Source organism: Pedobacter heparinus DSM 2366 (genome assembly GCF_000023825.1).
Lineage (GTDB): Bacteria > Bacteroidota > Bacteroidia > Sphingobacteriales > Sphingobacteriaceae > Pedobacter > Pedobacter heparinus.
The window spans coordinates 4,383,036-4,498,378 of sequence record NC_013061.1; the positions used below are offsets into that span (position 1 = coordinate 4,383,036).

82 protein-coding genes and 1 tRNA gene (2 of these 83 cut by a window edge) are annotated in these 115,343 nt (G+C 42.5%); 40 read left to right on the forward strand and 43 right to left on the reverse strand.

From position 1 onward, the window contains the following. The 3 genes from PHEP_RS18315 to PHEP_RS18325 all read right to left on the reverse strand — a co-directional run. Positions 1-251: the 5' portion of a hypothetical protein gene (locus PHEP_RS18315; RefSeq protein ID WP_015809471.1), read on the reverse strand. It extends 235 nt beyond the left edge of the window; the window shows 251 of its 486 coding nt (coding positions 1-251); it begins with the start codon at positions 249-251; the stop codon falls past the left edge of the window. 114 nt (positions 252-365) lie between these two features. Beyond that, positions 366-1,745, reverse strand: a complete 1,380-nt coding sequence (locus PHEP_RS18320) for a HAMP domain-containing sensor histidine kinase (protein WP_015809472.1) — start codon at positions 1,743-1,745, stop codon at positions 366-368. Between the two features lie 7 nt (positions 1,746-1,752). Then, positions 1,753-2,436 carry a response regulator transcription factor gene (locus PHEP_RS18325; RefSeq protein WP_015809473.1) on the reverse strand — a complete coding sequence of 228 codons (684 nt, stop codon included), beginning with the start codon at positions 2,434-2,436 and terminating at the stop codon, positions 1,753-1,755. Positions 2,437-2,599: 163 nt separating this feature from the next. Here PHEP_RS18325 and ahcY point away from each other — a divergent pair, with 163 nt between their 5' ends. Further along, positions 2,600-3,916, forward strand: coding sequence for an adenosylhomocysteinase (ahcY, locus tag PHEP_RS18330; RefSeq protein WP_015809474.1), 1,317 nt, complete (start codon positions 2,600-2,602; stop codon positions 3,914-3,916). A 209-nt stretch (positions 3,917-4,125) separates the two neighbouring features. Here ahcY and PHEP_RS18335 read toward each other — a convergent pair whose 3' ends face one another. Both PHEP_RS18335 and PHEP_RS18340 read right to left on the reverse strand, forming a co-directional pair. Beyond that, positions 4,126-4,860: a polysaccharide deacetylase family protein gene (locus PHEP_RS18335; RefSeq protein ID WP_015809475.1), complete on the reverse strand. Its 735-nt coding sequence runs from the start codon at positions 4,858-4,860 to the stop codon at positions 4,126-4,128. Between the two features lie 12 nt (positions 4,861-4,872). After that, a complete protein-coding gene (locus PHEP_RS18340) occupies positions 4,873-6,447 on the reverse strand; it encodes a mechanosensitive ion channel family protein (RefSeq protein WP_015809476.1) in 1,575 nt (524 codons plus the stop codon). 24 nt (positions 6,448-6,471) lie between these two features. Between PHEP_RS18340 and PHEP_RS18345 the strand changes: the two genes are divergently transcribed. The 5 genes from PHEP_RS18345 to PHEP_RS18365 all read left to right on the forward strand — a co-directional run bounded on the left by PHEP_RS18345 (position 6,472) and on the right by PHEP_RS18365 (position 11,915). Then, positions 6,472-7,194 (forward strand): pyridoxine 5'-phosphate synthase, encoded by a 723-nt coding sequence (locus tag PHEP_RS18345; protein ID WP_015809477.1) that lies wholly within the window; start codon positions 6,472-6,474, stop codon positions 7,192-7,194. Between the two features lie 4 nt (positions 7,195-7,198). Then, positions 7,199-7,762, forward strand: a complete 564-nt coding sequence (locus tag PHEP_RS18350; RefSeq protein WP_015809478.1) for a hypothetical protein — start codon at positions 7,199-7,201, stop codon at positions 7,760-7,762. Between the two features lie 91 nt (positions 7,763-7,853). After that, complete coding sequence (gene gcvP / locus PHEP_RS18355; protein WP_015809479.1) at positions 7,854-10,736, forward strand: aminomethyl-transferring glycine dehydrogenase; 2,883 nt, start codon at positions 7,854-7,856, stop codon at positions 10,734-10,736. Positions 10,737-10,776: 40 nt separating this feature from the next. Then, on the forward strand, positions 10,777-11,370 hold the full coding sequence (locus PHEP_RS18360) for a YceI family protein (RefSeq protein WP_015809480.1): 594 nt from the start codon (positions 10,777-10,779) through the stop codon (positions 11,368-11,370). 146 nt (positions 11,371-11,516) lie between these two features. Then, complete coding sequence (locus tag PHEP_RS18365) at positions 11,517-11,915, forward strand: response regulator (protein ID WP_015809481.1); 399 nt, start codon at positions 11,517-11,519, stop codon at positions 11,913-11,915. 4 nt (positions 11,916-11,919) lie between these two features. Here the strand turns inward: PHEP_RS18365 and PHEP_RS18370 are convergent, their stop codons facing one another. Beyond that, complete coding sequence (locus PHEP_RS18370; protein ID WP_015809482.1) at positions 11,920-12,687, reverse strand: MBL fold metallo-hydrolase; 768 nt, start codon at positions 12,685-12,687, stop codon at positions 11,920-11,922. An 83-nt stretch (positions 12,688-12,770) separates the two neighbouring features. Here PHEP_RS18370 and recJ point away from each other — a divergent pair, with 83 nt between their 5' ends. The 4 genes from recJ (at position 12,771) to PHEP_RS18390 (ending at position 17,334) form a co-directional block, all read left to right on the forward strand. Next, positions 12,771-14,474, forward strand: coding sequence for a single-stranded-DNA-specific exonuclease RecJ (gene recJ, locus PHEP_RS18375; RefSeq protein ID WP_015809483.1), 1,704 nt, complete (start codon positions 12,771-12,773; stop codon positions 14,472-14,474). Positions 14,475-14,515: 41 nt separating this feature from the next. Beyond that, complete coding sequence (gene lptB / locus PHEP_RS18380) at positions 14,516-15,250, forward strand: LPS export ABC transporter ATP-binding protein (RefSeq protein ID WP_015809484.1); 735 nt, start codon at positions 14,516-14,518, stop codon at positions 15,248-15,250. Positions 15,251-15,271: 21 nt separating this feature from the next. After that, positions 15,272-16,780, forward strand: coding sequence for a GH3 auxin-responsive promoter family protein (locus PHEP_RS18385; RefSeq protein WP_015809485.1), 1,509 nt, complete (start codon positions 15,272-15,274; stop codon positions 16,778-16,780). Positions 16,781-16,905: 125 nt separating this feature from the next. Beyond that, positions 16,906-17,334, forward strand: coding sequence for a CBS domain-containing protein (locus PHEP_RS18390; protein ID WP_015809486.1), 429 nt, complete (start codon positions 16,906-16,908; stop codon positions 17,332-17,334). Between the two features lie 80 nt (positions 17,335-17,414). Here the strand turns inward: PHEP_RS18390 and PHEP_RS18395 are convergent, their stop codons facing one another. From PHEP_RS18395 to PHEP_RS18405, 3 genes are all read right to left on the reverse strand, one after another. Further along, on the reverse strand, positions 17,415-19,460 hold the full coding sequence (locus PHEP_RS18395; protein ID WP_015809487.1) for a M13 family metallopeptidase: 2,046 nt from the start codon (positions 19,458-19,460) through the stop codon (positions 17,415-17,417). Positions 19,461-19,544: 84 nt separating this feature from the next. Beyond that, positions 19,545-20,006 (reverse strand): GyrI-like domain-containing protein, encoded by a 462-nt coding sequence (locus PHEP_RS18400; protein ID WP_015809488.1) that lies wholly within the window; start codon positions 20,004-20,006, stop codon positions 19,545-19,547. Positions 20,007-20,095: 89 nt separating this feature from the next. Beyond that, positions 20,096-20,278 (reverse strand): hypothetical protein, encoded by a 183-nt coding sequence (locus tag PHEP_RS18405; RefSeq protein ID WP_015809489.1) that lies wholly within the window; start codon positions 20,276-20,278, stop codon positions 20,096-20,098. A gap of 199 nt (positions 20,279-20,477) precedes the next feature. Here PHEP_RS18405 and PHEP_RS18410 point away from each other — a divergent pair, with 199 nt between their 5' ends. The 6 genes from PHEP_RS18410 to PHEP_RS18435 all read left to right on the forward strand — a co-directional run bounded on the left by PHEP_RS18410 (position 20,478) and on the right by PHEP_RS18435 (position 27,887). Then, on the forward strand, positions 20,478-21,605 hold the full coding sequence (locus PHEP_RS18410) for a metallophosphoesterase family protein (protein ID WP_036675228.1): 1,128 nt from the start codon (positions 20,478-20,480) through the stop codon (positions 21,603-21,605). Positions 21,606-21,677: 72 nt separating this feature from the next. Next, positions 21,678-22,286 carry an RNA polymerase sigma factor gene (locus PHEP_RS18415; protein WP_015809491.1) on the forward strand — a complete coding sequence of 203 codons (609 nt, stop codon included), beginning with the start codon at positions 21,678-21,680 and terminating at the stop codon, positions 22,284-22,286. Between the two features lie 70 nt (positions 22,287-22,356). Beyond that, the gene (locus PHEP_RS18420; protein WP_015809492.1) at positions 22,357-23,346 is read left to right on the forward strand and encodes a FecR family protein; all 990 of its coding nucleotides are present in this window, start codon (positions 22,357-22,359) and stop codon (positions 23,344-23,346) included. A 183-nt stretch (positions 23,347-23,529) separates the two neighbouring features. After that, positions 23,530-26,175 carry a TonB-dependent receptor gene (locus PHEP_RS18425; protein ID WP_015809493.1) on the forward strand — a complete coding sequence of 882 codons (2,646 nt, stop codon included), beginning with the start codon at positions 23,530-23,532 and terminating at the stop codon, positions 26,173-26,175. Positions 26,176-26,221: 46 nt separating this feature from the next. Continuing rightward, positions 26,222-26,980 carry a DUF4249 domain-containing protein gene (locus PHEP_RS18430; RefSeq protein WP_015809494.1) on the forward strand — a complete coding sequence of 253 codons (759 nt, stop codon included), beginning with the start codon at positions 26,222-26,224 and terminating at the stop codon, positions 26,978-26,980. A 10-nt stretch (positions 26,981-26,990) separates the two neighbouring features. Next, positions 26,991-27,887, forward strand: a complete 897-nt coding sequence (locus PHEP_RS18435) for a sterol desaturase family protein (protein WP_015809495.1) — start codon at positions 26,991-26,993, stop codon at positions 27,885-27,887. A gap of 7 nt (positions 27,888-27,894) precedes the next feature. Here the strand turns inward: PHEP_RS18435 and PHEP_RS18440 are convergent, their stop codons facing one another. Next, on the reverse strand, positions 27,895-28,797 hold the full coding sequence (locus PHEP_RS18440) for a pirin family protein (RefSeq protein WP_015809496.1): 903 nt from the start codon (positions 28,795-28,797) through the stop codon (positions 27,895-27,897). A 93-nt stretch (positions 28,798-28,890) separates the two neighbouring features. Between PHEP_RS18440 and PHEP_RS18445 the strand changes: the two genes are divergently transcribed. Both PHEP_RS18445 and PHEP_RS18450 read left to right on the forward strand, forming a co-directional pair. Further along, on the forward strand, positions 28,891-29,481 hold the full coding sequence (locus PHEP_RS18445) for a lycopene cyclase domain-containing protein (RefSeq protein WP_015809497.1): 591 nt from the start codon (positions 28,891-28,893) through the stop codon (positions 29,479-29,481). Then, positions 29,474-29,713 carry a cytochrome b5 domain-containing protein gene (locus tag PHEP_RS18450; RefSeq protein ID WP_015809498.1) on the forward strand — a complete coding sequence of 80 codons (240 nt, stop codon included), beginning with the start codon at positions 29,474-29,476 and terminating at the stop codon, positions 29,711-29,713. The genes PHEP_RS18445 and PHEP_RS18450 overlap by 8 nt, the downstream gene beginning before the upstream one ends. Before the next feature lie 51 nt (positions 29,714-29,764). On the opposite strand, the gene PHEP_RS18455 is transcribed toward PHEP_RS18450, so the two are convergent. Next, complete coding sequence (locus PHEP_RS18455; protein WP_015809499.1) at positions 29,765-30,685, reverse strand: PfkB family carbohydrate kinase; 921 nt, start codon at positions 30,683-30,685, stop codon at positions 29,765-29,767. Between the two features lie 143 nt (positions 30,686-30,828). Here PHEP_RS18455 and PHEP_RS18460 point away from each other — a divergent pair. Continuing rightward, a tRNA-Asn gene (locus tag PHEP_RS18460) sits at positions 30,829-30,902 on the forward strand. Between the two features lie 147 nt (positions 30,903-31,049). Beyond that, the gene (locus tag PHEP_RS18465) at positions 31,050-31,409 is read left to right on the forward strand and encodes a DUF2200 domain-containing protein (RefSeq protein ID WP_015809500.1); all 360 of its coding nucleotides are present in this window, start codon (positions 31,050-31,052) and stop codon (positions 31,407-31,409) included. Positions 31,410-31,475: 66 nt separating this feature from the next. Here the strand turns inward: PHEP_RS18465 and PHEP_RS18470 are convergent, their stop codons facing one another. Beyond that, positions 31,476-32,006, reverse strand: coding sequence for an RNA polymerase sigma factor (locus PHEP_RS18470; RefSeq protein ID WP_015809501.1), 531 nt, complete (start codon positions 32,004-32,006; stop codon positions 31,476-31,478). A gap of 164 nt (positions 32,007-32,170) precedes the next feature. Beyond that, complete coding sequence (gene murB, locus PHEP_RS18475) at positions 32,171-33,187, reverse strand: UDP-N-acetylmuramate dehydrogenase (protein WP_015809502.1); 1,017 nt, start codon at positions 33,185-33,187, stop codon at positions 32,171-32,173. Between the two features lie 206 nt (positions 33,188-33,393). Between murB and PHEP_RS18480 the strand changes: the two genes are divergently transcribed. The 6 genes from PHEP_RS18480 (at position 33,394) to PHEP_RS18505 (ending at position 41,260) form a co-directional block, all read left to right on the forward strand. Beyond that, positions 33,394-34,002, forward strand: coding sequence for a TetR/AcrR family transcriptional regulator (locus PHEP_RS18480; protein ID WP_015809504.1), 609 nt, complete (start codon positions 33,394-33,396; stop codon positions 34,000-34,002). A 117-nt stretch (positions 34,003-34,119) separates the two neighbouring features. Continuing rightward, positions 34,120-34,725: a TetR/AcrR family transcriptional regulator gene (locus PHEP_RS18485; protein WP_015809505.1), complete on the forward strand. Its 606-nt coding sequence runs from the start codon at positions 34,120-34,122 to the stop codon at positions 34,723-34,725. 15 nt (positions 34,726-34,740) lie between these two features. Then, complete coding sequence (locus PHEP_RS18490; protein WP_015809506.1) at positions 34,741-36,084, forward strand: TolC family protein; 1,344 nt, start codon at positions 34,741-34,743, stop codon at positions 36,082-36,084. Further along, positions 36,081-37,145, forward strand: coding sequence for an efflux RND transporter periplasmic adaptor subunit (locus PHEP_RS18495; RefSeq protein WP_015809507.1), 1,065 nt, complete (start codon positions 36,081-36,083; stop codon positions 37,143-37,145). Before PHEP_RS18490 ends, PHEP_RS18495 begins: the two co-directional genes overlap by 4 nt. A 6-nt stretch (positions 37,146-37,151) precedes the next feature. Then, positions 37,152-40,343: an efflux RND transporter permease subunit gene (locus PHEP_RS18500; RefSeq protein ID WP_015809508.1), complete on the forward strand. Its 3,192-nt coding sequence runs from the start codon at positions 37,152-37,154 to the stop codon at positions 40,341-40,343. A 140-nt stretch (positions 40,344-40,483) separates the two neighbouring features. Beyond that, positions 40,484-41,260: a hypothetical protein gene (locus PHEP_RS18505; RefSeq protein WP_244862625.1), complete on the forward strand. Its 777-nt coding sequence runs from the start codon at positions 40,484-40,486 to the stop codon at positions 41,258-41,260. Positions 41,261-41,295: 35 nt separating this feature from the next. Here PHEP_RS18505 and lpdA read toward each other — a convergent pair whose 3' ends face one another. Then, complete coding sequence (lpdA, locus tag PHEP_RS18510) at positions 41,296-42,699, reverse strand: dihydrolipoyl dehydrogenase (RefSeq protein WP_015809510.1); 1,404 nt, start codon at positions 42,697-42,699, stop codon at positions 41,296-41,298. 90 nt (positions 42,700-42,789) lie between these two features. On the opposite strand from lpdA, the gene PHEP_RS18515 reads away from it, so the two are divergent. Then, positions 42,790-44,667, forward strand: a complete 1,878-nt coding sequence (locus PHEP_RS18515; RefSeq protein ID WP_015809511.1) for a CocE/NonD family hydrolase — start codon at positions 42,790-42,792, stop codon at positions 44,665-44,667. A 5-nt stretch (positions 44,668-44,672) separates the two neighbouring features. Continuing rightward, positions 44,673-46,328 (forward strand): M1 family metallopeptidase, encoded by a 1,656-nt coding sequence (locus PHEP_RS18520; RefSeq protein ID WP_015809512.1) that lies wholly within the window; start codon positions 44,673-44,675, stop codon positions 46,326-46,328. Here the strand turns inward: PHEP_RS18520 and PHEP_RS18525 are convergent. From PHEP_RS18525 to PHEP_RS18550, 6 genes are all read right to left on the reverse strand, one after another. Next, the gene (locus PHEP_RS18525; protein ID WP_015809513.1) at positions 46,325-47,026 is read right to left on the reverse strand and encodes a DUF2490 domain-containing protein; all 702 of its coding nucleotides are present in this window, start codon (positions 47,024-47,026) and stop codon (positions 46,325-46,327) included. The genes PHEP_RS18520 and PHEP_RS18525 overlap by 4 nt on opposite strands. Before the next feature lie 58 nt (positions 47,027-47,084). Then, complete coding sequence (locus PHEP_RS18530; RefSeq protein WP_015809514.1) at positions 47,085-47,975, reverse strand: hypothetical protein; 891 nt, start codon at positions 47,973-47,975, stop codon at positions 47,085-47,087. Positions 47,976-48,069: 94 nt separating this feature from the next. After that, positions 48,070-49,308 (reverse strand): 2-oxoglutarate dehydrogenase complex dihydrolipoyllysine-residue succinyltransferase, encoded by a 1,239-nt coding sequence (odhB, locus tag PHEP_RS18535; protein ID WP_015809515.1) that lies wholly within the window; start codon positions 49,306-49,308, stop codon positions 48,070-48,072. An 18-nt stretch (positions 49,309-49,326) separates the two neighbouring features. After that, positions 49,327-52,122 (reverse strand): 2-oxoglutarate dehydrogenase E1 component, encoded by a 2,796-nt coding sequence (locus PHEP_RS18540; RefSeq protein ID WP_015809516.1) that lies wholly within the window; start codon positions 52,120-52,122, stop codon positions 49,327-49,329. A 65-nt stretch (positions 52,123-52,187) separates the two neighbouring features. Further along, a complete protein-coding gene (locus PHEP_RS18545; protein WP_036675237.1) occupies positions 52,188-53,066 on the reverse strand; it encodes a MerR family transcriptional regulator in 879 nt (292 codons plus the stop codon). 145 nt (positions 53,067-53,211) lie between these two features. Then, positions 53,212-54,504 (reverse strand): DASH family cryptochrome, encoded by a 1,293-nt coding sequence (locus tag PHEP_RS18550; RefSeq protein WP_015809518.1) that lies wholly within the window; start codon positions 54,502-54,504, stop codon positions 53,212-53,214. Between the two features lie 208 nt (positions 54,505-54,712). Here PHEP_RS18550 and PHEP_RS18555 point away from each other — a divergent pair, with 208 nt between their 5' ends. Then, positions 54,713-55,627 carry a TIGR01777 family oxidoreductase gene (locus PHEP_RS18555; RefSeq protein WP_015809519.1) on the forward strand — a complete coding sequence of 305 codons (915 nt, stop codon included), beginning with the start codon at positions 54,713-54,715 and terminating at the stop codon, positions 55,625-55,627. Positions 55,628-55,656: 29 nt separating this feature from the next. Here PHEP_RS18555 and PHEP_RS22000 read toward each other — a convergent pair whose 3' ends face one another. From PHEP_RS22000 to PHEP_RS18585, 6 genes are all read right to left on the reverse strand, one after another. Then, entirely contained in the window at positions 55,657-56,556 is a 900-nt protein-coding gene (locus tag PHEP_RS22000) for an FKBP-type peptidyl-prolyl cis-trans isomerase (RefSeq protein ID WP_015809520.1), read from the reverse strand. Further along, complete coding sequence (locus tag PHEP_RS18565) at positions 56,553-57,047, reverse strand: FKBP-type peptidyl-prolyl cis-trans isomerase (protein ID WP_015809521.1); 495 nt, start codon at positions 57,045-57,047, stop codon at positions 56,553-56,555. The genes PHEP_RS22000 and PHEP_RS18565 overlap by 4 nt, the downstream gene beginning before the upstream one ends. A 161-nt stretch (positions 57,048-57,208) precedes the next feature. Beyond that, on the reverse strand, positions 57,209-58,999 hold the full coding sequence (locus tag PHEP_RS18570) for an acyl-CoA dehydrogenase family protein (protein ID WP_015809522.1): 1,791 nt from the start codon (positions 58,997-58,999) through the stop codon (positions 57,209-57,211). A gap of 12 nt (positions 59,000-59,011) precedes the next feature. Next, on the reverse strand, positions 59,012-60,190 hold the full coding sequence (locus PHEP_RS18575; RefSeq protein WP_015809523.1) for an acetyl-CoA C-acyltransferase: 1,179 nt from the start codon (positions 60,188-60,190) through the stop codon (positions 59,012-59,014). Between the two features lie 16 nt (positions 60,191-60,206). Beyond that, positions 60,207-62,570, reverse strand: coding sequence for a 3-hydroxyacyl-CoA dehydrogenase/enoyl-CoA hydratase family protein (locus tag PHEP_RS18580; protein ID WP_015809524.1), 2,364 nt, complete (start codon positions 62,568-62,570; stop codon positions 60,207-60,209). Between the two features lie 29 nt (positions 62,571-62,599). Then, complete coding sequence (locus PHEP_RS18585) at positions 62,600-63,067, reverse strand: MarR family winged helix-turn-helix transcriptional regulator (RefSeq protein WP_015809525.1); 468 nt, start codon at positions 63,065-63,067, stop codon at positions 62,600-62,602. A 205-nt stretch (positions 63,068-63,272) separates the two neighbouring features. Between PHEP_RS18585 and PHEP_RS18590 the strand changes: the two genes are divergently transcribed. Beyond that, positions 63,273-64,430: an ATP-binding protein gene (locus tag PHEP_RS18590; RefSeq protein WP_015809526.1), complete on the forward strand. Its 1,158-nt coding sequence runs from the start codon at positions 63,273-63,275 to the stop codon at positions 64,428-64,430. 120 nt (positions 64,431-64,550) lie between these two features. On the opposite strand, the gene PHEP_RS18595 is transcribed toward PHEP_RS18590, so the two are convergent. From PHEP_RS18595 to PHEP_RS18615, 5 genes are all read right to left on the reverse strand, one after another. Next, on the reverse strand, positions 64,551-65,258 hold the full coding sequence (locus PHEP_RS18595) for a PH domain-containing protein (RefSeq protein WP_015809527.1): 708 nt from the start codon (positions 65,256-65,258) through the stop codon (positions 64,551-64,553). A 68-nt stretch (positions 65,259-65,326) separates the two neighbouring features. Next, on the reverse strand, positions 65,327-65,506 hold the full coding sequence (locus tag PHEP_RS18600) for a hypothetical protein (RefSeq protein ID WP_015809528.1): 180 nt from the start codon (positions 65,504-65,506) through the stop codon (positions 65,327-65,329). Positions 65,507-66,425: 919 nt separating this feature from the next. After that, complete coding sequence (locus tag PHEP_RS18605) at positions 66,426-67,748, reverse strand: DUF6089 family protein (protein WP_015809530.1); 1,323 nt, start codon at positions 67,746-67,748, stop codon at positions 66,426-66,428. A 90-nt stretch (positions 67,749-67,838) separates the two neighbouring features. Then, complete coding sequence (ggt, locus tag PHEP_RS18610; protein WP_015809531.1) at positions 67,839-69,554, reverse strand: gamma-glutamyltransferase; 1,716 nt, start codon at positions 69,552-69,554, stop codon at positions 67,839-67,841. Further along, positions 69,532-71,304 (reverse strand): AMP-dependent synthetase/ligase, encoded by a 1,773-nt coding sequence (locus PHEP_RS18615; RefSeq protein ID WP_015809532.1) that lies wholly within the window; start codon positions 71,302-71,304, stop codon positions 69,532-69,534. The genes ggt and PHEP_RS18615 overlap by 23 nt, the downstream gene beginning before the upstream one ends. 216 nt (positions 71,305-71,520) lie before the next feature. On the opposite strand from PHEP_RS18615, the gene PHEP_RS18620 reads away from it, so the two are divergent. Continuing rightward, positions 71,521-72,000, forward strand: a complete 480-nt coding sequence (locus tag PHEP_RS18620) for a hypothetical protein (protein ID WP_036674904.1) — start codon at positions 71,521-71,523, stop codon at positions 71,998-72,000. Positions 72,001-72,087: 87 nt separating this feature from the next. Here PHEP_RS18620 and PHEP_RS18625 read toward each other — a convergent pair whose 3' ends face one another. Then, entirely contained in the window at positions 72,088-73,878 is a 1,791-nt protein-coding gene (locus tag PHEP_RS18625; protein ID WP_015809534.1) for a M61 family metallopeptidase, read from the reverse strand. Between the two features lie 181 nt (positions 73,879-74,059). On the opposite strand from PHEP_RS18625, the gene PHEP_RS18630 reads away from it, so the two are divergent. The 4 genes from PHEP_RS18630 to PHEP_RS18645 are packed head-to-tail and all read left to right on the forward strand — an operon-like array spanning position 74,060 to position 80,431. Next, on the forward strand, positions 74,060-75,148 hold the full coding sequence (locus PHEP_RS18630) for an efflux RND transporter periplasmic adaptor subunit (RefSeq protein WP_015809535.1): 1,089 nt from the start codon (positions 74,060-74,062) through the stop codon (positions 75,146-75,148). Further along, a complete protein-coding gene (locus PHEP_RS18635; protein ID WP_015809536.1) occupies positions 75,145-78,255 on the forward strand; it encodes an efflux RND transporter permease subunit in 3,111 nt (1,036 codons plus the stop codon). The genes PHEP_RS18630 and PHEP_RS18635 overlap by 4 nt, the downstream gene beginning before the upstream one ends. Further along, a complete protein-coding gene (locus PHEP_RS18640) occupies positions 78,236-79,558 on the forward strand; it encodes a TolC family protein (RefSeq protein WP_143715775.1) in 1,323 nt (440 codons plus the stop codon). Before PHEP_RS18635 ends, PHEP_RS18640 begins: the two co-directional genes overlap by 20 nt. Before the next feature lie 18 nt (positions 79,559-79,576). Continuing rightward, on the forward strand, positions 79,577-80,431 hold the full coding sequence (locus PHEP_RS18645; RefSeq protein WP_015809538.1) for an N-acetylglucosamine kinase: 855 nt from the start codon (positions 79,577-79,579) through the stop codon (positions 80,429-80,431). On the opposite strand, the gene PHEP_RS18650 is transcribed toward PHEP_RS18645, so the two are convergent. The 3 genes from PHEP_RS18650 to PHEP_RS18660 all read right to left on the reverse strand — a co-directional run bounded on the left by PHEP_RS18650 (position 80,421) and on the right by PHEP_RS18660 (position 84,486). Next, positions 80,421-80,609 carry a PID-CTERM protein-sorting domain-containing protein gene (locus PHEP_RS18650; protein WP_015809539.1) on the reverse strand — a complete coding sequence of 63 codons (189 nt, stop codon included), beginning with the start codon at positions 80,607-80,609 and terminating at the stop codon, positions 80,421-80,423. The two genes, PHEP_RS18645 and PHEP_RS18650, sit on opposite strands and share 11 nt — an antisense overlap. A gap of 29 nt (positions 80,610-80,638) precedes the next feature. Next, on the reverse strand, positions 80,639-83,803 hold the full coding sequence (locus tag PHEP_RS18655) for a LamG-like jellyroll fold domain-containing protein (protein WP_015809540.1): 3,165 nt from the start codon (positions 83,801-83,803) through the stop codon (positions 80,639-80,641). 212 nt (positions 83,804-84,015) lie between these two features. Continuing rightward, a complete protein-coding gene (locus tag PHEP_RS18660) occupies positions 84,016-84,486 on the reverse strand; it encodes a hypothetical protein (RefSeq protein ID WP_015809541.1) in 471 nt (156 codons plus the stop codon). 328 nt (positions 84,487-84,814) lie between these two features. Here PHEP_RS18660 and PHEP_RS18665 point away from each other — a divergent pair, with 328 nt between their 5' ends. Then, entirely contained in the window at positions 84,815-85,825 is a 1,011-nt protein-coding gene (locus tag PHEP_RS18665; RefSeq protein ID WP_015809542.1) for a PorP/SprF family type IX secretion system membrane protein, read from the forward strand. Between the two features lie 19 nt (positions 85,826-85,844). Here the strand turns inward: PHEP_RS18665 and PHEP_RS18670 are convergent, their stop codons facing one another. From PHEP_RS18670 to PHEP_RS18685, 4 genes are all read right to left on the reverse strand, one after another. After that, positions 85,845-89,426: a T9SS type B sorting domain-containing protein gene (locus PHEP_RS18670; protein WP_015809543.1), complete on the reverse strand. Its 3,582-nt coding sequence runs from the start codon at positions 89,424-89,426 to the stop codon at positions 85,845-85,847. A gap of 156 nt (positions 89,427-89,582) precedes the next feature. Beyond that, the gene (locus tag PHEP_RS18675) at positions 89,583-91,577 is read right to left on the reverse strand and encodes an OmpA family protein (RefSeq protein ID WP_036675240.1); all 1,995 of its coding nucleotides are present in this window, start codon (positions 91,575-91,577) and stop codon (positions 89,583-89,585) included. A 48-nt stretch (positions 91,578-91,625) separates the two neighbouring features. After that, positions 91,626-92,621 carry a PorP/SprF family type IX secretion system membrane protein gene (locus PHEP_RS18680; RefSeq protein WP_183874645.1) on the reverse strand — a complete coding sequence of 332 codons (996 nt, stop codon included), beginning with the start codon at positions 92,619-92,621 and terminating at the stop codon, positions 91,626-91,628. A gap of 46 nt (positions 92,622-92,667) precedes the next feature. Continuing rightward, entirely contained in the window at positions 92,668-103,296 is a 10,629-nt protein-coding gene (locus PHEP_RS18685; protein ID WP_015809546.1) for an Ig-like domain-containing protein, read from the reverse strand. A 301-nt stretch (positions 103,297-103,597) separates the two neighbouring features. On the opposite strand from PHEP_RS18685, the gene PHEP_RS18690 reads away from it, so the two are divergent. Next, positions 103,598-106,144, forward strand: a complete 2,547-nt coding sequence (locus PHEP_RS18690; protein ID WP_015809547.1) for an NACHT domain-containing protein — start codon at positions 103,598-103,600, stop codon at positions 106,142-106,144. Between the two features lie 53 nt (positions 106,145-106,197). Here PHEP_RS18690 and PHEP_RS18695 read toward each other — a convergent pair whose 3' ends face one another. Next, positions 106,198-107,793, reverse strand: a complete 1,596-nt coding sequence (locus PHEP_RS18695) for a S8 family peptidase (protein ID WP_015809548.1) — start codon at positions 107,791-107,793, stop codon at positions 106,198-106,200. 74 nt (positions 107,794-107,867) lie between these two features. Then, a complete protein-coding gene (locus PHEP_RS18700; RefSeq protein ID WP_015809549.1) occupies positions 107,868-108,305 on the reverse strand; it encodes an RrF2 family transcriptional regulator in 438 nt (145 codons plus the stop codon). A 419-nt stretch (positions 108,306-108,724) separates the two neighbouring features. Between PHEP_RS18700 and PHEP_RS18705 the strand changes: the two genes are divergently transcribed. Continuing rightward, positions 108,725-109,036, forward strand: a complete 312-nt coding sequence (locus tag PHEP_RS18705) for a hypothetical protein (protein WP_036675245.1) — start codon at positions 108,725-108,727, stop codon at positions 109,034-109,036. A 95-nt stretch (positions 109,037-109,131) separates the two neighbouring features. Further along, entirely contained in the window at positions 109,132-110,457 is a 1,326-nt protein-coding gene (locus PHEP_RS18710) for a sigma-54-dependent transcriptional regulator (protein ID WP_015809551.1), read from the forward strand. Here PHEP_RS18710 and PHEP_RS18715 read toward each other — a convergent pair whose 3' ends face one another. Continuing rightward, the gene (locus PHEP_RS18715) at positions 110,458-112,935 is read right to left on the reverse strand and encodes an ATP-binding protein (RefSeq protein WP_015809552.1); all 2,478 of its coding nucleotides are present in this window, start codon (positions 112,933-112,935) and stop codon (positions 110,458-110,460) included. 70 nt (positions 112,936-113,005) lie between these two features. Next, positions 113,006-114,076, reverse strand: coding sequence for a patatin-like phospholipase family protein (locus tag PHEP_RS18720; RefSeq protein WP_015809553.1), 1,071 nt, complete (start codon positions 114,074-114,076; stop codon positions 113,006-113,008). Between the two features lie 165 nt (positions 114,077-114,241). Between PHEP_RS18720 and PHEP_RS18725 the strand changes: the two genes are divergently transcribed. Continuing rightward, positions 114,242-115,343, forward strand: the 5' end (the start) of a protein-coding gene (locus tag PHEP_RS18725) for a glycosyl hydrolase family 28-related protein (protein WP_015809554.1). 1,850 nt of this gene lie beyond the right edge of the window; 1,102 of the gene's 2,952 nt are visible here — the first part of the coding sequence; it begins with the start codon at positions 114,242-114,244; its stop codon lies off the right edge, out of view.

A 115,343-nucleotide genomic window follows, 5' to 3' on the forward strand; every position in this document is an offset into this window, starting at 1 on the left:
TCAATGCTAAAAGATTTGATTTCCGGCAACTGCCTTTTCAATTCATGGCATCCTTTATGAAAATCTGCGCTCACATATTCAAACTCCCTCGATCGCCTGCTGAGCATGAGCAGGTCGGTGATAGAATCGGAAAGCCTGAATAAATGAACAAAAACAATATTTACAGGTGTTCCCTTCATATTTGAACAAACTTGCGGGATACACTTCAACGTTGAGGCATTAAAATCTGTTGGGATCAGGATCGTTTTCATAATTTTTTCTTAAAGAGTTAATGATCAATTATTTGTTGATACAATATTACCCTGAGGTCATTAAAACGATATAAGAGCCCTATTAGAATTTTGTTAGAAAAACAGGGGCAAAAACTAAGCAGTTATTAGAAAGTTATTAGAAACCGGCAATATGATCTGCATTTCGGTGCCTTTTTGTTCTTCAGAACGGATACCGATAGAGCCCTTGTGCAATCTGATTATGTTTAAGGTGAGTGGCAGGCCAATTCCATGGCCTTCGAAGTCGCTGGTATTAGATGCCCTGAAAAAAGGTTCAAAGATATGTTGCTGTTCACTTTCAGGAATACCAATCCCCCTGTCGGTGATGGAGATGGCAATACGCCCGTTTTCGACGCTGACCCTGATGTCAACCAACTGATTATTGGAATATTTACAGGCATTGCCTACAATATTGCTGAGCGCCAGTTGCAAGAGGTTAATATTGCCTTCGGTACAGAGCAGTGACTCCTCTGTAGGTAAAGAGGAAAAATCGATCTGGATGACGCTGTCGGGATGTATCTTTTTTACAGCATCCGCTACAGTTATGATCAGTTCATCAATACGGATCTTTTGCCAGTTTTGTTTCTTGCCATCAAAACCGGACTGGGCCAGGCCAAGCAGGCTGGTAATGATATGCCCAAGCTTATCAGCATGATAGAGAATGGTCTTTGCCGATGCTTCGGTTTCCGGACTGATTCCTTTTTGTGCCAGCACCAATTCTGTTTCAGCAGTAATGATAGTTAGCGGCGTCTTCAGTTCGTGGGAGGCATTGCTTACAAAATTATTTTGTGTGGCAAATGCCGTCTCGAGCCGGTTGAGCATGTTGTTGAATGTCAGTACCAATTCCGACATTTCATCATTTCCATCCAGCTCTTTGAGTCGGAGGTGCAGGTTATTGGCCGAAATGTTCTTTACATTACGGATCACTGCAGTAAGCGGCCTGACAGAATAACGAGAAAAGATTTTACCTCCAACGTAAGTAAGCAATACAGAAATGACAAAGACAATGAGCAAGACTTTCCGCAGGGTTTCCAGCTCATGAAAGCCGGAAGGATCAGAGGCAGTAACGATTACGATATAATTGCCATGTTGGGTTTTGAAAAGTTTACCATAATAAAAGTTATTGTTTTTATTGTACCTGGCGTCTCCTTTGGAAACAACTGTTTTATAGAAAGTTTCGGGCAGGCTCACCGGTCTTTCAAATTGCATCCGCGTTAAAGAGTCGATCCTGATCACATAATCTTTTTCATCTTCCATCTTCTCCAGGTAGCGGCTCCGCATCTCCTGGTAAGCAATCGATTTTTCATCGGGATAGATATTGATCTCGGCAGCAAGTTTAGCCCTGGCCTGAAGGCGCTTAAAAAAATCTTCGAAGTTAAACTCAGATACAAAATAAAAGATAGCTGCATGGAACAGGACCAGTCCGATGGTACCTATGGAAAAGAACAAAAGGGTAAGCTTATTCTGGAGTTTCATTCAATACTTATTCTTTTAAAATATACCCCATTCCAAAAACAGTATGGATTAGCCTGCCCCCGTTTACATTGTCGATTTTTTTACGGAGATAATTGATGTAAACATCTACCACATTAGTTCCTAAATTGAAATCGATATCCCATACATTTTCAAGGATCTGGATCCGTGACAGAACTTTATTGTGATTTTTGAGCAGGTATTCGAGCAGGCGGTATTCTGTTGCAGTAAGGTTAACGGGTTTTCCGGTTTTAGTAACGGTTTTGGAAGCTATATTTATTTCAAGATCGGCTATACTGATGCGATCTGTAACTGCAGCCTGTTTACTGCTTCGCCTGATCAGTGTACGCATACGGGCAACCAGTTCTTCCAGTTTGAATGGCTTTACCAGGTAATCATCGGCACCGCTTTCCAGTCCGGTTACAATGTTTTCCGTGCTACCAAGTGCAGTAAGCATAAGGATAGCGACATCGGTATTCCGCTTTCGGATCTCTTTGCACACCTGGATCCCGTTCATGACGGGCAACATGATGTCGAGCACGATCAGGTCAAAATCATATTTAAAAGCCATTTCCAGACCAGTTACTCCATCAGCAGCAACGCTGATCTCTATTCCTTCTTCGCTAAGCCCCCTTAAAATGACCGACACAAGATCTGGAGTATCTTCAATTAGCAAAACCTTCGAACCCTTCATATTTTTTGAAAATAAAATATGAAATGTTAAATAGCGCTTAGATTTTTAGACTTTACTTTTAAATGACTGATAATAGCTGACAGTAACGTTTCATCTGGTTGTTTAGTTGTTTGTTATTGACAAGCAAATGCTGTAAATTTGCAGTTCATTTAAATAAGAAAATATGTCATCAGTAGAGACAACTTACGTTCCTTACAAGGTTAAGGACATTTCACTGGCAGAATGGGGCCGCAAAGAGATCGGACTGGCAGAGGCAGAAATGCCCGGATTAATGTCATTGCGTGAAGAATTCGGACCATCAAAACCTTTAAAAGGTGCCCGCATTGCAGGATGCTTACACATGACCATCCAGACTGCGGTTTTAATTGAAACATTGGTAGAACTTGGAGCAGAAGTGACCTGGTCATCATGTAACATCTTCTCTACCCAGGATCATGCTGCTGCTGCTATTGCCGCTGCAGGTATCCAGGTTTATGCATGGAAAGGCTTAGACGAAGAAAGCTTTGACTGGTGTATTGAGCAAACTTTACACTTTGGTCCTGAGCGCAAACCTTTAAACATGATCCTTGATGATGGTGGTGATTTGACCAATATGGTGTTCGACAGGTTCCCTGAACTGATTGCCGACATTAAAGGTTTATCTGAAGAAACCACTACAGGTGTACACCGTTTATATGAGCGCATGAAAAATGGCACTTTACATTTACCTGCCATCAATGTAAACGATTCTGTTACCAAATCTAAATTTGACAATAAATACGGCTGCCGCGAATCGCTGGTTGATGCGATCCGTCGTGCAACTGACGTAATGATGGCTGGCAAAGTGGCTGTTGTTGCAGGTTATGGCGATGTAGGTAAAGGTTCTGCAGAATCTTTAAGCTCTCAGGGTGTACGTGTGATCGTTTCAGAAATTGATCCGATCTGTGCATTACAGGCAGCAATGGAAGGTTATGAAGTAAAGAAATTTGCTACAGCAGTTAAAGAGGCTGACATCATTGTGACCACTACCGGTAACTGTGATATTGTACGTGCTGAACACTTCAAAGCCATGAAAGACAAAGCTATCGTTTGTAACATTGGTCACTTTGACAATGAGATTGACGTGGCCTGGTTAAACAAAAACTACGGTGATACTAAAGTAGAGATCAAACCTCAGGTTGATAAATATACCATTGATGGCAAAGACATCATTTTATTGGCTGAAGGCCGTTTGGTAAACTTAGGTTGCGCAACTGGTCACCCAAGCTTTGTCATGTCTAACTCTTTTACCAACCAGACTTTAGCCCAGTTGGAACTTTGGACCAACACAGATAAATATGAGAACAAAGTATATGTACTTCCTAAATATTTAGATGAGAAGGTTGCCCGTTTACATCTGGCTAAAATTGGTGTGGAACTGGATGTTTTAGATCAGCACCAGGCTGATTACATTGGTGTTCCTGTTGAAGGTCCGTTTAAACCGGAAGCTTACAGATACTAATCTGATCTACGATCGGGGATTGTCTCGTCGCTACTTCGTAGTGAGATTTGTGATTCCCGGGATACAATAGAAGGGGAGCAGTCCATTTGGACTACTCCCCTTTTTTATGCGGTATGCGGTATAATTTTACTGACCGAATTCTTCTTCCACGCTTTGTCTCAGGTCATACATCATCCACTGCTTTCCTTGAACCTGTAATTGTTTATCCTTCAATAGCAGGATAAAATCTTTAACCCCAAGTTCTTCATTGCCATTACCATGGATGAGGACAATACTACCGGCTTTGGCAGATTGCCCTTTTGCCTGAAATTGGTTTTAAGTGGGGCTTTGGCACTCACCCGGTGATTGTAAGAATGATTTACCCATGTAATCAAAATATCTCCGGAGGACACCAGCTCTTTTAACCATTTCAAATCGCTGCTATGGGTAAGCATCCATCGCCCGCTAATTGAGATCGCGATCGGGACTGGCTTTTCTGTTCGCTGAAACTCTGTGATCAATGAGGTAAAAATGACCCTGTCGACTGGTTTATGCGATGGGCAAAGGTCTATCGTTAACGTTATCCCTTTTTCTTTAGGAAATCCATGAATAATTCCTGCATCCTGCAAACTGCCGGATAATCGGACAGCATCTTTTATGGTTTTAACATAAGGGCTATCTTTAAAATAAGAAAGGACATCCTGCCAGCTCAGCACTTTTGGGCTAAGGTTACCAACAGGAATAACTTGGGTGCCAAGTGCCGCCGGATCAACGATCAGAAAAGATTCAGCATCGTCCTTTTTAAATTTACGCAATACCAGTTGATCTTTGTTTTCATATTTAATTACGGCAAAGTAGCGCTTATAGCCTGCAACGGTAAATTGTGCCCCCGCAGTTGTGGTGATACCCCACCATAAACAGATGATGCAGGTCCATTTTAAAACACGATTAAAGAACCTTTTCATAATGATAGTTGATTAAGACACCTTAATGGGGGAAACAGTACTTGCGTTCCCATCCCTAATGGCCTGGTAATGCGGCGACATGATTTCTACACCTGCAGCATCAAAAGCGATATGAATTTGCTTATGGAGCTCCGAATAGATACGGGGCATTTTCTGTGGATTATTGATATAAACATTCAGTTCATAGGATACATACCAGTCTTCAAGGCTGGTTTGTAATACAAACGGCGCTTTTTCCTTGATTACCCCTTCAGAAGCCAAAGCCGCAGCAATTAAGAGTTCATGAATTTGTGCCCAGGGAAGATCGTAGCCAAGGGTAACAGATGTGTGGATAATCAAATCATTCTGACTGGCCATACTGCTGTAATTTACTGTGTTCCCATTTAATATAGCACTATTGGGAATGGTAATGACCTCATTTTTAAAAGTTAAGATACGCGTGACCAACAGTGATTTTTCCAGTACAGTACCCGTTGTATCACCAATCTTCACAATATCACCTAATTTAAAAGGCCGCATATAGGTAATGACCATACCGGCCACACCATTGCTGATGGCAGACGAAGAACCAAAAGAGATGAGCAATCCTAAAAATACAGAAACACCTTTAAATATACCCGAATCTGAGCCCGGGATAAATGGCCATATCACCACCAGCATAAACGCATTTAATACAAGCCTGACAATGTTAAAGGTTGGCTTTGCCCAATCGGCATAAAAACCATTGATCTTAAGTTTCTCCGCTTCAATCTCATTTGCCAGAAATTTAATTGCTTTTTTAATGTAGTGAAATACAAACACAATAACGGCTATTGTGATCAGGTCGGGGATAAAGGCAATAATTCCGCTGAATATATTTTTCAGGGGGTTAAGCACAAAACCAATCAGACTATCACTCCAGGGTTTTGTCCAAGGAAAAAGGCGAAATACGATAGGCAGCGTAAGGTAAACAAGAATAAATATCACAAGTATCTTAACCAGGTTAAGTACCTTTCGGATCAGCAGCAGCTCGTCCTTACCGCTAATCAATTCATAATTTTTAATTTTAAGGCCTGCAATCCTTTGATGCAGCTTTACCCGGAGCCAGGCATTGAAACGGTTTGAATATTTATTCAGGAAAAATATACATATGCCCAGAATAGAGATGATCAGGATACCTAATGCCCCACGCTTTAACAATTCTGTCAGATCTGTATCCTTCTTATACTTATGGATATTATTGAGTATAATTTCCTGGTAAGCCTTAACCATTACCTGTCTATCCATTTTTACGGAATCTGCATCAGCTTTCGATAAACTCAGGAGCACATTACCTTTATAGCTAATCGACACAAGGGTTGAATCATCTTCTGTGACTAAAGAATCAGCTACAAAAAGCAGGTCTTCTGCCAGGGCTTCCACTTTTGCAGAGGTTCTCTCGGCCCTCTCCTGGGCGGATAAAGAGCCAAGCTTATTTTTTATATGGAATAAGGTATCTGCATGTGCAATGACAGGATAACCTTTAAAAGCATTGATATCCTGCCGGGCATAGGTCAGGCTACAAATACTCAGAAGGGCTATAAAAACAAATAGAGATCGTATCGACATAGGTTATTTATTTTATATTTGTGCATGGCACATCTATCTGTAAATATCAATAAAATAGCTACGCTTCGCAATAGCCGCGGCGGCAATAATCCGGATCTGGTAAAAGTAGCATTAGACTGTGAACGCTTTGGTGCTGAGGGCATAACAGTGCATCCCCGTCCGGATGAAAGACATATCCGTTACCAGGACGTTTTTGATTTAAAGGCTGTAATTGCTACAGAATTTAATATTGAGGGCAATTGCAGGGAGCAGAAGTTTATAGAGCTGGTACTGGCCAATAAGCCTGCACAGGTTACTTTAGTACCTGACGCAGAAGGACAGCTTACCTCCAATCATGGCTGGGATACCATCAAACATGCCGCTTACCTGAAAGAGATGGTCGGGCTGTTTAAAGCGGAAGGCATCAGGGTATCTATTTTTGTTGACCCTGTGGTTGAAATGGTTGAAGCCGCGGTTTTAACCGGTACAGACCGGATTGAGCTGTACACAGAAGCTTATGCACATAACTATTACGACAACAGGGAAAAAGCCGTTTTACCTTATGTTGCTGCAGCACACAAGGCCCATGAACTTGGTCTGGGTATTAATGCCGGGCATGATCTTGACCTGCACAACCTGAAATACTTTGCAGAAAGTATTCCTGGTTTGCTGGAAGTAAGCATAGGCCATGCCCTGATTAGTGATGCACTTTACTTAGGCCTTGAAAACACCATACAAATGTATTTAAAGCAGTTAAAACACAACTAAACCTATGAAGAGAATCGCCTCCTTATGCCTGCTGTTTATTGTTTTTATGACAGCCTGCAGCAACAATGCAGTATTAGATCAAAGTGCAGCAACAGCTATTGTTACAGCTTACCTGAAACTGAATCCGGTTTATGAAACCGGCCGACTGGAGCTGGGCGAGATAAAATTTAAAAGTAAAAATGACAAAGCAGAGCTGGCCAGATACAGAGAACTGCAGGACAAGGGCTTTGTAGAGATGGAACTACAGGATCAAAAAAAGAAATTCCTGTCAAAAGACAGCTCTTATGTATACCTGATCAGTTTAACCGATAAGTCGAAACCTTTTGTGCTGAAACAGGAACAGAACAGGGCAACAATTAAGGTAATTGAATATGCACCCGATGAAGACAGAGCGGTTAGCCTGGATAAAAGCAGCAACAAAACAGCAAAGGTAACGGTAATGCTCAAAAAGGTAAAAAATGCTTTTACTGTTTTTTACAAGGATAAAAATACGGGCAGCAATTTCATTACCAAAACCTATAAACTGAAGTATAAAAAAGAATCGGGCTGGGCGGTTACCGGAGAATAAACAGTACTTTATTAAAAGTTTATGCAGCCTTTTTAACTGAAGCTAAGGGTATTTTTTATTACCTTTGCGCAACTTTTTTATTCATAGAATCATGAGCTTAGATATTCATTACAAAGAGGACTTTAAAAACCGTCACATTGCACCCAACACACAGGATACCAATGCAATGTTACACACGATTGGGCTAGGCTCTGTTGAGGAACTGATTGAACAAACTGTTCCTCAAAAAATCAGGTTAAAACAACCTTTGGATTTGCCAAAAGCTAAATCTGAAACAGATTATCTTGCAGCTTTAAAACAAACAGCTTCTTTAAATAAAGTTTTCAAATCTTATATAGGCCAGGGCTATTATGACACCATTACTCCGGGGGTAATATTGCGGAATGTAATGGAAAATCCGGGCTGGTATACCCAATATACGCCCTATCAGGCCGAGATTGCCCAGGGCCGTTTACAGGCCTTGTTAAATTTCCAGACTATGGTGATTGACCTTACCGGAATGGAGATTGCAAATGCATCTTTGCTTGATGAAGGTACTGCTGCTGCAGAAGCCATGTTTATGCAGTACAGCTTGAAAAAAAACCAGCAGGCAACAAAGTTCTTTGTATCTGAACTGTTGTTCCCGCAAACCATAGATATTTTAAAAACAAGGGCCAATCCTTATGGTATTGAACTGGTAATTGGTGACCACCAGTCTTTTGAGCTTAATGAAGATTTTTTTGGCGCCATTATCCAGTATCCTGCCGGTAACGGTGAGGTATTTGATTATACCGGTTTTGCACAAAAAGCACATGATAAAAATGTTAAAGTAACAGTTGTGGCCGACCTGCTGAGCCTTACCCTATTGACACCTCCGGGAGAATGGGGCGCTGATGTAGTGGTAGGCACTACCCAACGCTTTGGCGTACCAATGGGCTTTGGTGGCCCTCATGCAGCTTATTTTGCAACAAAAGATGAATATAAACGCGCTATACCAGGCCGTATCATTGGTGTAACCATAGACAGCAATAACAATTATGCTTTACGTATGGCTTTACAAACCAGGGAACAACACATCCGCAGGGACAAAGCTACTTCCAACATTTGTACCGCCCAGGCACTTTTAGCTATTATGGCTGGCTTTTATGCGGTTTATCACGGACCAAAAGGCTTAAAACTAATTGCCGAACGTACCCATGGCCTTGCAGTTACCTTAGCTAAATCTTTAGAAAAAATAGGCTATAAACAACTGAACAAAGCTTATTTTGATACTATACAGTTGGATTTAGGTAATCTGGCAGACTCTATCCACAGGGAATGCATCGATAATGAAATCAACCTGCACTATAAAGCTAGTATAGTTACCATTGCTTTGGATGAGACCACTTCTTTTGAGGACATTAAACTGCTGACCAGGATCTTTTCAAAAGTAAAGGCCATTGCCGCTGATGCGGTTGAACTGGCTGATGACAAAAACCTGGTTACCGTTATTCCTGCAGCACTGCAGCGTAAATCCACGTATTTAACACATCCGATCTTTAACGCACACCACTCTGAACATGAGATGCTGCGTTATATCAAATCGCTGGAAACCAAAGATCTTTCTCTTTGTCATTCTATGATTGCCTTAGGTTCATGTACCATGAAATTAAATGCAACAACGGAAATGATCCCGGTAACCTGGCCGGAATTCGGCAAGATCCATCCATTTGCACCCGCCGATCAGGTTTTAGGTTATTATACCATATTTAATGAACTGGACAAATGGTTAAGTGAAATTACAGGGTTTGCAGCCATGAGTTTACAGCCAAATGCAGGCGCTCAGGGCGAATATGCGGGCTTAATGGTGATCAGGGCTTACCATAATGACCGCGGCGATGCGCACCGTAACATTGCCCTAATCCCTTCGTCTGCACACGGTACCAATCCGGCTTCTGCTGCAATGGCAGGAATGAAAATTATAATTGTTAAATCACTGGAAAACGGGAATATTGATGTAGATGATCTAAAAGCAAAAGCTGAAGAACATGCGGCCAATCTATCCTGCCTGATGGTGACCTACCCTTCTACACATGGTGTATTTGAGGAAAGCATTGTTGACATCTGTAACATTATCCATGCAAATGGCGGTCAGGTTTATATGGATGGGGCCAATATGAATGCTCAGGTCGGACTAACCAGCCCGGGCAATATCGGCGCTGACGTTTGTCATTTAAACTTACATAAAACCTTCTGCATCCCTCATGGCGGTGGTGGGCCCGGTATGGGCCCGATTGGTGTAGCCAAACATCTTGTTCCTTACCTTCCTGGTCATGCTGTGGTAGACATCAATAATGAAAAATCTATTCATGCCGTGTCTTCTGCTCCCTGGGGCTCTGCCTCGATCCTTGTTATTTCTCATGCCTATATTGCCATGATGGGTACTGATGGACTGACAAATGCCACCAGGTATGCCATTTTAAACGCCAATTACATGAAAGCACGTTTGGAACAGCATTATCCTGTTTTATACTCAGGTGCAAACGGACGCTGTGCACACGAGATGATTTTGGACTGCAGAGGCTTTAAGAGTTACGGAATTGAAGTAGTTGACATTGCCAAACGTTTGATGGACTATGGCTTCCATGCACCCACAGTTTCTTTCCCGGTTGCAGGCACTCTGATGATTGAGCCAACAGAAAGTGAGCCTAAACATGAGCTTGACCGTTTCTGTGATGCATTGATCGCTATCAGAAAAGAAGTTGCCGCAGTTGAACACGGTGAACTGGACAAAACAGATAATCCATTAAAAAATGCACCCCATACTGCCGCCATAGTAACAGGCGACGAATGGGACCATGCTTACAGCAGACAAACAGCTGCATTTCCTTTGCCTTATGTTGCTGCATATAAGTTCTGGCCATCCGTAGGCAGGGTGAATGATTCTTATGGCGACAGGTCGCTGGTTTGTGCATGTCCGCCTATTGAAAGTTACATGGAAGAGCCGGTAGCATAAATACATCAAAAAACATATATTGCATCAAAAACATAAAAAGATGAAATTAAAACTCAGCGCATTGGCATTACTGCTTATAGTAATCACTTCCTCGGCTTTTATAGCGCCCTTAGTAAAACCTGTCATCTATAAAGTTGACCTGGAAAAATCGACACTAACCTGGGCTGCCAAAAAGGTAACCGGTGGCCATAATGGAACTGTCAACCTGCAGTCGGGTAGTTTACAGTTTGAAGGGAAAAAGCTTAACGGTGGAAATTTTGTAATCAATATGGCTACTATAAAGGATGCCGATAAAAGCGCAAAACTTGAAGGCCACTTAAAAGCTGATGATTTTTTTGGGGTCGATAAGTTCGCTACTTCTACTTTTGTGATCAAAAAAGTCACTTCCGGAACTGGAAACCAGGTAAATATAACAGGAGATCTAACTATAAAGGGAATTACAAACCCTATTACCTTCCCTGCAGCAGTAGTGTGGAATGCAGATGGCTCTGTAACCGCAACGGCAGATAAGATTGTTGTTGACAGAACTAAATTCGGTATTAAATTCAGATCTAAAGGTATGTTTCCAGATATAGGCGATAAAATGATTTATGATGACTTTGAACTTTCTATCAAACTGATTGCAAAAAAATAAAACTTATATTAAAAACATAAAAAAAGCCATTCTTGGAATGGCTTTTTTTATTAATAAAATAAATGTTTATCCTTTAAAATATTTACAGACATATTTCATAACTTTATATCAGCAGCAAATATGCTGGCATAAGCCAGGTAACCCTTATGATGGACAATAGAATTAACCTTCTCGTTATTGATGATGATGACATCAACATCTTCATTATCAAAAAGATTGTTGAAAAAACGGGATACAACGTTAATATGGTATCCAAGGCAAATGGTTTATTGGCCATTGATCATTTAAAGGCCACAATGGGTCAGGAAACCTTCCCTCATCTGATCCTTATTGACATTAATATGCCGGTTTTAAATGGCTGGGAGTTTCTGGAAACCTATGAAGAGCTGAACATCACGCAAAGGGTAGACATGTATATGCTGTCTTCTTCGGTTTATGAAAACGACATAGAAAAGGCAAAAACTTATGCAAAAGTGAAGGGTTTTATCTCCAAACCTCTATCTATAGAGAGATTAATAGAGCTTTTTAAATTGCTGGAGCAATAAAAAACTAAGTGATCTTAAACTGTCCTTCAGCTGTTAAACTTACATGGCCAGATGCTTTTGTTTTGGCATGATAGAACAGGCAGTTCCAGTTTTCGGCCGCAGCCTTCTTACCAAACTCTTCTCTTAATTCCATTGCCTTTCTGCCATCAAAATCATATTTGGCGATAAACTTTCTTAAAAGTTCTTCGGGCTCAGGTAAAACGTCACCACCAAAAAACACTTTATCGACCCCGTCATCCAATAAAAAAACCTGGTGAAATGGGGTATGGGCACCTGTCAGTTCATAACTGATCTCGGGTGTCAACTGCCCCGAGCCTTCAATAAAAATGAGTTGTGCATTGCGTTGCAGGAATTCAAATATTTCCGTTTTATAAGAAGAAGATGGATTTGTAAATGCACTTTCCCATTCTCCCCTTTGTATCACATAACTGGCATTGGGAAAGCTAAGTCCCATTTTTTCTGCCCGATGATGGACCATACCACCTGAATGATCAAAATGCAGGTGCGACATGAGCACCATATTTATAGCTTCCGGATCAAAACCTGCCTTTCTTATATTTTCATGCAGGATGAGCTGTCCTTCCTCATTGCTATACCCCAATCCGGTATCAAATAAAATCAGTGAATCTTTTAACTGCACAAGAAAGGGCTGAATATGGATAAATAAAGAAGCTGGTCTGCTTTTTGGATCATCTGTTTCCGGGTTAAAAGGAATAAACTTTTTATCGGCAGCTACAGAATAAGACCCTTCGTATAAAGTGAAAACTTGCAATGGCGTAGTTATTTAATAAATGATATATTTACGAATCATTGCAAAGATATGGAACCTGCATGAAGTAATAGAATTATAATTAGATGAAGAAAAGATGGGTGCAGGCTTTACAGGGCAATAAAGAGACAACAGCGCTGCTTGCACAACAATTAAACATAGACAGCAGTTTGGCCCAGATACTGGTACAAAGGGGTATTTCCTCTTTCGAAGAGGCAAGGCAATATTTCAGACCGGACATGGGCAGGTTACACGATCCTTTTTTAATGAAGGACATGGACAAAGCTATTGAACGTATTGATAAGGCCATTAACAGTCGCGAAAAGATATTGGTTTATGGCGATTATGATGTAGACGGGACCACATCTGTAGCCCTTGCCTTTAGTTTCTTTAGCCAGTTTACAGATCAGATAGGCTATTATATTCCGGACAGACATAAAGAAGGTTATGGCATTTCTACAGCAGGGATTGATTATGCAAATGCAAATGGCATCAGCTTAATTATTGCGCTTGACTGTGGGATAAAATCAACAGATAAAATAGCTTATGCCAATAGTCTGAATATCGATTTTATCATCTGTGACCATCATTTACCTGGTGAGGTATTACCGGCTGCAGTGGCCATACTTGATCCAAAACGGAAGGATTGCCCCTACCCTTTTAAAGAGCTGGCTGGTTGTGGTATTGGATTTAAACTGGCACAGGCTTACTGCCTGCAGCATCGCCTACCTCAGGAGCAGTATGAGCGTTACCTGGACCTGGTGATGGTAAGTATTGCGGCCGACATTGTCCCGATAGAAGATGAAAACCGGATACTGGCTTATCACGGCCTGATTAAGCTGAACAGCAATCCCTGTATAGGGCTCAAGGCATTGATGGACATATCAGGAAAAAACAAAGATTACACCCTTACCGACGTGGTATTTACACTTGCCCCACGTATTAATGCTGCCGGAAGGATGGATCATGCCAACCAGGCAGTAAAAATGTTGCTCTGTACGGAGGATAATCTGGCACAGGAACAGAGTTTACTGATCAACCTTCAAAATACAGAACGCAAAACTTCGGACCAGAACATGACTGCCGAAGCCCTGGCATTGATAGCTGAATGTGAAATCCTCATCAATAAAAAAACAACCGTTGTTTACCATGAAAACTGGAATAAAGGGGTAATTGGTATTGTAGCCTCGAGGCTGACAGAAAAATATTATCGTCCTACAGTCGTACTTACCAAATCGAATGGTCTGTTAACCGGATCTGCACGTTCTGTAGCAGGGTTTGACCTCTATGAGGCACTACTGGGCTGCGAAGATCTACTGGTACAATTTGGCGGACATAAATTTGCAGCCGGATTAACCATAAAAGCTGAAGATATCGGTTTTTTCACAGAACGTTTCGAAAACATAGTTGCTGCAACCATTACGGAAGACCTGCTTTGTCCCGAAATCAGTATAGACAACGAGATCCGGTTAAGGCAGATAGATGGAAAATTTCAGCGCATTATTGCTCAAATGGCCCCTTTTGGCCCACACAATATGGCCCCTGTATTTGTGAGCCATGAAGTATTTCTAGCCAGCAAACCTTATGTTGTAGGCACAAAACATTTAAAATTAGCTATAAAACAACAAAATTCATCTATTTTTGAATGCATAGCTTTTGGAATGGCTGAAGAATATGAACAACTGTTACAACCAAACCAGCCTTTTTCTGTTTGTTATACAATTGAAGAAAATATATGGAAAGCGCAAAAGCGTTTACAGTTAAATATTAAAGAGATTAAACTGAATTGAGTAAATCTATAATGATAAGAAATCGCAAATCGTAATTATAAATGATATTAAGAGCTGAACATCTCATCAAAAAATATAAGCAGCGAACAGTTGTTAACGATGTGTCATTTAGTGTAAGTCAGGGTGAAATTGTGGGTTTGCTGGGACCTAATGGTGCAGGTAAGACAACATCTTTTTATATGATTGTCGGCCTGATCAAACCCAATGAGGGTACCATTTTTTTGGATGAACAGGATATCACCAAAGACCCTATGTACCGCAGGGCCCAGAAAGGCATAGGATACCTTGCTCAGGAAGCATCGGTATTCAGAAAGCTTTCGGTTGAGGACAACATCATGGCCATTTTAGAAATGACAAAAATGAACAGGGAGGAGCGCCATGAAAAACTGGAAGAACTGATTACAGAATTTAGCTTGCATAAAGTACGTAAAAACAGGGGTGATCTGCTGTCTGGTGGAGAACGGCGAAGGACGGAAATTGCGAGGGCCCTGGCTGCAAGCCCGAATTTCATTTTATTGGATGAACCTTTTGCAGGAGTAGACCCCATTGCTGTTGAAGAAATCCAGACCATTGTAGCTAAGCTTAAACAAAAAAATATTGGAATATTGATTACAGACCATAATGTTCAGGAGACCTTGTCTATTACCGACAGGGCATACCTGCTTTTTGAAGGTAAAATACTGGAATCGGGCACACCAGAAGTACTTGCGGCCAATGAGATGGTGAGAAGAGTTTATCTTGGTTCGAATTTCGTACTGCGCAAAAAACAATTATAGTCCTTATTCAAAAACCCACAGATGGCAATTGTAAATTCAATTTTTACCTGGTATATGAAAAAGCGCGTTCACCAGATCGAGCTTTTTATGAAATACCCGCACGATGTGCAGGAAGAATGGTTTCACAAACTGATATCCAGCGCAGAATATACAGAATGGGGAATGAAGTATGATTATCAGTCCATCCTTTCTCCACAGCAGTTTAAAGAAAGGGTACCCATTCAAAACTATGATACTTTAAAGCCTTACATAGAGCGCATGCTTAAAGGTGAACAAAATATCCTTTGGTCTTCAGAGATCAAATGGTTCGCCAAGTCATCCGGAACAACAAGCGACAGGAGTAAATTTATCCCTGTATCTGAAGAATCTTTACAGGAATGTCACTTTAAAGGGGGTAAAGACATGCTGTCTATCTTTTGTAACAACAGACCCGATAACCAGATCCTGACCGGGAAGGGCCTGGTACTTGGGGGAAGCCATCAGATCAACCAGCTGAATGAAGACTCCTTCTACGGAGATCTTTCGGCAGTACTGATCAAAAACCTGCCGGTATGGGCCGAATATTACCGTACCCCAAATATTTCTATCGCCCTGATGGATAATTACGAGGAGAAGATGGAAAAAATGGCTGAAGCAACGATTAAGGAGAATGTAACCAATATTGCTGGTGTGCCTACCTGGACCATTGTACTGGCAAAAAAAGTTTTAGAAATAACAGGAAAAAGGCATTTGCTTGAAGTATGGCCCAACCTGGAGCTGTACATTCATGGCGCAGTTAATTTTAAGCCTTACAGAGAACAGTTCCAGGAACTTATACCTTCAGATGAAATGTATTATTTGGAGACATACAATGCATCAGAAGGTTTTTTTGGCATACAGGACGAGGTAAACTCGGATGAAATGCTGTTGATGCTGGATTACGGAATTTATTATGAATTTCTTCCTCTTGAGCATATAGAGACTGAGCATCCACGGACCTTATCGCTGGAAGAAGTTGAACTGAATAAGAATTATGCCATTATCATTTCTACCAATGGAGGTTTATGGCGTTATATGATTGGGGATACCGTCCAGTTTACCAGTCTTTTTCCTTACCGGATAAAAATTACCGGCCGTACCAAACATTTTATCAATGCTTTTGGCGAAGAAGTTATTATTGACAATGCCGAACAGGCCATTTGCAAAGCCTGCACTGAAACAGGGGCTGTTTTTAAAGATTATACGGCCTGTCCTATCTACTTTAAAGGCGAAGAAGTTGGCGGCCATGAATGGATCATTGAATTTGACCAGCAGCCCAATGATTTTGAAAGATTTATAGATGTTTTAGATCAGACACTGAGAGAAGTAAATTCTGATTATGATGCCAAACGTTTTAAAGACCTTGCGTTGCGTAGACCTAAAGTGCACAATGCACCTTCCAATACATTTTATAACTGGTTAAAATCTAAAGGGAAGCTGGGTGGGCAGCACAAAGTACCACGACTGGCCAATGACCGGAAATATGTTGATGAAATTTTATCTATACTTTAAATTATTGTTTTTGCAGAAAGATTATTAAAATTCATTTTTTTTTATTAAATTTCATCTGCGTTTCTATTTCGTTCAAAGGAAGAGAAGAGATGGATAGAATTCGTGTTTTTAAATATGAATCGCTTATGAAAACCGTACAGCAGTTACTCAGCACCAAATCAGCCCAAATTTTCTCTGTAACAGAAAACTCATCAGTTTTAGATGCCTTAAAAGTAATGATGGAAAAAAACATTAGTGCCTTGATGGTTCTTGACGGTAAGCGCCTAGTAGGAATTTTTACAGAGCGGGATTATGCAAGAAAAATTATCCTGCACGGAAAGTCTTCGGCTGAAACTGCTATAAAAGAAGTCATGACTGCCCAGCCCATCACAGTACTTCCATCCGATGGCATAGACTTTTGTATGGGTATTATGACAGATAAACACATCAGACACTTACCTGTAATGCAGGAGCAGCAGCTTTTGGGTATGGTATCCATAGGTGATGTGGTAAAGTTTATTATTGAAGACCAGAAGCAAACCATTTCCCAGCTGGAGAGCTATATCAGCAGTTAATATGAACAGCTCATACCTCGTATGCTAAAAAAGCCTGTTCATTTACCTTGAACAGGCTTTTTTAGCATAAAGCATATCTTTTACCAGATTTTAACTCTTTTTTCAGGAGCTAGATATAAAGAATCTGTAGGTTTTACATTAAATGCAGTATAAAACTCCGGGATATTCCTTACCACCCCATTTACCCTGAATTTGGCCGGAGCATGTGGGTCTGTCCCCACTTGTGTTCTTAAAGCCTCATTTGTAGATTTATTTAACCAGGCTTGGCCCCAGCCAATAAACACCCTTTGTTCACCTGTAAAACCATCCATAACAGGTGCAGGCTTACCATTTAAACTTGCTTTATAAGCCCTCAATGCAATGCTTAAGCCACCAAGGTCACCAATATTTTCGCCAAGCGTAAAATTTCCATTTACATTCAGGTCAGGAAGCACTTTAAACGCACTATACTGTGCTACCAGTGCATTGGTTCTCTTTTTAAACTCTTCATTGTCTTTCTTTGTCCACCAGTTCCGCATCACACCATCCCCATCAAATGTACTGCCTTGATCGTCAAAACCATGACCAATCTCGTGCCCGATCACAGCACCTATACCGCCATAATTTACCGCATCATCTGCTTTCATATCAAAGAAAGGAGGCTGTAAGATTGCTGCAGGAAACACAATTTCGTTCATAGGCGGATTGTAGTAAGCATTTACCGTTTGTGGGTTCATCCCCCATTCAGAACGGTCTACAGGTTTGCCAAGTTTGTTTATGGTCCGGTTATACTCAAATTCTGTTGCACGTACATTGTTACCATAAAGATCACCTTTAACCACCTTTAATGCACTATAATCTCTCCATTTATCCGGATAACCAATTTTAGGAGTGAACTTGTTAATTTTTATCAAAGCCTGTTTTTTGGTCTCAGGGCTCATCCAGTCCAATTCTTTAATACTGGCTTCATACGCTTTTAAAAGATTGACCACCAACTTTACCATCCGCTCTTTAGCCTCTGCAGGAAAATGTTTTTCCACATACAACTTACCTACCATTTCACCCAGGTTTGCATTTACCACATCAACAGCCCGGCGCCATTGCGGCTTCTGTTCTTTGATACCCCTTAATGTTGTACCATAAAAGTTAAAATTTTCCTGATCCAGGGCAGAATTCAACATACTTGCACTCTCTGTAATTACTCCCCATTTCAAATAGTTTTTCCAGGTATCTATAGGTGTATTTTTAAGGATAGCATTCAGGTCCTTGGTATAGGCTACCTGTGTAACCACCAAACTGTCTACTCCCCTGATCCCCCCCTCAAGCAGCAATTTATTCCAGTCAAAATCAACCAGCAGTTTATTCAGGTCCTTAACAGCATACTTATTATACAATGCCGCCATATTTCTGGTATCTTCTTTTTTCATCTGTTTGGAAGCCATCAGGGTCTCCAAAGCCATAACCTGTTTTGCGATAGCTTTTGCATCCTGTATTCCGGCAATGTTCAGCATATTTTCTATATGCTGAATGTATTTATTGCGTATCTCTTTCGACTTCGCATCAGTAAGCAAATAGTAATCACGATCTGGCAAACCCAAACCACCTTGCCAGCTGAACAGCATATATTTTTTCGGATCTTTAAAATCTTCCATTACCCCAAGGCTAAAAGGAATTTTAAAACCCAATTTATTGGCATAGGCAAAATAACCGGCAAGGTCTTTATTTGTGGTAAGCGCATCGATCTTTTTAAATTCGGCAGCAAGCGGTTCAAGCCCGATAGCATCACGAACTTTCATGTTCATATAAGACTCGTAAAAATCACCTATCTTTTGTTCTTCAGACCCATCCTTAGATTTAACCTTTGCTGCGGTCTCAATGATCGCCTTCACATCATCCTGGGCTTTATCATTAACAATGGCCATTGCCCCAAAAGAAGCTTTGTCTGAGGGGATTTTGGTGTTCTTCACCCATGTGCCATTTACGTATTCAGTAAAATTATTGCCCGGAGCTACAGTGGTATCCATGTTTTTAAGGACAATACCTGAATAAAGGTCGGTAGTTTTAGCCCCTGGACTGTTACATGCGGACATAAAAAGGATGGTTCCAGCAACCACAGCAATACCTGCAGGCTTATTCAATTTTATCATAGATTAATGAGTTAGTATATTCAAACTTAGTAAAAAGATATTTAACCACCTGCTATTTAAAGCCCGATGAATAACATTTTTACATTAAAGCTTAACGGAGAGGTAAATGTCCACAACAGCATCTTCAGGATTTTGTGCTTTTTCTCCGTACACCTCAAAGTCTGAAGTGTATGCCCTGGGAATATCACTATTCCAGATATCAACCCAGGCATCGAATACCACACCTTTTAATAAGTTACCTTTTACACTGCGTTGCTGATAGCTCCCCCCTTCAATCAGGAGACCGGATAATCCTTCCGGAATATGGTCCAGATTTTCTACCCGGTAGCCGATCAATGTAGTATAAGGCTGGGTATAATCGCCATCATAAGCTGTGTAGATGCTGTAGACATCATTACTTATTACTCCCGGAATTTGTGCAGCAATATTGGCCGACCAGAACCTGTCCCAAAGTTCAGGAATATCTTTTGCAGCACTTCCGTCGGCATTGCTTGTTCTAACTGTGATTCCTATTACAGGAAATGAATGGATGATTTGATTTTTCATTTTTATAATTTTGATCACGCAAAATTAAACAGGCGTATGACAACCCTATGTCAGTGCCGAAAATTTATTTTACAATTCCCGTAAAACAACTAGGGTTTTCCCACAGCAGTAATGGTATCTGTACCAACTGTATCAGTTTTTACCGTATCAGTTTTTGCAACCGCTGTTGAAGCGCTCGCTTCATCCTTAGCTGGGGCTCTCAACTGCATTTTAGTATTGTCGCAGGCACTGAGGGTCAACACCATAGCAACCATAAAGAGGAAACGTTTCATAAAGATTTTTAAAAATTCTAATTCAAAATTAGAGAATAAATTGTTCTAAATGTTACAAACCTAATTTGAATTGTATCCTTATTTTATTTAATTACATCAGGATTACTTTGGTAAAAACCCTGTTCCAGTTATTATTCTTTTCTTAACAGTGTCTTAACATGGATGCTTTAATTTTATAGTAATCACTAAGCAGATGGTTATGATCAGTACAAAAACCTTATACAATGCGGTCCTGAAAACAGAACAGATTTATGACACCCATAAATTTCAGTCATTACCACAGCCATCGGGCAGCTATCCTTACAGATTAAATCTGGATGTTCCTGCGGATAGCAAAAAGCTTATTTTTCAGATGGTTGGTGATACAGGCGGACTGAATACTGCAGGTGCCAGACAACAGGTTGTAAAACAAATGGCAGCCCAATATACAAATGCAGCCACAAAGCACGATGAACCATCTTTTTTGTACCACCTGGGAGATATTGTATACCATTATGGGGAAGCGGAACAATATGAAGGACAATTTCTCGGGCCCTTTGAATATTATCCCGGACCCATTTATGCCATTGCCGGAAACCATGACAGCGATATCAATCCGGAAAGTGAAACACACTACGATAGTCTGGAAGCTTTTTATACTACATTTTGTAATACCTGTCCTAAAACCATTTATTTTGGTCAACACATCCAAAGAAAAAGCCAGGTACAGCCAAATGTATATTGGACCATGCAAACACCTCTAGCTACCATCATTGGCCTGTACACCAATGTTCCAAAATATGGCTGCATAAAAAAAGACCAAAAAAACTGGTTTATCAAAGAACTGCAGCATGCAGCAAAATACAGTACAGATAAAGCAATCATATTGTGTTTGCACCATGCACCTTACTCGGCCGATCTCAATCACGGTTCCAGCTTAGTAATGATTGATTTTTTAGAAACAGCTTTTGCTACAGCTGGTGTAAAGCCAGATGTTGTTTTTAGTGGCTACGTACACAACTACCAGCGTTTCAGTAAGCAATACAGTGATGGAAAAACCGTACCTTTTATTGTTGCGGGAGCTGGGGGCTTTGAAGACCTCCATTCACTCGCAAATCCCAACGATCCGGCTTATGATACCAAAAGTTCAGCCCTTGATCAGGTACAGCTGGAGAATTACTGCGACAATAAGCAGGGGTTCTTAAAAATCGAGATCGAAAAAAACCCATTCAATTTTAGCATCAAAGGGTCATATTATACGATCCCGGATCTGGATAAGGATAGTCCCGAAGAACTACAACAGGCCAGTTTATTTGACAGTTTCAGGATCGACCTTACCGGCAGATAAGATATATTACGATATTGCCCCGGATTTTTTAGTGTTGAAAAATTTATTTAACATTGGGCGCAATAGATTTTAATGCATACAGATCAACCGGATACAAATGATGACCATGCGCTGCTGATCAAACTCAGGAACGGCGATCAGTTGGCCTTTGCAGAGATTTACAACCTGTACAGAAGCAAAATGTATACCTATGCCTGTAACCTATGCAAATCAACCGAGACTGCTGAAGAGATTGTTCAGGAAGTATTTGTCAGGATCTGGCAAAAAAAAGACCAGATCAATACGGAGTTGAATTTCGCTGCCTATATTAAAAAGATCACACTAAACCATGTGCTTAATCATCTCAAAAAAATTTCCCGCGACAAGCAGCTTCAGGAAGAAGTATTTCATTACATAGCTACCATCCGCAATACAACAGAAGACCATCTACTCGAAAAAGAACTGCTGAAAACTTATGACGAGGCCATTGCTCTTTTACCACCTCAAAAGAAACTGATCTACCAAATGAGCCGCAATGAGGAAATGACGCATGAGCAGATTGCAGAAAAGCTGAACATTTCGAAGAACACGGTAAAAAACCACATGGTTGAGGCTACAAAATTCATCCGAAGTTATGTAAGCAAGCACAGGGGGATCATCTGTTTTATTATTGCTTCTTCAAATTATTTTCGGCCCAACTAGTCCCTCCTCTCTTTTAAATTGTATTGTAATTAACAGAACGCAATAGCGCGCCTGGCTTTAATTATTCAACTTGAAAGAGAAAGAGCAATTTAAACACTTATACCAGCTTTATTTAAACAACCTCTGCAATGCGGAGGAACTTAAACAGTTTTTTGAGCTGCTGAACAGGAACAGGGACGATCAGGGAATTAGCGCCATGCTTTCGGATACCTGGGACCGTACAGATTTAACTCCCGAAACAGGCCTTGTTCCTACATTTATAGATCAGCCATTAAAAACAGTAAAACTAACCCCTATCAGGCGATCAGTATTTGGCCTGCGAAGATTTATGACAGCAGCAGCTGTATTGTTGGTTTTAACAGGGATATATTTTTACAGAGCTGATATAGCAAAGGTATTCAACCCTGTGGCCAAAGCCCAGCTGTTCAGTTCTGCTGGCGAACGCAAACAAATCCGGCTGGCCGATGGTACCAAAGTATGGCTGAGCCGGAACAGTAAACTGAGTTATCCGGATAAATTTGAAGGGCCTGACCGCCAGGTAAGTCTCGAAGGAGAGGCCTTTTTCGAAGTAACCCATGATAGCAGCCATCCTTTTATCATTAAGAGTGGGGCAGTAAGTACAACCGTACTGGGCACCAGCTTTAACGTTAGTGCATACAAACAACAACACACTATAAATGTTACCCTGGTTACTGGTAAGGTGACCGTGGCCCTTAATGGCCAGAACAATACCAAGCGTGATACCATTGTAGCCAATCAACAGTTGATTGTTGATAAAATTACATCCAGTATCACAAAGCTAAACTATCCGGATGCGGCTGCTTTCCTGAACAGGAGGTTAGGCCTGTATGAATACAGGGGAGCAGCACTTCAGGAAGTTCAGCAAGACCTCGAAAACCAATACAACATCAAAATTGAACTTGGTCCCGGCTTAGCTGCCGCCACTTTTTATGGTAACCTGAACATGACAGATGCACTTCATGAAACTTTAAATAAACTATGTACGGTAATGGAAACTAAATGGAAGAAAGATGGAGGACATTATGAGCTGATAAAATAAATGCCCGGCAATGGATTACACAACCAGGCAAATATCCCGTCAATTTGAATGCCCAAGCCTTGAGAACTAAAGGGCAAAACAATTAATAGTTACTATAAAGTTATGAAACCTTACCGGATTTATCGTCTGTAAACGGAAATAATTTGCTACAGGCTACATAACCTTAAACACACAAATACTTATATGAAATCAAATGGATCAGTCAGGTTTCTGACACTCATTACCTTAATATTGCTTTTACTGGCCTTGGCACAAGTTAGGGCACAAGCACAGGAGCAGCTTACCAGAAAAATAACAATTACCTTAAAAGATGAAATATTGAAAAATGCACTCGATAAGATCACGAGTGTAAGCGGTGTTAAGTTCACTTATAATGAACTGGTGGCCAAGAGTAAAATAACCATTAGCGTAAATGCAAAAGATAAGCCGCTTTCGGCAGTGCTTACCACAGCATTTGCCGGACAGCCACTTCAGTTTAGTGCACTTGACAAAGAAATTTTTATACGTTTAGATCTTGCTAAAGAAAAAAAGCCGGAAGCCGGCCCGGCGGCAAATCCGGTGACAAGTCTGGAAAAACACACTTTAAGTGGTACTATTAAATCTGCAGCCACAGGAGAAACACTGATAGCGGCCACCATCAGGGTTGCGGATACCAAATTTGCCACTTTAAGTAATGAATACGGATTTTATTCTATAACCCTACCAAAAGGCAATTATAACATTGAGGTAAAAGCAGTGGGCGCTAAAAGTTATAAAGCCAAGGCAGATCTAGATAAAAACATCGTCTTAAATGTGGCACTGGATGATGATTTAAATGAACTTGAAACAGTAACCATCACCACAAAAGCCAGCAAAAGAGATATTGAAAGTCCGCAAATGGGTATGGAACGACTTAGTATCAGTGAAACTAAAAATGTTCCGGTGTTGCTGGGCGAAAGGGATGTAATTAAAACCCTGCAGCTTTTACCAGGTGTAAAAACATCGGGCGAAGGGAGTGGGGGTTTCTTTGTACGTGGCGGCAGTGCCGATCAGAACATGATCCTTTTAGATGAAGCTCCGGTTTACAATGCCACCCACTTACTCGGCTTTTTCTCTACTTTCAATTCCGATGCCATTAAAAATGTAACCCTTTATAAAAGTGGCATGCCTGCCCAATATGGAGGCGCTTTATCTTCTGTTCTGGATGTTAAAATGAACGATGGCAACAATCAGAAATTTGGGGTAAGTGGTGGCATAGGCCTTATTGCAGCCCGTATCAATGTAGAGGGGCCCATACAAAAGGATAAATCTTCTTTTCTCATCTCGGCAAGAAGAACCTATGCAGATATGTTCCTTAAGCTTTCCAGCGATTCGGCTACCAAAAATTCCCAGCTGTATTTTTACGATATCAATCTTAAAGCAAACTACTTCTTAGGCGAAAAAGACCGCTTATTTATTTCAGGCTATTTTGGTAAGGATATCCTGAAGTCTGATAACCTTTCGGGAATAGACTGGGGCAATGCCACATCGACCATAAGATGGAACCATATTTTTAGCAGCAAGTTATTTTCCAATACCTCATTGATATTCAGCAATTACAATTATAAGATTCAGTCGAACAGTGACGAAAGCTCCGTCAGACTCTTCTCACAAATCAGGGACTGGAACTTCAAGGAAGACCTGCAATGGTATGCCAACGATAGAAATACACTTAGTTTGGGGTTTAACTCCATTTTTCATACCATCAAGCCCGGAGAAGTACAGGCCAATGGAGACTCCGGCTTTATTTCTCAGAAACTTCAGGACAGATATTCCATGGAAAATGCTGTTTACCTGAGTAATACCTGGAAAGCCAGCACTGTTCTTAATTTTACTTACGGCTTAAGGGTTTCGGCTTTCAGCATTCTTGGAAAAGGTGAGTATTATACCCTGGACACGGAAGGGAATGTAACCAGTTCAACGAATTACAAACCTGGTGACTTGGTTAAAACCTATGTAAACCTGGAGCCCCGTTTCGCAGCAGCGCTACAGCTAAACAGCACCACTTCAATTAAGGCTTCTTATGTGAGAAATGCCCAGAACCTGCACCTGATTGCCAACTCAAATTCTTCATCACCTACAGACAGGTGGGTTGCAAGTACCAATATCATTAAACCTGAACTTAGCGATCAGGTATCACTGGGCTATTACAAAAACCTGGGTACTGATGCTTATGAGCTCACTGTTGAAACATATTATAAAACGCTTCAAAATCAGATCGACTACCGTAATGGTGCCGACATTTACACCAACAGGCCCATAGAGACCCAATTGCTATTTGGTAAGGGAAGGGCTTATGGTATCGAATTTCTGATCAAAAAGAAAACAGGTCGGTTAACAGGCTGGCTGGCCTATACTTTGTCTAAAACCGAAAGAAAAATAGATGGCATCAACAACAATACCTGGTATAATGCCAGACAGGACAGGACACACGACATTTCTATAGTAAGCATGTACCAGCTCAGTAAAAGATGGTCTCTATCAGCCAATTGGGTATTTGCCACAGGAAATGCCGTTACCTTTCCAAACGCAAAATACAAAATGCTCGGGCACAGTTATTTCTTTTTCTCGGAAAGGAATGCCGACAGGATGCCGAGCTATCACCGCCTGGATCTGGGTGCAACAAGGCAGCTAAAACAGACCAAAAAGTTCTCATCAGAACTTAATTTCAGTCTTTATAATGCTTACGGACGCGAGAATGCCTATCGCATTACTTTTAGGGATAAGGAAACAGACCCCAACAGAACAGAAGCCATCAGAACAACGCTTTTCAGGTTCGTTCCGTCAATTTCGTATAATTTTAAATTTTAAACCTATGAAACCAATACTTCGTTTTATAATTTTGGCAATAATCTCAATGTTTTGGTCTTGCGAAAAAGCCATAGACCTCAAATTAAAAGATAGTGACATTACTAAATATGTGATTGAAGGTGCAGTTACTAACCAATCAAATGGTTGCAAGGTAATTATAAGTGAGACAAAAAAATTTAGCGATGACAACCAATTTAATGGGATAAGCGGTGCAATCGTAAAAATTGAAAACAATGGCAGCACATTTATGTTAACAGAAACAGGAAAAGGCATATATGAAAATCTGACAGTTACCGGGGTACCAGGACAAACTTACCGCCTTACAGTAACCATAAAGGGTGAGGTATTTAAGGCCTCGAGCACTATGCCTGCTGTGGTTGATTTTTTGGACTTTACACTTAAACCAAACGATGTGGACACCATCAGGGCCACGCCAAGGGTAAAATTTAAAGACCCTTTAGCAACGCGTAACTATTACTGGTTTCAGCAGTACATTAACGATAAATTGCTTATGGAATACAAGGTACTTAATGATGAATATACATCGGGGCAGGAAGTTAATGAATACCTTGTATACGAAAATACAACAAAGAACCGTGCGCTTAATTTAAAAAAAGGCGACAGACTGACTGCAGAAATGCATTGTATTGATGAACCGGTATTCACCTATCTGTTTAGCCTGTTTGGTGCAAATGGAGCTGATAATGGTGCCGCCCCTACCAATCCGCTAAGCAATATCAGCGGAGGCGCGCTTGGCTTTTTCAGTGCGCACACTGTACAGCTAAAGACTATTGTGATTCCTTAATAAGTAAAAAATGAATGAATTAGATCAAGGTATAACCGTTGGGGCATTGTTTGGCTTTGTCATATTGCTTACCTTATTCGAAATGTATTTTAGTTACGCCCATGATAGAAAACACTATCATGGGCGTGATACCCTTACCAATATCTATTTGATGATTGCAGCATTTGTAATCAATGTGCTAACCAAAGCAGGCACATTTATGCTGCTGGATTATGTTTACCATCATTACAGGCTTTTCCAGGTCAAGAACATTTACCTATACTGGCTTGTATTGATCCTGGCACAAGACCTGCTTTACTGGCTGCTGCACTATACCGGCCACTATGTGCGTTTTTTTTGGGCCATGCACGTTACCCATCACTCTTCCCCCTATTTTAACCTCACAACAGGGTTCCGTTCTACTGTTTTCGAACCCTTATACCGGGTGTTTTTTTATTTGCCACTTGCCTTTATGGGCTTTAGTGCCATGGATATTTTATTTGCCTACCTGGTTACCCAGATTTACGGTAATCTGGTGCATACCCAAACCATAGGCAAGTTGCAGCCCTGGTTCGAATATATCTTTGTAACACCATCACACCATCGGGTCCATCACGCCAGTAACCTGAGGTACCTGGACAAAAATATGGGTATGGTGCTTATTTTATGGGACCGACTTTTCGGCACTTTTCAGGAAGAAGTTCCGGAAGAAGAGATTGTATATGGCTTAACCAAACAGCCTGAAGACACGGGGGCTGTAAATATCATTTTTCATGAATTCAAGGCCTTAATCGCCGACGCAAAGAAAGCTCCTGATTTTAAGGATAAGGTAAAATATTTTTTATACCCACCAGGATGGAGCCATGATGGCAGCAGCCAGACAGCCAAAACAATGCAACGTGAAATGAAACAGCAGAAAGTGGCTTAAGCACTTATTAACCTGGTTTATGGGGCTTAATGTGATCACTTTGTGGTGGCAGGGGCACAAAATCAGTTTCTCCGGGTACCGGAACAAATGATTGCTCCAACCACATTGTTTTTGCTTCTTCAATCCTTTCAGGTGTAGAGGCTACAAAATTCCAGTAAATGATCCGTCCTTCATCAAAAGGTTCACCTCCAAAAATATAAATGGTTGTATTTTCCTGCATGTTAAATGCACAAAGCTTGCTGTCTTTTGCTACCAGTAACTGTTTCGGGCCAAAAGTATTGCCCTCACTTTCGATGGCGCCTTCTAAAATGTACAAGGCACTCTCCCCAAAAAGGTCCTTACCTATCTGAATAGATCGCGGACCTTTGGTTTTTAATTCCAGAAAATAAAGGGGGCTATAGACCGGCACCTCAGATTTTCTGCCAAAAACTTCACCGGCAATAAGTTTAAAATGTACTCCGTTTTCTTCCCATTCAGGCAAGCCTTTTCCTTCCACATGAAAAAACTCAGGTTCCATCTCTTCCAGGTGTTTTGGCAGGGCCACCCAGATCTGCAGCCCATGCATCATTTTATCCGAATGGCGCAGGTACTGAGGTGTTCTTTCTGAGTGTACAATTCCTTTACCGGCAGTCATCCAGTTTACCTGTCCGGGTTTTATTTCTACTTCAGTACCCAAACTATCCTTGTGCATAATGCTCCCCTCAAAAAGATAGGTAAGTGTCGACAGTCCGATATGCGGATGTGGTGGCACATCCATATTCTCGGTATCACTCATACAAACCGGCCCCATGTGGTCTATAAATGCAAAGGGGCCTACCATTCTTTTCTCACGGAAAGGCAATAGCCTGCCCACCATAAAGCTCCCTATGCTGGCCGGTCTTTCTTCAATAATCAGATTGATGTTTGACATGAAATTTTAGTTAATGTTTTTTTCATAGTGAAGAGATTAAATAGACATGCTTCTAAATATAATCATATTTTTGGGAAGAACTTATATTCATCCATGAACAATAGTTATATCAAAACAATATTATTAGCCAGTTGTTTAACAGGAATTTTCTTTTCTCTTATTACATTTCTTTTATCGGCACTGGGGGTATTATCTGTTGGTCAGCAAACTTTAAGCAAACTCCTTATAGCTGGTCTTCCCTTCATCATCCCCGCATTGGCTTTATGGCTTTATCAGTTTTTAAATTCAAGGTTTCCAAACAACAGCCTCGAAAAATTCAGTTTACTTGTCAGCAACATTCTGCTGGGCATTTGTGTAGCAATGCTATTTTTTGGATACCAGAAGTGGTATACCCTAATTACCACTTTTATCTTGTTAAGTCTGTTAATTTACATTGAATATCTAAACAAATTAAGGTTTATGTACCGCTTTTACCGGTTGTTTATACTTTTGCTGATCCTTTTTTATCCTGTTTACCTGATGGTGATTACACATGGATTCTTAAAATTTAATGCAGAAGCTTCATTAAAATTAGGCATTGGAGGCGTTTCGATCGAGGCTTTCTTTTATTTAATGGCCATGCTGTTAATGGCCGTATATCTGTTTGAACTTTTTAAGCATAAAATAAGCAAATCCAATGGATAACCTGCCCCTGTTTACCAAGCAACAATTAGCCCTGCGCAACGGGCAGGATAAGCCAGAGATATGGGTAGCCTTTAAAGGCCTGATATATGATGTTACAGAAAGTCGTTTATGGCGAAATGGCAAACACTATGAACATTGGGCGGGTCAGGATTTAACAGATGAACTTCCGGATGCCCCTCATACCGAAACTGTTTTTGAAAAGTTTAAGCCCGTAGGAAAACTGGACGCATAAAAAATGGCTATCCATGATCCGGACAGCCATTTTTACGGTTTAAATATTAAACTACGGCTCTATAGTAAATGCACTCAGGTTTACAAATTCCTGCACCCTTGCAGCTACTTCTTCTTGCTTTAGATTTAAAATTTTCTCTATCCCAAATTTTTCTACACAAAAAGAAGCCAGTGCAGATCCGAAAATAATGGCATTTTTCATGTTATTAAAATTGACTGTTCCCACTTTAGCCATATAACCAATAAAACCACCGGCAAAAGTATCACCAGCACCGGTAGGGTCAAATACTTCAGCAAGCGGGAGGGCTGGCGCAGAGAAGATCTTGCCTTCGCCAAACAATAGTGCACCGTGCTCACCTTTTTTAATGATCAGATATTTCGGCCCCATAGTCAGGATTTTTTTTGCTGCCTTAACCAAAGAGTATTCACCTGAAAGCTGGCGAGCTTCGGCATCATTGATGGTCAGCACATCCACCATTTTAATAGTTTCCAATAAATCAGTCATCATAATGTCCATCCAGAAGTTCATGGTATCCAGAACAATCAGCTTTGGCTTATTTTTAAGACGTTTGATCACCGTTTGCTGTACAATCGGCGTCAGGTTGCCCAACATCAGGTATTCACAGTCCTGGTAATTGTCTGGTATGATCGGGTCGAAAGCTTCAAGTACATTCAATTCTGTAACCAGGGTATCACGACTGTTCATGTCGTTGTGATATTTACCAGACCAGAAGAACGACTTTTCGCCTGCCTTTACCTGCAGTCCTTCAGTGTCTATACGGTGTTCAGCAAATGTATCAATGTTCTTTTGTCCAAAGTCATCACCCACTACAGCAACAATTTTTACCTTATCGTAGAAGTAAGATGCGGCTAAACTGGCATAAGTTGCAGCACCACCAACTATTTTATCGGTTTTTCCAAAGGGGGTTTCAATAGCATCAAAAGCTACAGTTCCTATGATTATCAGGCTCATATAAGTTTCTTAAAATTTTTTTTCATTTTTTTCACTGCAAATATTGCATAAATAATTTAAAAGCCCTAATATTGCATTCCCAAAACGAACAAGATATTATTATCTTCAACGGTTCAAAAAGCCCGTTTTGGTAACCGGAATACTCCCGAATAGCTCAGCCGGTTAGAGCATCTGACTGTTAATCAGAGGGTCGCTGGTTCGAGCCCAGCTTCGGGAGCAGCAAAAAAGCCTTATTCTTACGAGTGAGGCTTTTTTGTTTTACGATCACTTTGAAAAGAATTAAGCATTGACAGTAAATTATAGTGACTATATTTAAAATCTAAAAGTCTAACTTATAATTTTTTGACCGTTAACCACGCGTAAAATGAATAATGCAAATCATGCAAGGGTATATAAAATGTCCTTTGCAAGTGTCTATCCACACTACATCCAAAAAGCGGAGAAAAAAGGGCGCACAAAAGAGGAAGTAGACGAAATCATATACTGGCTAACAGGATATGATCAGCAAACATTACAACAGCATATAGATAACAAAACCGACTTTGAGACCTTTTTTGCCCGGGCACCACAAATAAATCCTAATATTTCAAAAATTACCGGAGTAATCTGCGGTTATCGTGTTGAAGAAATCGAAGACCAACTTATACAGAAAGTCCGTTATCTGGATAAGCTGATCGATGAACTGGCGAAAGGAAAGCCAATGGATAAAATTTTAAGAAAATAATAGGAAACCATCCCTAACAAAAAAAGACACATGACGTGTCTTTTTTTGTTAGGGATGGTGTATGTATTACATCACTTCCGTACCCAAAATATCTTTTGAATAGGTTTTCAGGTATTTTTTAAGGATTTGCCGGGCAACATGGATCCTGGTTTTTACCGTTCCTATTGGAATTTCAAGCATTTCTGCAATTTCATGGTATTTATATCCTTCAAAATACTTAACAAAAGGTATATAATATTCGGGTTGCAGCGTGGCTAATGCCTTATTAATATCTCCTATAATAAATTTGCTTTCACTGGAATTTTTGGTTGCACTATAATGCAGGTTTGCAGATGAAATGTCATCAGATTTCGTAATCAGTGCATTGGTTTTCACCAGGCGCCTGTAATTATTAATGAAGGTATTCTTCATAATTGTAAACAGCCATCCTTTTAAATTGGTGCCTTCTTTAAACTTCCCATAATAGGTAACCGCCTTTAGCATAGTATCTTGAACCAGATCATTTGCATCTTCGATGTCTTTGGTAAAATTTAAAGCGAATGATTGTAAAGAAACAGAATGATTGTGAAGCTGTAGGTTGAACTCATTTTTTGTCATAATGTTTAAGTTTTAAGGTTAAAAAAACGAACAAACAGTTTTTGAGTGGCGCTCACTGATTTGTTTAATCTTACACACTAAAGTCTTAACAACATATGTACCAAAAAATAATTTTCCATGTTAAGAAATTAATTTTGGCGCTTAACAATATAAATAAGTCAATATCACAAAATATTTACTTCTCTTTCCAGTTTTACACCAAACTTGGCATATACTGTATTGATAATTTCCTCCGAAAAAGCATACACTTCCTGTCCTGTTGCGGAACCATGATTTACCAATACCAATGCCTGGTTTTTCCATGTGCCTGTTTGCCCTGCCACTTTACCTTTAAAGCCACATTGCTCAATCAGCCAGCCTGCAGCCAGTTTAACCTGATCTCCGGGCATAGGATAATGGACAACATCCGGAAATTTGGCCAGCACAGATTCAAATTGAGCCTGGTCAATCACCGGGTTCTTAAAGAAGCTCCCTGCATTGCCAATTGTCGAGGGGTCTGGCAACTTACTGACCCTTATCGCCGAAACAACCTTAGAGATATCTGCTATCGTAGGATTGGTAATATTCCTGTTTAACAGTTCGGCCTGAATGGCTCCGTACTGCGTATGGAGTACGGCATGCCTGCTCAATTTAAAACTAACGGCAGTAATGATATACCTGCCCTTCAGCTCATTTTTAAAAATACTGTCACGGTAGCCAAATCTGCAATCCTCAAAATTAAAAACCCTTTTTTCTGCCGTGGCAATTTCGTAAGCGGTACAGGAATGAAAAACATCTTTCAGCTCTACCCCATAAGCACCAATATTCTGGATCGGCGCCGCACCTACGGTTCCCGGGATCAGGCTCAGGTTTTCCACACCAGCAAAACCATTCCCTACACAGTAGTTTACCAGATCGTTCCACACCACCCCTGCCCCTGCAGTTACCATTACATTATCCTGATCAACCTTTGAGGAAATACCCGGTATACTTATTTTCAGCACAAGGCCATCAAAATCCTTAGTAAATAAAAGATTACTTCCCCCTCCCAAAACCAATAACTTTTGTGCACTGCTTACAGCCATTCCCAGCAATTCCTCTAAATCGGGTTCAGTAAAAATCTCTGCAAAAAAACTAGAACAAACGTTAACGCCAAATGTATTATATGGTTTGAGGGAAATATTTTCTTGCAGGACTAACATAAACAAGTAAACAGGTTAAATATATGCCACAAATGTAATTGTAAGACTTGTAATAAATATGTTAAAAGTAATATTTAAAAATTTTGACTATTTTTCATCCGTATTATATTTGTTTTTTAATGATGATGAAGCTATCACTATGGTTTCGGCTAAATTGTTAAAATACCTTAAACACAATAAAGGAAGAAGGGACCAGTAAAATTTGTATGGAAAATCAGGATAAAAAGAAAGTTTTAATTATTGAAGCGGCATTAAAACGGTTTGCTCATTATGGATTGTCTAAAACAACCATGACGGAAATCGCAAAAGACATATCGTTCTCCAAAGCTTTGCTTTATTACTATTTCCCTGATAAATTGAGCCTGTATGTAAGTGCAATAGAACACCTGATGCAGATCATCAGCAGAGATCTGGTGAAATCTATTGACAAAACAAGCAGCTCAACAGAAGGCATATTCAAACTGCTGCAAAAAAGACAATCTTTTATTCAAAAATATTACAATCTCCTGGAATCTACGCAACTTATTGGTAATGAACTACCTGATGATCTGTACCAGAAATTCAGTAAGGCAAGGGCTTTTGAAGCCATAATTATCAGCTCTTTGTTTAGCCGGGGCGTTACAAGCGGAGAGTTTATAATAGAAGATCCGAAACTGACAACAGAAATATTCATCGATGCCCTATCTGGCATACACTTCAACATCATGTCTAAAGACAAGAACATATTCCCTGTAAAAGAGCAGTTTAAACAAATATTTATCAAGGAAAAACTGTTCGCCGAGATTTTTCTGGAAGGATTAAGGCCAAAAAAATAAACCAAACAGTCATACAATTGTAAGTTTCAACTGATTTTTAAGAGAAAATTTTTAATGCAGGATTATGGCCGTATTTTTGACCACTTAAATAAAAAAGTCAGAAAGTAAAAAAGTAGAATGGTAGAGACAGATAAAAAAAGAGAGGCTATTATTGAAGGTGCAATTAAGCGTTTTATTCATTATGGGATTAACAAAACCACAATGAACGAGATTGCTGAAGATCTATCCGTATCCAAACCCTCTTTATATTATTATTTTCCTGATAAGAACAGTTTGGTACTTGGTGTCATTGAAAAAATATTCAATGATTATTTTGAAATGGTAGAAAAGGATAAGTTTGCCGACATTTCCCTGGAAGTATGCATGGCCGGCTTTATTGAAATCCGACACCGTTTTTTTCAGAAATATTATATGCTTCATTTATCAGGGGGCAGCCCGGATTCATCATTGAATTCTGAGGAATTAAAAGCGCATTTTATGAAAATGCATGGAAAGAACATACAATTGCATGCAGATATTTTTCAAAATGCAATAAATAAAGGTGAAATCGCAGATATGGAAGTTTATAAAACTGCAGAACTTTACCTGGACAGCCTGGCTGGTATTACCTCTCTTTGTATACTCCATGGCAACAAAGAGTTGTTCCCAAGTAAAAAAGAAATGAAAAATATACTGGAAAGACAGCTTAGCTTATCGGGTATATTTATTAAAGGATTAAAATAACAACAGACTATACATATGAACACAATAATTAAACAGATAAAAGTAATTCCGGTATTGCTACTCGGGTTATTGCTATCAAATACAGTTAACGCTCAGCAAACCATGACGTTAAAGGAAGCATTGAATTATGCAGTACAGAACAGTGTGAAGACACGAAAATCCAAACTGGACATTGATGGCGGAAAGTATAAAACAGAGGAAATCAGAGCTCAGGCCCTGCCACAAATTACAGGTAATGCAGGCTTAACTTATAATCCTATTATTGGCCAGCTGGTAGCAAATATAGGTGGTCAGACCCAATCATTTAAATTGGGCCAGAACTGGAATTCTTCTGCCGGTGTACAGCTTTCACAACAACTGTTCAATCAAACAGTATTTACCGGGCTTCAGGCAGCAAAATCCAGTGAAGAGTATTATAATCTCGTTTCTCAACTTACTGAAGAGCAAATTATTGAATTGGTTGCCAACAATTACTATCAGGTTTTAGTAAACAGACAACAATTGAATGTGGTAGACAACAACATCAAAAATGTAAAAGTTATTGAAAAAATCATTTCTAATCAGTATCAGAATGGCTTGGCAAAAAAGATCGATGTAGACCGTATTAAAGTAAACCTTACCAATTTAGAGACACAGCGTGAACAAACTTTAAATTTAATCACACAATTGGAAAACCAGTTGAAATTCTCTATGGGGATGCCGGTAAGTACTGACATCACTTTACCTAAAACAGAACTTACAGAGGTTACCCGATTACCACAGTTCGCAGACTCTCTTTCGCTGGCCAATAGAACTGAAATCAAAATTTTGGATACTCAGGACAAACTATACTGGCTACAACGTAAAGCTTATGTATCAGAATACTACCCCTCTTTAGCTTTGACAGGAAACTATACCTATTCCAGCCAGAGCGGTAGTTTCGACTTCCTAAGCTCCAACAATACTGCCATAGGTTTTGGCTCCTCTGCTGTCGGCCTTACTTTAAAAGTGCCTATTTTTAATGGCTTTCTGACCCGTTCAAAAATTCGCCAGGCTGATATCGATATTAAAAAAGCAAGAGAAGACAGAAGAGAATCAACAAATTCACTGAATTTGGCTTATGAAAATGCAAAAATCCAGTTACGCAACAGTTTAAATACCATTAATGCACAAAAGAAAAATGCTGAACTGGCCGACGAGATCTATAGAAGTACACAAAACAACTATAACAATGGCCTCGCAAACTTAACAGATCTGCTGGACACAGAGAACGCATTAACAGAAGCACAAAACAGCTATACGCAGGCATTATTAAACTATAAGATTGCCGAAATACAATTAATCAAATCAAACGGAAATATAAAATCACTTTTACAATGAAAAGAATAATCATAGCAGTCCTGATCATCATAGTTGCCGGAGGAGGAATTGCCCTGGTGTTAAGCAACAATAAGAAAAAGAATGCAGCTAAAACTGCAATTGTTGCAGCAGGTGGAGGTGCAGTGAGTGTACGTACTGCAACGATCAAAAAAGCCCCCATTGACCTTGATTTTAGCGTTAACGGAACGTTTGCCCCCAATCAGGAGTTAAACTTCCTTTCAGAAAATGCAGGTCGCGTTACTAAAATATTTGTGGAAGAAGGTTCCAGAGTGAGTAAAGGCCAGATTTTAGCACGTATTGATGCCGAGATCATAAATACGGACAAAGAAACAGCCGAAGCAAATTTACAAAATGCCATCAGGGATGAAGCCAGGTATGCAAGCTCGTTTAAAACTGGTGGAGTTACGCAACAACAGCTGGATCAGGCTAAACTGGCAGTAGAAAATGCACGTTTAAGGTTGCAAAGCGCTACAAGAAAAGTAAGTGATGCCAACATAAAATCGCCAATCAACGGTATAGTCAATAAAAAATATATTGAAGTAGGTGCATTTGTAAATGCACAGGGAACACAAATGTTTGAACTGGTTGACGTTTCCAAACTAAAACTGAAGGTAAACGTAAATGAAAGCCAGGTAGCCAGCTTAAAAATCGGCGACAAGGTACAGATAAAATCCAATGTTTTTCCTGCCGATGATTATACCGGAACCATTACTTTTATTGCCGCTAAGGCCGACAATTCCCTGAACTTCCCAATTGAAATTCAGGTAGAAAACAACGGTAAGCACGACATTAAAGCCGGTATGTATGGAACAGCCATTTTTAAGTTCCCAAAACAGGCGCCTATCCTGACCATCCCACGTGGCTCATTTGTAGGCAGTGTAAGCAGCAATCAGATTTTTGTATTGGAAAATGGAAATACAGCCAGGCTTCGTAAAGTTATTGCAGGCAGAATTATTGGTGACAATGTTGAGGTCATTCAAGGTTTGCAAGAAGGAGAAACTGTAATCACAAGCGGACAAATCAATCTGGTAGACGGCAGTGCCGTAGCACCAGTAAAATAAAAGAATATGAAGATAACAGAAATTTCTATAAAACGCCCTACTCTCGTTATAGTGGTATTTACCGCACTAACGCTGATGGGACTATTGAGCTACTTTTCTTTAAGTTATGAATTACTCCCAAAATTCTCCAACAACGTAGTTTCAATATCAACAATATATCCGGGAGCCTCACCAAATGAGGTAGAAAATACCGTAACCAAAAAAATTGAGGATGCGGTGTCTTCCCTCGAGAATGTAAAGAAGATCAATTCCGTGTCTTACGAAAGCTTATCTGTTGTAACGGTAACGCTGACAGACAAAGCGGACGTCGACTTATCATTGAATGATGCACAACGTAAAATAAATGCCATTCTCGCCGATTTGCCGGAAGAGGTGAAACCTCCTTCACTGAACAAATTCTCTTTAGATGATTTACCGGTAATCACCATGTCTGCATCTGCAAAAATGGATGATGCCACCTTTTATGACCTGATTGATAAACGCATCGCCCCCGTACTTTCGAGGGTAAACGGAGTTGCCCAGGTAACTTTAGTGGGTGGTCAGGAAAGGGAGATCGAAGTAGGACTGGATGCCGACAAAATTCAGGGTTACGGATTATCAGTTCCCCAGATCCAGCAGGCCATACTTACCTCAAACCTTGATTTCCCTACTGGTAGCGTAAAAACCAACAGTGAGGATATCCTGATCCGTTTATCCGGTAAGTATAAAAATGTTGATGAACTGAGGAACCTGGTTGTGGCAACCAGCAAAACCGGTGCGCAAATTCGTTTAAGTGATGTGGCTGATGTTCAGGACGCACAAAAAGAAGTAGAGAAAATTGCCCGTATTGACAGGAAAGGGGCTATTGCAATTCAGATCATTAAACAAACTGATGCCAACGCCGTTGAAGTGAGTAAACAAATGCATAAAGTAATTGCAAACTTAATGCAGGATTACAAAACCAATGGACTGGACATTAAAATTGTAAATGACAGTTCTATCTTTACTTTAGAATCTGCAGACGCCGTTATCCATGACTTAATACTGGCGATTATACTGGTAGCCTTTGTGATGCTGTTTTTCCTGCACAGCTTGCGGAATGCTGCCATTGTAATGGTTTCTATTCCCGCATCGCTGATTGCCACTTTTATCGGGATCAGCCTATTTGGCTATACGTTAAACCTGATGTCATTACTGGGGCTCTCGCTGGTAGTAGGTATCCTTGTGGATGATGCAATTGTGGTACTCGAAAACATTTACCGACACATGGAAATGGGTAAAAACCGTGTCCGCGCTGCCTTCGACGCAACAAGTGAAATCGGATTTACCGTAGTTTCAATTACCCTGGTAATTGTAGTGGTATTCTTCCCTATTGCAGTAAGTACGGGTCTGGTATCAAACATTTTGCGCCAATTCTGTGTGGTAGTTATTATTGCAACACTATTATCTCTTGTGGCCTCATTTACCATCGTTCCATTATTATCATCCCGTTTTGGTAAACTGGAAAGGATTGAAGGTAAAAATATTTTCGGCAGGTTTATTTTATGGTTTGAAAAACAACTCCACACATTTACAGTTTGGATCACAGGCATATTAACCTGGACACTGCGTAATAAAGCAGTAACCATTATTGGTGTATTCCTTTTATTGTTCAGTTCCTGCGGCCTAACCATCGGTGGGTTCATTGGTACTGAGTTTTTCCCGAAGAGTGACAAAGGTGAGTTCCTGGTACAGATAGAGCTCCCTAAGGATGCTTCCCTTGAGAAAACAAATCAATTTACCCAAAAAGCAGAAGAGTTCCTGTCAACCAAACCAGAGATTACCCAAATGATCACTACAGTTGGTCAGGCCAGTGGTGATTTTGGTGGAACACAGGCTACAGCCTACAAATCTGAGATCAACGTAAAACTCGTAGACCGCAAAGACCGTAAGGATGAATCCAGTATTTATGCAACCAAAGTGAGCAGGGAACTGGCCAGACACCTGGTAGGTGCCAATGTTAAAACTGTTCCGATCAGTATCCTGGGTATCGCAGAGAACGCTCCTATCCAGCTGATTGTTACGGGCCCCGACCTGGATAGTGTTTTACGCTATGCCGAAGCGGCTAAGGGCGTACTGTCAACCATTGAAGGTGCCGCAGAACTAAAGCTCTCGGTAGAGAAAGGTAGCCCTGAGATTAACGTACAGGTAGACCGTGATAAGATGGCTGCATTGGGATTGACCTTGCAAACTGTAGGTGCCACCATGCAAACAGCTTTTAGCGGCAATACTGACGGAAAGTTCCGTAAAGGTGAATATGAATATGACATCAACATCAGGTACCAGGCTTTCAACCGTAAAAACATAGACGATGTAAGAAACCTGATCTTCGTAAATGCAAACGGCCAGCAGATTAAGCTTTCCCAGTTTGCAGATATCAAGGAAGGTGCCGGCCCAAGTCAGCTGGAAAGAAAAGATAAAAGCACTTCTGTTACTGTAAAAGCACAATCAATTGGTAGGCCAACGGGTACTGTAGTAGCCGAATTTGGTGCCAAGCTGGAACAGTTGGAAAAAGAGGGTAAGCTGAAAAAACCTGTAGGTGTAAATTATGTATGGGGCGGCGACCAGGAAAACCAGAGCGAGGGTTTCGGTACTTTAGGTATTGCCCTACTTTCGTCTATCATACTGGTATACCTGATCATGGTTGCTTTGTACGATAGCTTTATTTATCCTCTGGTAGTCATGTTCTCAATTCCATTGTCAATTATCGGGGCCTTGCTGGCACTTGCACTGGCCAACCAGTCGCTCGGTATCTTTACCATATTGGGTCTGATCATGCTGATTGGTCTGGTAGCCAAAAATGCGATCATCCTGGTCGATTTTACCAATCAGATGAAAGCCGAAGGAAAAACTACGCATGAAGCGCTGATTTTAGCCAATCACGCCCGTTTGCGTCCAATACTCATGACAACCATTGCCATGGTAATCGGTATGTTACCTATTGCATTGGCCAGTGGTGCCGGTGCCGAATGGAAAAATGGTTTGGCATGGGTAATTGTAGGTGGCTTAACAAGCTCCCTGTTCTTAACCCTGATTGTCGTACCTGTAATGTACCAGGTGTTTGACAACATACTGAATTACTTCGGTTTCAATAAAAAAGGAAAAACCATGGAAGAATTAATGGTTGAACCTTATACGCATAAAGAGGTTAAAGAATATGAAATGGACCATGTCCATTAATGGCTAAAACCAAGACAGCAAAAAGAGGGGCCCTAAAAAGTCCCTCTTTTTTGTTTCTGCAGGTTAAAACAAATGTCAGTTCAAAGCTGTATAATTACAGTATGCTGAGGTACAACATCTTAATCCTGCTTATTTGCCTGATGGCTGAAACAAAAGCACAACACCCCCCGCTATTTGAAGGCCTGGTTTCAGACACAACCCGGATAACAATGAACAACCTGGGCCTAAACCTAGTCAGGTATACCTACCGGGCCCCAAAAGTCCGTTTTCTTGTGATACACGATGATGAAGATACAGGTGTAAAAGCAGCGCTCGAATACATCAGGTTTAGTGGGGGCACGCTTATCGACTGCCAGTACGGTGGCATCAGGAATTTTAAAATCAACAACCAGGGAGAAAGCTTTCAGACAGACCCCAACAGCATCTATACAAAAGCCGGTATTCCTATTGGCATCCAAAAATACGGTCCTGTAGACGACGATGTGGTAAAGCAGCTGGAACGCACAGCAAAAACCATTTTAAAACTTTACAATCCTGAGCAACTGGGCTATATTTTTACATTACACAACAATACAGATGGCGACTTCGGCATCTCTTCCTACCTTAAGGGTTATGAATTGGAAGCTGCTGCAGATTCAGTACACATTAATTTTAGTATGGACCCGGACGACCTGATATTTGTGACCGACGCCAAATTATTCAGTGGTTTTAAAAAAGAAAATGTGAACGTTGTATTGCAATCAGCAAAAGCACCAGACGATGGCTCATTGTCTATTTATGCCATGTACAATAAAATCCCATATATCAATGTCGAGGTACAGCACGGACATTTCGATGAAAACCTGAGGTTAATAGAAATTGCCATCAAGGTCTTGTTTCAAGCCTATCCCTTGTTAAAACAAAAGGCCGCAGAATAAGCTGCGGCCTTTTGTCTGATGCACGAAACTGGTCATCAAATGTGGATGGCCCGGTTCTCTGTCGCTGCCATAGCAGCCTCTTTCATCGCCTCTGTATAAGTAGGGTGTGCATGACAGATCCTGGCAATGTCTTCTGCTGAGGCACGGAATTCCATAGCAACAACAGCCTCTGCAATCATATCTGCAGCCCTTGGTCCAATCATGTGTACACCTAAAATTTCATCTGTTTTAGCATCTGCAAGTACTTTTACAAAGCCATCTGTATCCATACTTGCCTTGGCACGGCCACTGGCCTTAAATGGAAAGGAACCTGTTTTGTATGATAGTCCTTTTTCTTTCAGCTGCTCTTCGGTATAGCCTACCGAAGCTACTTCCGGCCAGGTATAAACCACGCCCGGAATCAGGTTATAATTGATGTGTGGTTTTTGTCCCGCAATCCGCTCTGCAACATATACGCCCTCATCTTCGGCCTTATGGGCAAGCATAGCACCCTTAATCACATCACCTATCGCATACACACCCGGGACTGTCGTTTCCAGGTGATCGTTCACCGGGATTTTATTTCCTCTTTCTTCAGGTTTGATACCTATGTTTTCCAGCCCCAATCCTTCTGTATAAGCTGTACGCCCAACTGCAACAATGCAATAATCTGCTTCAAATTTCACCTCTTCTCCTTTGGCATTGGTTGCTGTAACCGTAACTTTCTTGCCCTTGGTACTTGCCCCGGTAACTTTATGGCCCATAAAAAACTCCATACCAAGCGATTTTTTCAATACACGCTGCAGTTCTTTACCTAGACCGGCATCCATGGTACCTATAATTGATGGCATAAATTCAATCACCGATACTTTTGTACCTAAACGTGCATATACCGAACCTAGTTCCAGTCCAATTACACCACCGCCAATAACTACCATCTGCTTAGGTACCTCAGTGATGTTTAAAGCTTCTGTAGAAGTGATGATCCGTTTTTTATCAACAGGTAAAAAAGGCAATGCAGTAGGTTTTGAACCCGACGCAATGATTACATTTTTAGCTGTTATGGTCTCCGATTTACCATCTTTGGTAATCTTAATCGTATTTTTATCTATAAAAGAACCTACACCCTCAAAAGCATCAATTTTATTCTTTTTAAACAAATATTGTATCCCAGCAGTATTTTGCGCCACCACATCATTTTTACGGGCAATCATTTGCGGCATATCCACCTTTAAATCTTTCAGATTAATGCCATGCGTCTGAAAAGTATGTGCAGCATTATGAAAATGCTCTGAAGAATCCAACAGGGCCTTGGAAGGAATACATCCTACATTTAAACAGGTTCCCCCAAAAGTTTTATATTTCTCTATAACTGCTGTTTTTAAGCCTAACTGGGCACATCTGATTGCTCCAACATAACCGCCCGGGCCCGAGCCAATTACAACTACATCGTATTGCATACTAAGGATTTTTTTTTGCGTAAAGTTAATAAACCTATCCCGTATTCAGCAATCAATTCCATATATTTATCCTTAAAAAAACCTTCCTCTATGACTCCTTTCAAATCGTTCTCCTTCATTTTTCTCTTTATTTTTACCAGTCTTTCTGCTTCTGCACAACAGTCCGACTCTGCTTATATACGTCAGAACTATACCAAAATAGAAAGGCTGATCCCTATGCGGGATGGCATTAAGCTATTTACAGCCATTTACATCCCCAAAGACAAAAGCAAGAAGTATCCTTTTATGCTCAACCGTACTCCTTATACCGTTTCGCCTTATGGCGAAAACAATTATAAAACAAGCCTTGGCCCCTCTCCGCTCTTTATAAAAGAAGGCTTTATCTTTGTTTATCAGGATGTAAGGGGCAAATGGATGAGTGAGGGAAAATTTGAAGACGTAAGGCCGCAAATAGCCAGCAAGAAACGCAAAACGGATATTGATGAAAGCTCCGATACTTATGATACGATCGACTGGCTGATCAGGAACATTCCTGGAAACAACCGTAAAACCGGTATTTACGGTATCTCATACCCAGGCTTTTATGCTACTGCTGCCCTACCAGATGCGCATCCATCTTTAAAGGCAGTATCGCCCCAGGCTCCGGTTACCGACTGGTTTATAGGCGATGATTTTCATCACAATGGCACCTTGTTCCTTGCAGATATCTTTAGCTTCTATTATACCTTCGGGGTACCGCGACCTCAACCAATTACGCCCGACAAACGTCCAAAACCCTTTGATTTCCCGGTTAAAGACAACTACCGTTTTTTTCTTGAACTGGGCCCCTTAAAAAACATCACCAAAAAATATTATGGCGATACCATACGATTCTGGAATGATATCAATGCGCATACCAATTATGATGCCTTCTGGAAAGCCCGTAACATTACGCCGCATTTAATTGGTGTAAAACCTGCAGTTTTGGTAGTTGGCGGCTTCTTTGATGCAGAAGACCTTTACGGTACGCTTAAAACCTATCAGGCCATCGAAAAACAAAATCCATCCTCAAAAAACAACCTCGTTATGGGCCCCTGGTACCATGGTGGCTGGGCAAGAAGTACGGGAAGCAGTTTCGGGGATATTAATTTCGGACAGCCAACCAGTACTTCATACCAGCAAAATGTTGAGTTCCCTTTCTTTATGCAATACCTCAAAGAGGCACCGGATGCAAAAATTGCAGAGGCAACCATTTTTATCACTGGCAGCAATGAATGGAAGAAATTTAGCTCCTGGCCACCTCAGGATACAGAAGAAAGAACATTATACCTGCAGCCCAATGGCAAACTGAGCTTTGAGAAGGTACAGCGGACCGACAGCTGGGATGAATATGTAAGTGATCCCAATTCACCTGTCCCTTATCAGGATGGCATACAAACCAGCAGAACCCGGGAATATATGATCGATGACCAGCGTTTTGCCTCGCGCAGACCGGATGTAAGGGTATTCCAAACAGAGCCCCTCAGTTCCGACCTTACACTTACCGGCCCGGTATTGGCCAAACTGGTGGTATCAACCACAGGTACGGATGCAGATTATGTGGTAAAACTGATAGATGTATATCCGGAAGATACACCAAATCCTGTACCTAACCCTAAAAACCTGATCATGGGTGGTTACCAGATGCTGGTACGCGGCGAGATCATGCGTGGAAAATACCGTAATAGCTTTGAAAAACCCGAGCCTTTTGTTCCTGGAACAATTACAAAAGTAAACTATGCCCTTCCGGATGTAGCCCATACCTTTAAAAAAGGCCACCGCATCATGATCCAGGTCCAGAATTCATGGTTTCCCCTGGCCGACCGGAATCCACAGCAGTTTATGGACATTTACCAGGCCGAACCTGGCGATTTCAGAAAAGCTACGCATAGGATCTTCCACGATGTACACAATGCATCTGCAATTACGGTAAACGTACTGAAACCTTAAAACGGATGAAACCAGTATATTGTGCCATCCTTACTTGCCTGCTCAGCCTTCAGGTAGCAGCCCAGCTGATGGACAAAAGACGCCCCTATACAGCTGCAGATACATTAAGAGGAATGCTCAGCCCCCTGCGTACCAGCTACGACATTAATTATTACCACCTGGACATCAGCCTGGATATTGCCAATCAAGCGATTAAAGGAAGTAACGAATTCCATTTTACCGCAACACAGCGCCTCAGTAAACTGCAGTTCGATCTTTTTGAAAATATGGATATAGAAAAGATCATTTTTAAAGCGCAGCAAATTCCATTTACAAGAAAATTTAATGCGGTATTTGTTAGCTTTCCCCAACCTATTGAAAAAGGCAGCAAAGAGAAATTCACGGTATTTTATTCAGGAAAGCCGGTCATTGCAAAGAACCCGCCCTGGGAGGGGGGCTTCATTTTCAGTAAAGACAAATCCGGAAAACCCTGGGTATCTGTAGCCTGCCAGGGCCTGGGCGCCAGCAGCTGGTGGCCCAATAAAGACCATCAAAGCGATGAGGCCGATAGCATGCTCATCAGTGTTACGGTACCTAAAGACCTGCAGGAAATCTCTAACGGCAGGTTGCGCAGCAAAGTAGAAAAACCAAATGGTCAGCTCCAGTACAACTGGTTTGTAAACAATCCCATCAACAACTACAATGTAACGCTATACGTAGGCCGGTATGCACACCGGGCCGACCAATATGCCGGAGAAAAAGGGGAACTGAGTCTGGATTACTGGGCCCTGAAGGAAGACAGCGCAATAGCAGTCCCCCATTGGAATGCAGATGTTAAACCCATGCTAAAATCCTTTGAACATTGGTTCGGCCCCTATCCTTTTTATCAAGATGGCTATAAACTGGTTCAGGCGCCTTATCTCGGAATGGAACATCAGAGTGCAATTGCTTATGGAAATGGTTTTAAAAAAGGATACCTGGGTAGCGATCTTTCCAACACCGGCTGGGGCCTCAAATTTGATTTCATCACCATTCACGAAAGCGGACATGAATGGTTTGGAAATAACATCACTACAAAAGACATTGCCGACATGTGGGTACATGAAGCCTTCGCCAATTATGCCGAAGCCTTGTTCCTGGAATCAAACTATGGAAAGAAAGCCGGCGCTGAATACATTACCGGAATAAGGAAAAATATCCGGAACGACAGCCCGATAATCGGCACATACAACCTGAACCGTGAAGGATCGGGTGATATGTATTATAAAGGGGCTAATCTCGTACACCTCATCCGGCAGCTGATCAATGATGACGAAAAATTCAGAAGCATCCTCAGGGGATTAAACAAAACCTTTTACCATAAAACTGTAACCACACAGCAGGTTGAGGAATACATCATCAGACAGAGTGGCTTAAACCTGCAAAAAACCTTCGATCAATACCTCCGGCATACCGGCATCCCGACATTGGAATACCAGGTCTACAATGGTTTGCTGAAGTACAGATGGGCAGCCGATGTGAAAAACTTTGATATGCCTGTAAAAGTAAGCCTCAAGCCTGGCAATTTCAGTTTTATCTATCCTTCAGCCAACTGGAAAACGATTGCGGCAGATAAAAGTATAAGTAACAGATCCTTTAAAGCAGAGCCCAATTTCTACATCCAGCTTAAAGCGGTCAATTAAAACCGGGTATACAAAGCGAGCTGGATGGCATGGTTCATGGTATTGTTGCTGGCACCATTTATAAATTGGTTTAAGTACCCTGCCTCCACATCAAAACTTTTACTGAAGCGGTAACCAATGGCTCCGTAAGCACGGTTCTGGTCAAACAGTTTACCATTCAGCTTTGCCTTATGCTGAACGTTAAAAAACAATTCATTTTGCAAAGCGGCAAATGGCCCTTTGGTAAAGGTCTCCTTTGTTTCCGTAAGCGGAATAATGCCTCTCAGAAAATACCTGAGGCGTTGCGAGAAAATGTCGTCTCCGGCAGCTTCTATAAATCGTTGCTCCAGCCTGAACCGGTGCTGTACCGCAACAGATTTGATTTTATGCATCAGGATATACTGCTCCCAGATCCGGTGCTCCGTCAGCACATGGCCTACTGGTCCGGTCTGATCTAAAAAAGTATTTGTCAGTAAATAACCAACTGTAGCATTGCTTTTTTTATTGATATAATAAGTTACACCGGGCCTGAACAAAAAATTCCGCAGCCCATCCCATTCATCTGCAGACCTCAGCTGAACATCCAGGTGCATGCCCCATTTGTCATTAAATTTAGTACTGTTTAAAAACAGGAACCAGCCAGAATTTTGTTTTACCTGCTGGGAAAAACCATTCAGTACAAAAAGAGAAAATAAAGAGGCTAAAATTAAACGCTTCATATAATTGGATCGGATCAAAAAGCTAAAATAAAAAACAAAAGTAAAAATTCAATAAATACTAGAACTGAAAGCCCAGCACCGTATAATTCTGAATATACTTAATTTTTTGACTTGCCCCGTCGATATCATTTCTACCAGTGGTGTGAATTTTAGTCAGGTCGATATAACCAACCTTTGTACTATTTTGCAGATAAAGCCCTTTCAGGATGTAAAATTTGAAACCAAGCTTGGCAGAAACACCATAACCGGCAATATTCCAGTAATTGTTCTTTCCTACATCAAATAAATGGGCATCAGTTCTGGGCACCACCAAACCAGCACCTATACCGGTTTCCATGGTCAACGAAGTACGCTGCGAATAAGCTACCCATATGTCATCATACCGCTCCAGCTCTGCACTCGCATAGTTTAGCCCATCAGTATGCTCAAATCTTAGCATATCGGGGCCTACCTCCAGCATTTCACCATTATATACGCCAGCGTAGCGGCCTGTAGGAATACCAGGCTCAGAAACAGTAGCATCTATATGTCCGTCGATCTTCACCTTCTGCGGAATGTCCATCACATATTTCATATGGTCCCAACCCAATGAGATGCTGTAATTGTCCTTGATAAAATAACCAAAGTGAAAATTAAACTGCGGGATACTTAGTGAACTTGGCTCCAGATATTTCCAGCTCAGTTTAGTTTGCCGGTCATTCGCTACAACATCTCTAAGGGTAAAATCATAACCAGGACCTTTAAAATTGATGTCGCTCTTTGCATACCAGGAATGGTTATATCCCCACATCACAAAGAAATCTCCTTTTCTGGAAAAATTTCTTTTCAGCTCATTAGAAAAGATACTTCTACCAATTTTTGGCCGGTTTACAGAAGTAGTAATATTTTGCTGTGCGCTTAATTTTTTTGAAAAAACTAATAAAAAAACAAATAAATAATACTTTTTCATAATTTCAATCAACCCACCGGGGGTGATAAATAAAATCAATTGTTCAAATCAAAAAAGACCCGCATTTTATGCAGGCCTTTTCTTTATCAGGTATTTATATACCCAATAACAATCTTGCAGGATCTTCCAGCAATTGTTTAACCCTTACCAGGAAACCAACAGATTCTCTTCCATCAATGATCCTGTGGTCATACGACAAGGCCACATACATCATCGGACGGATTACCACTTCACCTTTCTCTGCAACCGGGCGCTCAATGATATTGTGCATTCCAAGAATAGCAGACTGTGGGGCGTTGATGATCGGCGTCGACATCATCGAGCCAAAAACACCACCATTGGTAATGGTAAAAGTACCACCTGTCATTTCTTCAATCGTCAACTTACTATCACGCGCTTTAGTAGCCAGTTCAATAACTGTTTTCTCTATCTGTGCAAGGCTCATGCTCTCTGCATTCCTGATAATCGGTACAACCAGTCCCTTAGGTGCAGAAACCGCAATTGAAATATCAGCAAAATCATTATACACAATAGATTCACCATCAATGCGTGCATTTACTGCCGGAAAGTCCTTAAGTGCCTCGCATACCGCCTTGGTAAAGAAACTCATAAAGCCTAATCCAACACCATATTTTTCCTTAAACTGATCTTTATATTTTCCGCGCAGGTCCATGATCGGCTTCATGTTCACTTCATTAAAAGTGGTCAGCATAGCCGTTTCATTTTTAACGGTAACCAGGCGTTTGGCAACAGTTTTGCGCAAAGGCGACATTTTTTCCCTGCGCTCATTTCTTGATCCAGCAACAGGAGCAGCCGGGGCCGAAGCTTTAGGAGCTTCTGCTTTCGCAGCAGGTTGCGCAGTTTTCTGAGCGTTTAAAGCATCGTCTTTGGTAATTCTTCCATCAACACCAGTTCCTTTTACAGTAGCGGCATCCACACCTTTTTCCGCAAGTATTTTACCCGCAGCCGGCGATGGCGTACCCGTTGCATAGCTTTCACCAGCTTTTTCTGCTACAGGGGCAGCCGATTTATCTTCGGCAACTACAGCCTTTTCAGCCGCTGGCGCGGCCTCTGCGGCAGGTTTTGCCGGAGCAGCACCACCGTCTTCAATTTTACAAACTACAGCACCAATTGCCAGTGTATCACCTTCATTGGCTACTGTTTTCAAAGTTCCGGCCTGTTCCGCAGTTAATTCGAAAGTTGCTTTGTCAGATTCTAATTCTGCAATCACCTCATCCATTTCTACTGCATCACCATCATTTTTCACCCAACGTGATAAAACAACTTCTGTTATCGACTCGCCAACTGGCGGAACTTTTATTTCTATACTCATAACTGATGTATTATTTTTCTAATCTACATTAAATACTTTACTCACTGATTTTTTAGCAATCTTCTGCTCTACTTCAGTAACCGGCATCTCAAAAGCTTTGGCCAGAATATAGGCTTGCTGATCCGCATGTTGTTTTGCAAAGCCGGTGGCCGTACTGCTGCTTTCTTTTCTCGAGATCACTTCGATATCACCAAAGATCGTTCTTCTCAGTCTGCGCAATAAATACGGCCATGCCCCCATGTTTTCAGGTTCTTCCTGTACCCATACGGCTTCTTCTGCGTTTTTATACTTCTTATAAACAGCTTCCATCTGTGCAACCGGAGTAGGATACAATTGCTCTACACGAACAATCGCAACATCCCTGATCTGGTCTTTTTGCTGTTTTTCCAATAGCTCATAGTAAATTTTACCACTACAGAACAATACCCTTTTTACATCTGCGGCTTTTACATTTGTATCTGCAATCACTTCATGGAACTTGCCATCGGTAAACTCTTCCAGTTTAGAAACACATAACGGATGGCGCAACAGGCTCTTAGGGGTAAATACCACCAGTGGCTTTCTGAAGTCACGTTTAAACTGCCTGCGTAACGCATGGAAAAAGTTTGCAGGGGTAGTACAATTGGTTACCTGCATATTGTAATCTGCACAAAGCTCCATAAAGCGCTCAATCCTTGCAGATGAGTGTTCAGGGCCCTGTCCTTCATAACCATGTGGCAATAACATGACCAAACCATTTTCACGCTGCCATTTTGTTTCTGCACTGGCCACATACTGGTCTACAACAATTTGTGCCCCGTTAAAGAAATCACCAAACTGGGCCTCCCAGATGGTCAGCGCATTCGGATTGGCCATGGCATAACCATATTCAAAACCCAATACACCATATTCAGATAAATGCGAATTGTAAATGTCAAATGGCGCCTGCTGGTCAGAAATATTGGCCAGTGGGATATATTCCTCTTCCGAATCTTCTAAGGTCAGTACCGCATGGCGGTGAGAGAAAGTACCACGTTCTACATCCTGCCCGCTTAAACGTACCCTTTTACCTTCTGCAAGTAAGGTTCCATAAGCCAGCTGCTCACCCATCGCCCAGTCAAATACATGCGTAGTATTCGCCATTTTGCTCCGTTCCTCAAAAAGCTTCTCAATTTTTTTGAAGAACTTTTTATTGGAAGGCAATGTGCTGATCCTTTTGGCAATTTCCAGTAAGGTAGTTTTTTTAACAGCGGTACTTGGCGAACTTTCAAAATCCTTAGGTGTAGCGATCCGCATGTCAGACCATGCACCACCAAACTTCACATCCTGGTAAGTAGAAGTAATCTCTTTCGCCTCATTTAAACGTTCCTGTAAAATACCACGGAATTCTTTTTCCATCTCTTTTGCCAGGCTGGCTTCCAGTTTACCTTCAGTTATCAGCTGCTGGATGTAAATATCCCTTGGGTTCGCATGTTTTTCAATCGCTTTATAAAGCAGCGGCTGGGTAAATTTAGGCTCATCCGATTCGTTATGTCCAAACCTGCGGTAGCATAAAATATCTATAAAAACATCGTTTTTATATTTCTGACGGTATTCCATGGCCAGGTTAATGGCATATACCAGGGCTTCAACATCATCTCCGTTTACATGAAACACGGGCGATAAAGTCACTTTTGCAATATCAGTACAGTATGTACTCGTCCTTGCATCTTTAAAATTGGTGGTAAAACCAATCTGGTTGTTGATGATCAGGTGAATGGTACCGCCGGTTTTATATCCATCCAGGCCAGCCATCTGGATCACTTCATACACAATGCCCTGTCCTGCAACAGATGCATCACCGTGTATCAGTATTGGCGCAATGCGGGCATTGTCGCCACCATATTTAAAATCTATTTTCGACCTGGTCATTCCTTCAACCACCCCATCTACCGTTTCCAGGTGCGATGGGTTCGGACAAAGACTCAGGTGTACACTCTTGCCATCATTTGTGGTCACATCAGTTGAATAACCCAGGTGATATTTCACATCGCCACCAAACGGAGATTCAGCACTATACCCCTTACCTTCAAACTCAGCAAAAATATCCTTATAGGTTTTCTGCATAATATTGGCCAGCACATTTAAACGTCCTCTGTGCGCCATACCAATTACAAACTCTTCAATACCAAGCTCGGCACCCTTTTCAATTACAGAATCGAGGGCGGGGATCAATGCCTCTGCACCTTCCAGCGAAAACCTTTTTTGTCCCAGAAACTTAGTGCCCAGAAAATTTTCAAAACTTACCGCTTCATTCAGTTTCTTAAGTATCCTTCTCTTTTCTTCAATTGAAAAATTTGGGGTGTTGCGCACACCTTCCATTTTCTGCTCTAACCAGGAAAGTACTTCAGGAGTACGCAGATACTTATATTCAACACCAATAGAACGGCAGTAAGTCTGCTTTAAAAAAGCAACAATATCGCTCAGCTTGGCCGCACCAATACCCAATTCAACACTTGCGTTAAATACGGTATCCAAATCCGCTGTGCTAAGTCCAAAATTTTCAAGGTCAAGCGTAGGCAAATGCTGACGTCTTTCCCTTACAGGATTGGTATGTGTAAACAAATGGCCGCGCTGACGATAACCATTGATCATGTTCAACACATTAACTTCCTTTAAAAAATGCTCAGGGGTATCTTCTGTAACTGCCCCTGCAGAGGAACCTCTGCCGAAATCAAAACCTTCAAAAAATTTCTGAAAGCCAAATTCAACCGAGTTTGGATCTTCTTTATAAGATTGGTATAAGGACTCTATGTATTCGGCATTTGCGCCGCTGAGATAAGATAAATTATCCATTATGTATAAATATGCTATAAGTGATGCAAAATTAGGATTTTACCTTATAAAACAGGCAAATTTCTTTATAATTCTTCAAGAAATTCGACCATGTCACAAACATTCTTCAAAGGGGTAAGCCTATCTTTTACAAGAATGTCAAATTCAGAGATCAGACTTCCTGCAACCAGCAAGGGCACCTCTACATAATCCATTACTTTTTCTATAATCTTGTTGAGGTCCTTTCCCAGGTTAAGCGAGGTCAAAACAATAAATGCATAATCAGGTTTATAGCCGCTGATCACTTTTTTAATATCTGCATAGGGAATTTCCGACCCCAGGTAAAGTGTTTCATGTCCGCATTTTTTTAACAGATACCTGGCAAAGAGCAGACCTGTTTCATGCATTTCTGCTTCGGGCAGGAAAAGCACAAACCGCAGTACTTTTTTCTTCCTTGGTTTTTCCAGCTTATCGATTTTCACAATGATCTTGTCCCTGATCAGACTGGAAGCAAAATGCTCGTGTGAAGGGTCTATGGTTCCTGTTTGCCACAGCATTCCTACACGTTTCATAAAGGGGAACAGCACCAGGTCCATAGTTTTGACCAAACCCATTTCATCAATACAGCCCGTAAGTATTCTTGAAAACTCATTTTCATCATACTTAAGGGTAGCATCTGAAAGGTTCAGCAACTGGATGCTCTCATTTCCCCAATCGGAATCTAACTGCCGCACCAGATCTGATACCTGTTGCCTGCTCAGCTTGGCAATCCTGCTGATCTTGTATCCGTTTTCATTTAAGGCTACAATATTAAGCAGCATTTTCAGGTCATCCTCATCGTAATACCTGATATTGGTAGGGGTACGTTTAGGCGGCACCAGGTTATACCTGGTCTCCCAGGCCCTTATGGTGTGTGCCTTTATGCCTATCAGACTTTCTATATCACTAATTGAATATTTCTTCACATTATTTATAACAACAAATGTTAAACAACTTTGTTTAAAATACAACTTTTGTTTAACATTTATAAGCATGGCCTATACTTAGCCTTTCTGTAAAACGAAGCTTTACGCAATTTGTTTTTATAAAAATACAGTAGCAGGCTACCAATCAGGCAAAAGAAGGGCTGTCGGCAACTGCAATATCCAAAATTTTGATCTGCTTGTTTAAATCGAATGTATTTTTCGACCTGGCATCTTTACCAATGCCGGCAACGCTTGCCCAGTTGCCCCAATTACTGGCCGGCGCATAATCAATCAGTTTCTCTTCAAAATAAGCTGCACCACAGGTCCAGTGTATTTTTAAAACATGAACAAGATAAGTAGCCACCAATAAACGGCCCGAATGAGGAATAAAACCAGTAGCATTCAGGTCATACATGTATTTATCAACTACCGGATGTGCTGTACAGCCTGTTTTCCATTTTTCCAAGGCAGGATCCACCCTTTCAATAGCCTGCATAATGTCTTTCTCCAGATCAGTTTCCTGAAGAAAGGCAATGCCATGCTTTTTAAACATGAACCGGAAATAATCCCTCCATAAAAGGCCCAGAAAGATCTGGCTAAAATTGGCATTCAGTCCAAAAACCCCCTCTGCTTCCTTCACCTTCCAGTAAACCATTCTGGGCGACAGGCACCCGATGGTAAGCCAGGCAGACAAGCGGGAAGAAAAACCAGGTTTTTCAGGTGTATGTTTAGTATTTTGTTTCAAATAAATATCAGCACCCGCTTCCAGTAATTGCGCCAAATGCTGCAATCCCGAATCCTCGCCACCAGTCGCATACTTTTCAATCATAGCCCCGGCGACAGTTTCAAAACCAAGGTCCTTTAATGACGGCAATTGGCCCCAGTCTGCATTTTCCACGAAATCTATATGTTCCGGTGTCAGAAAACAGGCTTTCACAATCGCATCACGTTCAGTTTTCTTTTTAAACTGTGCAAATACATCCGGGATATCCTTTATCGGAAATGGCAGGTCTTCCTTATTGTAAAGTGTATGCCCGATAAAATGCTTTAAATTGATCTTTAATGTCCACAGCAAATCTTCAACATGGCCTGAAATTTCAGTCTCCTCAGGGCCCACTTCGCGGTGATGGTATACTTCTGCAATATCAAACTGTTCTACCAGGTCCCTGATCATATCTTCGGGTTTCCCCTGCACCAGTAAAATATCTCCGCCAAACCGCTGAAAAGCTTTTCTTAACGACAAGATACTTTCCAATAAAAATGAAGCCCTTACTATCCCGGTTTTTGCGGTTCCAAACCTTGTATTTTCGAAATAACGCGGATCAAAAAAATAAACGGGTAAAATACTGTCAGATTTAGCAATCGCTTCAACCAACATCTCATTGTCATGTAAGCGAAGATCATTCCTAAACCAAACGAGTATTTTTTTATTCTTCATTAACCTAAATTAAATTTTGTGATAAACTTCAAAAATATGCCATTTTTTATCTTAAAGCGAATCCCGCCACCAATCTTTACATAAGCAGAACAAAATATTTACCCTAAAAAGATAATTTATCAAACTAAAACACCTGTTATAAGTTGTATAATTACTATACAAGAAGCAGATTTTAGACGTTTTGTTATAAATAAAAAAATCCTTAAAGATGAACAAGCACATTCTGATCACCGGAGCAACTGGTATGATAGGAAAAAAACTAATAGAATCCTTACAAAAAGGCGGTCATTCTGTTGCTGTTTTATCCAGAAAACCTAAAAATATACCTGGTGTAAAGCTGTATCTATGGGACGTGTACCAGCATAAAATAGACCAGCAATGCATGGAGGGGATAGACACAGTCATCCACCTGGCCGGCGAAAATATTGCAGCACATAAATGGACAAAGAAAAGAAAGCAGCAAATCATCGACAGCCGGGTCTTGTCAACCCAGCTACTTTATCAGGCCATAAAAGAAACAAAAGCCAGTGTCAGTACTTTTATATCTGCTTCAGGCGCTGCCTGGTATGGCGATAGCGGAGATGAAATCCTAACCGAAGAAAGTCCTGCCGGCTATGGCTTTATGGCTGCTTGCTGTGAACAATGGGAACAGGCCGTCGATCAAGGTAAAAAGCTTGGGATAAGGGTAGTAAAATTCAGGACCGGTATGGTACTGGGCAAAAACGAGGGGGCCTTAGCTTCATTAGAAAAGCCCATCCGTTTTTTTGCCGGAGCAGCACTGGGTTCCGGCAGGCAATGGGTTCCATGGCTGCATATAGATGACATGGTGTCCATGTACACTACCGCAGTAGAAAACACCCTGATTTCAGGAGCATACAATGCATGCGCACCTTTTTCTGTAACCAATGCCACATTAACCAGGGCCATCGCAAAAAAACTACACCGGCCGGTATGGCCTTTTAATGTACCCGAAAAAATACTTAAACTTATACTCGGAGAAATGAGCGAGGTTATATTTATCAGCACCAATACCTCTGCACAGAAAATACTGGCAGCCGATTTCAAGTTCAGATATACCCGGCTCGAGGATGCTTTATCTGATATTTACAGTCCCCAAAAATAAACTACATTTACCTATACCTACCCTAAGTATTAATTTGTAATACTTACAATTTCTATATCGAAATCCAGACAGGAGTTTCCAGGTATAGTTACGCTGCCAGCAGCATCAGTTTGGGCAGACTTACCATATCCCAGGTCTGATGGGATCAATAACCTGATCTTTCCGCCAACCCCAATTTTTCCAGGCATTACCTGATACCAGCCTTTGATCAGTTCGTTCAATGTAAATGTCACCCCATCTGTGCTCGAATCAAAAACAGTTCCGTTCAGCAACCTTCCGGTATATTTCACGTTTACTACTGAAGTCTGTTTGAGGTCCTGCTTGTTAGTCCCTTCATTAGAAATGATGTAACGCACACGTGTCGGATCCAGTACCGGCTGTAAATTATTTGCAGTAACAAACTTATTGATCAAGAAGTTATCTACCTCATATTGTTTGTTAAAATTCAGTAAACTCAGGTCGATGATCACGATCTCATTAGATTCAACCCCCAAAGCAGGTTGTCCATTTTTGCCAAATGCCATTCTTGAGGGCAGGATCACCTTAGCTGTTCCTCCTTTTTTTAACTTCCCGAGTGTAAGCCTTACTGCCGGTATGGTTAAAAAATTAAAGCGGTCTGTATAGCCCAGAAATGTTCCCGGAATGGTATAATCACCATTCTTTAAAAAGCTGGTTCCATTTGCATGTTTAAAATCATAACTATAGTATACCGAATCTGAATTCACTACAGCAGCACCGGTACCTTCAGATACAATCTGGTAATAAAATCCCGAAGGGTCCATTAATTTCGGAATGTTGTTTTTTGAAAGGTAATCTTCTATGGTACGTGTATCCAGTGTTTCAATAGATTCATACTCTTTTTTACAGGAATTGAACAGCGTTAAAGCGCCTAACAAGGCAAAGGTATATAATGATAACTTTTTAATCATTTGGGTTTTTTATTTACAGAAAGTATTTCTAAAGTGATATCTAATATTGAATTGGGGGGAATTACAGGTGAAGTAACTGCCCTGTCTTTAAAGCCTAATGCCGAAGGGATGATTAAACGGATTGCACCACCTGGTTGTATCAACCTGGTCCCGGTCTGCCAGCCCTCTATATAACCGGGAAGCAGGAATATAAAAGTACTGTCCAGGCTCCTGTCACGCAAAACAGAGTCTTTTAAAACCTTTAGTCTGTATTTGGCATATATCGAATCCTTATCTCCATAAACCACATTCCCTGTACCCGGACTTATAATGTTATAATACAAGCCCGAACTGTGCTTTACAGCCGTCACCGAACTATCTTTCAAATATTTTACAATTATCGCATCGTCAATCTCCAGTTGCGCCTTGTCATCATAGGGTGCGGGTTTCTCGCAGGCAACAAATACTGCTGCCATCAAAACAAACCCCAACAATACCCTGGTTTTTAACATAATTCACAAAAATAGTCTTTTATTGCTGATGGCACAATTTTTAACCAATTTTAACAAATCTATATCCGGTAAAATCATATGGGCCCACACAAAAAACGCCCGCAATTACATTACGGGCGCCCAGTTTTTAATTATGAATCGTCTCTTTTATGACAATGTTTTTAATAACAATATTTATTGGCAGCAATAAGTTGCTGAGCCACCTTTTGTCTGGCTTCCTTCACATTAAAAGGCTCCATTTTGGTAAACCTTCTCAGGCCAACCAGCATCATCCTTTGCTCATCCCCTTCGGCAAAAGCCCATAAAGCCTCTTTTCCTGCTTTCTGCACCGCATCAACAGCTTCCACAAAATAAATGCGCATCATGTTCAGCTGGCCTGTACAGGCTTCCTCACCCCGCAGACTAACCAGCTTTTCGGTTCTCAGCATGGCCGACTCAGCGATATACACATAACTGGCCATATCGGCAATGTTCATCAGTATTTCCTGTTCTTTCGACAAACTCATCATCAGTTTCTGCACAGCCGCTCCGGCAACCATCAGGGTTGCTTTTTTCAAATTCTTGATGAGCTTTTTCTCCGCTGCAAAAAGCGTATCGTCTTCCTCTCCAAATTCAGGGATAGCCATCAGTTCGGCCGCCACCGCAGTTGCAGGGGTCATCAGGTCCAGTTCTCCTTTCATTGCACGTTTCAGCATCATATCTACTGTCAGCAACCTGTTGATCTCATTCGTGCCCTCAAAGATCCGGTTGATCCGCGCATCGCGATAGGCCCTGTCCATAGGTGCCTCTGCCGAAAAGCCCATCCCGCCATAAATCTGCACCCCTTCATCCACCACATAGTCCAGTGCCTCCGATCCCCAAACTTTCAATATGGCACATTCAACGGCAAACTGCTCGGTCGATTTCAGCTTAGCCTTACCGGCATCCATCCCCCCTGCAACCAAAGCATCATAAGCATCATCAATATTCTGGCCGGCACGATAATTTGCCGATTCTACCGCATACACTTTAGTGGCCATTTCTGCCAGCTTGTAACGGATGGCCCCATATTTAGAGATCTGACGGTCAAACTGGATGCGTTCATTCGAATAATTAACAGCGGTGTCAATTACCGATTTAGATGCACCGATCGCTGCGGCCGCCAGCTTAATCCTGCCAATATTCAGGATGTTAACCGCAATCTTAAAACCGTTCTGCCGTTCCGAGAGCATGTTTTCTACAGGAACAGGGCAATCGTTAAAGAAAACCTGGCGCGTAGATGAGCCTTTAATACCCATTTTATGCTCTTCAGGGTTCATGGTAATGCCACCAAATTCCCGTTCAACAATAAAAGCAGTTAAATTCTCGTCATCATCAATCTTTGCGAATACGATAAACACATCTGCAAAGCCCCCGTTGGTGATCCACATTTTCTGACCATTGATCAGGTAATGTTTCCCGTCTTCAGACAATTTAGCTTTAGTTTTACCCGAATTGGCATCAGATCCCGAATTGGGTTCTGTTAAACAATAAGCGGCCTTCCATTCGCCTGTTCCCAGTTTAGGGATATATTTATTTTTCTGTTCTTCCGTTCCGTAATACAAAATGGGCAGGGTCCCTATCCCGGTATGGGCCGAAAGGGCCACAGCAAAGGAATGTCCCGCACCAATCACATCGGCAACCAGCATAGAAGTATTAAAGTTCTTTCCAAATCCACCGTAAACTTCAGGTATAGAAACACCTAAAATCCCCAGTTCACCCGCCTTATCCATTAAAGATGGCATCAGTCCCTCTTCCTGCGCATCTATGCGGTCCAGATTAGGATACACCTCCGCAGCCAAAAAGTCGCGGCAGGTCTGTGCAATCATATTTTGCTCTTCATCAAATTCTTCAGGAATAAATACATCCTGATACGAGGTTTCCGTAATTAAAAACTCTCCACCTTTAATCGTTTTTTTGTCTGTAGTTTCCATATCCTTATCAGATTAAAGCATTTCAAAAATACCGGCTGCACCCTGTCCGCTACCCACGCACATGGTTACCATGCCATATTTTTGTTTTTTCCTTTTTAGTTCATTAAACAATTGTACAGATAGCTTAGCACCCGTACACCCAAGCGGGTGACCAAGCGCAATCGCACCCCCGTTTACATTTAAAATAGCTGTGTTGATGCCCAGTTCCCTGACAACCGCAAGCGACTGAGAGGCAAAAGCTTCATTCAATTCAATTAATTCAAGCTGATCAAGCGTCATTCCTGCTTGTTTCAGCGCTTTAGGAATCGCATAGATAGGGCCAATTCCCATAATACGCGGTGGAACACCTGCTATACCATAGCTTACCAGACGTGCAACAGGCTCAACACCCAGTTCCTTCATTTTCTTTTCAGAAACCACCAGTACAAACGCCGCACCATCTGATGTTTGCGAAGAATTACCGGCAGTAATACAACCATCAGCGGCAAATACCGGTTTCAGTTTGGCCAGTTTCTCTATCGAAGTATCGGCCCTTGGACCTTCATCTGTATCTACAACATAACTGCGGGCTTTCTTTTTCATATCTGCATCCAGGTAATTTTCATTTACCGTAATTGGCAAAATCCCATCTTTCAGATGACCATTTTTGATTGCTTCAACTGCTTTTTGATGCGAATGATAAGAAAACTCATCCTGGTCTTCCCTGCTCACCTTATATTCACGGGCAACAGCCTCAGCAGTTAAACCCATACCCCAATACCAATCCGGATTAACCCTGGCAACCTCGGCATTCGGAACAACTTTCCAACCGCCAAATGGCATACCCGACATCACTTCAACCCCGCCGGCAATGATACAATCGGCCATACCACTTTTAATTTTGGCAACCGCCGTAGCAATGGTTTCCAGGCCAGATGCACAATATCTGTTCACCGTTACACCCGGCACCTTATCCGTATCCAGCCCCATTAAAGAAATCATCCGGCCAACATTCAATCCCTGCTCTGCTTCAGGTGTAGCATTACCTACTATCACATCATCAATTTGCTCATTATCCAGATTGGGTATAGATGCCACCAAATGTCTGATCACTTCAGCTGCCAGATCATCTGCCCTCGTAAAACGAAATACACCACGGGGGGCCTTGCCCACTGCGGTACGATATCCTGCTATAATATATGCTTCCTGCATGTCAATATCCTTTTTATTAATTCCTTAACGGTTTGCCTTTAGTTACAATACTCTGGATGCGCTCCAGCGTTTTTCTTTCCCCACAAAGTGATAAAAACACTTCTCTTTCCAAATCCAGTAAATACTGTTCCGTTACCTCTGTTGGCGAAGAAAGGTCACCTCCACACATCACCCAGCCCAGTTTCTCTGAAATCTTTTTATCATGTTCAGAAATATAATGACCAGAGTACATGGTATTGGCACCGGCATACACAATACCTAAACCCTGCTTACCCAACACTTTAATATCTTTCCGTCTAACCGGCTGCGTATAACCCGCATCTGCAAGTTCAATTGCCTTGGCTTTAGCATCAGCAATTAACCTGCTCCTGTTCATGGAAATAGCATACTTGCCTTTTTGAAGATAACCCAACTCAAAAGCCTCAACAGCCGATGTAGACACCTTAGCCATACCTATAGTTAAAAACCTGTCCTTAAGCACATTCTGAACAATCTGATCATCCTTATATTCATCAGATGCACGCAAAGCGAACTCTTTAGTACCACCCCCGCCGGGAATTACCCCTACACCAAACTCAACCAGGCCCATATACGTTTCAGCATTGAGCTGTACATGGTCGGCATGCAAACTAAACTCGCAACCCCCGCCCAAAGTTAAATTGTGCGGGGCTACCACTACCGGAATAGAAGAATACCTGATGCGCATAGAGGTATTCTGGAATAAGCGGATGGCCATGTTCAGCTCTTCCCATTCCTGCTCTACCGCCATCATAAAGATCATCCCTACATTGGCGCCGGCCGAAAAATTGGCGCCGTCATTGCCAATCACCAGCCCTTTGTAATCTTTTTCTGCCATATCAATGGCTTTATTTATGGCCTGCAAAGTATCGCCGCCAATGGTATTCATCTTAGAGTGGAATTCCACATTGATGATCCCGTCACCCAGGTCAATAATAGAGGCCCCCGAATTTTTCCAGAGCACCTTGCTGGCCCTTAAGTTATCCAGAATGATAAAAGCCTCTGCACCCGGCACCGCTTTATAGCTTTTAGTCGGGATATCATAATATTTGCGAACCCCATCTTCTATCCTGTAAAACGATGTATTTCCGGCCGCCAGCATTTCATGCACCCAGGCCGCAGCCTCGTGTCCATACTTTTTCATGCCTTCAATGGCCTCGGCAACACCTACAGCATCCCAAACCTCAAAAGGCCCCAGCTCCCATCCAAATCCCGCACGCATGGCATCATCAATTCTGTACAGTTCATCCGAAATTTCAGGGATCCTGTCCGATACATATTCAAACAGCCCAAAAAACGAGGCCCTGAACAATTCAGCTGCTTTATCTTTTCCTGCCGCAAACACCTTCATCCGGTCGCGTACCTGTTCAATTGGCTTGGTCAGCTCCAGCGTAGCCGATTTCACTTTTTCCTGTGGACGGTATTCCATCGTTTTCAGGTCAAGCGCCAGTATTTCTGTTTTGCCTTCGGCAGATTTTGTTTTTTTGTAAAAACCCTGTCCGGTTTTATCGCCCAGCCATTTATTGGCTTCCATCTTTTCTACATATCCCGGCAGTTTAAACAGCTCATGCGCCTTGTCATCCGGGCAGTTGTCATACAGTCCTTTAGCTACCTTGATCATGGTATCCAGGCCAACCACATCGGTAGTGCGGAAAGTAGCCGATTTTGGCCTACCCAATGCAGGTCCGGTAAACTTGTCTACCTCCTCTACGGTAAGGTCCATTTTTTCTACCAGGTGCAGCAGGGCCATAATCGAATAAACCCCTACACGATTGGCAATAAATGCCGGTGTATCTTTACACAAAACGGTAGTCTTGCCCAAAAATTTATCACCATAATGCATTAAAAAGTCGACCAGCTCAGGTCTTGTATGCGGAGTAGGAATAATTTCCAGTAACCTTAAATAGCGGGGCGGATTAAAAAAGTGTGTTCCGCAAAAGTTGGCCTTAAAATCATCCGTTCTGCCCTCGGCCATTAAATGAATGGGGATTCCTGATGTATTTGAAGTAACCAGTGTGCCAGGCTTACGGTACTGTTCTACCTGTTCAAACACCTTTTTCTTGATGTCAAGATTTTCTACCACAACCTCTATGATCCAATCGTAAGCGGCAATTTTAGACATATCGTCTTCAAAATTTCCGGTCGCAATATTAGTCAGAACTTTTTTTGAATAAACCGGAGAAGGGTTGGTTTTTACTGCAGTTTGCAGCGCTGTATTTACAATACTGTTCTTATCTCCTTCTTTTGCGGCAATATCAAGCAGCAGCACTTCTACGCCGATGTTGGCAAAGTGACAGGCAATGCGCGAACCCATAATACCAGAGCCCAATACCGCTACTCTATTTATTTTTTTGTTCATCATCTTATCAATAAATATATATGGTCTTTCATTCAATCCTGTTCGTTCCCGGAAGCCTGAACCACTTCTTCAGGAACTTTATAGCCCAGGGTCAGCTTATTCACCTTTTGCAAAGTAACCAGCAGGTTATTTTTCTCCGTTGCAGAGAGGTTCTTGTTCAGGTATTCATTAAATGCGATTACCACACCTTTGGCCATATGCCTTTTTTCATAACCCAGTCCGGTCAGGTAAACTTTTACGGAGCGTTTGTCTCCGGCAGCAGTTTCCCTGTATATTAACCCCAAATCTTCCATATTGTTTAGCATTCTTGACAAACTGGTGGCCTTTACCCCGAGCAGCCCGGCCAGCTGCGAAACCGCCGTACCTTCCTTATCAATATTGATCAGCACATACCCTATGGCCTGCGTAATGCCAAAGCCCGAAGCGATCTGGTTGTATGTATTGGATACATTTTGCCAAACTACTTTCAAAAAATAATCTATTGTTTCCTGCTGTTTCATTAAATACTATGCTTGCATAACAAAGCTATACAATTAAAAAATATAATGCAAGTACATTTGTTAAAATAGTTTAACCTAAAATAGGGCTTTACCATAGAGGGGAAGGCTTAGACGCTGCCTCCGGAAGTTATGCAATTTCAAAATAAAGTTTATGTAATTTCAAAATAAAACCTATGCAATTTCAAAATAACCGTATCTTTGAAGTATGAAAGGCTTTGTAACCAGGCAAATTGCAGCAAAAATAGAGCAGCAAAAAAACAAATTCCCAATAATTGCCCTAACCGGTCCCCGGCAATCGGGGAAAACTACTTTGTTAAAAGAATTGTTTAATGACTACAGGTATGTATCCCTGGAGAATCCGGATGTTCGGGCATTTGCAACAGATGATCCTGTTGGCTTTTTAAAATTATACAATGAGCGGGTAATTTTTGACGAGGTACAACGCGCACCGGGTCTTTTTTCTTACATCCAGGGTATTGTAGATGACAGTGGGCAGATGGGGCAGTTTATTTTATCCGGTTCTCAAAATTTTCACCTCTTAAACAGCATCACACAAACCCTGGCCGGTCGTGTGGCTTTATTTAAGCTATTGCCCTTTGATTTTTCTGAACTAAAAGGCGCGGGTATTCCAAACGTATCCTACGCCGAAACCGCAGTAAAAGGCTTTTATCCCGCTATATATACACGCGAAATAGATCCGGTTGTATTTTATGCCAATTATGTACAAACCTATATTCAAAAGGATGTAACCGAATTGCTCAACATTCGGGACATCAGCTTATTCCGCACTTTTTTAGGCTTATGTGCCGGCCGTGCGGGGCAACTGTTAAACATCAATGCATTGGCTAACGAATGTGACATTTCACAGCCCACTGCAAAGGCTTGGTTATCTATCCTGGAAAGCAGCTATATTACATTCCAATTACAGCCCTATTACCAAAACTTCAACAAACGTTTGGTAAAAACCCCAAAGCTCTATTTTTACGACACGGGCCTGCTCAACCACTTACTAGGTATCAGATCGCCAGAAGATTTTGAACAGAACAGACTGAAAGGCAATCTTTTTGAAAATATGATCATTGCCGAATTCCAAAAGAAAAATTACCACCAATACCTGCACAAGGATTATAATTTTTGGCAGGACAGCAATAACCGGGAAGTAGATTTATTAATAAAAACCAACAATGGCTTTGATATTTTTGAAATCAAAGCCACCCAAACCATTTCCGCTTCCTTATTTAAAGAACTGGACTATTTTGAAGAACTGACCCCAAATCTAGTTATTCAAAAAAACCTGATATATGGTGGTGGTGAAGATCAGTCACGCACCAAATACAACGTGATCAGCTGGAAAAACATTTAATACTAAGCTGGGCAAACCATTTTCATTGACCTCACTTCAGCAATTCAAATCTTAATTTAATACGTTTATAAACACTTGTGGAGCAATTTAGTATGTGTTGTCTATTCTTTATCACTCTTGTCAATCTCGTATCTTACCCCTGTATTTAGTTGGGACATCTTCATATAAAGGAATCAAAAGCATAGAAGGAACCCAATTATTTACACCATCTACAATAATATCTTCACTTGATTTTAATAGTGAAGGATCTGTTCTAAGAACTTTATAACCAATTTCCTTATAATCTTCAACAGACAACGTAATCAAACCCTTTTTTACATTTCTTTTGAGCAATTCAATTACAATTCTTAAACGGATTATATTATCTCCATATATCGCTATTCCCTCCAAATGCTTTACTTTTTCAAACTCAGATCTAATTCCATGAAAGATCACATATTTACCCTCTTTCATATAAAACCAGTTTCCAGTTTCAGGGTCATTATTATTACTATATTTCAAATGAGGTAAATCTTCCTTAGATATGTCTTTCTCAATTGAGCCTACTTTTATACATTTTGCCGTCCCTCGCATTGAAAGCTTATCAGAAACAACTTTTCCAAACAACAGATTGGCTTCATTTAATTCATGAACATCTGCTACATCATTATAAAAAGGATCATAAACACTTACCATCTGAAAGTTTAAATTCATAAAATCAATCAAAGGAAAAGAGCTGCAGTAAATAAATTTCAGATCCAGATTTTCCAAGGATTTAATCTCTTTAAAGGGAATGCTTCCTAATGGAAGTTTATAGTAAGTAATGGTATGACGCGAGGTACCTATCATGCTATGGATTGTTTTAATGCCTTTTCCCTGGCACGTTAAACGGGGGTCATTAATATGTGGTTTTTCCACTATAATGCAACGATCTCTTCAATAGAAAGACCTGTTGCATCAGCAATGACTTTAAGATCAACCCCTTTAATTTTGAAATTTTTAGCAATTGACTTTTTCTCAGCCAAAGCACGTTCTTCTTTTGCAGATTCCAGTACGCTATAATAATCCCATTCTCTTTTTTGTGCTGCTCTGTTCATATTTCGTTCCTCCTGTGTTAGTCATTAAATGGGTTAATATATACCTGGCCTGAGCTACGATTCCCGGTAATATAAGTTTCGGCTGGCTCACTGACGATATGATCCAATACCTCCGCTTCTGTATTACCTGGTTTAACCATTTTCAATTTAAATGATAAGTTGTAATCAAATATAACAACAAAACTTTAAATAACAAATTTATCCTATAAATTAATATAAAAATCTATACAGTAAAATTTTATATGAAAAATCAATATTTTGATGGAGTAGGTGGTAAGCATGAAGACTTCGAGGATCTCGACGCTTTAGATCCAGTTTATAGTGACGAGTAAGCCGAAACAAGAACTATTGGTTAATAGTCTTACATCTTCCAAAAATTAAACACATAGAATGAAGCCATAAACCATTGACAATGTTGATTTTACGAACAACAAAACGATCAAATGATAATATTTTATACAGATTTTTAATTTTTATTCTGGCCCGAGGCCTTAGTTAACTGTCTTATATATTAATATTTGGTTAGATTTCTGATCACCTTCAATAACAGGCGATTATAAAGATAGCATTAAATCAAGAGAAGGCTTACTACAGGGTTACATATGAAGATATAGTGACAATTAAATAATTATGATATGAATACAGAATTATAATACTGTTAAAATACCCTTGAGATACCGTTGGAATACCATATATGGTATTCCAACGGTATCTCAAGGGTAATCAAAAGGTAACTTAAAGGTATTTTAATTCTGTATTCATTATGTTTTGATATTGTACTTACTATATTTTTATATACTACCCTGTAGTAAGATAGGTAAAAGAGCTTAGGAAGAATATAGCTTATGCGTTATATATAAAAGCAAAAAGCCTCCCCGAATATCAGGGAGGCTTTTAAAATTCAATGTCGTATTTCAGACTAGAACAAGGTAAACTCTACCCTTCTGTTTTGCTGACGACCTGCAGCAGTTTTATTGCTTGCAATAGGTTGGTTCATACCATAACCTGTAGCTTCAATACGCGATGCATTTGCACCCTGCGAAACCAGGTAAGCTTTTACCGATTCTGCCCTGTCTTTAGACAAACGCATGTTTAAAGCTGCAGAACCTGTATTGTCTGTATGTCCTGCCAGTTTCAAACTAAAGTTTTTCTGGATCAGCAGTTCAGCAACACGGTTCAATGTAGCATAAGATTTCTGGCGGATAGTGGCTTTGCCCAAATCAAACTCTAAGTTTTTAATGGCATCGGCAACCACTTTGCGGTCGGCTTCTGTAATGATGATTTTCTCAACCGGGGCAGGTACTTTTAAAGGACAGCCCGAACCATCAACCACAACGCCTGCAGGTGTACCCGGACATTTATCCAGTTTATCTGCCACGCCATCACCGTCACTGTCTTTCAACAGGTCGTTCATCTCAGTTCTTAACCTTGCATTCTCAGCTTTCTGGGCATCCAGGTCGCTTTTTAATGCATTGGCAGTTTGTTTGGCCTGCAAGGCTTCGTCATAAGTTAAAGCCACAGGATTATGCCATGCCAGTTGCTTTCCTTTTCCTAAAGAAAATTCCAGACCTGCATACGCATAATTGTACTTGTCATTGCTGCCACGGTAATAACCATCCAGGTTATCGCCATCAACATAGTTAATGGTCCAGCCCAGATCCAGGTTTACCTTTTCAGCTACTTTAAATTTAGCACCAACACCTACCGGAATGATCAGTTCGCTAATGGTTTTGCCACCAGCATAATCCGTTAAAGCACCCGATCCTGCAGCAGTTTTAACTTTATAACCTGCTAAACCAGCACCCGCCGATGCATATAATTGCACTGCACTGTTCTTGTTAAACATGTCTATGTTAAACAGGTTAACCACAGCATTTAAACTTCCTGAATAAGAAAGGTCTGTTTCAAAAGCGCTAACCGGACTTGCATTGGTACCACCACCGTCCCAGGCCTCCGAATTGTCTCCTTTTAATTTACCCCTCACACCGTCTAAACGTAAAGAGAAATAAGGTGTAAATTGTTTCTTGATGTACAAGCCATAACCCAGACTGCTTTTCCAGTTCGAGAAATCGTTTTTGCCACCCAATGGGGAAATCGGACTAAGCACCCCTGCGTTTACACCTATCGACCAGGTCGACAGCTGATTGGCTTCGGCACTCATTTTTTCTTGTGCCTGGGCAGTACCTCCCAGTAACAAAGCCGCTACAGCTACAGGCAAACATTTAAATAATTTTTGTTTCATAATATGAGGGTTAAATAATTAGTAGAATATTTAATTCTGAAAACAACTATTCAATTATCAGGCCAAACTATAGCCGATTTTTCTACACAGCTACCAGCCCATTGCTTTATCATCCCCACGGGGATCAGCCCCACCCTGATAATAACCCCATTTGGTTTTCAATATCGCATCAACCCGGCCAATAGGCCCTCTTGGCTTAAGGTGATAGCCTCTTTTGGTCAGCTCCAATACAGCTGCACTGTCCAGCGTCCCTTTTTCCACATATACAGAATCAGGCATCCATTGGTGGTGGAACCGCTTTGCGGTAACGGCCGACTGCATACTTTTGTCAAATTCTATGACATTGATGATGGTCTGAAAAACAGAGGTCATAATGGTAGAGCCACCCGGGGTGCCCACTACCATAAATAGTTTACCGTCCTTTTCTATTATGGTTGGCGTCATCGAACTCAGCATCCTTTTCTCTGGTACAATGGCGTTTGCTTCGCCGCCCAATAAACCGTACATATTTGGTGCCCCCGGTTTTACAGAAAAGTCGTCCATTTCATTGTTCAATAAAAAGCCCGCTCCTTTTACCACCACTGCAGAACCATAAGAACCATTTAGGGTTGTGGTTAACGAAACAGCATTGCCATCCCTGTCTACAATAGAAAAATGGGTGGTCTCTTCATGTTCAGGTACATTAAATACACCGGCTTTAATGTCCGAGCTTAAGCTGGCCTGTGCCCAGTTAAAGTTTGACATCCTGCTTTTGATATATGCAGGATCGATCAGTTGTTTCTGGGGCACTTTAAAGAAATCCGGATCGCCTAAATGCGTTGCACGATCGGCATATACTCTCCTTTCTGCTTCAACCATCACCTGTACCGTCGAATCTGAATTTAATCCCCAGCGTTTTAAAGGGTAAGGTTCAACAGATTTCAGCAGTTGAAGCAAAGCAATACCACCACTGGAGGTGGGTGGCATGGTGATAATTTTATAGGCTTTGTAATTGCCAACAATGGGCTTGCGCCATACGGCTTTATAGTTTTTCAAATCTGCAGCGGATATGATCCCGGCGCCACGTTTCATCTCTGCCACCAGGCTATCGGCAACCGGGCCTTCGTAAAAGCCTGCGCGGCCCTTATCCCTGATCTGTTCCAGGGTATTTGCCAGCTCATTCTGGACTAAAACATCACCCTCGGCCCATTCCCCTTCTTTTACCAGGGCTGTGCCAAGCGGATTATACGTTACAAAGCGTTCTTTTTCCCTGTTCAGCTCCCTTGCGGTACGTGCTGTTATTTTAAAGCCGTTCCTGGCCAGTAAAACTGCGGGCTGAACCAGCTCTGCCCATTTTAATTTACCATATTTTTGATGTGCTTCTACCATGCCGGCCACAGAACCCGGTACACCTGCGGCCAAATGTCCATCCAGGCTTTTTTCCTTAACAGGATTGCCTGCAGCATCTAAATACATATCCTTAAAAGCCAGTCCGGGAGCTTTTTCGCGGAAATCCAAAGCATTGGTCTCACCCGATGCCGAGCGGTACACCATAAAACCGCCACCACCTAAATTTCCGGCATTGGGGTATACCACGGCCAGTGCAAACTGAACGGCTACAGCGGCGTCAACGGCATTGCCGCCTTTCTTTAAAATATTTAATCCTACCCCCGAGGCTTCTGCATTTGCCGATACCACCATTCCGTTGCGGTATTCTCCACTGTTGTTCTTCCCAAGCTGTCCGCCAACACAGGCAGCTAAAGTAGCTGCTATAAAAAGTACTCCGGCAAGGGGGGCAAAATGTTTAAGCCTTATAGTTTTCTGCATCGGTATATATTTTTTCAATAATGGTTGCGTATTTTTCCAATATAACTTTTCTTTTCAGGCTCAGCTTGGGGGTAAGCTCCCCACCGTCAATACTCCATGGTTTAGCCAGCAGTTCAAAGCGCTTTACCTGTTCCCATTTCCCGAAATCCTTACCGGAATTCAGTACTATCTGGTTAAACTTCTCTATCACCTGCGGATTTTTGGCCATTTCTTCGTCCGTGGTATAATTGATCCCTTTTTTAGCTGCCCATGATTTTAAAGCTACAAAATTAGGTACAATTAAAGCTGCCGGAAATTTGCGGTTTTCGCCTAGTACCATTACCTGCTCTACCAGTACCGTTTCCTTAAACTTATTTTCTATCATCTGCGGTGCCACGTATTTACCACCTGCAGTTTTAAAGATCTCTTTTTTCCGGTCGGTGATCTTTAAAAACCGGCCATTGACCAGTTCACCGATATCACCTGTATGGAACCAGCCATCTTTATCTATGGTTTCGGCAGTCAGGTCGTCCCTTAAATAATAGCCTTTCATAATGTCGTGTCCACGGGCCAGCACCTCTCCATCTTCTGCTATTTTAACTTCTACCCCGTTAATTGGAGGGCCTACTGTTCCAAACATGGTATTGCCAAAATGGTTCACTGTAATTACCGGTGAGGTTTCGGTGAGTCCGTAGCCCTCAAATACCGGCATGCCCGCAGCCCAGAAAATCCTGGCCAGTCGCGGGTTTAAGGCCGCGCCTCCCGAAATGATCACTACAATTTCGCCACCAAGGGCCTCCTGCCATTTTTTAAACACCAGTTTCCGGGCAATGCCCAGCTTCAGGTTATAAAACCAGCTGTTTTCAATTTCAAACTTTTCGGCCAGGGCCACAGACCAAAAAAATATCCCCCTTTTGATCCCTGTAAGTGCCTTGCCTTTCTCCATGATCTTTTCATATACCTTTTCCAGCAGGCGCGGAACGGTAGAAAAAACATTGGGTTTTACAAACTGTATGTCGGCCACAATAGTGTCCATGCTTTCGGCATAATATACCGCCGTATCACAATACATGTACAGGTAAACCACCATGCGCTCAAAAATATGCGAAAGGGGTAAAAAACTAAGGCCTTTACGAATCCCATCAGGAAGCAGCACAGCCGAATTTTCAAAGTTTTTGACCAGGTTATTATGGGTCAGCATTACCCCTTTGGGTGTACCTGTAGTGCCCGAGGTATAAATGAGCGTTAAAATATCTTCGGGTGTAATCTGGCTGCGATAGGCCTCAAGGTCTGTTTCGGTCTTTTGCTGTCCGGTCTTAACCAGCGTCTGCCAGTTGCCGGCTCCTTTAACTTCATCAAAAGTATAGATCTGAATGTCTTTCTTCAGCTCCTCACAAACCGGTTTTAGTTTGTTGTACAAAGGTTCATCTGCCACAAAAATGACGGTAATTTCTGCATTCTCGAGGATAAACTTTACATCATGTTCTGCAAGCGTAGGATAAAGGGGAATGTGGTAGGCCCCGATCTGCATCACTGCAAAATCTGTAATGTTCCATTCGGGCCGGTTTGCCGACATCACGGCTACCCGGGATGCTTTGCCGATACCCAGCTCGATCAGCCCCCTGCTCAATGCATCAACGGTATCGCTAAATTCCTGCGTACTGTATTTCTGCCATTTCCCATTCACCTTGCCACTTATAAACTCCTGTTTAGGAAATTTCTCTAAATTATATTGAAGTAAATCAAATACTCTTGTTACCGTTGCAGCCATACATCATCAGCTTAAATAAAAGATCTGGTTAAAAGATTTTACAGAAAGAACCTGTACAACCCTTGTTCTCAAACTTAACTAAAAATAATTAATGGAAAAAGAACTTTCTCAGTATGCAGGTCCGGCAGCCATGACATTATTTACATTTCTATGATTATCGGCACAATAGTTGCTACGCATGGAACAATAGAAAAATTAAATAAATAAATTATGATTATGAAAAAATTACTTTTTACTGTTTTTGCCTTAGCTGCATTTTTTACGATGAACAGCACTGATGCCAACGCTCAGAGCTATAACAACGCTATTGGTGGCCGCTTTGGTAATGCAAATGGGGTAAGTTTTAAAACTAAACTGAACAAAGGTGCAATGCTTGAACTGATCGGAAACTTTAGGAGCAACGATGGGGTAAGCTATGCCAACCTTACGGGCTTATATGAAGTTTACAATCCGATCAATGGAGCTGAAGGTTTAAACTGGTTCTATGGTGGTGGTGCAACTATAGGTTCTTACAAAATTAAACATGGTGGCGGCAGTGATTTTTATTTGTCGGCCAATGGTGTTTTAGGACTTGATTATAAATTTAACGGAGCCCCTATCAATTTATCTTTAGATTGGATTCCTGCGCTGCAACTTACACCTGATACAGGTTTCTGGGGTGGCGATATAGGTTTAGGTGTACGTTTCACGTTCTAAACAAAACTTATAAATGCATTAAAAAGCGCCTGGTTATGATTTAACCAGGCGCTTTTTAATTTACAGGGCGGTCGTAACCGCCTCATATTATTTAAACAATACGGCCTTCCTTACTGCCTTTTGCAGTTCTGTGGCCTTTTCGTCTATCTGCCCCACAAGTTTCAGGTTCGGACTGGCTTTAAGGGTAACTGTAATGTCTTTAAGGATCCCATCTCTGGCTACCTTAAAAGTTACCGTCTCTCCAACTTTTTTACCGGCAACTGCGGCCATTTTATCAATCGCTATTTCAACAGGGGCACCATCTGCACTGATCACTTCATCATTCACATTGAGCCCGTCAACCCAGGCCGCCGAATTGCGTGAAACTGTGGTAATAAAGACCCTTCCTCCCTGATTTTTAGTGGCAATGCCCAAATACGGGATACTTTTACCTTCATTTTCATTGGTTATGTTGATACCTGCATAGCCAAAATATTTATGGTAGTCGATTGCAGTGGTGCCATTCACGTATTTAGCCCAGAAATCTGTAAAGCTGGCTCCGCTGATCTTTTCTACCATAGCCTTAAATTCTGCATCGGTATACCCTCTTTTTTGTGCTTTATTTTGCAGGTACATGGCTTTCATCACATCGTCCAGACTTTTAGTACCTTTTGTGGCATGGGCTATTTCCAGGTCCATCAATAAGCCTACTACCTCGCCCTTGGCATAATAAGAAACTGTAGTGTTGTTCGAATTTTCATTAGGCCTGTAATATTTGATCCAGGCATCGTAACTGGCTTCGGCAACCGACTGCACCTTGTTGCCTGGGGTATTGGAAACATTGCTTACTGCCGTAACCAGTGCATCTACAAAGCCTTTCTCGTCTGTAAAACCAGCACGCAGCATCAGTTTATTTTCGTAATAGGCGGTAAAACCCTCTGCTATCCATAAATTGGTGGTATAGTTCTCATTGTCGTAATCAAAGGGGCCTAAGGCCACAGGGCGCATCCTTTTTACGTTCCATAAATGATAATACTCGTGCGCAACCAGCTCTAAAAAGCCTTTATAGCCGGTTTCAGTAACATAAGCATCGCGTTTTGCACCCAGTACCGTAGAGTTCAGGTGTTCCAGACCGCCGCCACCGGAAGAAAAATTATGGACAATAAAAGTATAATGCTTATTCGGGTTTTCGCCATAAATGGCCGTTCCCTGCTCCACAATTTTGGCCATATCCACTTTAAGGCGCTCCTTATCATAATTCCCGCCGCCGTACATGGCCACTTCATGTTTAAGCCCCGAGGCCATAAATTCAAAAACATCCTGGTTACCTACTTCAATAGGGCTGTCGAACAAAATGTCAAAATCGGCAGCGGTATAGGTAAATTGCTGCCCCGAAACCGGTTCCAGTCCGGTAGATACTTTAGTCCAGCCTTTATAAGGGTTGATCTTTACTGTACTCGGTGTTTTAAGCAAACCCTCAGGGTACATAAATATACCGCTGCTCGACAAAAACGCATGGCTTTCATCAATAAAAGATGTACGCACCGAAACTTCAAAAGCATATACCCTGTACTTAATTTTAAGGGCATTCGCTTTAGCGGTATACACCCTCCAGGTGTTTTTTCTCACCTTTTCATGTTTAAGGATTTTGCCATTGGCCGTAGCCCCAAAACCTTCCACACTTTTAGCAAATTCGCGCACCAGGTACGAACCCGGGGCCCATACCGGCATTTTTATATCTATATAATCTTTAACCAGGCCTGAAATGTTCATTTCTACCTCCGTATAGTGCGCCTGGGGCTCTGTAAAACTGATATCGAATCTTATTTTAACCTGCGATTTTGCTGTCATACCTGCAAATAGTAATATTACCAATCCTAATATTGATGTTTTAATCATAGTTCAATACTTAATCGCGCCAAAATAGAAAAATTTGATTCCTAAAGCAAGGCAGATGCAGCTAAGGGGCGCCATATCGGCAAGAACACTACCTGTAACACACTTAATACAAGCTGTTATAGTCATTTTAAATATTTTTGTTCGTTAACTATAACAGCTACACAACCATAACAAAACACAGATGAAACTAAAATACGTCATTTATGCCCTGATCGTTTTGGGGATTGCCTATTTGATTTACTACCGGATTTCGGCCAATAAAAAAATTGCCGAAGATGGTGCCGGTCCGGGTAAAGGAAAAGGAGGATCGTCGAAAGGTTTACAGGTTGACGGAATTGTGGTACAGGCCAGCGATTTTACCAATGATCTTGATGTAACCGGTACACTGGAAGCAAATGAGGCCGTAGAATTGCGCAGTGAGGTATCGGGGCTGGTAACCAGCATCAATTTTAAAGAGGGGGCCAATGTAAGCAGGGGCCAGCTGCTGGTCAAGATCAACGACCGCGACATACAGGCACAGCTGCAGGAGGCTTTAACCAAGCAAAAACTATCTGCCACCAATGAAAACCGCTCTAAACAACTGCTGGAAAAAGGTGCAATCAGTCAGGAAGAATACGACACTTCCCTTGCCGACCTCCAGTCTTTAAAGGCACAGACCCAGCTGATCCGTGCACAGCTGGCAAAGACTTCCATTTATGCGCCCTTTAGTGGTAAAATAGGCTTACGCTCCATATCCGTGGGCGGTTACCTTACGCCCAGTACGCTGATTGCAAATTTATCCAGCATCAACCCGCTAAAGATCAGCTTTTCGGTACCGGAAAAATACATTGGCCAGATTAAACTGAATTCGGAGATTTCCTTTACGACAGATGGCTACAACAAAAAATTTACGGGCAGTGTTTTTGCAATAGAGCCCGGAATAAACACACAAACACGTACTTTACAGATCAAGGCACTGGTGCCCAATGCGGGCAACGAATTGAGGCCTGGTTCTTTTGCCAAGATAAAGCTGGCCCTTAGCACACAAAAAAATGCGCTGCTCATTCCCAATGAAGCCATTATCCCGGTATTGAAAGGAAAGACCGTGTTCATTACCAAAGACGGCAAAGCCCAACAGGTGCCTGTAGAAGCCGGCACACGCACCGCCGATCACATTGTAATTACCTCGGGCCTGAACATTGGGGATACTGTACTGACAACAGGCGCCATGGCCTTAAAACAGGATGCCCCGGTTAAAGTTTCTGTGGTTAAAAACAAGGCTGCTTTATGAGTATTTCAACCACGAGTATAAAAAGGCCGGTACTGGCCATAGTGATGAACCTGATGATCCTTTTGTTCGGGGTAATCGGCTATAACTTTCTGGGTATACGTGAATATCCGAACATTGACCCTACTGTAATCAATGTACGGACGTCCTATCCGGGTGCAAACTCAGACATCATTGAATCGCAGATCACAGAACCGCTGGAAAAATCCATCAACGGGATAGATGGGATCAGGAACATCTCCTCCTCCAGCAACCAGGGCAGCAGTAACATCACCATTGAGTTTAACCTGAACAAGAATATTGATGATGCCGCTAACGATGTGCGCGATAAAGTATCGGAAGCAGCAAGAAGGTTACCCAAAGATATTGACGGCAACCCGGTAGTGAGCAAGGCCGATGCCAACTCGGACGCAGTGATCACGATGACCGTACAAAGCGACAAGCGCAATGTAATGGAGCTGAGCGATTATGCAGAGAATGTAATTGCCGACAGGCTGCAGACCATTACCGGGGTAAGTAGCATCCAGATCATGGGGCAAAGGAAATATGCCATGCGGATCCGCATTTCGCCGGATAAGCTGGCCGCTTATGGCTTAACGTCCCAGGATATTGTTGCAGCACTGGACAGGGAAAATGTGGAACTGCCTTCCGGAAAAATAACCGGATCAAATACGGAGCTGATTGTAAAGACCCTTGGAAAATTAACCAATGCCGAACAGTTCAATAACCTGATCCTGAAGAACGATACCGATAATGTGGTGCGTTTAAAGGATGTTGGTTTTGTGGAGCTGGGATCAGAAAACGAGGAGACCATATTGAGGGAATCCGGCAAACCGATGGTTGCTGTAGGCCTGATCCCGCAACCCGGCGCCAATTATCTCGACATCTCCAAGGAGTTTGACAAAAGGTTTGCCCAGCTGGAGAAAGATGTGCCCCAGGACATTAAGCTGAACATATCCCTGGACACAACCAAGTTTATCAAAGCCTCGGTAACTGAAGTGGCAGAAACCATTATTTTATCGCTCATCCTGGTGATCCTGATCATTTACCTGTTTTTCAGGGACTGGGCCATCGCCATCCGTCCGCTGATCGACATTCCGGTATCCCTGGTGTTTACCTTTTTTATCATGTACATTTTTGGGTTCTCTATCAATGTACTGTCGCTATTGGCCGTGGTTTTGGCAACAGGCCTGGTGGTGGACGACGGTATTGTGGTTACAGAGAACATTTTCAAAAAAGTAGAGGAGGGCTATTCGCCTTTTGAAGCTGCAATAAAGGGTTCCAACGAGATCTTTTTTGCCGTCATCTCTATTTCCATTACCCTTGCCGCCGTGTTTTTACCGGTCATCTTTTTACAGGGCTTTGTAGGCCGTCTGTTCAGGGAATTTGGGGTGGTAATCGGCGCTGCTGTACTGATCTCTGCATTTGTGTCGCTTACCCTGACACCCATGCTGAATGCCTACCTGATGAAAAAAACAGGGCACAAAAAATCGAGGTTCTATGAACTGACAGAGCCTTATTTTGTAAAGCTAAATGATGGCTATGCCGAAAAACTGAATAAATTTCTGGACCGGAAATGGCTGGCCATACCCATTATAGTGGCCTGTGTAGGGATCATTGTATTGTTCTGGAAAATATTGCCCAAAGAAACCGCACCTTATGACGACCGCAGTGCGATAAACATGAACCTGACCACACCTGAAGGTTCTTCTTTTGCCTATACCGACCGGTTTATGATGAAAGTACAGGACATGATCAATGATTCTGTGCCTGAAAAGAAAGTGAACATCACCATTACTTCACCGGGCTTTGGGGGCACAGGTGCTACCAACAGTGGTTTTGTTAGAATGGGGCTGGTAGATCCGGGCGACAGGGAGCGCACGCAGGCAGATATTGCTGCAAAACTGACCAAAATTACCAGGAAATACTCAGAAGGCAAGGTTACAGTTACCCAGCAGCCTACCATTTCTGTGGGCCGGCGCGGTGGTTTACCGGTAAATTATATCATCCAGGCACAGAACTTTGAAAAACTAAGGGAAAAAGTGCCTTTGTTTATGGATGAGGTTTCGAAAGATCCGACTTTTACCACTTCGGACGTAAACCTGAAATTTAATAAGCCTGAGATTGACCTGACCATAGACAGGGACAAAGCCAAAAACCTGGGTGTTTCAGTAGCCGATATTGGTACGGCCCTGCAACTGGGCTTAAGTGGCCAGCGTTTTTCCTATTTCTTCATGAATGGCAAACAATACCAGGTGATCGGGCAGTTTGAAGTGGGCGACCGTAAGGATCCGCTTGACCTGAGTTCGGTATATGTAAGGAACGATAAAAATGAACTGATACAGCTGGACAATGTGGTAACGGCTAAAGAAGAAAGCAGTCCCCCTCAATTGTACCGCAACAACCGTTTTACGGCAGCCACAGTTTCGGCAGGCCTTGCACCGGGCAAAAGCATCGGGGAAGGAATAGCCGCGATGGACAGGATTGCAGAGAAGGTACTGGACGAATCTTTCTCTACCGATCTTGGTGGGGAATCGAGGGACTTTAAGGAAAGTTCTTCCAATACGCTCTTTGCCTTTGGCCTGGCTTTATTGCTGGTTTACCTGATCCTGTCGGCACAGTTTGAAAGCTTTATTGACCCGATCATCATTATCCTGACCGTTCCGATGGCTGTTGCAGGTGCATTTCTATCCCTCTGGCTGTTCGGACAAAGCTGGAACATCTTTAGCCAGATCGGTACCATCATGCTCATTGGTCTGGTGACCAAAAACGGCATCCTGATTGTAGAATTTGCCAACCAGCTGAAAGAAAAAGGCAAAAGTGTACATGATGCCATCAGGGAAGCTTCGGTTTCGAGGCTGCGCCCGATTCTGATGACCAGTCTGGCCATTGCTATCGGCGCCCTGCCCATTGCCATGGCGCTGGGTGCTGCAGCCAAGAGCCGCATGGGTATGGGGATCGTAATTGTAGGCGGAACAACCTTTGCATTGATCCTGACCCTATTTGTAATCCCTGCAATTTATTCGTACTGGTCTAAAGAACACAAAACAAATACAGAATTGGAACTTTCATTAAAAGCAGCATTAGAACATGAGAAAGATGAAAAGTAGGGCTTTTATGTTTGCCTTGGTGCTTTTGTGTACAGGTACCGGGCTGGCTTATGGACAGGAACAGTTGAGCCTGCAGGAAGCCATTGCTACTGCACTTAAAAACAATTATGATATTAAACTGGTAAATAACGACATCCAGATTGCTAAAAATAATGTAAACCCGGGAAATGCAGGCATGCTGCCCAGCCTGGACGGAAGTTTTAGTGATGGGGGAAGCCGCCAGAACATTACCAGGACACAGAGCAATGGCAACCAGCAAACGCTGGACGGGGTGAGAAATACCAATATGAGCTATGGCGCCTCGCTGGGCTGGACAATTTTTGATGGCTTACAGATGTTTACCAATTATGAACGGCTGAAAGAATTGCAAAAACAGGGGGAAGTGAACGCCAAAGCCACTATTTTGACTACGGTGAGCAATGTGATCAGCTCTTATTTTACGGTATTAAAGGAGCAGCAATTGGTTAGGGCAAGGGATACGGCACTCGACATCTCGCAGCTGCGCTTAAGAATTGCAGACAATAAACTGGCTATTGGCAGGGGCTCTAAACTGGATGTGCTGGCCGCAAAGGTTGACTACAATACGGATACTGCAGCTTACCTGCAGGAAATTAACCTGTTGAAAACTGCAAAAACAGCTTTAAACCAGGTAATGGCCAGAGACCTGAATCTTGATTTTAAGGTGGATGAAGCAATTGATATAGATTCGAAACTGAATTATGGCACTTTAGCCGGACAAATGGAACAGTTAAACCCCGACCTGCAAAATGCCTTTATCAGTAAAAAAATTGCAGAGCTGAATTTAAAGCAGGTAAAAGGTCAGCGCTACCCAGTAGTAGGCGTAAATGGTGGTTATGAGTTTCAGAAAAGCGCCAGTCCGACCGGCTTTAATACCCAGCAGCGTGCTACGGGTTTTACATATGGTCTTACGGCAAGCCTGAATATCTTTAACGGTTTTTTGCAAAGGCAAAACGAGCGCAATGCAAAGATAGAGATCAATTCATCTGCACTAATGCTGGACAAGACAAAACAGGACATCACAGCCCAGCTGATCTCGACCTATCAGAACTACAGTACCAACCTGGATTTGCTGAAAGTGGAGCAAAACAATGTAGACATTGCCAAACAAAACCTGGACATTACACTGGAAAAATACCGCCTGGGCAGTATTTCGCCACTGGAGTTAAGAGAGGCGCAAAAAAACTCAATTGATGCCATTACCAGGTATCTGGAGGCGCAATATCAGGCAAAACTTACAGAAATCAGCCTAAAAGAAATCAGTGGTACTTTAAATATTCAATAAGATTACTATTTTTAGCGAATGATTCTAGTAGCAGACAGTGGTTCTACAAAGACCGATTGGATGGGTTACAGCCCAAATGAACAAATCAACTTCAATACACAAGGTATAAACCCTTACTTTTTAAATGCACACGACATTTTTAAGCTTTTTTCCAAGAAAAAGGAAATCGCCGCTTATGCAAGTCAGGTAAAAGAGGTTTATTTCTTTGGTGCAGGCTGTTCTTCACCAGATAAAGTAGAGATCATCTCTAATGGAATCTCCTCCTTTTTTACCAATGCCTATGTATCTGTAGAGCACGACCTGATGGGTTCTGCCTATGCAACATGCGGCGACAAAAAAGGGCTGACCTGTATTTTAGGTACAGGCTCAAACATCTCTTATTATGACGGCAAAACACTGCACCATGGAGCGCATGGACTGGGTTATGTACTTGGAGATGAAGGCTCGGGCACCTGGTTTGGGCGCAAACTGGTTACCAGTTACCTGTACAACCAGATGCCTGCCGAACTGGCCTTCGAATTTGGACAGGAATACCAGATCGACAAAGAGACTGTAATCACCAATGTATACCAGAAACCAGCTCCGAATACTTATCTGGCCTCTATCAGCAGGTTTATGGTAAACCATAAAGCACACCCCTTTATCCTGAATATTTTAAGGGAAGGTTTTCAGGAATTTGTAGACAGCAACATTAAGGATTACAGCAATTACAAGAGTCTGGATTGCCATTTTGTAGGTTCCATTGGCTTTATTTACCAGGACATTTTAAGAGAAGTGTGTTTAAATAGCCAGGTAAAAGTAGGGCAGATCCTCCAGAAGCCAATCGAAGGCATTTACAATTACATTTTAAGAAAAGAAGGCATCACCGTCTAGTATTTTTTTGCTGGTTAATTTTCCTTAATCCATAAGCTGCCCCGGCAAGCAGCAAGGCAGCAACACCGCCGTCAACAGGTAAATCGGGATCATCACCCGGCAAACCAGGGTCGTCAGCCTGCATGGCCCACAGGGAGGTACATAGCAGTATTAAAATCAGCACCAGGGGATATTTCATACCATTGGTTTTACAGACATATTGTTTGTTTAGTTTCGCAATACTTTAAAAACAGCCTCCACTTTATTGTTTTTCGGATTAAGCAGTTGTAAAAAATAGACCCCTTTTACCAGCTGCCCGCAGTACTGCTGAACCGGAATACCCGCATCCAGAATGGGAAGCACGCTACTCCAGACTACCCTGCCCGTGATATCCCTGATTAAAACTTTCAGATTTTTATAGGTCAGCCTGGCCGACTTCAGGTAAAGCCACTCCTTAAAGGGATTGGGATATACCACAATGTTTTTATCGGTTTCGGTATCTTGTTGCTTTACTTCCGGGAGCTCCCTGTACAGAATAGCAAAGCGTTGCTGACCGTAAGATGCCGGAATGGCGGTGTCTATAAAAAAATGGCAATTGCTTTCCGGTTCTGTTAAACGTTTATTGATACCAAGATAACGGTCGGCCAGTACAATTTCCTCATTGGGTTTAAGCGATGCTTTTAAATTTAAAGTATAATTTCCGCTTGCCCAGCCCTTTAGGTACAAACAGACCTCTTTTCGGAGGGTGTCTATTGCGCGCTCATCTATAGACAATTTTGTTCCGTTCCCGGCTATCCCTGCAATGCTCAGGTAACCTTCTCCAATTTTTCCGGCATCTGCATCATTTATCCCATCATTACCTTTGCTGCTAAAAATCAATGTATAACTGTCGGTCAGTCCGGCTGCATACAGCTGTATTTTTAACCTGCTTGTTGTTTCCTTTGCCCTTCGGGACTCCCTAAGGGCCATCTGCGCTGCCGGAACAGTAGTACCGGTATATTTTGCGCTTTCCTGAAAACTGAGCGAACCACTGGCATTTCCGCTGTTTACCCGCACAAAAAAGCCAGTTCCCGAAGGGATGATATAATCCGGGTCGTCTGTAACCTGATAGGCATTGTTTTGTGTATTGAATACCCAGATGAAGGGACTAACATTTTGTTTTTGCAATGCGGCCCAGCGGATTGCCGAAGCATACGGGTTTCCGAGCAGGTTAAAACCATCGCCCTCTCCCCCGCTGTTCCTGTTAAAAAGGTTTACCGTTAAATCGCCTGTATACAATTTACCGGTATAGGTAATGGTGTAAGGCCCTGGATTAGAAAACGGAGGTGTCTGGATTTGGTGCAGGTAGGCATCGGGAATATTCCTGCTGCCTCTTGAAAACAGATAAAAACCCTTTCCGGATGGGATGCTGACATCCATACTGGGAATGGCCTTGTATTTTTGTGAAAGGCTGCCGGGTAAGGACTGATCGTGGGTATAAATCGTTCCTCCATTATTGGGCGAGGCATCAAAGCCATTTAAAGTGCCGCCAGTACCGGTTACAAAGACACTGGCCTGAATGGCCGCAAAATTATTTTGCGGCTGCCCGTTTAATTCAGACCGGTATACGGGAGCAGCCAGCAAGCACCAGCCCCTTGCCGTTGAAGGGGCAGCAAAGTTACCTTTCACAAAATGCTGTACGTGTACATCTCCTGTGAGCTGTGTATTACCGGGATCTGTTACCGGCATCAATGCGGCACCATAATTTAAGGTATCGGCAAGCAGGCTGAGGTTTCCGTTGGAATTGAGGGTTCCCCTGATCAGCTGCACCTGTCTGCCCACATTTAGCGGGGATTGCAGCAACAGCGTATGGGTAGCCGAGGCCAGCTCTACTTCGAGCCGCGAAACAGTAACCAGGCCTGTACCTGAAAGCGTTTGCAATGCATGCCCTCCCCTGAAAACAAGACTGCCATGACCCTTATTTAAACCAATGCGGCCATGGTTCAGCACATCGTATTTAAAAGTGAGCCTTGCTCCATCCTCCAGTACTACAGCAGCATTTGCTGCAATACTGGCCGCACAATTCACTTCAAGGCCGCTCTGCAGATGAAGTCTTGCCCCGGGTTCTAAAGTGAGCTGATTAATGATGGTTGCCGCAGGAGCTAAAAGCTTCGTTTTTTTACCTCCTTTAATGATCACCTGAGCATTTTGTGCAGGTAAGCCCCCCAAACTCCAGTTCCCCTCGTCCGACCAGTCTTCCGTTCCGGCAGCTCCGGTAAACTCGTTGACCACCGGAACATTTGCCGGATTAATTTCCTCAGCTGCAACGCTGATAAAACTGGCCGGATTAGCCTGGTTCCTGTATTCAGTGCTGATCCAGTCGACATTACGCTCTACATTTTGAATCCTCAGTTCATCAATTGTGCCCTTAAAATAGCTGCCATTCTGTTTACTTTTTCCAATACTCAATGCCCCCGACCGCCCAAGCTTTACCCCATTTGATCCGCCGCCAGCTTTATATGCCCCATTGATGTATATTCTTCTTATCCCTTTAATAAAAATACAGGCAAGATTGTACCAGGTATTTACTGCCAATACCTCGGCGGTTGTGGCACTTCTGAAACCTTCAGCATTTTTAGTTTCAAAAACAAGGTTACCCTGGGCATTCACCTTAATGACATATCCGCCAGCAGTGGTGTCGCTGGCTAAAATCACCTGCTCAGTGCCCCTGTGATCCATTTTAATCCAGGCGGTAATGCAAACCGTCGTATTGGTATCTGCTGCAGCAGCCATCCCATCCGTACTGCCATTCAGCAACAGTCCATTGCCAATATGGGCGGCAGGGAAGTTAGCCGGCCCTGTTCCCGGACTCCCTGTCATACTCATCTCCGGACCATGATTTGCACTGCGGCTTATGGAAGGTGCAGCATCCAGGTTCAGGTGCCAGACCTGCTGATAGCTGGCCGGCCAGGTGGCCCTTGCAGAAAGCGTAAACGGGTCGTGGATATAGGTTGAGCCATAATAAAGATAGATTTCGTTATGGCCAGGATTGCTGCCGGTAAATAGCTCCTGAATGTTTACCCAGCACACCAGTTTCCCATTAACCGCATCATAATGGTCAAGCTGAAAAGCAAGCGGCAGCTGAGGGGCATTGGTTGCCGCAAAGGAGATATCCAGCCCCCTGCTGTTCTGCAACCTTCCTTCGCAATTGCCGATGTACCTGAGTTCAGCATCCTCAAGGACAATCAGCACAGGAAAGTTTAAAAGACTGGCCGTACCGGAAACTTTCGATTGATCAATGGTTATTTTCTTTCTGAAATTATAGCCGGGCATCCAGCTGCGGGCAAGGGCAGGACTTCCTGCCAGCAGTAACAAAACCAACAAAATCTGCCTTGTCCAAAAATTTGAATACATTTCCAATATTTAATTTATAATCACAATATATTTAATTAGTTAATTAATTACACTGTAATTATAGATATTAATATCGTAAATACATAATTTTATATTAAAATAAGAAAACAAGCTTACGAACCGGAGGTTTACCTTGCAAAAAAAAGCCCTGTCTGATCAAATGATTTATTTGATCAGACAGGGCTTTATATCCCTGAAAATTTCCTGGCGGATCAGGCCATGATCCGGTTGGTCATTCTTCTGTTGATCTCTTTCTTCACCATACCGGCAACCCACTCCATTTTCCTTTGTTCCTGGGGCAGGAACTTTCTGTGTTTTTTGTCTACAATACAAACTGTACCTACACGCAGGCCTTCATCTGTAGTGATGGGCACAGCAGCGTAAAACCCTAAACCAGATTCTCCGGCTATTAGTGCATTGGACATCAGATAAGGATGCTGCTCAAAGTTTTCAAATGCAATCCCACTCTCATTGATAATGGCCAGCGAACATAAGCTGCTCTCCTGGTCAACAAAATTGATCAGGGCGATTGGCGTATTCAACATTTTTGCGGTAAATGCTGCAAGCTGATCAAAAACAGGTTCAGACTTGGTATATAAGATTTTATAGTTTTTCAGGTTTTCTAACCGCGACCGTTCATCAGAGGCGATGCTTTTTCTTAGTTTTTTTTCCAATTGTCTCATATCTAGGTATATCCTGATCAGGCAATTACCATACCCTATTTTTTAAAACCTCAAAAAAATGGTGTTCCAGAAATCAGCCAAAAACAGAACCAGCTTAACCGGGTTAAATAACCCGTTTTTTAAATTAATTGGGAATTATTATTTAATATGCAGTTTGTAAACAACACCAGAAAAACAAATTACTGACCTGGTTACAGGGGTAAATATTTACTCATAATGTTGAATTAAATAACCCTTAAATTCTGTTTATTTTTAGCATTTTATTTTAAATATTCATTATACACAAAATTTATCTTATTATTGGATACCCAAAGGCTATTTGATCAGAATGAAATCATTTTTTTACCTCTCTGTAATTCTGCTGTTCAGTCTGATTTGCTATGGGCAGGAGCAGCCCAGGTCTACACAATACATCTTTAACAATTACTTAATTAATCCGGCCATATCGGGGATAGACAATTATACCGATTTAAAACTGGGTTACAGAAACCAGTGGAAAGGGCTGGAGGGGGCACCCGTTACCCAATACATTTCTGTACATGCCCCAATAGGGCAGGACTTTGTAAGAAGCTCTGTGAATTCCTTTTCGGGTGCGGGGTACAACCCTTTAAGCCGCAGTTATGTAAATAACTACACTTCTGCCGAACCTCATCATGGTATAGGTTTTTATGCGCTGACAGACAAAGCGGCCCGGATAAGACAGACCAATATCAATGCGACCTATGCCTACCATCTGGGCCTCAGCTATGATGTTAATTTATCGGTTGGCATCTCTGCAGGCATCTCTTCTACCAGCGTAGATGTGGCCAATGTAACGGTCGAGCATACAGCCGACCCTTTGTTATCCGCCGATTACAACAACAAAATAAGACCTGATATAGGTGGCGGGCTCTGGCTGTACAGTCCGCGTTTTTTTGCTGGTGCATCTGCCAAGCAGGTACTGGGCTATCGTTCTAAAACCGCAAACAGGCAAAGCAATTTACCGGCTTACCAGACCACTGTATTTTATGGCACTGCCGGTTATAAATTTTTTGTAGATGAAGATATTGCTTTCATCCCTTCTACTTTACTGACCTATTGGCTGAGTGCCCCTACCACCATTGATGCCAATCTTAAAATTGCCTATCAGGATAAATTCTGGATTGGCGGGAGTTTAAGGAATAACGATTCCTTTTCTGCGCTGGCTGGTTTTAACGTAGCTTCTCTAATCAATATCAGCTATTCTTATGATGTAACCACTTCTGCATTAAGGTCTGTGAACAATGGCACACATGAAATTGTATTGGGTATCCTGCTCAATAACCGCTACGACGTAAAGTGTTCTACCCGTCAGTTTTAACCAGATTCTTTTTTAAATACTATCTTAAAAGTGTAATGCTGCCCCCTATTGGTCTGCAGTCGGCCCTCAGGTCTATTTTATAATAATATGCTCCGGCGGGCAGGTCTTTACCCCTGAAACGACCATCGAAAGGCTTGTTATAAGGCCCAACCGATTCATATACCAGCTGACCACTTCGGGTATAGATCTTGATATTGATATCGGCATGGTCCGGTAACCCGGTGATCATCCAGTAATCGTTCATGCCATCGCCATTAGGGGTCATGGTGTTTTTGATCTCCAGGTTGTCATTAGTTACCTCTATATGCACAGGTGTAAAATCGCTGTAACAGCTTCCCAGTTTTCTGCGGATCACATAATCACCGGTCTTGCTTACCTTAAAAATAAACTTTCCATTGGTGCTTTCCATTAAAGGCATGGTATTGTTCCCGGCAAGGTACATCTGGTAAGTACCTTCTTCTGGGGCCAGTACAGGCAGCATGATCTCGGTAGCGTAACATACCCGCATACTGTTGACCACAGGTGTAGCCAAAGGAATTACCGGGGCAGCGATGCTAAAGGTCTTGCTCTTGTCGAAACCACAGGTGGTCTGGTCATAAACTTCAAGATAATAATCGCCCGCAGCGATATTGGTCAGGTCTCGATTGGTACCCACCGTATTACCGGACAGGTCTTTCCAGATGTATTTATATACAGCATCATTGCCAGTACCGCTTAAAGGCAGCCCCCCTTCAATTTTAACTCCTGTAACAGATCCACGTCCCAATGCACACTGGTCATCCACAACTACACCTATGGTTTTATCAACAATCAGCAAAGGTATTCTTGCTATTACATAAGGCCCCAAAGGATCTGAGGTACAGCCATTCGGATCTGTTATTTTCAGTTCATAACTTCCTTCCGGCAGATTTTCGATCAGCTCGGCTGTTCCCGGATAGGTTTGTCCCGCTGCATTCTCCCAATGGTATTTTCCGGCCAGGGGCTTTACATTATTGGGGTATACCAAACGGATAGATCCATTGTTGGTACCACAGGAAGCATCAGACTTAGCCGATACCTGGGCCGTGTACTGCAGGATGGGTGTAGCGGTAATGGTAAAGTTTCTTGCCAATGCGGTACACAGGGTAACCGAATTACTTGCATTGAGTGTATAATTGCCCGGAGGAAGTGCTGTAATGTTAAAAGGGACACCAGGCTGGCAGGTACCGGTCTTTTCAAATGTACTGCCTATGGCGGTCAGCTTATAATTATCGCCCTGAACAATGGTAATGCCGTTTATGGCGCCGTTGTTATTGTTACAGGTTGTGCTGACTGGTGTACCATTGTTGATGATGACCGAATTGGTAATGGTGACGGTAATGTAAGGAGCGCTGATCCTGACTGCCGGACAAGGGCCCTGATCTTTTACCTCCAGCATGTATACACCTCCGGGTACACCGGTCAAGTCCAGGTTCTGGCCAACCTCTGCCCCCTGTACCCAGGCACCGTTTACCGGATCGCGGGTCATCTCAAACCATTTATAGGTTGCCGTACCAATAATATCCGTTACCGCAATATTTTTAATAGAGCCATTTGCCTCTCCGCAGGTGGCCTGCCCCACCACTCTGGGTACAATATTGATAATTGGCGAAGGGAGCCTGGTGATGACCCTTACCGCGGATTCCAGAAAACACCCCGCCTGATCTGTTACTTTTAATTTATAGGAACCCTCGGGCATGCTTACATTTTTACCTGTGGCCGCTATTTGCCCGGTAATGGCATTGATCCACTGGTAACTGAGGGTCCCCTCGCCCCTGTCCACATTGGCCGAAAAGGGGAAAGTTAATTGGCCGCAGCCCGGGCTTGGCCAGTTTACCACAAGATTGGTCAGTTTCTGGTCTTTGATCAGAAACTGTTTGGCAACGGCTTTACATCCATCATCCACAACCACTTCATAATTTCCAACAGGCAGGTTGCTTATTTCCTGTATTGTTCCCTGAGGGATCAAAACTGTCCGTGTCCCATTCTCTTCTATCCTGTTCCAGGTAAAAAGAAAGCCTTCCCTGGGCTCAGGGATTTTTATGGCCCCATCTCCGTTACAGGTAACCATAGTAACAATGGCATCATTTTCCAGCAGGGCCGCAGTTGAAAACTGCGAGGTGGTTCCATTCAATATGGGCGTTGCCGTAGCCGTAACATTTCCGGTTAAAGGGCCATCATATTTCCAGCGGCCATTGGCATCGGCCTGAACCGTTACTATATATTCCTTTCCTTCACAGATCCCATTACAGTTCTGTGTATAAAAAAGCTCTACTTCAGCATTTGGCGTTGCTTTGCCTTCCAGGTGATTGGGTCTTTTGATGAGTACCTGTACGAAGGCCTGCGTATAATTTAAGGCGGGGCCTATACCAAATACTTTGTTGCAAAAAAAGCTGTTCCGCATGATCTTAACTGCCCTTGAAGAAAGCAGTTCTACCCCATAATTGTTATTGGCAATGCTATTTCCCAGGTCAGATGTAACTGTACCTCCTATCATCCCTGTTGCGATACCTTCAATTCTAACCCCTACCCCGTTGCCCAATTGCTCTGTTCTTGTTTTTCCGGTACCGATCAGGTTACTTGTCAGCACAAAATCTGAATTTGTGATGGATACACCTGTAGTGCGGTTACCTGAAATGATGTTTTTGCGCAGGTAAAGATCTGTGTTTGAGGAATTCACTTTTACACCATGAATTTCCAGTGAAGAAGATAAGAGGAACAATTGCAGGTCATGAAAGTCATTTGTTCCACTGGCATCTACGCCAATCTTATTGTTTACAATCACAACACTGGTTCGGGTAGCAGAAGGGTTTGAGCGGTTGATGTTGATATTGGTTTGATTGGCCGCAATTACATTGCCTTCCTTATCGTCATCCCCTCCTATGGTCATTGAGGTTTCATACAGATTGGCTGAAACACCGGCAATATTCGGGATGGCTGTAATCCCGTCATATAATACACCGATCAAGTTAGACTGGATACTGATATTGGCCAAAGTTGCTGCAGTGTAAAAACCGGAGTTACTCACCATGATCCCGTTGATGGTGCCCCCTATCACATTTCCCTTACCAGGTGCACCGATTTTTATATTGCTGGCCCTGTAATCGATCACTATTCCTGAGCCCTGATTGGTATTTACATTCTGCAGACTGCTGAACCTTGCAAAATTACGAAGGAACAGGCCATAAATTTCTACATTCACAACCTGTGTATATACGCTGTTAAACGTTCCGATGGTTAAACCATGAAAAGTAGAATTGGCAAATTCAGGTTCCAGGATAATTTTAGCCCCTGAAACCCCGAGTGCTGTCCAGCCGGGCTGGGAACTTCCGTCAATGGTCACATTTGACGGTATAGCTGGCAAGGCAGTGCGCAACCTGATGGTCCTGTTTGCTTCGTCCATAGCACCTGGCAGATTGAAATTAATGGTATAGCCGGTGGTATTGGGTGGCACTGAGGTCAAGGCCTCTCTTAATGTGCCCGGGCCACTATCTTCTTTACTCGTAACCGTATAAGTCTGGGCAAAGCCGACAACAGAACTTAAGAGCAGAAATACCAGCGTGGCATACTTGGCGTAGCGCATAATTTAAAATGAAAAGCCAATTTACAATTTAATGTAATTATAGCATAAATATTTTAATAAATGAGAGGCAGTCTGCTACAAAGCAGAAACCCTGTATAAACATCCAGGAAAAAAAATTGGACATCTATGCAGGGTTTACAACGAGAATGAGTATTGCTATTTTTTGGTAACCTTAAATTCTGTTCTTCTGTTCAACGCCCTTCCGGCAGGGTTATCCTTTCCGTTGGGAAATTCATTTGGGGCTATGGGCCTGGTTTTTCCGTAGCCCTTACTGGTCATCCTGTTTTTAGGGATGCCTTTTCCGATTAGATAATCGACACAGGACTTTGCCCTTCTTTCCGAAAGGTCCATGTTATAAGCTTCGCCCCCTTTGCTATCTGTATGCGAGCTAAGCTCTATTTCTATCGTAGGGTTATCCACCATGATGGTATACAGGTAATCCAGTTTCCCTTTTGAATCCTCGGTCAGGTCGGCTTTATTAAATTCATACAAAACATCTTTAAGCACAATGGGCTTATCTATTTCATAAGGGATGAGGCAAAGCTCCGGACTAAACAAAGTATCTTTCTGGGCCAGCTGGTCGTAGCTGAACGAAATGTTTTTACTAAAGTATTTTTCCTTCTCGGCGGTAAGTTTAAACCCACGGTTAGAATTTATTTTAAAGGTATACTGACCGTTTTCATCAGTTGTAAACTTAAACTGCTGTGCAGAATCGGCAAGGGTAACTGTTGCATCCTGCAGCGGTTTGCGGGTATGGCAGTCCAGCAGTATTCCCTGTATCACCAGGAACTCCCTTTTCACATGGAAAATCTCCAGGCAACAAACAGATTCGCGGTCTGAGCTGATATATCCTTCCGAATCTGCATTGTCCAAAGGGGTAAAATAAAGGTCATCTTTGGAAGAGTTAAAAGGATAGCCCAAGTTTCTGGGTTCGGTCCATTTTCCAAAATCGCCTTCACTTTCAAAGAAATCGAAACCGCCCATACCTACTCTTCCATTACTGCTGTAAAGCAGTTTTTTAGTAGACACATTGTAATAAGGGGCTTCCTCATCATCGGGTGTGTTGATTACCTTTCCCATATTTACAGCAAGGCCAAGCGAGCCATCCGTACGGATAGGGGCATACCAAAGGTCGTACTTACCTGAACCTCCCGGTCTGTCGGACGAGAAGACCAGGTATTTCCCGTCTCTTGTTACAAAAGGCTGCATGGCATTAAAGCCTTTTACATTGATCTGGCCACCCAGTTCTATGGGTTCTGACCAGTCTTTTCCTACACCAGGTGTAGCGTTTAACTGATAGATCTTTTTATTGCCAAGGGCAGTCCAGCTGGTTACATAGGCTATCTTCCCATTCGGATGAAATGCCGGGGCAGCCGATTCTTTGGCTGCACCATCAACTGCCGTTTTTCTGATGGAAATACTTTCCGTGAGCGGGTTTCCCGTTGCTACATATACCGCATTTATAAAGGGGGTTTCTTTTTTGGCCACTTTTACATTTTTATCCGACAGCACCTCTTTCTTTCCGCTGCTCCCTATTGGCCGGGAAGAAGTGAAATAAAAATTCCCTCCCTTTATAGTTGGCGTATAATTAGATCCTTTGTCATTAATGTTATTCTGAAGTCTGCTTAACCTGAACAACCTTGGGTAACGCAGTTCATTCAGCGCAAACTGGCAGGAGGCAATTTCTGTTCTGGCTTTGGCTGCATAACCATCTTTTACATTATATTTTTCCAGGAAGGTATTAAATGAAGCGATCGCATCCTCAAACTTCTGGTTTGAGCGCTGGGTTTCCGCATACCAGAATGTACTAAGAATGTATTTAGGATTGGTAAAATCCTTAGCCATTGCATACCATTTTTCGGCATCTATAAAATTTTTATATAACCTTAATGCTTCCGCGAGCTGAAAAACACAGTACTCATAATCGTCTTTTTTAGGGCTCTCTTCTTTTATCTTATTTTCAAAACCGTAGGGCACTATAAAACCAACACTATCGGCAGAGATCTGTAAGGCTTTTTTATAATATTCGGCAGCTGCATAATATTCTTTATTCTGGAAATATACATCTGCCACTCTTTTATTATTGGTTACAAATTGTGCCTGTGCTACGGAAGCAAATAAGCAGAGGATCAGGAGTATCTTTGTTTTCATTGGAATATTAATTTGTTTATTTTTTGGGTTCCCTAATACTAACATGCTTTACAATCTCGGACAAAAGAAGTTAGGGCCTAATATTCCTTTTCTGCCGGTAAATGAAACGGACAGCTCCAGTCCCCCCTTGCTTCCGGTAGCCCGGTTAAGGCTGGAGGTATTAAAGTCGTAGCTCAATCCGAACACCATGTTCTTCAGGTGCAGGCCAAAAAAAGCAATGGCCGAATCATCAACCCTGTAATTTGAACCAAAAAGGAGGTCAGATTCAGGATTTAGCATAAACTGTGCATAAGCCCCTGCCGAAATCTCGCGGGCATTGCCCTGTTTCATGTAAAGGCCATTTGGTGTAATGCCAAAAACTTCCGAAATTTTGATCCTTGCACCCCCGTGTGCAGCATATCTGATCGGCATCCTTACACTGTTTCCCAGAAATTTATCTACCGGCCTGGTCAGATGTGCCGCCATTACCCCACCAAATGCATTTACGTTCTGATCCGGGTTTCCATCAAAAAACATCACTCCGGCATTTACATCAGGCACGAGTGTATTGGAAGAGGAAAAAGATTCGCTGATACCGAAACTGGGATCATATCCGGTTACGGGATTATACTGACTGCCCAAAGTGATCTTTGAAGGGTCAAAGCTCTTGTTCAGAATGCCGGCCTGTAAGCCAAAGTTGATCATATTTAAACCTGCCCTGCCAAAATGGATGCGGTAGGCTCCGGAAACCAAAGCGCTTAAATGGTTATAACTGATGTCGCCCGCATTCTGGTTCAGCACCATTGCACCGAAAGCCAGGTTCTTAACAGGGGCCATATCAAAAGATGCGCCTCCTGTTAAAAACGAATTGGATATAGAACCCCACTGCTGTTTGGCATTTAATGAAACCCTGTATTCTCCATCGGTTACCCCGGTTAAGGCCGGGTTTAACCATAGCGGATGCGCATAGTACTGGGAGAAGTGAGGGTCAATTTGTGCAATACCCTTTACGGCTCCCATGCTTAAAAATGCTGCTACTGCTATTATTCTTATTAGTTTCTTCATAACAAATTTATTTTTCATCAGGCTGTATTTGTTTATCAGGTATATTTTATCGTAACAGGGTTATCGTTCCTTTTTTAGTGGCCTTGCTTCCATCGTTAAACTCTGCCTCCAGGTAATACACATATACCCCGTTAGGCTGCATTTGTCCTTTATAGGTGCCGTCCCATCCATTTTGAATACTCAATGATTCGTAAAGGAACTGTCCCCATTGATTGTATACCCTCAGCCTCATTTTGGCTATTGTATTTCCATATACATACAAGACATCGTTTTTACCATCATTATTTGGCGTAAACGTATTTGGAACAAATATTCCGTTGCCCAAAGGATTATCGCTTGTACCGTTCAGACTGGTGGCATCACTCAGCTGACAATCCAGCTGGCCTTTGGCCCTTACCCTGATGTTTACATTCTGATTTGGCTGTAAGCCACTGATCAGGTGTGTGGTACCCACAGGTCCGGAACTAGGTGATACCCAGGTTAAGCCCGCATCTGTCGACACTTCATAAGCAGTAGCCCCGGGAACTGCATTCCAGGCAAACGTAATGCTGGTTGCTGTAGCTTCCTGCACACTTACCACCGGTGCGGCAAGCCTGGCCAGCACAGTTACTGTAACAGCCGTACGTGTAGCGCTGGCACAACCTGTAGCCAGATTAATGCTGCCCACATAATAAATGGTGGTACCTGTTAAAGCCGGCACGTTAAAGGTATTGCCTTCTGCAAGTGCCGTTCCGCCTACCTGAACGGTATACCACGCATATTTAAGCGTTGCATCCGGATTGTTGACACGAAGTACCGGTGTACTGCCCGGACAGAATGGATTTTCGGCTCCGGAAACAGATGGCGGAGGATTTGGAATTGCCCCTGCATTTACCACAACCGGCGTACGTGAAGTACTGATACAACTACCAGAACTGGCGCCAACATAGAAGGTTGTGCTTGGCGTATTGAGCTGAGGTGTGGTAAAGTTTGCTCCCGATCCCAGTATGGTAGTACTGGTAGCTGTTGCATACCAGTTATAAGTTACGCCTGTTACAGGATTGGACACACTGAGCACAGCAGTACTTCCGATACAGGTATTTACTATACCCGAAACTACTGATGGTGGTACAGGTTTAGGTGTAACGGTAACCGTTACTTTTACCCTTCCTGTTGCAGTTCCGCAGCCCAAAGCACTTGTAGCCTGTACATAGTAATCTGTTGTGGCATTTAAGGTAGTGATGTTAAATGTAATGCCGGTATTGACCAGTGTTCCGTTGGTTGCGGCAGTATACCATTCATAGTTTACACCTGTCTGCGGGTTCTGAATGGTTAAGGTAGTTCCGTCACCCGAGCAGATTGCGGTACCGCCAGCACCCACAATAGGCACATTTGGCACAGGATTAACGGTTACTGTAACCACTTTTGCCGATCCAGGTAAGTTGGCACATACCCCGGTTCCACTTACCGTTACGTAATATCTGGTGGTGCTGGTTAAGCCCGTTGCCGTAACATTTGCACCGATAAAGGCCACATCTGTTAAGGCAGCATCGCGGTACCAGGTAAAGACCGGATTGCTTATAGCGGGACTGCTTGCGCTGAGCTGGGCAGACATTCCGGCACATATGGTTTTATCGTCTGCGATGATGTCTGTTACCACTGCATTTCGTGTTACGGTAACTGTAACTACTTTTGCCGAAAGCACATCATTGGCACAGGCATTGGTTCCATTTACGGTTACATAGTATTTAGTGGTCAGTGTTAATGCTGGTGTAGTAAAGGTTGGGCCTTCATAAGCCAGATCGGTTAATGAAGCATCACGGTACCATTTAAATACCGGACTGCCTACCGTGGTACTGCTTGCGCTAAGCGTAGCGGTATTGCCTGCACAAATGGTTTGATCGGCCAGGACAATATCGGCAGCTGTAGCATTGCGGTTCACCGTTACAGTTACGATTTTTGCAGAGAGGGCATCATTTGCACAAACCTCTGCCGAACTTACTGTAACATAATATTTGGTGGTTACCGTTAAGGCCGGTGTGGTAAATGAAGATCCCCTTACAGCCAGATCGGTTAAATCAGCATCGCGGTACCAGCTAAACACCGGATTGTTAACCGTTGTACTGCTGGCCATTAAGGTTACCGCTGTACCAGAACAGGTTGTCCTGTCGGCCGCAACGATATCAGCGGCTGTAGCATTTCTGTTTACCGTTACGGTAACCACCTTAGCCGAGGCGGCATCATTGGCACAGGCATCGCTTCCACTTACGGTTACGTAGTATTTGGTTGTAGCCGTTAAGGCGTCGGTAGTAAAGTTAGCCCCTACAAAAGGAACATCACTTAAATCAGCTTTTTTATACCACCTGAATACCGGACTGCTAACTGTGGTGCTTGATGCCGTTAAGGCAGCCGTAGTTCCTGAACAGATGGTCTTATCTGCTGCTGTAATGTCCGCAGCCGTTGCATTACGGTTTATGGTAACCGTTACTATTTTTGCGGATGATGCATCATTCGAACAGATATTTGGTCCGGTTACAATAACATAATATTTAGTAGTTACAGTTAATGCGGCAGTGGTAAAGCTGGCCCCTTCATACGGAGTATCACTTAAATCAGGGTTTTTATACCACTTGAATACCGCTCCTGAAATACCAGGTGCCGAAGCGGTTAACGTTGCTGTAGTACCCGAACAGATGGTCTGGTCTGCAGCAAGAATATCCGTAGGCAGGGCATTAGGTTTAACAATAAGGGTAACCTTTGTTCTGGCCGTATTGGTACAGCTGTTTCCGTTCACTGCTTCCACATAGTAGTCGTAAGTTCCAACACCCAGGTTTGCAGGGCTGGTATAACTGTTGTTATTGGTTACCAGCTGATTTCCGGCTGTTGCCTGATCGTACCAGTTAAATACCACCCCGGTTACCGGTGTTACTTTCAGGGTAACCGGTGTATTGATACAGGTTGTTGCCGGATTGGCCGGATCAGCAACCGGAGGAACAGGCAGTGGCAATATCGTTACCACTACTTTTACCCTTCTGCTTTCACATCCGTTTCTGGCAGCGGTAACAAAGAAATCGTAGGTACCGGCGGTTAATGTTGCAGGGGTCATAAATGTCGGCCCGTCTGCCTGGAACACTGTGCCCTGGTACCATTTATAGGTTACATTTGCCAGCGGGTTGCTTACCGATAGCGTTGCAGATGCACCCTGGCATGCGCTGGCAGTTTGTGCCTGAACAACAGGGGCAGCAATTACACGCTGGGCATAGTTTACATCTATAGAAGTAAAGGCCCCCAGAATTCCGGAGTTTAGTTTAACCTCAACTGCATCAAATTTGCTGGTTGGTACAAAAGTTAACAGTGCTTTGGAACCGCCACTCAGCAATTCCAGCTTAATCAGTGAACTGCTGATGGTAGTGGCATCGTTGTTACTTACACCATTGTTATAGGTAGTGATATCCAGCGATGGTAAAACTGCAAGTGAAAGTATTTTACCTGGCGAAGAAAGCATTACACGAACGGTGTCGCCAATGTTAGATACACCTGTAAAACCTAAACGCTGATAAACAGCGCCCAGCACCCCAACAGGGATGACCAGTGAGGAAGCTGTTGAAGCATCATCATCAATGGCCAGTCCGGGATTATATACATCGGCCAGAATACCTATTCCATTGACACCATGTGTTTCAGCTACCGCGGCTTCACAAGGCACCGCCGATGGCGGGTCATTAGGAATTGTAGTTACAGTAACCGCAGTTCTTGCAAGGGTAGTACAACCAGATGGTGCCACACCTTCAACATAATAGGTGACAGTTCCGGGAACTGTTTGCGCAGGTGCGATATAGGTAGCCCCGGTTTCCAGTAAATTACCTCCTGCCGGAGCATCGTACCAGCTGAAAATTACACCGGCAGTGCTTGAGCTTGCTGTTAAAACAGCTGCTACCCCAACTTTAACGGTAACAGCAGGTGGTGTAACAATCGGGGCATCCAGTGAGCCCACGTTAATGGTAGCTGTTGCAGCGGCCGAGGGCACAAGACAGCTGTTTACTGCCTTTACACTATAGGTAGTTGTAGCAGTAACGGCAGTAATGGTAAGCGAAGTTCCGTCCCTGCCCGCCAGGTAAGTATTGCCGCTGTCAAACCATTGATAGGTTATTCCGGCAAGCGGATTTTTAACGCGCAGAATGACATCACTTCCCGAACAGGTATTCACATTAGGCGATTCCAGTTCCGGCACTGCAGGTACAGGGGTTACACTTACATTTACCTGAGTTTTATAGCTTAAGCAGCCGGAAGCATTGCTGGCAGCCACATAATATTTGGTATTTGCAGTTAAGGCAGGTGTTACAAATGAAGGCCCATCTTTACCCGGCAGGTATGCACCGGTAGCATCGAACCATTTATAGGTAATGCCGGCAGCAGGATTCAGTACCTGTAAGGTAGCTGTTTGTGTAGCACAGGCCGTAACATCAGCCGAAACCACCTGAGGAGCCATCAGCACACGCTGTGCATAATTCAGGTCGACAGAAGTTAACACGCCCGCTATGCCTGCATTTAAGCGTACCTCAACTTTATCAAAGGCCTGGGTTGGCACAAATGAGATCAGCGCAGCTGTATTGCCACCCAGCAGCTCAAGGTGAATGAGCGGATTGCTTAAGGTCAAAACATCATTGTTGCTGGTATTGCCATTGTAGGTAGTTAGGGTAATACCCGATAAAAGGCCCAGTGAGAGCAATTTACCTGGGGCAGTCAGCTGAACCCTCACCGTATCGCCAACAGTTGAAAGACCGTTAAAACCAACACGCTGGTACACCGAACCACCCAGCAGGCCTACCGGCAATACCAATGACGAACTTGTTTTTGTATCGTTGTCAATTGCCAGTCCGGCATTAAACACTCCTGCCAGCAGGCCAATGCCATCAACCCCGTTCGATTCCGTTATGGCAGCCTCACATGGTACCGGGTTAGGGCCACTTCCGTCTACATTAATGGTAACCTGCACACGGCTGGAAGCAGCACAACCAGTGGTTGTAGATACCGCTTCAAGGTAATAGGTAGTTGTAACCGTCAATGGTGGGGTTACATAAGTAGGGCCGGTGTATACAGGAGTTGTGGCATTTGCACTGGTGTACCAGTTAAATATCACATTGGTTTCTGTAGATGAAGCATTCAGTATAGCGGTTTGTCCGGGACCAACCGTGGTTGATGAGGCCTGTACCTGTGGCAATACCGGAAGCGGGTTAACCGTAACAGCCACAGTAGCGCGGCCTGCACTTGTACAGTTGCCATTGGCTGCCTCTACAAAATAGGTTGTATTTGCATTCAGGGCCGGGGTAGTGAATACCGGGCCTTCAAAAACAGCTGTTCCACCGGTTGATGCGGTATACCACCTGTACGTTGTTCCTGCTACCGGATTGTTTATGGCCAGTACTGCAGGCGAACCTGCACATACAGGAGCTGTAGCAGCCAGTACCGGAACATCTGGCGGAGTTGTTACGGTTACCGGAACCGGTACACGCTGTGCGTTGGCACAACCGGCTTTACTTACTTCTATATAATAAGTTGTGTTGGCGGTTAAAGGTCCGGCTACGGTCAGCGTTTCGCCGGTTGCCAGTAAAGTACCGCCACTTGCAGCAGTATACCATTTTAAAGAGGTACCACCATTTGCCGTAGCAGTTAGTGTAGTTCCGCTTCCGGCACAGATCAGTTTTCCGGTAGCCGCAACTGTTGGATTGGGATAAATGATCTCTGCGCCATAAATACTCAGGTTACTCAAGGCAGCAACCAGGGCACCAAAGCGGATTTCAACACGGTCATAAACCCCGCCTGCTACTAAAGTAGCTTTAAAGCGGTTCCCGTTTAATAATTTAAGGTCTAAAACTGAAGAATTTAAGGGATAGGTACCTACTACCGTATTGCCATTCATCACGGTAACTGTAATATTGCCCAGTACATTCAGATCTGCCAGTCCTACTGGTGTGGCCAGATCCAAACGGATGCTGTCTGTTGCAGTACCCGGTCCGGCGAAGATCAGGCGCTGGTAACCGGTAGACGCGACACCTACTGCCAGGTTAATCTTGGTGAAGTTATCCGGATCGGCATCGGTTGAATTTTCAGGGTTCTGAACGGTGCACAATAAGCATATACCATCAATCCCCGATTGCTGGTTTACAGCAGCATTACACTTAGGATTGGCGGGACCATTTGTTACAGTTACAGTAACCATGGCCCTTACAGGGCTTACGCAGCCTGATGCATTTTCTGTCTCTACATAATAAGTAGTGGTAGCCGTTAATGCAGGTGTGGTATAGCTTGCCCCGCTAAAGAAGGACGCTCCCCCTGTTGGGGTAGTATACCATTTTATGGTATTGCCCGCATCGGCACTCACCAGCAAAGTAGCCGATTGTCCGGAACTGATGGTTTCGTTGGCCGTGATTACCGTAGCGGTATTCGGACTTGGGTTAACAGTAACATTAACCGGGGTCCTGCTGCTCACTGCAGTTCCGGAAACAGCTTCTGCATAAAAAGTTGTATTTGCACTTAAAGGACCGGTTGTATAAGTTGTACCTGTAAATATGGAGGTACTGCCTGTAGCTGCATACCAGTTATAAGTAACCCCTGATTGGGCGTTGGCTACCGACAAGGTAGCCGAAGTTCCGCTGCAGGTAGTTACTGCATTCACAACCGGGGCGGCTACATTTACCACAAGGGTATAATCAGTAGAAGTGGTTAAGCCGTTTTTATCGGTCGCCGTCATGGTAACCGTAAACGTACCGCCCGACAAGGGTGTGCCCTTAATTTCACGGGTAGCCGGCGTAAAGGTTAATCCTGCCGGCAAGCCTATAGCCGTATAGGTATAAGGGGCCGTTCCGCCGGTTACTGCAGGTAAGGTCTGGGTAGGATAAACCGTACCCACAAGGCCGTTCGGTAAAGTAGCCGATGGGAGGTTCAGCTCTCCGTTTACTTTAATTACATAGACCTGGCTCGCCGTTGCACCATTTGCATCGGTTACTTTAACGCCAACGTTATAGGAGCCGGATTGTGTTGGTGTACCCGAAATCTGACGTGTTGCAGGGTTAAAAGTTAAACCCGGAGGCAGGTTGCTTCCTTCATAAACATAACCCCCGGCGCCGCCAGTAGCAGCAGGAATGGTTTCTGTTGCATACACAGTTCCCACTGTACCATCGGCAAGTGTTTTTGCAGCAAGCAACAATGGGTTACCCACCGCTATGGTATAATTTGTGGTAACCGTATTACCCTCGGTATCAGCCACTTGCACAGGAACCGTAAATGTACCGGCCTGGGTAGGTGTACCGGTGATCTGGCGTGTGGCCGCATCGAATGTTAATCCCGGAGGTAAGCCGCTTGCCGTATAAGTATAAGAACCGCTTCCGCCTGTAGCAGCCGGAATGGTTTGTGTTGGATATGGGCTGCCCACTGTTCCATTTGCCAATGGCGTATTGGCCAGTGCCAGCGGATCTCTGACCACAATGGTATAATCCTGTGTAACGTTATTGCCATTTGAATCAGTGGCAGTAACGTGAACGGTATAAGTACCTTTTTGTGTTGGGATACCCTTGATCTCACGGGTTGCCGGATCAAAAGTTAGTCCCGGAGGCAGGTTTGTTGCGGTATAAGTATATGGAGTGGTGCCCCCGGTAGCTGCCGGTATGACCTGAACAGGATAGGTAGTACCTACTGTTCCGTTTGGCAATGTCATGGCAGGTAGCGCCATTGCTGGTGTTAATTTTAAAGTATAGGCTGTACTTACCGAGCAGCCCTTACTGTCGGTGGCAGTGATGGAGAAATTAAAATCACCAGGCGCAGCCGTAGGTGTTCCCCCGATTGTTCCATCGGTTGACAAACTCAGTCCGGCAGGCAGGCTACTACCTGCGGTAAGTGTATAAGTATATACTGGTGTTCCACCAGAAGCAGGTGTAATTTGTTTTGAATAAGTGGCTGAAAGTGTAGCATTGCTTAAAGTTGTAGCCGGCAGTACGATCTGAGGATTTACAGTTACGGTTACAGGTACACGATCGGCATTGGCACAGCTGCCTTTACTTGTTTCTAAATAATAAGTGGTGGTTGCCGTTAAAGGCGTAGTGGTTGTAAAACTGTTTCCACTGGCCAGCAAGGTGCCTCCTGTTGGGGCCGAATACCATTTTAAAGTGGTACCTCCGTTCGGGGTGGCATTTAATGTAGTATTGGTACCATAACATATGGCCTGGCCTGTTGTTGCTACAGTCGGATTTGGATAAATCACCTCAGCGCCATAGATCTCCATGCTGCTTAATGCCTGTATTGTTCCTCCAAAACGTATTTCGACCCTGTCATAAGCAGCAGTAGCCGCCAGTGTAGCCTTAAAACGGTTGGCAGTTAACAGCTGCAGGTGAATTAATGAATTGCTTAAAGTATAGGCTTTGACAATGGAATTACCGTTCATTACGTTCACCGTAATTCCCCCCAGTACAGTTGCATCCAGCAGTCCCCCCGGCAGGTTCAGCTCTAAACGGATACTGTCTGTTGCCAGACCTGCTGCAGGAAAAATTAGACGCTGGTAGCCTGTGGCCCCAATTCCTACGGCAAGGTTAATGGTTGAAAAGGTACTCGGATCGTTGTCTATGGCCCCGATCGGGTTGTTAACTCCGCAGCTCACACACAATAAAGCATTAACTCCGCTCTCCTGGCTATTTGCAGACTTACAGGTTAAACCAGTTGTTGGATTCGTTACCGTAACGGTAACCGGAACCCGGCTGGCACTTGGGCAGCCGCTTGTACTTTGTGTGCCCGCATAAAAAGTTGTCGTGATGTTGATTGGCCCTACAGTATAGGTTGGCCCTGATGCGACAGCTGTTCCACCAGTTGGAACAGTATACCAGGTTACCACACTTCCCGTTGGTGCTACCGCTGCCAGTGTTACCGTTTGCCCGGCATTAATGGTGATGCTGTTTGTTGAAACCTCCGCATCGCCCGGGATCGGGTTAACCGTTACCGGCACCTCTACCCTTGCTGCACTTACACAGGTACCATTTACAGCTTCAACAAAATAGGAAGTACCGGCAGTTAAAGGTGCTGCAGAAGTAAAAGTAGTACCGGTAGTAATGGCCGTTCCCCCCGTTGCGGCCGTATACCACCTGTATGTATGTCCTGCAGCTGCATTTGTTACGGTTAAAACAGCCGGACTGCCCGAACAAATTGCCGGTGCCGAAACTATAGGCACCGTTGGTGTTGCTGTAACGTTCACAATTGCACTATCTACATCCGATTCGCCGGCGCAGCCTGCTTTTTGGGCTGAAAGATAATAAGTATAGCTGCCCTGGGCTATATTCGATTCGGAATAGGCAGGCCCTGTTCCGCTGGCCAGTAATGTTCTGGTGCCGGTACCTGTTTTTTTATACCAGTTATAGGTAAACCCTCCATCCGGATTGTTTACGGAAAGTGAAACCTGGTTGCCGCATATCGCTAAAGCACCCGCGGTTAAACCTGCAAAAGACGGTTTTGCAACCGTTCGCTGTACTTCATGTATGTTTAAGCCGCCAGACAAAATATTCCCTCCCACGGCCAGGGTATTGTCGATACTTACCTTTACACGGTCAAAAGGCGCACCTGGTTTAAAATATACGGGTGTGACTGCTGTTTTTGCCAGCAGTCCGAGCAGGTCTACACTGAGCAGACTGCTGACGGGCTGTGCTGTTCCTACAGGAGTATTTCCATTATAGGCCTGTACCGTCACCGTATTAAAAAGATTTACATTCAACACGCTTGCAGGCACAGAAATAACCACTTTGGCATAATCGTCTGCAGTAGAAAGACCATTTAAATAGATCGTTTGTGAAACTGTTGAACCAAGCCCTACCACTCCGGCCTGTAGCTGAGCAGCTGTAGTCATATTGTTATCTATAGCCAGCTGAGGTGTTTTTACCAGTTCCGTTAAAGTGACGTTTACACCGGTTGATTCGCCGATAGTAGCATATATAGATGGGGCACAATTCTCTGTAGCCACATTAAAAGCACTGTAAACTTTCATATTTATAGAAGCACCCAGTGCAAGCCCCAGCAAATTACCGCTAAACCTTAGCCTTACACGTATAGAATTGTAACCTACAGTTGGTGTAACGGCAAAATAAGTATTGCCCGCAGCGTCCTTTACTACAGCACTGCTTACATTGGCCGCATTTACAAGCGTTCCGTTATTTTCATTATTACCGGCTGCTGCCTGTGCGCCTGAATAGACATCCAGCTGAACGAGGTTCTTTTTTAGCAAACCGGTAAGGTCTCCTACAATTCCAAGCAGGTCCAGACTAAGTCCGCCCCCGGTTGTAGGCTGATCAAACCTGATATAAGTGGTTTTCCCCGCTGCAACGGGCGCTCCATACTTTAACTGTATCCAGGCCTCCCCCTCTCCCTTCGCTATTCCAAGGATATTGTTGTATTTGGCGGTTAAAGTTGCAAAGCCAGCCCCGCCGTTTGCAGCACCTAATGGATTGAGTACTGCACCTGCATCCGCTCCGGGATCGGTATTCACTACGTCGCCCACTAAAATAACGCTGTAATAGCCAACAAGTCCACTTGATGGTGTTACTGTTGCATAACTTTTAGCCTGTCCATAAGATTCTGAATTTAAAAGCGTTACACTAATGAAACTAAGAAGAAAAAGAAGTGACTTTTTAAACAATTCTAACAGGGTAGATGTCCTTTTCATAGGAGAGTGATTGAGGTTATTAGATTTATTGCTACAATTTTACTCATAGATTGCATCTCATTCACCGTTCGAATTGTTCATTTAGGCCGTTTTAAAGCCTGTCACCTGTTCATTTTGTTCATTTTTATAATACTGGACAACTTGCTGCAGTCTGTTATAGCGCAATAATACCTTGTAGGATAGGTTTTTGGGCCTATGTTATCTTTTCTATTCATTTTTTATCCATATTATCGGTGTTCATTATTCTTATTAAAGCATTATATTCGTTTAGTTGAAATATTTAACGCTCACTTATAGGTGTATGGATGAAGTATCTATCTTAAATGAACTCAAGGGTTTAATTCTAATTAAGACAGGAATTAGAACAATTACTCCGGCTGACTGTAAAAGGATATCCATTGAAATCAGCAAGACTTTAAATAAGAACGTTAGCGAAACAACCATCAAAAGGTTATTTGGGTTTGCTGTGGTCAAACACAATTTTTCTAAATTTACCCTTACCACATTATCGGAATATGTAAGTGGCGAAAACCTGGAGAACTGGCCTGCATCAATAAATATTAATGCAGACAACACCCCACTCAACTGGTCGGCCATTAAAAATAAAGCAGCCAAGGTTACCGATTTCACCTTAAAAGGAATCAAAAACCGTTCTGGCATGCCGTATCAGATGACCATCAGCAGAAAATTTGCCGAGCATGACTTTGACGATTTTTTCAAAAGCAGCAATAGTTTCACGGCCTTCATTTCTCAGCCAGGTTATGGAAAAACAATCCTGCTCAGTCATCTGGCAGAAAAATTCTTTAATGAAGAATGTCCTCAGTATAAGGAATCAATACTATTGTTTATTCAGGCATACAGCTTTTTTAATGCTGAGCAATTAACCCTAAATTTTGAGGATCAACTCAAAACTCTGCTTAGCATCTCAAAAAAAGAAAGCCTTATCAACTATATTGATCATAATTATCGTCATTCAGGAGGAAAGCTGATTATATTTCTGGATGGGTTTTCAGAGCTGGTCCTTAAAAAGGACCTCAAGATACAGCTATTCGACAGCATCATTAATTTTATATGTGCCATAGAGCATACGGAGTCCATAAAACTGGTCATGGGTATGCGTTCTACCACCTGGATCCGGTTCTATGAAATGATCAGGCATTCTGCTTATTTAAAGACCAAATGGTTTCCCGGGAATTATTTTAACATTGCTGAAGTTTCCAATGTTCCTCAACTTACGGAAAAAGAGGTTGACCTGATCATTTCCGGCATAGACAACCTGGATGTAAACGCAATCAATCCGAACCTCAAGGCCCAGCTGAAATTTCCATTTCACATTCAGTTATACTATCAACTGAGGGAAGAAGACCCCGAGTTCAATTTTTCAACAAACATTACCTTTCACGAGCTGATTTCAAGATTTATACAGGAAAACATCTACCGTTCAAATTATTATACGGAAAAGATACTGTTCCTGAAAAAGATCATCCAGTTAACCAATTATGGAAAAAAAGGCGACTCGGTTCCAAAAGACAACCTGATTGCCGAACTCTCCGCATTTAAAAATGCCTATATGGAATTGCTGGCTGATGGCATATTAATGGAGGAAAAAAGATATGAAGACTATCATCCAAGAGAATTTGTCAGGTTTGTCCATCCCCATATTTTTGAATACTTCTTATTTATTGAACTGCTTGAAAAGTTTCATTTACAGGTAGACCGGGATTTTTTCCAGTACATACAAAATGAATACGAAAGTGACAATGTCAGGTTTCAACTGTTTCAATGGACCATACGCTTTATTGTCAGGATAGGCGACCTGAAATCACTTGCTAACCTGTTTGATTTACCGCTAAATCATTTTGAACACAACTACCTGATTCTTTTTATTGCTGAAAACCTAAAATACAGGTCCAGGTATAGTTCTGATACAGCCCTGCTCTTGAAAGAACACAAACTGCATGACATCATTATCCAGGAACTGGGTAATTTTGATTTTGTAGATTCCTGTTATAAAGAAGCCCTAAGTGTTTTGCTTGAAGTTTCAGATTCAAACAGCCATGCGCTCACCTATCAGTCTATTCTCGCTATTCTCGACATGCTAAGCCTGGATGAAGAAAAAATAAATGCAAGGCTGGATGAACTGGCCAGTTATGAAGCCCTGAACTGGGCCATAGACCCCTATGAAGTTACTTTACTGGTCTATTCGAAACTCAGCAATAAAGACATTGAGAAAAATCAGCTGATTGCAGATATAGAAAATTTAAAGTATCCTTTCCTTAAAGCAGGAATGCCCCTTAACACCCAGCAGGGCATCACTTACCTGTTGGTTATTGTACTGAATTTATTTTATGGATCGGATGAGGGCACCATTAAAATCATAGAGACTATTGCTAAATTACATCCGGATTTATTTTCAAAAAGATCAGCTTTCACCATACTTATGATGAACCTTTTGGCCCTATCCTCCTCGAGGATCAATCCGGGTAAGAAAACAGATCAGCTGGAACGTATTCTTATTGGCCTTCATGGAAATAAGTCACGTTTTAAGATTACACAGTATGCTGAATCCATTTTAAAAATGACCCAGGCCTATCAGCTCAGAAACAAAGGCGAATACCTGCAGGCCTGTCAGTATTGTGATGAATGCATACAGCTTTTTAAAAGAAACAATTTAAACTTAAACCGTATACTCATGTATAACCTAATTATTGGCATCTATTCAGATCTGAATATGACAGCAAAGGTGAATGAGTATAAATACGAACGGCTTTGCTTTATGGAAGAGAAGAATATTCCGGGGAGTATCTTTTCTCTGCCAAAGGAACTGACGGATTTTAAACACCGTTAAACAAAAAAACCGCCTTATTATATTGGCGGTCTTTTTGTTTAACGGTGTTGTGGCTATTTCTTATACCCGGCAGCAAGTTTTAATGCATCATAGGCATTTACAATGCCACCGCTTACACAAAGATCTGAAAAAGGAACTTTTTTAGTACCTGCTTCATCCCTGATTTCGACAGACTGATCGACCTTTACCACAGACTTCATAATGATATCCTTAACTTGTACAGCAGTTAGCTTGGGATAATAAGAACGGATAAGGGCAGCAAGGCCTGCAACGACAGGGGAAGCCATACTTGTTCCGTTTAATTTCTCATATTTTGAGCCCGGTACAGTTGAATTAATATTTACCCCCGGCGCAAAGACATCAACTTTAGTTTTTCCATAATTAGAGAAACTGGCTTTTATTGTGCCATCGTTTGTCCAGCCAGAAGCCCCTACTGTTATCCAGCTGGCCGCTTTACCACCACCAATATATTCAGGGTCAGGGAAATTTGGTTCAACTTCCAGGTCCTTATTGTCGTTGCCCGCAGCATGTACCAGTACAACGTCTTTAGATACTGCATATTTCACCGCTTCATCCACAATCGCTTTATCCCATGAGTATGACTTACCGAAGCTCATGTTGATTACCTTAGCGCCTTTATCTACTGCATAACGGATAGAGTTGGCTACATCTTTATCCCGTTCATCCCCATTTGGGGTATTGCGGACACTCATAATCAGCACGTTATCAGCAACGCCCATAATTCCAAGGTTATTGGTACGCACAGCAGCAATGATACCGGCAACGTGCGACCCATGTCTTGCATCAGGCCCGGTTACGTCATTGTTCCCATAAAAACGTTCTTTGCTATTGTTAGGGTCATCGCCAACAATTCCGCGGGGATCGTAATCCAGGTTCAAATTATAATCTACCTGACTTTTAAAATGATCATAACCGGACATGATCTGGTTTTTATAAAAATCTTCAAAGCTACTTTCCTTTAACTGCGCCAGCAAAATGCGCTGAATATTGGCCTCCATATCATTTGAAGGCTTAAAGGATTGGAAATCCTGAATTGTCGGATTTTCTTTACCGATTTTCTTTACCACTTCATCTATGGCGTTTTTGATACCTTCAAAACGCTCCAGGCCTATTTTTGCCTCAGCAAGTTCCTGTTCAAATTCTGCCTTATTTTTCTGATAGGCTTCAAAGGCCGGAAGTTCACTTGCTTTTACTGAAGTAGCATCGGAATTGGCAAACCTGGCATTGTCACGACGTACCAGACGTGTAAGTTCAAGTGTTTCGTAATTCACCGAACCTTTTGATGAACCCAAAAAGTTCCATCCATGAACATCATCAATGTAACCATTTTTATCATCGTCCTTACCATTACCAGCTTTTTCTTTCTTATTTACCCAAACCACCGGTTTCAAATCTTCATGTTCAATATCCACTCCCCCATCCAGAACGGCTACAACTACAGGTACAGATTTTTTGCCCTTTAATAACTCGTTATAAGCTTTTTCTGTACTAATGCCAAATGTAGAATCGGCTTTTAAGTCGAGGTTCTGCCAGTTAGGCTTCTGGGCAAATGATATAAATGGCATTGCTGTCAGCAAAACCAGGCATACCAGCCCACTGCAGAAAAAATTCATTTTCATCTTATTCATATATTTAAATTTTGGGCAAAGTTAATCAATTATAACGCCACGATGGTAAAGTGGGTATAAGCTGGCCTCAGCGTTTAACGCACCAGTGTGTCATCTGTTTCTCTCGCGATCACATCTGCAATGGTAGTTTGGGCAAGAACTTTAAGCGTGGCATCCCTGACATCAATAAATGTTTTTCTGATGCCACAGGTCACTTCATCATGGCATTCATCGCATTTACGGTAAAACTTTAAACTTGCACAAGGCACCATGGCGATAGGCCCATCGGTAATACGGAGTATATCGGCCAGGTAAATTTCATTTGGTTCCTTATTTAGGCTATACCCCCCGCCGGCTCCCTTTTTACTATACAAATAACCTGCATTACGCATATCCAACAGGATCTGCTCCAGAAATTTTCTGGGGATCATTTCCTGCTCCGCAAGCCTTACTATTTGCATGGGAGGATTTTCTCTGTTTTTGCCAAGAGCAACCAGTGCCTTTATTGCATATTTCGTTTTCTTAGACAGCATACTAGCAAAGCTAAGAAAAGATTTATGTATTTTGTAAAGCTTTTCTTTTATTGTCCATTCCTAAAAAGCTATATTCAAGGAGCCCGTCCTTTATAAAATTCTCTTGCTTTTCTCTTGTTATTGTCTTGGTCGGGCAGTACAAAAACAAGAGTAGCGCAAAATTTTTCCAGCTCATTGACAAAATTAAACTGCCGTTTAGTATAGGACCGCCGGAACCAGCGGTTTATTCGTCCTAAGCTCTTGTTTAATGTTCAACTGAACAATTGCGCTACAAATTGTGGAGAAAGTCTACACCTGTTAAAAGCCCAAAACGTAAAAAAAACCCTTTAAGGGCCACAGAACATCAAAATACAAGTTTTGGCATCATTATGCGCTATATCATTGTAATTAATCAGCACAAGAATTTAAAAATTATAATTATGAAAAAGATCATTTTATCAGCAGCCATCCTTGCCTTTGCAGGATTAACAACAGTAAAAGCGAATGACATTAAGACACCGGTTACAATTACTGCCCATCAGGATAGCGTAACCAAAACACCAGTTGAAACCAAAGACCTGCCAGATGCTGTAAAAACTACCTTGGCATCAGACAAATATAAAGAATGGATTCCAACAGCTGCATTTTTAGTTACTAAAGCAGATAAATCTGAGTACTATCAGGTTGATGTAAAAAAACAGGAAGAAACTGCATCTCTAAAAATTGGTAAAGACGGTGTAGTCATTGAATAGCCCTATATCCTAAAATAATAAACAATTTAACACCTAACAAAAGCCGGATTTCGTCCGGCTTTTGTATTTTTGCTATATCTACAGCGAAAATCCCTATGGCAAAAATACTGATCATTGAAGACGACTCTACTTTTTCTCAGGTATTGGAAGGTTTTTTTACAAAACAGGGCCACGAACCCCAGGTGGTAAACAATGTAAAAAAAGCTTTTAAAATAACAGACGAACAAAGCTTTGACCTGTTGTTGATTGATTACCGTTTACCTGATGGAACGGGATTGGATATTCTTTCGCACGTTCTGGAAAAAGGGTTGTTACAACCGGTTATTATCATGACCAGCTTTAACGATGTCAGAACAGCCGTAAAATCTATACAGCTTGGTGCTTTTGATTACATCACAAAACCCGTTAATCCGGATGAGTTGATGATGATCATTAAAAATGCCCTGGGCAAGAAGGAAAACAGCCGCAATAGCGCTGTTGAACATGCAGATGCTATAAAAGGTAAAAGTGCTATTGCCGATAAACTTTATGAGCACATTAACCTGGTGGCCCCTACCGACATGTCTGTAATTATACAGGGTGAAAGCGGCACGGGTAAGGAGTATGCTGCGCGTGCCCTACATGCGCAAAGTAAGCGCAGGGATAAACCTTTTGTGGCTATAGACTGTGGTGCCCTGTCAAAAGACCTGGCTGCCAGTGAATTATTTGGCCATACCAAAGGTGCTTTTACAGGTGCTTTAAATGATAAAAAAGGGCAGTTTGAAGCTGCAAACAGTGGTACGCTGTTTCTGGATGAGGTTGGGAACTTAAGTTATGAAGTACAGGTTAAAATGTTGCGCGCCCTGCAGGAAAGAATTATACAGCCGCTGGGCAGTACCAAGACCATTAAAGTAGACGTGCGGATCATTACGGCCACAAACGATGATCTTAAAACCAGTGTTGCCAATGGTCTGTTCAGAGAAGACCTTTACCACCGGCTTAATGAATTTAAGATACAGTTACCGGCTCTGAGGGACAGGGGTAAAGACATTGAGCTTTTTATCAGCCACTTCATCAAACTTTCCAATTCGGAATTGGACAGGAACGTACAAAGCATATCTCCTCAGGCCAAAGAGCTGTTGCTCCGGTACGACTGGCCGGGAAACCTTCGTGAGCTCAAAAATGTGATCAAGCGAATGGTGCTGCTTACACCTGGAGAAACTGCAGAAGTTGATGCTCTTCCAGAAGAAATGATCATTTCTATAAACCATTCTCCCCGGCCAAGTACTTCGGACCTTAAAGTGATTAACGAGTTAAACGAAAAAGCATTGATTACGGAAACCCTGGTTAAAGTAAAGTACAACAAATCTAAAGCGGCAAAACTCCTCAATATTGACCGTAAAACCTTGTACAGTAAAATGGAACGTTATGGCATTGAATAATCAGGCACGTTGCTTAACCAGATGTAAAAGTTGATTCAACTGCTGTAAAAGTGCCAGGATCCTGTTCTTCTTATGGATGTCGGGCTTTTCACTACCAGATAATTCTATCTCCATCCGCCTGAATTCAGCGGCCAGTTTTTTGGATCCGATCTGTGCTATCCTTCCTGCAAGCCGGTGTACAAGCAAACTTAATTTGGGCTGGTCATCTGCTGTTAAAGCCTGCCTGATCTCATCACTATCATCAATACAATCGTCAGAAAACCTTAAAAGGATCCTGTTCAATTGTTCTTCATCGTCAAAGGTCATTTTTTTCAGGCCGCGCAGGTCGAGGTCAATCTCATCCGCCTGGATAACCGCTCCGGCTTCTTCGTTCAGTACAGCTAAAAGTTCATGCGCTTTAAAAGGCTTCATGAGCAGGCCATCAAAACCATTGCTTAAAAGATTTTCCAGTTCGTCAGGCAATACCTGAGCGGTAACTGCATAGATCTTCACTTTATCTCCCAGCTTTTCTCTCAGCAATTTACAAAGTGCAACACCGTTCATCTCCGGCATGCGCATATCCATCAGGACAAGCTTTACTGAGCTATCCCATGCCGAGTTTAACAACTGAGAGGGGGAATTAAAAAGTTCAACATCAATACCATGCTTTTTGCAGATGATTTCACAGAGGTCAAGGATCAGCTGGTCATCATCTACAATCCTGACCTTTCCATTAAAGGCTGGTGTTAAAACCTTTGTATTTTCGTATGCTGGTTCCTGTGCTACCTTAAAGGTCAGATATACTGTGAAAATACTTCCTTCACCTTTCCTGCTCTTTACATAGATCCGCCCACCCTGATTTTCAATCAGCGCTTTAATGATGGTTAAGCCAAGCCCGGCCCCTGCTTTGCTGGCCTCTTCATTTTCTATTGAATTTACCTGTTCAAACTCATTAAAGATAAGTTTAGTTTCCTCTTCGTTAAGGCCAATCCCGGTATCCTTTACCATAAAAGTAAAGTGGAGCCGTTCGCCCTGTCTTTTATAGAAAGCCGATAGGCTTACCTCCCCTTCGGCAGTAAATTTTATAGCATTGCCCAGCAGGTTATACAAAATCTGCTTTAAACGAAATGGATCACCTTCTACATATTTCTGACCGGAAAGGACAAAATCTGTAACCAATTTTAGCGATTTACGCTCAGCCTGTGGCTGCATTACCGAAACCACTTCGGCCAAAAGGGCTTCAATATCAAATACTTTTTCAGAAAAAGTAAACCTGCCTGAAATGATCCTGTTGTAATCCAGCACTTCGTTTACGATTTGCAGTAAATGCTCGGATGAATGATAAATGGCATCGATGTCTTTACGTTGCGGATTTTTTTGCTGTCTGATCAATTCTGAATAACCAATAATGGATTGCAATGGTGTTCGGATCTCGTGGCTCATGTTGGACAGGAACCTTTGTTTGGCCATGCCATGGTATTCCGCTTCGTCTTTTGCCAGTTCCAGTTCGGCCCGGTACTTATTGCTCCGCGTAATATCTGTTAAAATGAAATACAGCAGCAGCACAGTGAGCAGAAAAAACACGAGCATAATGATACTGATGGTATTTATACCTGTATTTACCACATTTTTTGCCTGGATGCCATTCATTTCAATCTGGGCAACCACCTCGCTTTCTACTTTACGCAACACATCGAGCATCTGGTTGATCAGCTGGTTATTGGCATTTGTAAGCATAGCTTCCCTGTTTAGGAAACTTGCATTTTTATGGCGTTGTTCCTGCTCAATCACTTTTAAAGATTCACCCAGGTTTTTCACAATCCTGTCCTCGGCAGATAGGGCTATGGTATCCCTTTTAATCTTTTCTTCATTAACAATCTTAAAGGAATTGTCCTGTTCATTCGTTTTTTTTCTGCCAAATATTTTATTGAAGAAGCCTTTGGGCTTTTCTTCGGTTGGATAGATCGTGGTGGTGGAAGTTTTTTCTTCAGTGGCCAAAATGGTGCTATCGGCCTGTTCAGCGCTTTTTGAGACCAAGGCACTTAGGTTTTTAACCTGTGCAGAGAAAGATTTATTGTTGACCAGCCGTTCCCTTACCTTAAGGTAATTGATAAATTGTTTGTCCCGCTCGGCAAGCAACTTTTTAATGGTTAAAATACGTGTGAGCTGGATGGCATCATTTTCGTATAAAGCGGCAAGCGTATCCAATACCAGCCTAAGCTGCCGCGATTCTTTAAAAAGCTGGCTGTAATTTCCGGGATCATTAAATGCCTGTTTTTTTTGCAGCTGATCCAGACTGCTTATTTTTCTTGAAATGGCATTTACTATTCTTAATCTTTCACTTGGTGCAGAGATATTCTCTACAGTGGTCAGCATCTCTTTGAAAGCTACTTTACTTACACCCCAGGCCATAAATAAGGCAAAACAACCCAAAAGCAAAGCAATAATGATCTTTCCTTTTATGGCTTTGATAAAACTTTTACGGGGTATCTTATTCATTTCCAGATATAGCTTAAATCGATTACCCAGAGGTAAAAACAAAAAGCATGCTATAAATAAAGTTCAGCTCCTAAAAGGACCCGAACGACCTTACTGCTTTTAAGAAATCCCAGGGCTTGGTATTGGCGCCGTGCTTTTGTTCCTCTATCAATAACCTGGCCAATACGGTTAAACGACCTTCATTCTCGCTAACGGTACGGTCGCCCAAAGCCACCAGTTTTTCAATATTTGAAGGGCTGGCAGCGTCCAGTCCTTCTTTAATACTTTCCAGGCTATCTGGCTCTATACGCAGGTAGTTTTCGGTTTTTCCGGCCGAATGAAACAGCTGCTGCAAAAAGAAATCGCTGGTTTCTGCTACCCCACTCATCATAATGTCCAAAATAGCTGGTACGATGGCCATGGCACTGCTTTTTTTAAAGTGCTCATAATCATAAGACCTTCTGGACCTTCCGGTGCCCAGCGAGACCAAAAAAATATCATTGATACGGGTCTGGTTAAAAGCCTTGGTTACTTCTATCAATCCGCTCAAGGCAGGGTTAGTGGCAAATACACCCCCATCCAGCAATGGATAACGCACATTCGCCAGGGAGTGGATCTCGGCCACACTAAAATAAGTAGGGGCCGCTGATGTAGCCCGGCAAACATCTTTTAAGTAAAAATCGCGGGCATCACCTCTTGAAATTGCAGTTTGCTGCCGGAAGAAATGAGTTTTCCGCAGCTCAATGTTATAAGCGCTGATGATACAGGGTTTGAGGAGCTGACTAAGCCTGGTATCCTTAAAATAAGTTTTCAAGACCCCTTCAAATACCATGCTGTTATACCGCTCGCCGGCAAGGCCCAGTTTTGCCCTGATGCGCTTAAAAAATGTCATTTTAAAAATTTCATTTCCATGCTTCAGGTACAGGTCTAACGCCTCTCTGGCTGTAAAGCGTGGCCTGCCTGGATTTTCCTCAGAGGGGCACAATAGCAAACAGGTCAGTATGCCACCGGTACTGGTGCCGGCAAAAAAGTCAAAATAATCTACAATTGCCGCTCCGGGATTTTTGCTCTCCCGTTTCAGCTTTTCTTCCAGCGCAACCAGGATCATTCCGGGAATGATACCTCTTATGCCGCCGCCATCTATAGAAAGGATTTTTTTCATTAATAAAAGTAAATATAGCTTTTTGACACTTACCTAGATGTAATTTTAATGTAAATGGTTTTTCATTAAGCTTAAAAATGCAAAACAACAAGCCAGAATAGCTTAATACTTGGTCGTAAAAGTTTACTACTTATTACCGATTTTTAAAAACTATTTTAAACCAGCATGAACAGACTTAAAACCTTATCACTGATTTTACTGACCCTAACCACGGTGCCTTCATTTGCTTTAAAAACAAAAAAGGATGGCCCATCTGTTGAAATAGAGATCAGCAGGACTGCTACACACGTTGTAAGGATTACAAACGATACCCTGGTACTGATTAGCGGGAGTACTTACCTGTTTACGGTAGACACACCTGAAGATAAGGGACTGGTTTCAACCCAGATTGGGGTGCAGCAGCTTCCGCAGCAGCTCAGGGCGAAAGACGCATCTGTCCAGACCTACAGGGTTATGGCCCGGGACGGTTCGGTAAAAACCGAGGGAGAGCTCTTAAACGGGGACAAGCTGGTGGTCAGTTCGGCTGATGGCAAAAGCAGCAAGACCTATTACATTGCCCTGAAACCAATGGCAGTTGGCGGCCAATTGAATTTGCAGCAAAAAAATATGACCTTAAATACAAGGGCTGAACTGACTTTATATTTTACGGCCGGACAGAGAACGCCTAACGCCACTGTAAGCATCTTTTTACCCAGGGGTATTCAACCTACATTGGAAAATACAACAGTGAATGTAATCGGGCGTGGTGATGTTAAATTAAAAGACCTGGCTACACAATCGATTGGACGCGTTGGCAGCAATTATTCCTATTCAAAAGTAGGCAGCGTAAACATCACTGCCGCGGCCAATGGTGCTGCCATACTCAGCTTTAACAACCTGGATTTAAGGCCGGCAAATGGTCCGGATCTGAAGATCGTGATCAGTGGGGTTAAACTGGAAACGGCTGGAGCATACACTTTCAAAGCAAGTTATACGACCAACAAACCAGAAATTTTAACCAGCGCAGGTATCGGGGCTGAGACCGCTACACTTAATGTAACCAGTAACGTTTCAGATTTTGAACGGGTGCTGAATAAGGACATCCAGTATAAAGAAACGGCCGACAGCTATACCACTGCCAATTTTAGCTGGGGCGTAAATAACAATATCCAGAATCCGGCTTTAATGCAATCACTGGATCATGGCAAAAACTGGAAATCCTTACCGGCGAAAATAGATTCAAAAAAAGGCTTTGCAACAGTTACCGGCTTACAGCCCAATAAACTAT

What these genes read in the sequence shown, in the direction of transcription:
- PHEP_RS18675 (WP_036675240.1), bottom strand. Translation starts at nt 91,577, where the DNA reads ATGAAAACAAAGATACTCCTGATCCTCTGCTTATTTGCTTCCGTAGCA.
- PHEP_RS18680 (WP_183874645.1), bottom strand. Translation starts at nt 92,621, where the DNA reads ATGAAGAAACTAATAAGAATAATAGCAGTAGCAGCATTTTTAAGCATG.
- PHEP_RS18385 (WP_015809485.1), top strand. Translation starts at nt 15,272, where the DNA reads ATGGCAATTGTAAATTCAATTTTTACCTGGTATATGAAAAAGCGCGTT.
- PHEP_RS18470 (WP_015809501.1), bottom strand. Translation starts at nt 32,006, where the DNA reads ATGACAAAAAATGAGTTCAACCTACAGCTTCACAATCATTCTGTTTCT.
- PHEP_RS18335 (WP_015809475.1), bottom strand. Translation starts at nt 4,860, where the DNA reads ATGAAAAGGTTCTTTAATCGTGTTTTAAAATGGACCTGCATCATCTGT.
- PHEP_RS18350 (WP_015809478.1), top strand. Translation starts at nt 7,199, where the DNA reads ATGAAGAGAATCGCCTCCTTATGCCTGCTGTTTATTGTTTTTATGACA.
- PHEP_RS18365 (WP_015809481.1), top strand. Translation starts at nt 11,517, where the DNA reads ATGATGGACAATAGAATTAACCTTCTCGTTATTGATGATGATGACATC.
- PHEP_RS18585 (WP_015809525.1), bottom strand. Translation starts at nt 63,067, where the DNA reads ATGAAACAGCAGGAAACAATAGATTATTTTTTGAAAGTAGTTTGGCAA.
- PHEP_RS18620 (WP_036674904.1), top strand. Translation starts at nt 71,521, where the DNA reads ATGAAAAAATTACTTTTTACTGTTTTTGCCTTAGCTGCATTTTTTACG.
- PHEP_RS18530 (WP_015809514.1), bottom strand. Translation starts at nt 47,975, where the DNA reads ATGAAAAAGTATTATTTATTTGTTTTTTTATTAGTTTTTTCAAAAAAA.
- PHEP_RS18685 (WP_015809546.1), bottom strand. Translation starts at nt 103,296, where the DNA reads ATGAAAAGGACATCTACCCTGTTAGAATTGTTTAAAAAGTCACTTCTT.
- PHEP_RS18435 (WP_015809495.1), top strand. Translation starts at nt 26,991, where the DNA reads ATGAATGAATTAGATCAAGGTATAACCGTTGGGGCATTGTTTGGCTTT.
- PHEP_RS18540 (WP_015809516.1), bottom strand. Translation starts at nt 52,122, where the DNA reads ATGGATAATTTATCTTATCTCAGCGGCGCAAATGCCGAATACATAGAG.
- PHEP_RS18390 (WP_015809486.1), top strand. Translation starts at nt 16,906, where the DNA reads ATGAAAACCGTACAGCAGTTACTCAGCACCAAATCAGCCCAAATTTTC.
- PHEP_RS18690 (WP_015809547.1), top strand. Translation starts at nt 103,598, where the DNA reads ATGGATGAAGTATCTATCTTAAATGAACTCAAGGGTTTAATTCTAATT.
- ggt (WP_015809531.1), bottom strand. Translation starts at nt 69,554, where the DNA reads ATGCAGAAAACTATAAGGCTTAAACATTTTGCCCCCCTTGCCGGAGTA.
- PHEP_RS18345 (WP_015809477.1), top strand. Translation starts at nt 6,472, where the DNA reads ATGGCACATCTATCTGTAAATATCAATAAAATAGCTACGCTTCGCAAT.
- PHEP_RS18485 (WP_015809505.1), top strand. Translation starts at nt 34,120, where the DNA reads ATGGTAGAGACAGATAAAAAAAGAGAGGCTATTATTGAAGGTGCAATT.
- PHEP_RS18495 (WP_015809507.1), top strand. Translation starts at nt 36,081, where the DNA reads ATGAAAAGAATAATCATAGCAGTCCTGATCATCATAGTTGCCGGAGGA.
- PHEP_RS18455 (WP_015809499.1), bottom strand. Translation starts at nt 30,685, where the DNA reads ATGAGCCTGATAATCATAGGAACTGTAGCTTTTGATGCTATTGAAACC.
- PHEP_RS18660 (WP_015809541.1), bottom strand. Translation starts at nt 84,486, where the DNA reads ATGAGACAATTGGAAAAAAAACTAAGAAAAAGCATCGCCTCTGATGAA.
- PHEP_RS18695 (WP_015809548.1), bottom strand. Translation starts at nt 107,793, where the DNA reads ATGAATAAGATGAAAATGAATTTTTTCTGCAGTGGGCTGGTATGCCTG.
- PHEP_RS18520 (WP_015809512.1), top strand. Translation starts at nt 44,673, where the DNA reads ATGAAACCAGTATATTGTGCCATCCTTACTTGCCTGCTCAGCCTTCAG.
- PHEP_RS18720 (WP_015809553.1), bottom strand. Translation starts at nt 114,076, where the DNA reads ATGAAAAAAATCCTTTCTATAGATGGCGGCGGCATAAGAGGTATCATT.
- PHEP_RS18445 (WP_015809497.1), top strand. Translation starts at nt 28,891, where the DNA reads ATGAACAATAGTTATATCAAAACAATATTATTAGCCAGTTGTTTAACA.
- recJ (WP_015809483.1), top strand. Translation starts at nt 12,771, where the DNA reads ATGAAGAAAAGATGGGTGCAGGCTTTACAGGGCAATAAAGAGACAACA.
- PHEP_RS18615 (WP_015809532.1), bottom strand. Translation starts at nt 71,304, where the DNA reads ATGGCTGCAACGGTAACAAGAGTATTTGATTTACTTCAATATAATTTA.
- murB (WP_015809502.1), bottom strand. Translation starts at nt 33,187, where the DNA reads ATGTTAGTCCTGCAAGAAAATATTTCCCTCAAACCATATAATACATTT.
- PHEP_RS18425 (WP_015809493.1), top strand. Translation starts at nt 23,530, where the DNA reads ATGAAATCAAATGGATCAGTCAGGTTTCTGACACTCATTACCTTAATA.
- PHEP_RS18700 (WP_015809549.1), bottom strand. Translation starts at nt 108,305, where the DNA reads ATGCTGTCTAAGAAAACGAAATATGCAATAAAGGCACTGGTTGCTCTT.
- gcvP (WP_015809479.1), top strand. Translation starts at nt 7,854, where the DNA reads ATGAGCTTAGATATTCATTACAAAGAGGACTTTAAAAACCGTCACATT.
- PHEP_RS18605 (WP_015809530.1), bottom strand. Translation starts at nt 67,748, where the DNA reads ATGAAACAAAAATTATTTAAATGTTTGCCTGTAGCTGTAGCGGCTTTG.
- PHEP_RS18710 (WP_015809551.1), top strand. Translation starts at nt 109,132, where the DNA reads ATGGCAAAAATACTGATCATTGAAGACGACTCTACTTTTTCTCAGGTA.
- PHEP_RS18395 (WP_015809487.1), bottom strand. Translation starts at nt 19,460, where the DNA reads ATGATAAAATTGAATAAGCCTGCAGGTATTGCTGTGGTTGCTGGAACC.
- PHEP_RS18490 (WP_015809506.1), top strand. Translation starts at nt 34,741, where the DNA reads ATGAACACAATAATTAAACAGATAAAAGTAATTCCGGTATTGCTACTC.
- PHEP_RS18450 (WP_015809498.1), top strand. Translation starts at nt 29,474, where the DNA reads ATGGATAACCTGCCCCTGTTTACCAAGCAACAATTAGCCCTGCGCAAC.
- PHEP_RS18575 (WP_015809523.1), bottom strand. Translation starts at nt 60,190, where the DNA reads ATGCAGGAAGCATATATTATAGCAGGATATCGTACCGCAGTGGGCAAG.
- PHEP_RS18650 (WP_015809539.1), bottom strand. Translation starts at nt 80,609, where the DNA reads ATGAAATATCCCCTGGTGCTGATTTTAATACTGCTATGTACCTCCCTG.
- PHEP_RS22000 (WP_015809520.1), bottom strand. Translation starts at nt 56,556, where the DNA reads ATGATTAAAAAGTTATCATTATATACCTTTGCCTTGTTAGGCGCTTTA.
- PHEP_RS18600 (WP_015809528.1), bottom strand. Translation starts at nt 65,506, where the DNA reads ATGAACAGAGCAGCACAAAAAAGAGAATGGGATTATTATAGCGTACTG.
- PHEP_RS18590 (WP_015809526.1), top strand. Translation starts at nt 63,273, where the DNA reads ATGAAAGGCTTTGTAACCAGGCAAATTGCAGCAAAAATAGAGCAGCAA.
- PHEP_RS18480 (WP_015809504.1), top strand. Translation starts at nt 33,394, where the DNA reads ATGGAAAATCAGGATAAAAAGAAAGTTTTAATTATTGAAGCGGCATTA.
- PHEP_RS18320 (WP_015809472.1), bottom strand. Translation starts at nt 1,745, where the DNA reads ATGAAACTCCAGAATAAGCTTACCCTTTTGTTCTTTTCCATAGGTACC.
- PHEP_RS18630 (WP_015809535.1), top strand. Translation starts at nt 74,060, where the DNA reads ATGAAACTAAAATACGTCATTTATGCCCTGATCGTTTTGGGGATTGCC.
- PHEP_RS18505 (WP_244862625.1), top strand. Translation starts at nt 40,484, where the DNA reads ATGGCTGAAACAAAAGCACAACACCCCCCGCTATTTGAAGGCCTGGTT.
- lptB (WP_015809484.1), top strand. Translation starts at nt 14,516, where the DNA reads ATGATATTAAGAGCTGAACATCTCATCAAAAAATATAAGCAGCGAACA.
- ahcY (WP_015809474.1), top strand. Translation starts at nt 2,600, where the DNA reads ATGTCATCAGTAGAGACAACTTACGTTCCTTACAAGGTTAAGGACATT.
- PHEP_RS18525 (WP_015809513.1), bottom strand. Translation starts at nt 47,026, where the DNA reads ATGAAGCGTTTAATTTTAGCCTCTTTATTTTCTCTTTTTGTACTGAAT.
- PHEP_RS18595 (WP_015809527.1), bottom strand. Translation starts at nt 65,258, where the DNA reads ATGATAGGTACCTCGCGTCATACCATTACTTACTATAAACTTCCATTA.
- PHEP_RS18400 (WP_015809488.1), bottom strand. Translation starts at nt 20,006, where the DNA reads ATGAAAAATCAAATCATCCATTCATTTCCTGTAATAGGAATCACAGTT.
- PHEP_RS18440 (WP_015809496.1), bottom strand. Translation starts at nt 28,797, where the DNA reads ATGTCAAACATCAATCTGATTATTGAAGAAAGACCGGCCAGCATAGGG.
- PHEP_RS18670 (WP_015809543.1), bottom strand. Translation starts at nt 89,426, where the DNA reads ATGCGCTACGCCAAGTATGCCACGCTGGTATTTCTGCTCTTAAGTTCT.
- PHEP_RS18665 (WP_015809542.1), top strand. Translation starts at nt 84,815, where the DNA reads ATGAAATCATTTTTTTACCTCTCTGTAATTCTGCTGTTCAGTCTGATT.
- PHEP_RS18340 (WP_015809476.1), bottom strand. Translation starts at nt 6,447, where the DNA reads ATGTCGATACGATCTCTATTTGTTTTTATAGCCCTTCTGAGTATTTGT.
- PHEP_RS18565 (WP_015809521.1), bottom strand. Translation starts at nt 57,047, where the DNA reads ATGTTAAAAACCAGGGTATTGTTGGGGTTTGTTTTGATGGCAGCAGTA.
- odhB (WP_015809515.1), bottom strand. Translation starts at nt 49,308, where the DNA reads ATGAGTATAGAAATAAAAGTTCCGCCAGTTGGCGAGTCGATAACAGAA.
- PHEP_RS18655 (WP_015809540.1), bottom strand. Translation starts at nt 83,803, where the DNA reads ATGTATTCAAATTTTTGGACAAGGCAGATTTTGTTGGTTTTGTTACTG.
- PHEP_RS18430 (WP_015809494.1), top strand. Translation starts at nt 26,222, where the DNA reads ATGTTTTGGTCTTGCGAAAAAGCCATAGACCTCAAATTAAAAGATAGT.
- PHEP_RS18625 (WP_015809534.1), bottom strand. Translation starts at nt 73,878, where the DNA reads ATGATTAAAACATCAATATTAGGATTGGTAATATTACTATTTGCAGGT.
- PHEP_RS18465 (WP_015809500.1), top strand. Translation starts at nt 31,050, where the DNA reads ATGAATAATGCAAATCATGCAAGGGTATATAAAATGTCCTTTGCAAGT.
- PHEP_RS18645 (WP_015809538.1), top strand. Translation starts at nt 79,577, where the DNA reads ATGATTCTAGTAGCAGACAGTGGTTCTACAAAGACCGATTGGATGGGT.
- PHEP_RS18410 (WP_036675228.1), top strand. Translation starts at nt 20,478, where the DNA reads ATGATCAGTACAAAAACCTTATACAATGCGGTCCTGAAAACAGAACAG.
- PHEP_RS18715 (WP_015809552.1), bottom strand. Translation starts at nt 112,935, where the DNA reads ATGAATAAGATACCCCGTAAAAGTTTTATCAAAGCCATAAAAGGAAAG.
- PHEP_RS18500 (WP_015809508.1), top strand. Translation starts at nt 37,152, where the DNA reads ATGAAGATAACAGAAATTTCTATAAAACGCCCTACTCTCGTTATAGTG.
- PHEP_RS18415 (WP_015809491.1), top strand. Translation starts at nt 21,678, where the DNA reads ATGCATACAGATCAACCGGATACAAATGATGACCATGCGCTGCTGATC.
- PHEP_RS18550 (WP_015809518.1), bottom strand. Translation starts at nt 54,504, where the DNA reads ATGAAGAATAAAAAAATACTCGTTTGGTTTAGGAATGATCTTCGCTTA.
- PHEP_RS18515 (WP_015809511.1), top strand. Translation starts at nt 42,790, where the DNA reads ATGACTCCTTTCAAATCGTTCTCCTTCATTTTTCTCTTTATTTTTACC.
- PHEP_RS18325 (WP_015809473.1), bottom strand. Translation starts at nt 2,436, where the DNA reads ATGAAGGGTTCGAAGGTTTTGCTAATTGAAGATACTCCAGATCTTGTG.
- PHEP_RS18580 (WP_015809524.1), bottom strand. Translation starts at nt 62,570, where the DNA reads ATGATGAACAAAAAAATAAATAGAGTAGCGGTATTGGGCTCTGGTATT.
- PHEP_RS18405 (WP_015809489.1), bottom strand. Translation starts at nt 20,278, where the DNA reads ATGAAACGTTTCCTCTTTATGGTTGCTATGGTGTTGACCCTCAGTGCC.
- PHEP_RS18570 (WP_015809522.1), bottom strand. Translation starts at nt 58,999, where the DNA reads ATGGAAACTACAGACAAAAAAACGATTAAAGGTGGAGAGTTTTTAATT.
- PHEP_RS18360 (WP_015809480.1), top strand. Translation starts at nt 10,777, where the DNA reads ATGAAATTAAAACTCAGCGCATTGGCATTACTGCTTATAGTAATCACT.
- PHEP_RS18640 (WP_143715775.1), top strand. Translation starts at nt 78,236, where the DNA reads ATGAGAAAGATGAAAAGTAGGGCTTTTATGTTTGCCTTGGTGCTTTTG.
- PHEP_RS18555 (WP_015809519.1), top strand. Translation starts at nt 54,713, where the DNA reads ATGAACAAGCACATTCTGATCACCGGAGCAACTGGTATGATAGGAAAA.
- PHEP_RS18705 (WP_036675245.1), top strand. Translation starts at nt 108,725, where the DNA reads ATGAAAAAGATCATTTTATCAGCAGCCATCCTTGCCTTTGCAGGATTA.
- PHEP_RS18635 (WP_015809536.1), top strand. Translation starts at nt 75,145, where the DNA reads ATGAGTATTTCAACCACGAGTATAAAAAGGCCGGTACTGGCCATAGTG.
- lpdA (WP_015809510.1), bottom strand. Translation starts at nt 42,699, where the DNA reads ATGCAATACGATGTAGTTGTAATTGGCTCGGGCCCGGGCGGTTATGTT.